At 69.4% G+C, this 115,343-nt stretch carries 108 protein-coding genes and 3 pseudogenes (2 of these 111 cut by a window edge); 65 read left to right on the top strand and 46 right to left on the bottom strand.

All coding sequences use genetic code 11. The features are described 5' to 3' along the window. Positions 1–370, bottom strand: partial view of a sensor histidine kinase gene (locus MMF94_RS12260; protein ID WP_241036488.1) — the beginning only. It extends 644 nt beyond the left edge of the window; only the first 370 of its 1,014 coding nucleotides appear in the window; its start codon is at positions 368–370; its stop codon lies beyond the left edge, outside the window. A 295-nt stretch (positions 371–665) separates the two neighbouring features. Here MMF94_RS12260 and MMF94_RS12255 point away from each other — a divergent pair, with 295 nt between their 5' ends. The 3 genes from MMF94_RS12255 (at position 666) to MMF94_RS12245 (ending at position 2,894) form a co-directional block, all read left to right on the top strand. After that, entirely contained in the window at positions 666–950 is a 285-nt protein-coding gene (locus MMF94_RS12255; RefSeq protein ID WP_241036487.1) for a cation:proton antiporter regulatory subunit, read from the top strand. A gap of 134 nt (positions 951–1,084) precedes the next feature. After that, positions 1,085–1,543, top strand: coding sequence for a CBS domain-containing protein (locus tag MMF94_RS12250; protein WP_241036486.1), 459 nt, complete (start codon positions 1,085–1,087; stop codon positions 1,541–1,543). A 64-nt stretch (positions 1,544–1,607) separates the two neighbouring features. Further along, the gene (locus MMF94_RS12245) at positions 1,608–2,894 is read left to right on the top strand and encodes an ArsB/NhaD family transporter (protein WP_241036485.1); all 1,287 of its coding nucleotides are present in this window, start codon (positions 1,608–1,610) and stop codon (positions 2,892–2,894) included. A gap of 15 nt (positions 2,895–2,909) precedes the next feature. Here MMF94_RS12245 and MMF94_RS12240 read toward each other — a convergent pair whose 3' ends face one another. Next, positions 2,910–4,538 carry an ABC transporter substrate-binding protein gene (locus tag MMF94_RS12240; protein WP_241036484.1) on the bottom strand — a complete coding sequence of 543 codons (1,629 nt, stop codon included), beginning with the start codon at positions 4,536–4,538 and terminating at the stop codon, positions 2,910–2,912. A gap of 462 nt (positions 4,539–5,000) precedes the next feature. Between MMF94_RS12240 and MMF94_RS12235 the strand changes: the two genes are divergently transcribed. Further along, the gene (locus MMF94_RS12235; protein WP_241036483.1) at positions 5,001–5,936 is read left to right on the top strand and encodes an SDR family oxidoreductase; all 936 of its coding nucleotides are present in this window, start codon (positions 5,001–5,003) and stop codon (positions 5,934–5,936) included. Between the two features lie 43 nt (positions 5,937–5,979). Here MMF94_RS12235 and MMF94_RS12230 read toward each other — a convergent pair whose 3' ends face one another. The 3 genes from MMF94_RS12230 to MMF94_RS12220 form a co-directional block, all read right to left on the bottom strand. After that, on the bottom strand, positions 5,980–7,011 hold the full coding sequence (locus MMF94_RS12230; protein WP_241036482.1) for an LLM class flavin-dependent oxidoreductase: 1,032 nt from the start codon (positions 7,009–7,011) through the stop codon (positions 5,980–5,982). 133 nt (positions 7,012–7,144) lie between these two features. After that, a complete protein-coding gene (locus MMF94_RS12225) occupies positions 7,145–9,961 on the bottom strand; it encodes an AAA family ATPase (protein WP_241036481.1) in 2,817 nt (938 codons plus the stop codon). Between the two features lie 185 nt (positions 9,962–10,146). Next, positions 10,147–10,593, bottom strand: a complete 447-nt coding sequence (locus tag MMF94_RS12220) for a helix-turn-helix domain-containing protein (RefSeq protein ID WP_241036480.1) — start codon at positions 10,591–10,593, stop codon at positions 10,147–10,149. On the opposite strand from MMF94_RS12220, the gene MMF94_RS12215 reads away from it, so the two are divergent. Beyond that, on the top strand, positions 10,586–10,972 hold the full coding sequence (locus MMF94_RS12215; RefSeq protein WP_241036479.1) for a hypothetical protein: 387 nt from the start codon (positions 10,586–10,588) through the stop codon (positions 10,970–10,972). The two genes, MMF94_RS12220 and MMF94_RS12215, sit on opposite strands and share 8 nt — an antisense overlap. Positions 10,973–10,974: 2 nt before the next feature. Here MMF94_RS12215 and MMF94_RS12210 read toward each other — a convergent pair whose 3' ends face one another. After that, the gene (locus tag MMF94_RS12210; RefSeq protein ID WP_241036478.1) at positions 10,975–11,397 is read right to left on the bottom strand and encodes a nuclear transport factor 2 family protein; all 423 of its coding nucleotides are present in this window, start codon (positions 11,395–11,397) and stop codon (positions 10,975–10,977) included. A gap of 100 nt (positions 11,398–11,497) precedes the next feature. Here MMF94_RS12210 and MMF94_RS12205 point away from each other — a divergent pair, with 100 nt between their 5' ends. After that, on the top strand, positions 11,498–12,217 hold the full coding sequence (locus MMF94_RS12205) for an ArsR/SmtB family transcription factor (protein WP_241036477.1): 720 nt from the start codon (positions 11,498–11,500) through the stop codon (positions 12,215–12,217). Between the two features lie 4 nt (positions 12,218–12,221). On the opposite strand, the gene MMF94_RS12200 is transcribed toward MMF94_RS12205, so the two are convergent. Both MMF94_RS12200 and leuA read right to left on the bottom strand, forming a co-directional pair. Next, entirely contained in the window at positions 12,222–12,929 is a 708-nt protein-coding gene (locus MMF94_RS12200) for a FadR/GntR family transcriptional regulator (RefSeq protein WP_241036476.1), read from the bottom strand. A 24-nt stretch (positions 12,930–12,953) separates the two neighbouring features. Further along, the gene (gene leuA / locus MMF94_RS12195) at positions 12,954–14,771 is read right to left on the bottom strand and encodes a 2-isopropylmalate synthase (RefSeq protein WP_241036475.1); all 1,818 of its coding nucleotides are present in this window, start codon (positions 14,769–14,771) and stop codon (positions 12,954–12,956) included. A 942-nt stretch (positions 14,772–15,713) separates the two neighbouring features. Between leuA and MMF94_RS12190 the strand changes: the two genes are divergently transcribed. The 5 genes from MMF94_RS12190 (at position 15,714) to MMF94_RS12170 (ending at position 20,051) form a co-directional block, all read left to right on the top strand. After that, positions 15,714–16,049, top strand: coding sequence for a histone-like nucleoid-structuring protein Lsr2 (locus MMF94_RS12190; RefSeq protein ID WP_241036474.1), 336 nt, complete (start codon positions 15,714–15,716; stop codon positions 16,047–16,049). A 1,041-nt stretch (positions 16,050–17,090) separates the two neighbouring features. Continuing rightward, the gene (locus MMF94_RS12185) at positions 17,091–17,489 is read left to right on the top strand and encodes a hypothetical protein (protein ID WP_241036473.1); all 399 of its coding nucleotides are present in this window, start codon (positions 17,091–17,093) and stop codon (positions 17,487–17,489) included. 28 nt (positions 17,490–17,517) lie between these two features. Further along, the gene (locus MMF94_RS12180) at positions 17,518–17,715 is read left to right on the top strand and encodes a bL9 family ribosomal protein (RefSeq protein ID WP_241036472.1); all 198 of its coding nucleotides are present in this window, start codon (positions 17,518–17,520) and stop codon (positions 17,713–17,715) included. 57 nt (positions 17,716–17,772) lie between these two features. Beyond that, complete coding sequence (locus tag MMF94_RS12175; protein WP_241036471.1) at positions 17,773–19,071, top strand: hypothetical protein; 1,299 nt, start codon at positions 17,773–17,775, stop codon at positions 19,069–19,071. Next, positions 19,068–20,051 (top strand): glutamate ABC transporter substrate-binding protein, encoded by a 984-nt coding sequence (locus tag MMF94_RS12170; RefSeq protein WP_241036470.1) that lies wholly within the window; start codon positions 19,068–19,070, stop codon positions 20,049–20,051. The genes MMF94_RS12175 and MMF94_RS12170 overlap by 4 nt, the downstream gene beginning before the upstream one ends. Positions 20,052–20,065: 14 nt before the next feature. Here the strand turns inward: MMF94_RS12170 and MMF94_RS12165 are convergent, their stop codons facing one another. From MMF94_RS12165 to MMF94_RS12120, 10 genes and pseudogenes are all read right to left on the bottom strand, one after another. Next, positions 20,066–20,632, bottom strand: coding sequence for an FHA domain-containing protein (locus MMF94_RS12165; RefSeq protein WP_241036469.1), 567 nt, complete (start codon positions 20,630–20,632; stop codon positions 20,066–20,068). Between the two features lie 65 nt (positions 20,633–20,697). Continuing rightward, complete coding sequence (locus MMF94_RS12160; RefSeq protein WP_241036468.1) at positions 20,698–21,972, bottom strand: vWA domain-containing protein; 1,275 nt, start codon at positions 21,970–21,972, stop codon at positions 20,698–20,700. Continuing rightward, positions 21,969–23,045, bottom strand: coding sequence for a PP2C family protein-serine/threonine phosphatase (locus tag MMF94_RS12155; RefSeq protein ID WP_241036467.1), 1,077 nt, complete (start codon positions 23,043–23,045; stop codon positions 21,969–21,971). The genes MMF94_RS12160 and MMF94_RS12155 overlap by 4 nt, the downstream gene beginning before the upstream one ends. Beyond that, a complete protein-coding gene (locus tag MMF94_RS12150; protein ID WP_241036466.1) occupies positions 23,036–25,408 on the bottom strand; it encodes a serine/threonine-protein kinase in 2,373 nt (790 codons plus the stop codon). The genes MMF94_RS12155 and MMF94_RS12150 overlap by 10 nt, the downstream gene beginning before the upstream one ends. Positions 25,409–25,478: 70 nt before the next feature. Beyond that, complete coding sequence (locus MMF94_RS12145) at positions 25,479–26,642, bottom strand: hypothetical protein (protein WP_241036465.1); 1,164 nt, start codon at positions 26,640–26,642, stop codon at positions 25,479–25,481. A 333-nt stretch (positions 26,643–26,975) separates the two neighbouring features. After that, the gene (locus tag MMF94_RS12140; protein WP_241036464.1) at positions 26,976–28,334 is read right to left on the bottom strand and encodes a hypothetical protein; all 1,359 of its coding nucleotides are present in this window, start codon (positions 28,332–28,334) and stop codon (positions 26,976–26,978) included. A gap of 161 nt (positions 28,335–28,495) precedes the next feature. After that, complete coding sequence (locus MMF94_RS12135) at positions 28,496–29,632, bottom strand: helix-turn-helix transcriptional regulator (RefSeq protein ID WP_241036463.1); 1,137 nt, start codon at positions 29,630–29,632, stop codon at positions 28,496–28,498. A gap of 593 nt (positions 29,633–30,225) precedes the next feature. Continuing rightward, positions 30,226–30,642: pseudogene (locus MMF94_RS12130) on the bottom strand (AAA family ATPase); the annotation flags it as partial. Between the two features lie 40 nt (positions 30,643–30,682). Further along, the gene (locus MMF94_RS12125) at positions 30,683–31,132 is read right to left on the bottom strand and encodes an acyl-CoA thioesterase (RefSeq protein WP_241036462.1); all 450 of its coding nucleotides are present in this window, start codon (positions 31,130–31,132) and stop codon (positions 30,683–30,685) included. A gap of 162 nt (positions 31,133–31,294) precedes the next feature. Continuing rightward, positions 31,295–31,705, bottom strand: coding sequence for a PPOX class F420-dependent oxidoreductase (locus tag MMF94_RS12120; RefSeq protein ID WP_241036461.1), 411 nt, complete (start codon positions 31,703–31,705; stop codon positions 31,295–31,297). A 146-nt stretch (positions 31,706–31,851) separates the two neighbouring features. Here MMF94_RS12120 and MMF94_RS12115 point away from each other — a divergent pair, with 146 nt between their 5' ends. The 10 genes and pseudogenes from MMF94_RS12115 to MMF94_RS12075 all read left to right on the top strand — a co-directional run bounded on the left by MMF94_RS12115 (position 31,852) and on the right by MMF94_RS12075 (position 39,470). Next, on the top strand, positions 31,852–34,341 hold the full coding sequence (locus tag MMF94_RS12115; protein WP_241036460.1) for an AAA family ATPase: 2,490 nt from the start codon (positions 31,852–31,854) through the stop codon (positions 34,339–34,341). Next, the gene (locus MMF94_RS12110; protein ID WP_241036459.1) at positions 34,304–34,558 is read left to right on the top strand and encodes a helix-turn-helix domain-containing protein; all 255 of its coding nucleotides are present in this window, start codon (positions 34,304–34,306) and stop codon (positions 34,556–34,558) included. Before MMF94_RS12115 ends, MMF94_RS12110 begins: the two co-directional genes overlap by 38 nt. A 121-nt stretch (positions 34,559–34,679) precedes the next feature. Beyond that, a pseudogene (locus MMF94_RS43330) lies at positions 34,680–35,171 on the top strand (SDR family NAD(P)-dependent oxidoreductase); the annotation flags it as partial. Between the two features lie 106 nt (positions 35,172–35,277). Next, positions 35,278–35,556 (top strand): SDR family oxidoreductase, encoded by a 279-nt coding sequence (locus MMF94_RS43325; RefSeq protein WP_277398704.1) that lies wholly within the window; start codon positions 35,278–35,280, stop codon positions 35,554–35,556. A gap of 34 nt (positions 35,557–35,590) precedes the next feature. Further along, positions 35,591–36,337 (top strand): SDR family oxidoreductase, encoded by a 747-nt coding sequence (locus tag MMF94_RS12100; protein ID WP_241036458.1) that lies wholly within the window; start codon positions 35,591–35,593, stop codon positions 36,335–36,337. Between the two features lie 46 nt (positions 36,338–36,383). Next, a complete protein-coding gene (locus MMF94_RS12095; protein WP_338104196.1) occupies positions 36,384–36,566 on the top strand; it encodes a hypothetical protein in 183 nt (60 codons plus the stop codon). After that, positions 36,563–37,039, top strand: coding sequence for an SRPBCC domain-containing protein (locus tag MMF94_RS12090; RefSeq protein WP_241036457.1), 477 nt, complete (start codon positions 36,563–36,565; stop codon positions 37,037–37,039). Before MMF94_RS12095 ends, MMF94_RS12090 begins: the two co-directional genes overlap by 4 nt. A gap of 121 nt (positions 37,040–37,160) precedes the next feature. Further along, entirely contained in the window at positions 37,161–37,460 is a 300-nt protein-coding gene (locus MMF94_RS12085; protein ID WP_241036456.1) for a hypothetical protein, read from the top strand. Beyond that, positions 37,453–38,460 (top strand): CobW family GTP-binding protein, encoded by a 1,008-nt coding sequence (locus MMF94_RS12080; RefSeq protein ID WP_241036455.1) that lies wholly within the window; start codon positions 37,453–37,455, stop codon positions 38,458–38,460. The genes MMF94_RS12085 and MMF94_RS12080 overlap by 8 nt, the downstream gene beginning before the upstream one ends. Further along, entirely contained in the window at positions 38,457–39,470 is a 1,014-nt protein-coding gene (locus MMF94_RS12075) for a WD40 repeat domain-containing protein (protein WP_241036454.1), read from the top strand. The genes MMF94_RS12080 and MMF94_RS12075 overlap by 4 nt, the downstream gene beginning before the upstream one ends. 136 nt (positions 39,471–39,606) lie before the next feature. Here the strand turns inward: MMF94_RS12075 and MMF94_RS12070 are convergent, their stop codons facing one another. After that, positions 39,607–40,641 (bottom strand): magnesium and cobalt transport protein CorA, encoded by a 1,035-nt coding sequence (locus MMF94_RS12070; protein WP_241036453.1) that lies wholly within the window; start codon positions 40,639–40,641, stop codon positions 39,607–39,609. A gap of 208 nt (positions 40,642–40,849) precedes the next feature. Here MMF94_RS12070 and MMF94_RS12065 point away from each other — a divergent pair, with 208 nt between their 5' ends. Continuing rightward, the gene (locus tag MMF94_RS12065; RefSeq protein WP_241036452.1) at positions 40,850–41,572 is read left to right on the top strand and encodes a DUF4118 domain-containing protein; all 723 of its coding nucleotides are present in this window, start codon (positions 40,850–40,852) and stop codon (positions 41,570–41,572) included. A 46-nt stretch (positions 41,573–41,618) separates the two neighbouring features. Here MMF94_RS12065 and MMF94_RS12060 read toward each other — a convergent pair whose 3' ends face one another. Beyond that, a complete protein-coding gene (locus tag MMF94_RS12060) occupies positions 41,619–44,330 on the bottom strand; it encodes an ATP-binding protein (protein WP_241036451.1) in 2,712 nt (903 codons plus the stop codon). Positions 44,331–44,720: 390 nt separating this feature from the next. Between MMF94_RS12060 and MMF94_RS12055 the strand changes: the two genes are divergently transcribed. Beyond that, positions 44,721–45,689: an amidohydrolase family protein gene (locus MMF94_RS12055; RefSeq protein ID WP_241036450.1), complete on the top strand. Its 969-nt coding sequence runs from the start codon at positions 44,721–44,723 to the stop codon at positions 45,687–45,689. Between the two features lie 8 nt (positions 45,690–45,697). On the opposite strand, the gene MMF94_RS12050 is transcribed toward MMF94_RS12055, so the two are convergent. The 4 genes and pseudogenes from MMF94_RS12050 to MMF94_RS12035 all read right to left on the bottom strand — a co-directional run bounded on the left by MMF94_RS12050 (position 45,698) and on the right by MMF94_RS12035 (position 49,500). Beyond that, positions 45,698–46,582, bottom strand: a complete 885-nt coding sequence (locus MMF94_RS12050) for a class I SAM-dependent methyltransferase (RefSeq protein WP_241036449.1) — start codon at positions 46,580–46,582, stop codon at positions 45,698–45,700. A 68-nt stretch (positions 46,583–46,650) separates the two neighbouring features. Next, positions 46,651–47,604 (bottom strand): annotated as a pseudogene (locus tag MMF94_RS12045) (DUF5996 family protein). A 136-nt stretch (positions 47,605–47,740) separates the two neighbouring features. Next, positions 47,741–48,454, bottom strand: a complete 714-nt coding sequence (locus MMF94_RS12040; RefSeq protein WP_241036448.1) for an SDR family NAD(P)-dependent oxidoreductase — start codon at positions 48,452–48,454, stop codon at positions 47,741–47,743. 71 nt (positions 48,455–48,525) lie between these two features. Beyond that, the gene (locus MMF94_RS12035; RefSeq protein WP_241036447.1) at positions 48,526–49,500 is read right to left on the bottom strand and encodes a zinc-binding alcohol dehydrogenase family protein; all 975 of its coding nucleotides are present in this window, start codon (positions 49,498–49,500) and stop codon (positions 48,526–48,528) included. A gap of 810 nt (positions 49,501–50,310) precedes the next feature. On the opposite strand from MMF94_RS12035, the gene MMF94_RS12030 reads away from it, so the two are divergent. Further along, a complete protein-coding gene (locus MMF94_RS12030) occupies positions 50,311–51,222 on the top strand; it encodes a LysR family transcriptional regulator (protein WP_241036446.1) in 912 nt (303 codons plus the stop codon). A 13-nt stretch (positions 51,223–51,235) separates the two neighbouring features. Here the strand turns inward: MMF94_RS12030 and MMF94_RS12025 are convergent, their stop codons facing one another. Beyond that, complete coding sequence (locus tag MMF94_RS12025) at positions 51,236–51,751, bottom strand: CGNR zinc finger domain-containing protein (RefSeq protein ID WP_338104195.1); 516 nt, start codon at positions 51,749–51,751, stop codon at positions 51,236–51,238. Between the two features lie 97 nt (positions 51,752–51,848). Between MMF94_RS12025 and MMF94_RS12020 the strand changes: the two genes are divergently transcribed. Genes MMF94_RS12020 through MMF94_RS12010 form a run of 3 tightly spaced genes read left to right on the top strand, consistent with a single transcriptional unit; the run spans position 51,849 to position 54,377 of the window. After that, complete coding sequence (locus MMF94_RS12020; protein WP_241036445.1) at positions 51,849–52,727, top strand: alpha/beta fold hydrolase; 879 nt, start codon at positions 51,849–51,851, stop codon at positions 52,725–52,727. Between the two features lie 34 nt (positions 52,728–52,761). Continuing rightward, positions 52,762–53,481, top strand: a complete 720-nt coding sequence (locus tag MMF94_RS12015) for an SDR family oxidoreductase (RefSeq protein WP_241036444.1) — start codon at positions 52,762–52,764, stop codon at positions 53,479–53,481. Between the two features lie 26 nt (positions 53,482–53,507). Then, the gene (locus tag MMF94_RS12010) at positions 53,508–54,377 is read left to right on the top strand and encodes a DUF427 domain-containing protein (RefSeq protein WP_241036443.1); all 870 of its coding nucleotides are present in this window, start codon (positions 53,508–53,510) and stop codon (positions 54,375–54,377) included. Between the two features lie 708 nt (positions 54,378–55,085). On the opposite strand, the gene MMF94_RS12005 is transcribed toward MMF94_RS12010, so the two are convergent. Next, the gene (locus tag MMF94_RS12005; RefSeq protein WP_241036442.1) at positions 55,086–55,865 is read right to left on the bottom strand and encodes an SDR family NAD(P)-dependent oxidoreductase; all 780 of its coding nucleotides are present in this window, start codon (positions 55,863–55,865) and stop codon (positions 55,086–55,088) included. 67 nt (positions 55,866–55,932) lie between these two features. Here MMF94_RS12005 and MMF94_RS12000 point away from each other — a divergent pair, with 67 nt between their 5' ends. Next, entirely contained in the window at positions 55,933–56,112 is a 180-nt protein-coding gene (locus MMF94_RS12000; RefSeq protein ID WP_241036441.1) for a hypothetical protein, read from the top strand. 320 nt (positions 56,113–56,432) lie between these two features. Here MMF94_RS12000 and MMF94_RS11995 read toward each other — a convergent pair whose 3' ends face one another. Further along, positions 56,433–57,242 carry a mycofactocin-coupled SDR family oxidoreductase gene (locus MMF94_RS11995; RefSeq protein ID WP_241036440.1) on the bottom strand — a complete coding sequence of 270 codons (810 nt, stop codon included), beginning with the start codon at positions 57,240–57,242 and terminating at the stop codon, positions 56,433–56,435. Between the two features lie 23 nt (positions 57,243–57,265). Continuing rightward, positions 57,266–57,394 (bottom strand): hypothetical protein, encoded by a 129-nt coding sequence (locus tag MMF94_RS43320; RefSeq protein WP_277398703.1) that lies wholly within the window; start codon positions 57,392–57,394, stop codon positions 57,266–57,268. 188 nt (positions 57,395–57,582) lie between these two features. On the opposite strand from MMF94_RS43320, the gene MMF94_RS11990 reads away from it, so the two are divergent. After that, a complete protein-coding gene (locus MMF94_RS11990) occupies positions 57,583–57,891 on the top strand; it encodes a hypothetical protein (RefSeq protein WP_241036439.1) in 309 nt (102 codons plus the stop codon). Positions 57,892–58,038: 147 nt separating this feature from the next. Here MMF94_RS11990 and MMF94_RS11985 read toward each other — a convergent pair whose 3' ends face one another. Further along, the gene (locus MMF94_RS11985) at positions 58,039–58,278 is read right to left on the bottom strand and encodes a Rossmann-fold NAD(P)-binding domain-containing protein (protein ID WP_241036438.1); all 240 of its coding nucleotides are present in this window, start codon (positions 58,276–58,278) and stop codon (positions 58,039–58,041) included. Between the two features lie 222 nt (positions 58,279–58,500). Between MMF94_RS11985 and MMF94_RS11980 the strand changes: the two genes are divergently transcribed. Next, the gene (locus MMF94_RS11980) at positions 58,501–59,082 is read left to right on the top strand and encodes a CGNR zinc finger domain-containing protein (protein ID WP_241036437.1); all 582 of its coding nucleotides are present in this window, start codon (positions 58,501–58,503) and stop codon (positions 59,080–59,082) included. Positions 59,083–59,113: 31 nt separating this feature from the next. Next, positions 59,114–59,497: a hypothetical protein gene (locus MMF94_RS11975; RefSeq protein WP_241036436.1), complete on the top strand. Its 384-nt coding sequence runs from the start codon at positions 59,114–59,116 to the stop codon at positions 59,495–59,497. 9 nt (positions 59,498–59,506) lie between these two features. On the opposite strand, the gene MMF94_RS11970 is transcribed toward MMF94_RS11975, so the two are convergent. Genes MMF94_RS11970 through MMF94_RS11960 form a run of 3 tightly spaced genes read right to left on the bottom strand, consistent with a single transcriptional unit; the run spans position 59,507 to position 62,729 of the window. Next, on the bottom strand, positions 59,507–60,799 hold the full coding sequence (locus MMF94_RS11970) for an MFS transporter (RefSeq protein WP_241036435.1): 1,293 nt from the start codon (positions 60,797–60,799) through the stop codon (positions 59,507–59,509). A 38-nt stretch (positions 60,800–60,837) separates the two neighbouring features. Further along, the gene (locus tag MMF94_RS11965) at positions 60,838–61,686 is read right to left on the bottom strand and encodes a DeoR/GlpR family DNA-binding transcription regulator (protein WP_241036434.1); all 849 of its coding nucleotides are present in this window, start codon (positions 61,684–61,686) and stop codon (positions 60,838–60,840) included. Further along, positions 61,683–62,729, bottom strand: a complete 1,047-nt coding sequence (locus tag MMF94_RS11960) for a 3-hydroxyacyl-CoA dehydrogenase family protein (protein ID WP_241036433.1) — start codon at positions 62,727–62,729, stop codon at positions 61,683–61,685. Before MMF94_RS11960 ends, MMF94_RS11965 begins: the two co-directional genes overlap by 4 nt. A gap of 23 nt (positions 62,730–62,752) precedes the next feature. Between MMF94_RS11960 and otnK the strand changes: the two genes are divergently transcribed. Together otnK and MMF94_RS11950 are read left to right on the top strand one after the other, a co-directional pair. Then, positions 62,753–64,180 (top strand): 3-oxo-tetronate kinase, encoded by a 1,428-nt coding sequence (gene otnK, locus MMF94_RS11955; protein WP_277398702.1) that lies wholly within the window; start codon positions 62,753–62,755, stop codon positions 64,178–64,180. A 38-nt stretch (positions 64,181–64,218) separates the two neighbouring features. Next, positions 64,219–64,848, top strand: a complete 630-nt coding sequence (locus tag MMF94_RS11950; protein ID WP_241036431.1) for a class II aldolase/adducin family protein — start codon at positions 64,219–64,221, stop codon at positions 64,846–64,848. Positions 64,849–64,860: 12 nt separating this feature from the next. On the opposite strand, the gene MMF94_RS11945 is transcribed toward MMF94_RS11950, so the two are convergent. Further along, positions 64,861–65,640 (bottom strand): SDR family oxidoreductase, encoded by a 780-nt coding sequence (locus tag MMF94_RS11945; RefSeq protein WP_241036430.1) that lies wholly within the window; start codon positions 65,638–65,640, stop codon positions 64,861–64,863. A gap of 204 nt (positions 65,641–65,844) precedes the next feature. Here MMF94_RS11945 and MMF94_RS11940 point away from each other — a divergent pair, with 204 nt between their 5' ends. The 5 genes from MMF94_RS11940 (at position 65,845) to MMF94_RS11920 (ending at position 71,827) form a co-directional block, all read left to right on the top strand. Continuing rightward, positions 65,845–66,819: a peptidyl-alpha-hydroxyglycine alpha-amidating lyase family protein gene (locus MMF94_RS11940; RefSeq protein ID WP_241036429.1), complete on the top strand. Its 975-nt coding sequence runs from the start codon at positions 65,845–65,847 to the stop codon at positions 66,817–66,819. Continuing rightward, entirely contained in the window at positions 66,816–67,661 is an 846-nt protein-coding gene (locus tag MMF94_RS11935) for an HpcH/HpaI aldolase family protein (protein ID WP_241036428.1), read from the top strand. The genes MMF94_RS11940 and MMF94_RS11935 overlap by 4 nt, the downstream gene beginning before the upstream one ends. Next, positions 67,639–68,361 carry an alpha/beta fold hydrolase gene (locus MMF94_RS11930; protein WP_241036427.1) on the top strand — a complete coding sequence of 241 codons (723 nt, stop codon included), beginning with the start codon at positions 67,639–67,641 and terminating at the stop codon, positions 68,359–68,361. The genes MMF94_RS11935 and MMF94_RS11930 overlap by 23 nt, the downstream gene beginning before the upstream one ends. Positions 68,362–68,552: 191 nt before the next feature. Then, entirely contained in the window at positions 68,553–69,284 is a 732-nt protein-coding gene (locus MMF94_RS11925) for an alpha/beta hydrolase (protein WP_241036426.1), read from the top strand. Positions 69,285–70,213: 929 nt separating this feature from the next. Further along, positions 70,214–71,827 carry an ABC transporter substrate-binding protein gene (locus MMF94_RS11920; RefSeq protein ID WP_241036425.1) on the top strand — a complete coding sequence of 538 codons (1,614 nt, stop codon included), beginning with the start codon at positions 70,214–70,216 and terminating at the stop codon, positions 71,825–71,827. 69 nt (positions 71,828–71,896) lie between these two features. On the opposite strand, the gene MMF94_RS11915 is transcribed toward MMF94_RS11920, so the two are convergent. Together MMF94_RS11915 and MMF94_RS11910 are read right to left on the bottom strand one after the other, a co-directional pair. After that, positions 71,897–72,313, bottom strand: a complete 417-nt coding sequence (locus MMF94_RS11915) for a PPOX class F420-dependent oxidoreductase (protein ID WP_241036424.1) — start codon at positions 72,311–72,313, stop codon at positions 71,897–71,899. Between the two features lie 79 nt (positions 72,314–72,392). After that, the gene (locus tag MMF94_RS11910) at positions 72,393–73,154 is read right to left on the bottom strand and encodes a class I SAM-dependent methyltransferase (RefSeq protein WP_241036533.1); all 762 of its coding nucleotides are present in this window, start codon (positions 73,152–73,154) and stop codon (positions 72,393–72,395) included. 108 nt (positions 73,155–73,262) lie between these two features. Between MMF94_RS11910 and MMF94_RS11905 the strand changes: the two genes are divergently transcribed. Together MMF94_RS11905 and MMF94_RS11900 are read left to right on the top strand one after the other, a co-directional pair. Further along, positions 73,263–73,862 (top strand): TetR/AcrR family transcriptional regulator, encoded by a 600-nt coding sequence (locus MMF94_RS11905; RefSeq protein ID WP_241036423.1) that lies wholly within the window; start codon positions 73,263–73,265, stop codon positions 73,860–73,862. A gap of 278 nt (positions 73,863–74,140) precedes the next feature. Next, positions 74,141–74,995 (top strand): CDP-diacylglycerol diphosphatase, encoded by an 855-nt coding sequence (locus tag MMF94_RS11900; RefSeq protein ID WP_241036422.1) that lies wholly within the window; start codon positions 74,141–74,143, stop codon positions 74,993–74,995. A 17-nt stretch (positions 74,996–75,012) separates the two neighbouring features. Here the strand turns inward: MMF94_RS11900 and MMF94_RS11895 are convergent, their stop codons facing one another. The 3 genes from MMF94_RS11895 to MMF94_RS11885 all read right to left on the bottom strand — a co-directional run bounded on the left by MMF94_RS11895 (position 75,013) and on the right by MMF94_RS11885 (position 77,971). Next, positions 75,013–75,942: a universal stress protein gene (locus MMF94_RS11895; RefSeq protein WP_241036421.1), complete on the bottom strand. Its 930-nt coding sequence runs from the start codon at positions 75,940–75,942 to the stop codon at positions 75,013–75,015. Further along, on the bottom strand, positions 75,939–77,381 hold the full coding sequence (locus MMF94_RS11890) for an APC family permease (protein WP_241036420.1): 1,443 nt from the start codon (positions 77,379–77,381) through the stop codon (positions 75,939–75,941). Before MMF94_RS11890 ends, MMF94_RS11895 begins: the two co-directional genes overlap by 4 nt. A gap of 164 nt (positions 77,382–77,545) precedes the next feature. After that, complete coding sequence (locus MMF94_RS11885; RefSeq protein ID WP_241036419.1) at positions 77,546–77,971, bottom strand: pyridoxamine 5'-phosphate oxidase family protein; 426 nt, start codon at positions 77,969–77,971, stop codon at positions 77,546–77,548. Positions 77,972–78,395: 424 nt separating this feature from the next. Between MMF94_RS11885 and MMF94_RS11880 the strand changes: the two genes are divergently transcribed. Beyond that, complete coding sequence (locus MMF94_RS11880; RefSeq protein ID WP_241036418.1) at positions 78,396–80,090, top strand: sulfatase-like hydrolase/transferase; 1,695 nt, start codon at positions 78,396–78,398, stop codon at positions 80,088–80,090. A gap of 21 nt (positions 80,091–80,111) precedes the next feature. Here MMF94_RS11880 and MMF94_RS11875 read toward each other — a convergent pair whose 3' ends face one another. The 3 genes from MMF94_RS11875 to MMF94_RS11865 form a co-directional block, all read right to left on the bottom strand. Then, a complete protein-coding gene (locus tag MMF94_RS11875) occupies positions 80,112–81,185 on the bottom strand; it encodes a class I SAM-dependent methyltransferase (protein ID WP_241036417.1) in 1,074 nt (357 codons plus the stop codon). 102 nt (positions 81,186–81,287) lie between these two features. Further along, positions 81,288–84,008, bottom strand: a complete 2,721-nt coding sequence (locus MMF94_RS11870; protein WP_277398710.1) for an AAA family ATPase — start codon at positions 84,006–84,008, stop codon at positions 81,288–81,290. 70 nt (positions 84,009–84,078) lie between these two features. Further along, positions 84,079–84,975: a helix-turn-helix transcriptional regulator gene (locus MMF94_RS11865; RefSeq protein ID WP_241036415.1), complete on the bottom strand. Its 897-nt coding sequence runs from the start codon at positions 84,973–84,975 to the stop codon at positions 84,079–84,081. A gap of 398 nt (positions 84,976–85,373) precedes the next feature. Between MMF94_RS11865 and MMF94_RS11860 the strand changes: the two genes are divergently transcribed. Together MMF94_RS11860 and MMF94_RS11855 are read left to right on the top strand one after the other, a co-directional pair. Beyond that, entirely contained in the window at positions 85,374–85,715 is a 342-nt protein-coding gene (locus MMF94_RS11860; RefSeq protein ID WP_241036414.1) for a PadR family transcriptional regulator, read from the top strand. Positions 85,716–85,807: 92 nt separating this feature from the next. Further along, entirely contained in the window at positions 85,808–86,719 is a 912-nt protein-coding gene (locus tag MMF94_RS11855) for a hypothetical protein (protein WP_241036413.1), read from the top strand. Positions 86,720–86,770: 51 nt separating this feature from the next. Here the strand turns inward: MMF94_RS11855 and MMF94_RS11850 are convergent, their stop codons facing one another. Further along, a complete protein-coding gene (locus tag MMF94_RS11850; protein WP_241036412.1) occupies positions 86,771–87,622 on the bottom strand; it encodes an iron-siderophore ABC transporter substrate-binding protein in 852 nt (283 codons plus the stop codon). Positions 87,623–88,326: 704 nt separating this feature from the next. After that, on the bottom strand, positions 88,327–89,817 hold the full coding sequence (locus MMF94_RS11845; RefSeq protein WP_241036411.1) for an aldehyde dehydrogenase: 1,491 nt from the start codon (positions 89,815–89,817) through the stop codon (positions 88,327–88,329). 152 nt (positions 89,818–89,969) lie between these two features. Here MMF94_RS11845 and MMF94_RS11840 point away from each other — a divergent pair, with 152 nt between their 5' ends. The 3 genes from MMF94_RS11840 (at position 89,970) to cynS (ending at position 91,160) form a co-directional block, all read left to right on the top strand. After that, positions 89,970–90,365, top strand: a complete 396-nt coding sequence (locus tag MMF94_RS11840; RefSeq protein WP_241036410.1) for a gamma-glutamylcyclotransferase family protein — start codon at positions 89,970–89,972, stop codon at positions 90,363–90,365. After that, entirely contained in the window at positions 90,362–90,568 is a 207-nt protein-coding gene (locus MMF94_RS11835) for a hypothetical protein (RefSeq protein WP_241036409.1), read from the top strand. Before MMF94_RS11840 ends, MMF94_RS11835 begins: the two co-directional genes overlap by 4 nt. 127 nt (positions 90,569–90,695) lie before the next feature. Then, positions 90,696–91,160, top strand: a complete 465-nt coding sequence (gene cynS / locus MMF94_RS11830; RefSeq protein ID WP_241036408.1) for a cyanase — start codon at positions 90,696–90,698, stop codon at positions 91,158–91,160. Here cynS and MMF94_RS11825 read toward each other — a convergent pair. Next, on the bottom strand, positions 91,145–91,630 hold the full coding sequence (locus MMF94_RS11825) for a TOBE domain-containing protein (protein WP_338104194.1): 486 nt from the start codon (positions 91,628–91,630) through the stop codon (positions 91,145–91,147). The two genes, cynS and MMF94_RS11825, sit on opposite strands and share 16 nt — an antisense overlap. Before the next feature lie 178 nt (positions 91,631–91,808). Here MMF94_RS11825 and MMF94_RS11820 point away from each other — a divergent pair, with 178 nt between their 5' ends. The 12 genes from MMF94_RS11820 (at position 91,809) to MMF94_RS11765 (ending at position 106,411) form a co-directional block, all read left to right on the top strand. Continuing rightward, a complete protein-coding gene (locus tag MMF94_RS11820; RefSeq protein ID WP_241036407.1) occupies positions 91,809–92,363 on the top strand; it encodes a hypothetical protein in 555 nt (184 codons plus the stop codon). Between the two features lie 110 nt (positions 92,364–92,473). Continuing rightward, complete coding sequence (locus MMF94_RS11815) at positions 92,474–93,475, top strand: LysR family transcriptional regulator (protein WP_277398709.1); 1,002 nt, start codon at positions 92,474–92,476, stop codon at positions 93,473–93,475. 110 nt (positions 93,476–93,585) lie between these two features. Then, positions 93,586–95,283 (top strand): peroxidase family protein, encoded by a 1,698-nt coding sequence (locus MMF94_RS11810; protein WP_241036405.1) that lies wholly within the window; start codon positions 93,586–93,588, stop codon positions 95,281–95,283. Between the two features lie 187 nt (positions 95,284–95,470). Further along, positions 95,471–98,194 (top strand): ATP-binding protein, encoded by a 2,724-nt coding sequence (locus MMF94_RS11805; protein WP_241036404.1) that lies wholly within the window; start codon positions 95,471–95,473, stop codon positions 98,192–98,194. Between the two features lie 100 nt (positions 98,195–98,294). Further along, a complete protein-coding gene (locus MMF94_RS11800) occupies positions 98,295–99,467 on the top strand; it encodes a right-handed parallel beta-helix repeat-containing protein (protein ID WP_241036403.1) in 1,173 nt (390 codons plus the stop codon). 229 nt (positions 99,468–99,696) lie between these two features. After that, the gene (locus MMF94_RS11795) at positions 99,697–100,368 is read left to right on the top strand and encodes a GntR family transcriptional regulator (RefSeq protein ID WP_241036402.1); all 672 of its coding nucleotides are present in this window, start codon (positions 99,697–99,699) and stop codon (positions 100,366–100,368) included. A gap of 144 nt (positions 100,369–100,512) precedes the next feature. After that, positions 100,513–101,340, top strand: coding sequence for an ABC transporter ATP-binding protein (locus MMF94_RS11790; RefSeq protein WP_241036401.1), 828 nt, complete (start codon positions 100,513–100,515; stop codon positions 101,338–101,340). After that, a complete protein-coding gene (locus MMF94_RS11785; protein ID WP_241036400.1) occupies positions 101,337–102,194 on the top strand; it encodes an ABC transporter permease in 858 nt (285 codons plus the stop codon). Before MMF94_RS11790 ends, MMF94_RS11785 begins: the two co-directional genes overlap by 4 nt. Continuing rightward, positions 102,191–103,057 carry an ABC transporter permease gene (locus MMF94_RS11780; protein WP_241036399.1) on the top strand — a complete coding sequence of 289 codons (867 nt, stop codon included), beginning with the start codon at positions 102,191–102,193 and terminating at the stop codon, positions 103,055–103,057. The genes MMF94_RS11785 and MMF94_RS11780 overlap by 4 nt, the downstream gene beginning before the upstream one ends. A 50-nt stretch (positions 103,058–103,107) precedes the next feature. Continuing rightward, positions 103,108–104,136 (top strand): ABC transporter substrate-binding protein, encoded by a 1,029-nt coding sequence (locus MMF94_RS11775; RefSeq protein WP_241036398.1) that lies wholly within the window; start codon positions 103,108–103,110, stop codon positions 104,134–104,136. A 19-nt stretch (positions 104,137–104,155) separates the two neighbouring features. Next, the gene (locus MMF94_RS11770) at positions 104,156–104,935 is read left to right on the top strand and encodes a fumarylacetoacetate hydrolase family protein (RefSeq protein ID WP_241036397.1); all 780 of its coding nucleotides are present in this window, start codon (positions 104,156–104,158) and stop codon (positions 104,933–104,935) included. Positions 104,936–104,947: 12 nt separating this feature from the next. Beyond that, positions 104,948–106,411, top strand: coding sequence for an Nramp family divalent metal transporter (locus MMF94_RS11765; protein ID WP_241036396.1), 1,464 nt, complete (start codon positions 104,948–104,950; stop codon positions 106,409–106,411). Between the two features lie 375 nt (positions 106,412–106,786). Here MMF94_RS11765 and MMF94_RS11760 read toward each other — a convergent pair whose 3' ends face one another. Both MMF94_RS11760 and MMF94_RS11755 read right to left on the bottom strand, forming a co-directional pair. Next, positions 106,787–107,599, bottom strand: coding sequence for an anti-sigma factor (locus tag MMF94_RS11760; RefSeq protein ID WP_241036395.1), 813 nt, complete (start codon positions 107,597–107,599; stop codon positions 106,787–106,789). Between the two features lie 38 nt (positions 107,600–107,637). Next, positions 107,638–108,312 carry an RNA polymerase sigma factor gene (locus tag MMF94_RS11755; RefSeq protein WP_241036394.1) on the bottom strand — a complete coding sequence of 225 codons (675 nt, stop codon included), beginning with the start codon at positions 108,310–108,312 and terminating at the stop codon, positions 107,638–107,640. Between the two features lie 688 nt (positions 108,313–109,000). Here MMF94_RS11755 and MMF94_RS11750 point away from each other — a divergent pair. From MMF94_RS11750 to MMF94_RS11720, 7 genes are all read left to right on the top strand, one after another. Next, on the top strand, positions 109,001–109,831 hold the full coding sequence (locus tag MMF94_RS11750; protein WP_241036393.1) for a ferritin-like domain-containing protein: 831 nt from the start codon (positions 109,001–109,003) through the stop codon (positions 109,829–109,831). 530 nt (positions 109,832–110,361) lie between these two features. After that, entirely contained in the window at positions 110,362–110,811 is a 450-nt protein-coding gene (locus MMF94_RS11745; RefSeq protein ID WP_241036392.1) for a carbohydrate ABC transporter permease, read from the top strand. Between the two features lie 3 nt (positions 110,812–110,814). Next, positions 110,815–111,564, top strand: coding sequence for a sugar phosphate isomerase/epimerase family protein (locus tag MMF94_RS11740; protein WP_241036391.1), 750 nt, complete (start codon positions 110,815–110,817; stop codon positions 111,562–111,564). A 70-nt stretch (positions 111,565–111,634) separates the two neighbouring features. Beyond that, positions 111,635–112,696 carry a Gfo/Idh/MocA family protein gene (locus MMF94_RS11735; protein WP_241036390.1) on the top strand — a complete coding sequence of 354 codons (1,062 nt, stop codon included), beginning with the start codon at positions 111,635–111,637 and terminating at the stop codon, positions 112,694–112,696. Then, the gene (locus tag MMF94_RS11730) at positions 112,693–113,550 is read left to right on the top strand and encodes a sugar phosphate isomerase/epimerase family protein (RefSeq protein WP_241036389.1); all 858 of its coding nucleotides are present in this window, start codon (positions 112,693–112,695) and stop codon (positions 113,548–113,550) included. The genes MMF94_RS11735 and MMF94_RS11730 overlap by 4 nt, the downstream gene beginning before the upstream one ends. A 78-nt stretch (positions 113,551–113,628) precedes the next feature. Then, entirely contained in the window at positions 113,629–114,387 is a 759-nt protein-coding gene (locus MMF94_RS11725) for a sugar phosphate isomerase/epimerase family protein (RefSeq protein ID WP_241036388.1), read from the top strand. Continuing rightward, on the top strand, positions 114,384–115,343 hold the 5' portion of the coding sequence (locus MMF94_RS11720; protein WP_241036387.1) for a Gfo/Idh/MocA family protein. Its footprint extends 141 nt past the window's final position; the window shows 960 of its 1,101 coding nt (coding positions 1–960); the start codon lies at positions 114,384–114,386; its stop codon lies off the right edge, out of view. Before MMF94_RS11725 ends, MMF94_RS11720 begins: the two co-directional genes overlap by 4 nt.

Genomic DNA, 115,343 nt, shown 5'->3' with positions numbered 1-115,343 from the left:
TCTCGAGCCGGTCGAGCATCGCGTTGAACGTCTCGATCACGTGGGTGAGGTCGCCGTTTCCACGCTCCGCGAGCCGGTCGCGGGAACGCAGCAGATCCACCCTCTGCATGAGGGCGGTCAGTGCGTCCAGCGGAGCGAGGCTCCGGCGCACCAGCAGGGTGTTGGCCGCGAGGATCAGTGCCAGGCCGACGATCAGCACCGGCAGCTCGGTGAGCAGCACCGGCGAGGACACGGTGGCCGGGGAGACCGCCAGCACGAGCGTGCCGACGGTGAAGACCGTGCCATTGATCAGGGCGAGCCGGCGGAACAGCGCGTGGGCCGGCGCGCGCGTGCCGGAACCTGCGGCCAGGCGTGCAATGCGCTCGCTCATGGCAGCAGGGTCTCCGCCCGGCGGTGCTCCCGTCCATCCGGGGCGGGCACCAGCGGCTGCGCATCGGGACGAACCGCGGTCACCGGGTCTACATGCAGTGCCCGGCCCGAGGTGGGTGCTGGACCCGATGGTGCGCCGGCCCGGCCCTGCCGAGACTCGGATGGCGGCAGCGGGACGGGAGGTACGGAGATGGGCGCGAGCGTGCCGACGTCTGGTCTGACATACGCGGGACGCTCAACCCGTCCCGCTGCCGCCACTCGTGCACCCCACGTCCGGGAGAGGCGAGGCTTCCACAGTGGAGATCACCCGTTCCACGGTTCCGGGCGTCGGGACCGTGCACCACGTGCACACCCGCGGCGGCCGACGCTTCGGCGTGCTGGTCGACACCCGGGGCCGGCGGTCGCTGCTGATCTACGACGCCGGTCGTCCCGCAGAGGATCCGGACGAGCCGGTGCTACACATCGTCATCGAGCCCGATGAGGCCGATGAGCTCGCGGAGCTCCTGCGGAGCAGTCCGATGTCCGATCGGCTCGCCGAGGTCGAACGCCGGTTGGCCGACCTCACCGGCCCGGGGGGCTGACGAACGCGCGCCCGGCAGGTACCCGGGCGATCGAGGCAAGGAGGTGGCATGTGACAACGCTCGGGGTGGGCACAGGCCCCGTAGGGTCGGGCGATCGCCCGCCGCGGGCGGGCCGAGCGCAAGGGGGCGGCGCCATGAAGGCAGGCGACATCGTCGAGCAGCTGCCCACCGTGACCAGCGCGGACCTGGTGTCCACCGCGGTACGGCTGATGGCGCAGGCCCACCTCCCCGGGTTGATCATCGTCGACGAGCGGTCAAGACCGCGCACCGTGCTCCCCGGGACGCAGGTCCTGCGGCTCTCGGTCCCCAGAACGCACCAGGAGGACCCTGCGCTGGTCCGGACCATCGACGAGCCACACGCGGACGCGTTCTGGCAGGAGCTCGGCGACCTGACCGTCGGCGACTGCCTGCCGCGCCCACCGGCCCGCCCTGCGACCGTGCCGCCGGAGGCGACGCTGCTGGAGGTCGCGGCGCTCATGGCACGCCTGCGCAGCCCGCTCGTCGCGGTCGTCGACCGAGCCGGCGTTCTCATCGGGGCCATCACCCTGGACCGGCTGCTCCGCGCACTGGCCGCCGCCGAACCCGGCGGCTGACCAGCGGGAATCCGAAGCCACCACCCGCTGACCTGCGGACGGCCCGGCATCCGGGGTGCCCGCGATGACCGCGGTCCTCGCCCTGGGCATCTTCGTCGTCGCGTTCTTCTACATCGCCACGGAGAAGGCGGACAAGGTCAAGACCGTGCTGATCGCCGCCGGGGCGATGGCCGTGCTCGGGCTCACGCCCGGGTCGGAGGTGTTCTTCTCCGAGCACGAGGGCATCGACTGGAACGTCATCTTCCTGCTGTTCGGGATGATGGTGATCGTCGGCATCATCAAGCAGACCGGGGTGTTCGACTTCCTCGCGATCTGGGCGGCCAAGCGGTCGCAGGGGCGCCCGTACCGGCTCATGGTGATGCTGATGGCCATCACGGCCATCGCCTCGCCCTTCCTGGACAACGTCACCACGATCATGCTGGTCGCCCCGGTCACGGTCGTGGTGTGCAACCGCCTGCGCATCCCGGCGCAGCCCTACCTCATCGCCGAGGTGCTCGCCTCCAACATCGGCGGCGCCGCGACGCTGATCGGAGATCCGCCCAACATCATCATCGGGAGCCGCGCCGGGCTGTCGTTCAACGACTTCCTCGTCCACATGGCGCCGATCGTCGTCGTGGTCTTCGTCGTGTTCGTGCTCTTCACGCGGGTGCTGTTCCGGCGCTCGTTCCAGTACAACCCGGACCGCGTCGCGGAGGTGATGACGCTCAACGAGCGACGCGCCATCACCGATCCCCGCCTGTTGGTGCGCTGCCTCGTCGTGCTCGCTCTCGTGATCGCCGGCTTCGGGCTGCACTCCGTGCTGCACCTCGAACCGTCGATCATCGCCCTGGTGGGAGCCGGGGTGATGCTCCTCGTCTCGGGCGCCGACGTCTCCGACACCCTGCGCGAGGTCGAGTGGCCCACACTCGTGTTCTTCATGGGGTTGTTCGTCATGGTGGCCGGGCTGGTCCACACCGGGGTCATCGCCACCGTCGGCACGTGGACCGTCACGATGGTGGGCGACAACTGGTTCGGAGCAGCCACGGCACTCATCTTCGGCTCCGCCGTCCTCGGCGCCTTCTTCGACAACATCCCCTACGTCGCCACCATGGCCCCCGTGGTCGAGAGCCTCGTCGCACAGGTTCCCGACCCGGCCACCGGCCAGGCGCTCTGGTGGGCGTTCGCACTCGGCGCCGACTTCGGCGGCAACGGCACCGCCGTCGCCGCCAGCGCCAACGTGGTCGCCATCGGAATCGCCGCCCGCACCGGCCACCGCATCTCGTTCTGGCAGTTCACCAGGTACGGAATCGTCGTCACCGCCCTCAGCACGATGATGGCCTGGGTCTATGTGTACCTCCGCTACTTCATGTAGCTCCGGCCGCGCTGGTCAGCCGCTGCGGTCCAGCCACAGGGACGCGTAGAACATGTCGCGCGAGAGGTAGCGGTCCACGCCCTTCACGTCGGCGCGTGTCACGGTCGCGAGGTACGCCCTGCTGAGCCAGCAGACCGCGAGGTCCTGGTTCACCAGCAGCTCCAACTGCTGGTACGCCTTCGTCCGCGCGCCCTCGTCAGCAGTGCCGGCGGCCTCGGCGAGCAGCGCGTCCACCTGCGGGCTGGAGTACTTCCCGTAGTTCGCGCTGCCCCCGCTGCCGAACAGCCGCTCGGTCGCCGGATAGGGCGAGTCGAACGAGCTCACCGTCGTGGTCAGGTCGAAGTCACCGCTCTGCACGACCTGGGCGGAGTACTGCGCCAGGTCGTAGAGCTGCACGTCGACGGTGATCCCCACCGCGGCGAGCTGTGCCTGCACGAACTCTCCGAACTGCCCACGGGCGGTCGTCGACTTGAGCGTGATCGAGGTGCTGCCGCCCTCGGCCCGGTACTCGTCGACGAGCTGCTTGGCCCGCTCCAGGTCGAACGCCGGCCACGCCTGCGTAGCGGCGTCGGTGTGGTACGGGCTTTCGGCGCCGAAGAGGCTCTGTGCCGTGACCAGCTGGTTGTTGTAGAGGCTCGCGCTGAGCCCGCGCAGGTCGAGAGCTCGGACCACCGCCTCACGCATACGGCGGTCGGTGAAGGGGGCCCGATTGAAGTTGAAGTACAGCAGCTCACCGCTGTCGCCCGGCCCGTAGTACACGTTCAGGTTCGGCTCCTGCAGCGCCCGCACCAGTTCGGTGTTGTAGGCCGCGAGGATCACGTCGACGTCGCCGTTCTGGACGGAGGCGTAGCGGCTCTCGGTGTCCGACAGCGGCCGGAACTCGAGCTCGTCGAGATACGGCTTGCCCTGCTGCCAGTAGCTGCCGTTGCGTTCGAGTTTGACGTGGGACCCGGGAATCCACTCGGCGAGCGTGAACGGCCCCGCACCCACGGGATGGCGGCCGATGTCGTCGCCGTACTGCTGCAACGCGGCCGGGGAGATGATCATCCCGAGGGTGCCCGTGAAGGTCGGCTGCGCGAACACGACGGGGAACGAGCCCAGTGGCGAGTCCAGTGTGAACTCGACGGTCATCGGATCGACCGCGCGCATCGAGGCGATGCGCTGCGCGGTGAGCCGGGCGGGAGAGGTGGGCTTGTCGATGTGTCGCTGCACGTTGAGGATCACGGCGTTCGCGTCCAGCGGGGTCCCGTCGGAGAACATCACGCCGGGACGGAGGGTCATGCGCCAGGTGAGCCCGCCGTCGGGCGTGTCCATCGACTGCGCGAGATAGGGCTCGGCGCCGCCGTCGGACGTCAGCTTCATCAGCGAGTCGTAGACGGCGAACGCGGCCGGGTTCGCGTTCTGCACCGTCGGGTCGAAGCTCGCGATGTCCCGGTCCATCCCGACCCGCAGGCTTCCTCCCGCCTTCGGCGTCCCTTCAGTCGCTGGATCGCCCCCGAACGGATTCACCGCCTCGATCGCGGATCGGCCCCCTTCCCCGGGCGCGGGCGGACCTGCACTCCCGCAGCCTGCGAGCACCATGAGGCTGATCGCCATGACCAACGCACCGAGGGCTCGTAACCGACGGCCCGACACCTGCACCATGCGCAACTCCTCGTTGAGTTCTGGTACGCAGTCACGCGGGGCGAAGCGACCGCCGGCATCTCGAGCGCCGGCGAGAGCACCTCGTCCCCGATTCGGTCGGTGGCCGACCCTGCTGGTCGGTCATCACGATGTGGAGTGCGGATCCGGCTCGAAAGCACTGGAGGACACCTGCGACGCCGCAGAGTGGCCGGACTCGTCGCGGAAACTACCCTGACCAGCGCGTTTCGATATCTCAGCATCCCGCTGGGACACCATCGTCCCTCCTCCGAGCAGCAATGAGGCGGAGTTCGGCAACGGTAACCGGACGTCGCGGAGGACCTGAAACTCCCATTGCTTCTGGCGGGACATCAACATTGCTGATGGCGGCGTGCCGCTACTCGCCTACCTGTGACCGGCCTGCTCATCAGATCATGGAACGCACCGAGGTTCGCTGTGATCCCGTTCTTCTGGCACCCTCGGCCCGTGGCGTGGTCGCCGGATCGGGAGGCGCTTCGTGATCGGGTCGCGGTGGTCGCCGGGGCGACCCGCGGCGCAGGGCGTGGCATCGCCACGGCGCTGGGCGAGGCGGGCGCCACGGTCGTCTGCACCGGACGCAGCAGCGCGACCGGCGTCGGGACGATCCGGTCCGACTACGACCGCTCCGAGACCATCGAGGAGACCGCCGAACTGGTCACCCGACTCGGCGGGGTCGGGATCGCGATGCAGGTCGATCACCTCGAGTCCGACCAGGTGCGACGCCTCGCCGAGCGCGTCCGCGACGACCACGGCCACATCGACGTGCTCGTGAACGACATCTGGGGCGCGGAGGTGCTCAAAGGCGGGCCACCGGAGTGGAACACCCCGATCTGGCACCACGACCTGGACCGCGGTCTGCGGATCCTGCGGCTGGCCATCGACACTCACCTGATCACGTCGCATCACCTGCTGCCGCTGCTGATCGAGCGCCCTGGTGGGCTGCTCGTCGAGGTCACCGACGGCACCACCGCCTTCAACGCCGACCGGTACCGGATCTCGGCGTTCTACGACCTGGCGAAGGTGGCGGTGAACCGGCTGGCCTTCTCCCAGGGTCACGAGCTCGCAGACCATGGCGCGGCCGCCGTCGCCATCACCCCGGGCTGGCTGCGGTCGGAGATGATGCTCGACAACTTCGGCGTCACCGAAGACAACTGGCGCGATGCGCTGGAGCCCGGTCTCGTCGAGGGCTACCCGTCGGCGCCCGCCGGGTTCGGCTCCTCGGAGTCGCCCCGATTCGTCGGGCGCGCCGTCGCAGCGCTCGCCGCCGACCCCGACCGGGCACGCTGGAACCAGCATTCCGTCACGTCCGCGGATCTCGCCCGCGAATACGGCTTCACCGACATCGACGGCTCCCGGCCCGACAGTTGGGCCACGCACCACTGACCGGATCGCGATCAGCGCCCGGCACCACCACCCTCACCAGGTATCAGGCTGCGCCCTCGTATGCCGGGAACGCCGGCATCACCTCGTCGGCCAGCAGCGCAACCGATCGCTTCGACACCTCCAGCGGCAGGTCCCCGAAGGCGAGGCGACAGAGTACGTAGTTCACCCCGGCCTCGGCGGTCTCCCTGAGCGCGGCTTCACGGACCGTCACCGCGGAACCGACCAGGCACATTCCCGTGGAGACGGCGGCCTCGAAGGACGGCGCGAAGGGCAGCGGGAAAGGGACGTCGTTCTCCCGCCACAACAGCGTGAGGTGGTGGTACCACAGCTCGTACGCCGGACGGGCGGCGTCGCGTGCCTCGGCGTCCGTGTCGGCGATGACCACGTGCCGGCTCATCCCGAGCAGGGGAAGCACGGACGTTTTTCCTGCTCGGGACCAGGCTGCGCGGTAGGCGTCGGTGAGCCGCCGGATATCGGAGGGCGTGGCACCCCCGACGACGATGTTGACGTCGCGTTCCGCGGCCCACCGTGCCGACTCCGGCCGGGAAGCGCCATACCAGAGCGGCGGATGGGGACGCTGGACCGGCGTCAGATGCAGTGGCACGCCGCGAAGCACGAAACGCGGACCGTCGGCGCTGATCCGCCCGGAATCGGCGCCGGTGAGCAGGATCTCGACCGCCTCGCGGTAGATCTCGGCCGCGTCGTCCGGGGTGACGTCGAAGAAGCCGAGCTCGAGCGGAGAGGCGCCGCGCCCGATGCCGAGTTCCAGGCGCCCGCCGCTGAGCTGATCCAGCATGCACATCTCCTCGAGCAGCCGCAGGGGATGCTGAAGGCCCAGGATGGAGACCAACGGGCCGAACCGCAGACGGGTGGTCCGCTGCGCGACCGCGGCGAGGAACAAGCCCGGCGACGGCGCCATGCCGAGTGGCGTGCCGTGGTGCTCGGCCACGTGGTAGGCGTACAAGCCGGCCCGATCGTAAAGCTCGGTCAGCGCGAGCCGGTCGGCATACTGGCGTCCGATATCGGCATCGGCGCCACCCGCACGGTCGAGATGGTCGAATACTCCGAATTTCACAAACCGCCTCCTGTGCCGCAATTTCCGAAACCGTTCTCTCTACTGCAGTATTCAGCATCCGTGCAATACCCGTGGACGACTCCGGCGGATGGAGATTCAGGCCCGGTGGCCACGTCAGTGCGATCGAGGCGAACTACCTTCGGCGAGATGATCGACGCTGCGCCATGGGGTCGACGCCGCCGGAGGAAGAGCGGCGGAGCTGTCTGCGTGAGGTGATCTGGAGCTTCCCGAAGATGTTGGTCATGTGCCACTCGATGGTGCGAGGGCTGAGGAAGAGCCGGGCGGCGATCTCGGAGTTCGTGAGGCCCTCCCGCGCGAGGCGTACGACTTGCATCTCCTGCGCGGTGAGCTCGCTGGTGGTCTCGGCTGCCTGCCGCGGGGCGGGCTCGCCGCTCGCCTCCAGCTCGCGCGCGGCGCGCCGGGCGAACGCCTCGGCGCCCATCGCCGCGAACATCTCGTAGGCCGTGCGCAGGTGCCGGCGCGCGTCCGTGCGACGTTGTTCGCGGCGTAACCATTCGCCGTAGACCAGGTGTGCGCGGGCGAGCTCGCTACGGACGCCGGCACGGGCGAGACGCTCGATCGCCTCGCAGTAGACATCCTCGGCCGCGGGGCCATCGGTCATCAACGCCCGTGAGCGTGCAGTCATGCCCAGCCCCCAGTCCGTGCCGCAGGCGCCGGTCACCTCGGTGATGCGCTCGAGGGACGCGATCGCCTGTTCCGGCTTCCCGCTGCGAGTGGCCGCCTCGATCAGCTCGACCTCGGCGGCCCAGGTGGGCATGCCCGCTTCCCCGGCATGTTGCTCGCCGACCTCCCTGGCCGCGGCCAGCGCGTCGTCGTACCGGCCGAGGCTGTTGCTCAGCAACGCATTCGCCCAGCCGGTGATGGTCAACCCGAGTGCATAGCCGCGGCCCCACCCTTCCGCGGTGGCGGTCTCGGTCAGCCTGCGGGCCTCCTCTTCGCGGCCACGCCACGCGGCAACCAGCAAGGCGGTGTAGGGAACGCGAGGGCCCCCGGTCGCCTCTGTGACCGAATCCAGCTCCTCGCCCAGCGAGGCTGCCGCCTCCAGTTCGCCCGCGAGTGTGTGCACCAGAATGCGGGAGCTCATGGCCTCGGTGAGCACGGCGAGCGCGCCGGCATCCCGGGCGAGCCGCACGAAATCCGCGGTGAACCCGTCCCAGATCTCGAAGTCCCACACCAGCGATGCCGAGCGGCACGCGAGCCAGTGCCAGCGCAGCGCGTCCTCCTCGCAGGTGTGCTCGCGAAGGCCGCGGAGTGCGTCGCGGACCAGTGGGAACCCGGCCGCGTAGCCGTCCGTGAACCGTGCCACCAGACCGTCGAGAAGGAGATCGACGGGCCGTGGGGGCGTTTTCGCGGGAGGAGCGGACCGTGCGGCCTCGGCCACGTCCCGCGGGCTCGTTCCGCCGGTCGGATCGGCGGCCATCGCCGTGGACAGCGCCTCGAGACAGGTCTCGCGCGACAACCGCACGTCCGACGACCGGAGCGCGCCCGCCGCCCTGAGCAACAACGGAAGAGCGTCGCCGCAGCGCACGGTGAAGGCGATCCGGGCGTGCAGCACGTCGGCCTGCGCCAGCTGCAGCGGCGTCAACGGACCGGCCTCCGCCACCGACACCAAGCCGAGGGCCGCAGTGGGCAGACCGGCCTGCTGTTTGGCGTGCGCCGCGGCGAGCGCCCGCCCGGCCCGGCGCGCCGGCTCGGACGTCAGCTCCGCCGCACGTTCCAGGAACGCCGCCGCGGCGGCCAGTCCGCCGCGCTCCCGCGCTCGCCCCGCCGAGCGCTCGAGGTCCGCCGCGACGTCCTCGTCCGGCTCCGCTGTGGCCTGCGCGGCATGCCAGGCCCGCCGGTCCGGATCGGCCTCATGATCGGTGACCTCCGCCAGGACACGGTGAGCGCTGCGCCGATCCTCCGCCGACGCGGCCCGGTAGACGGCCCAACGCTCCAGCGGATGACGAAACAGCACCTGCTCCCTGATCTCGATCAGGCCCGCCCTGATCGCCGCCGCCTTGGCCGCCATGCCGATCTGCAGTCGCTGGGCCGCTCGCCACACCAGTAGCGGCTCACCCGGCGGCTCCGCGGACGCAACCAGCAAGTACCGCTGCGTGTCCGCCCCCAGCTGACCGAGCTGCCGCAGAAACCGCTCCTCGATCCGGGACGGCAGCCTCGCCGTGCTCACCGGCCCGAACCCGCCGGCCAGCTCCCCCTGCACAAGTCCGCGCGACAGCTCCACGAGGGCCAGCGGGTTCCCCCGCGTCTCGGCCACGATCCGGTCCCGCACCTGCTCGTCCACGGGCCAGACGAGTGCCGTGCTCAACAGCGCCCGGGCCTCCTCGTCGGGCAGACCGGCGACCACCAGCTCGGGCAGACCGGCCAACCCAGGCACGTCCGCGGGCTCGCGGACCGCGAGGACCACAGCGACGGACTCCACTCCCAGCCGACGCGCCACGAAGGTCACCGCCTGAACCGATGCCGTGTCCAGCCACTGCACGTCATCGACGACGCACACCAGCGGCCGCTCGCAGGCCACCTCGGCCAACAGGTCGAGCACCGCGAGACCCACGCGGAACCGGTCCGGCGCGGGTCCGCCGCTCAGCCCGAAAGCCGTGGACAGCGCCTCCCGGTGCGGACCGGGCAACCGCTCCATCCGGTCCAGCATCGACTCGCACAGCTGGCGCAACCCGGCGAAGGCCAGCTCCGTCTCCGACCGGACACCCGCGACGCGTTCTACCCGACATCCCCACGCCTGCTCGACCAGATGGTCCAGCAGGACCGTCTTTCCCACACCGAGCTCACCGCGCACCACCAGTGCCCGGCTCTCGCCCGACCTCACCGCGTCGAGCACCTCGTGGAGCACCCGACGCTCGCTGCGCCGGTCAAGCACGACGAGACAGCCGGATCCGTCGGCTTGTGCATGCCAGGAGAACAGCCGGAACATCCGGCGGCCTCCGACGACAAAGCGGGTATTGCCCGATGATGCGGATCATGTCGGCGCCTCCCACTGACCTCGGATACGGCAGCCACCGTTTTTCCGCAGTATTCGCGGCCGGGTCCCCGGATACAACCGCCATGGATCGAACCGAGTGGCCGGCGTTAGCGGCCGATCTCGCCGATCCGGCGAGTTCACCGATCCATATCGCCGACGATCCCCCCGAACCCGGCCCGGCCGGATCGGAACTGCGACGGCGAGACTCCCGCCCACGCCACGAACGCCCGCCGCAAGGATTCAGCGGAGGCGAACCCGCACCGGCGGGCGATGGCCGCCAGCGGCTCGGGCGTTCCGGTGAGCAACTGGGAGGCCGCCTCGAGGCGCGCATCGCGGACCAGCCGCGAGGGGGTCCGGCCGACGTGCTCGACGAACAGACGGCTCAGATGCCGCTCGCTCACCCCGGCGAACGCGGCCAGGCGGGGGACGCCGAGATCGCCGTCGAGGTGGCTGATCACATGGTCGATGACCCGCTGCACGAGAGCCTGGTCGGAGCGCAGAGTCGTGGTGAACAGGCTCACCTGCGCCTGACTCCCGGGACGCTTCAGGTAGGTGACCATGCCGACGGCGACAAGCGTGGGCATCACCGACAGCGGACCGATCATGCCGGTCACGGGATGGAGCACCACCGGAGGCGACCTACGGATCGCGCACTTCGTCGGCATCCACGCACTGCAAGCGCTGCCACTGCTCGCCATGCTGTTGTCGCTGCCGGCCGGGCGGGCCATCCTGCTCCGCGCTGAGACCGTCCACATCCGACTGGTCGTCGTGGCCTCGGCCGGGTACGCAGGGCTCACCGGCCTCACGTGGTGGCAGGCGTTGCGCGGCCAGCCGCTGCTGCGCCCCGACGGACTCACGATGGTGGTCGTAGGCCTACTGGTGGCGCTCGTCGTGGCCGGTGCGGCTGCCGTGGTCGCCGCGGGCAGGCGCGATGCGCGGCGTCTTCAGCGGATGGCCACATGATCTCATCTGGGATGGTCTCCGTTGGTGAGCGTGCCGACACTGAGCCAGCCCCAGTAGACGCGGTGGTGGGCGATGAGACCGCCGCGGATCTCCATCATCTCGACGATGTCCATCTGGTCACCGTCCGGGGACTCCCGCGGGTACTCCCAGGTGAGCCGGGAGCCGTCGGTCAGGAAACCGCTACGGAACCGGCGGCGCTTCGCGGGCTGGTGGGAGAACACCTTCTCCACGAATCGCCGCAGGTTCTCCCGGCCGCGCACGATGCCCTCGTCGGTACCCAGCAGGTAACAGACGAGCGGACTCTCCAAGGTCGCATCGGGCTGGTAGAGCGCCATCGCGGCGTCCAGATCCTTTGCTCCCAGCGCCTCGTCCCAGGCGGTGAAGATGTGCTCGATCCGCCCCTCGACCGTCGCCGGCTCGGCCATGGTCGCCACCCTCTTCCTGTCGTTGATCGGCTGACGGGCCCGACGCTAGGCGCGCAACGCTTCGCTCCGGACCCAATCGTGGATGTGGCACTGTGATGGCATGACGAGCGAACGGGCGGTGGGGCCCGTTCTCGATCGGGATCTGGCGCCGGTGGCGTCGCTGATCGGCGACCCGACGCGGATCGTGATGCTCGCCGCGCTGGCCGAGGGGCGCTCGCTACCTGCCGGCGATCTCGCCCGTCGGGCCGGCGTGCATCCGGCCACCGCGACCGCGCATCTGCGACGGCTGGTCGAGGGTGGCCTGGTCGTGGTGCGCTCGCAGGGCCGGCACCGCTATCACGAGCTGGCGGGACCACACGTGGCCGCGGCCGTGGAAGCAGTTGCGCAGCTCGCGCCGGCCACGCCGGTTCGCTCGCTGCGCAGCGATCGAGCCGCCCGGACGCTCGCCGAGGCGCGCACCTGCTACGACCACCTCGCCGGGCGACGCGGGGTCGAGCTGCGCGACCGCTTGCTCGCCGTCGACGCCCTCCGGATGCTCGACGAGCGTGACCACGAGCTGACCTCGGCCGGACGTCGTCTCATGGCGGATATGGGGGTCGAGCTGCCGGACCCGGACAGGACGCGGCGGGTCTTCGCCCGGACCTGCCTGGACTGGACCCAACGGCGCCCGCACCTGGCAGGCGCGCTTCCCTCCGCGTTCACTCGCAGGATGCTCGACCTGGGATGGGTCAGCCGGGCGACCGGACGGAGCCTGCGCGTCGCTCCGGACTACGACCGCCGCCTCGACGCGTGGTTGTCGAGTTCGGACGGATCGCGCTGACCGACTACGTCTCGCCGCGTAGTCGTACCAGAGTGGCGTGCACGTTCCTCCGGGTCGCCACGACGGCTGCGTCGGTGTCGCCGTCGGCGATCGCGTCGACGAGGGCATGGTGGGCGGCTTCCACAGCGGCGTCCTCGTCGGGGGTTCGCAGGGTGCTGTCCGCGACGATGTCCTCCGCGGCATTGCGCAACGCTCCGAGGAACGACCCGAACACCTCGACGAGCACGTTGTTGTGGGCTGCGGCCACTACCGCGGTGTGAAACTTCAGGTCGGCTTCGACGAGCGCGGCCGCGGACGTCGCGGCGCCCCGCTCCGCGAGCGCGTGGCGCATCCGATCGACGTCCTCGGGGGTGCGGCGCTGTGCCGCAAGCTCGGCCGCCTCGACTTCGAGTGCGGCCCGCACCTCGTAGACCTCGGCGATCGCAGCGCGCCGCAGCCGCTGTTCCAGCGCGGGGAGCGGGGTTGCCGAGACCACGATCGTGCCCAGCCCGTGTCTGGTCTCGAGCTGGCCCGTCGTGATCAGAGCGCGCATCGCCTCGCGCGCCGTCGGCCGGCTCACGCCGAGCTGCCTGCTCAACATCACCTCGCCCGGCACTCTGCTACCCACCGGCCATTCGCCGGAGGCGATGAGACGGCTCAGCTCGCTGGTCGCCTGCTCGACGAGAGACCGGCGCCGCACCGGCTGAACCGCCACCATCGCCTCCGTCACCATTCGTAGCTCGCCCCCGGCGTGAACCTATCGTTCGCCATCGAGCTTTTCGGGCGCGGCGCGGTTCACGGCGGCGATCACGGCGTGCACCGACGCGGTGAGCACCGACGCGTCCAGCCCGACGCCCCAGGCGTCGACCCCGTTCACGCGGCACAACGCGTACGCGGCCGCGACGCTCTCCCGCCCGGGTGACGTGGTCTGCTCCTGGAAGTCGAGGACGTCGACGTCGATGCCCACCGCCGCAAGGCCCTCGGCCAAGCCCGCGAGCGGGCCCGCGGCGGTCCCCTCGACAGCGCGCACCGGACCTCCGGTGCTCACTTGGGCGGCGAAGAGGTGCTGGCCTGTCCGCAGCTGCCATGTTCCCCAGTCGTGGAGGTCGACGGCACCCGGCCTGGACGTCGTGCCGGGCTCCACGTACTCCTGCTGGAACACGCTCCACAGCTCCTCCGGGCTGATCTCCGCGCCGGTGCGGTCCGTGAGGCGTTGCACGACCGCGGCGAAGTCGATCTGGAGGCGGCGGGGCAGCACGAGGCCGGCGTGGGACTGCAGCAGGTAGGCGATGCCGCCCTTCCCGGACTGGCTGTTGACCCTGATCACCGCCTCGTACGTGCGTCCCAGCTCCGCCGGGTCGATGGGCAGGTAGGGCACGTCCCACGCAAGCTCGTCCTCGGAGATCCCACGTTCGGCGGCGAGCGCCGCATGCCGGGCGAACCCCTTCTTGATCGCATCCTGGTGTGTGCCCGAGAACGCGGTGTGCACGAGATCGCCACCGTAGGGATGGCGTTCATGGACGGAGATCCGGTTGCAATGTTCGACGACTCTTCTGATCTCGTCGATGTCGGAGAAGTCGATCTGCGGATCGACGCCCTGGGTGTGCAGGTTCAGTGCCAGCGTCACCAGGTCCACGTTCCCGGTGCGCTCACCGTTGCCGAACAAGCAGCCCTCGACGCGCTGGGCACCCGCCATCAGAGCCAGCTCTGCACACGCCACCCCGGTGCCTCTGTCGTTGTGCGGGTGCACCGAGAGGATCACCGCCTCCCGCCGGTCCAGGTTGCGGTGCATGAACTCGATCTGGTCGGCGTAGACGTTCGGCGTGGAGATCTCCACCGTCGCCGGCAGGTTGTGGATCACGGGGCGATCCCGATCCGCGTCCCACACCTGCGTCACCATGTTGCACACCTCGAGCGCGAAATCCGGCTCCGTCAGGTTGAAGACCTCCGGGGAGAACTCGAAACGCACCTCCGCGTCCCAGCCGTCCACGGCGCGTGCGATCCGCTCGGCCGCGTCGCGGATGCGCCGCGCCAGCCCTACCCGGTCCTCGCCGATCACCGTGTTGCGCCACAGCGGCGCCGTGGCGGTGTAGAGGTGCACGACCACCCGGCGCAGGCCGGATATCGACTCGATCGTGCGGTCGATCAGCTCCGCCCGAGCGGGGGTGAACACGACGGCCGTGACGTCCTCGGGGACGAGTCGTTCGTCCGCGATCTCGCGGACGAAGTCGAACTCCACCTGGCTCGCTGACGGGTAACCGACCTCGATCTCGGTGAAGCCCATCCCGACCAGCAGTTCGAAGAACTGCCGCTTGCGCCCCAGATCCATGGGCTCGACGAGGGCCTGGTTGCCGTCGCGAAGGTCGACGGGGACCCACAGCGGCGCCTCCGTGATGCGCCGCTCGGGCCATGTCCTGTCGGTGAGGGGAACGTCGACCCTGTGGTGGGCGGGCCGGTAGCGGTGCGACGGCATCGCACTGCCCCGCTGCCGGTTCCACCAGGGCGCGGTGGCCGGTCGCGGGCCACGCGGCGTGCGCGATGACGTGCTCGGGCGAAGTGACGGTGAAGCTGCCATGGGCTCAACATAAGAGACCTCTGGTTGTCAGACAACCAGATATCCGAGGTAGCCATCCCTGGCGCCTCGAGTACCGGCCGATCAGCCCAGCGGCCGACCGACGGCGTCCTGGGCGGCGTTCCACGCCGCGATCTGTTGAGATCGCGCGACACATCATGCGACCGGACCCCGCGCCGTGGAATTCGCGCGGGCGAGCAGCTCATCGGCCAGGGGTACGTGGGCATGGGCACCAGGGCCACTCGCGGTTTCGTAGTCCGGGGGGAGCCGGAGTGCGAGGTCCCCGGGGCCGGCGGCCGGCGCGGCTTCGGACGATGATCATCGCTTGGGGGTCGCGCACGGCAGCATGCGCCGCTGCCCGGACCAAAGTGTCGATCATGGCCTTCTACGCGGCCAACCCGCGGCCATTGAGGTCGTCGCCGGTTCGCCGACCGCAGCCCGGCCCCTGAGCCGGCGCTCGACCAAACCGGTGATCATGGGCAGGCGCCGCCTGTCCGAGGGCCCACCGGGTCCGCGGCTCCGTGATCATTGTTCGGGCACCGAGGGCCGCGCGGCGCGCTGCTGCCGGACCCAAATCGTTGATCATGGGCGCACGAGCACCCCCCGGGGCGACCAACCGTGCGGCCTCCGGGACGGTTGCCGGCTCGGCCCCCGCGAACCCCGCCCTGCGCCGCTGCCGGGCCCGGAGCGGTGTTGTCGGCGATCCCGCCCGGCCCCCCCGGGGGTACCCAAAGCGATTCGCGGATGCTCCGGCGGCTGGAGTTATCCCCACATTCGGCTCGGCACCGGGAATCCTGCGGTTGCGTGCCCGGCACCGCCAATGATGGAGCTTCCGGTGGCCCGCGACTCCCCGACGGATCGACTTGCCATACTGCACCGAAACAATTATCTTGATCGCGTCCCCCGATACGGTTCATCCGTAGCAACCCGTGAAAGGCAAGCCACGTGGCGAAGCAGACGACAGTCACCCTGGTCGACGACTTGGACGGCAACGAGGCCGACGAGCAGGTCGAGTTTGCGGTGGACGGCAAGGTCTACGAGATCGACCTCTCGGCGGCCAATAGCGCCAAGCTGCGGGAGGCCCTCGCTCCCTTCGTTTCCGCTGCTCGCCGCACGGGCGTCCGCCGCCGTTCGGCCGGCGCCACCGCAACAGTCCGCCCGAGCGTCGACCGCGAGCAGAACCAGGCCATTCGCGAATGGGCGCAGCAGCGCGGAATGAAGATCTCCGAGCGCGGCCGCATCCCGTCCAACGTGCTCGAGGCCTACCACCAGAAGAACTGACAGGGGCCGGCCCCCACCGTTCCACGGCACTGGGGGCCGGAGGCGCTGCGTACGCCAGGATTCCGCTGAGCATGCGCCTCGGCCCCCAGGTAACGGGCTCAACAGCGCTCCCCCGCAGGTGATCACGGGCCCTCGAGATCCCGCCTGCCGCCGCCCCGATCACTCGGCGCCCGTCGCGCGGCATCACGTTCACCACGGTCGCGGACGTCTTCTCGTATACCGATATTCCGGTTTCCACTCCGAGATCGCGTCCGCGAGCGTGCGCTCGTCATCGCCGGCTGACCACATGTACTGCGGCGCATTCGTCAGTAGCGATGCACCACACGAATCAACGGCCCCACGTCGTGGTTGCACTCCTGGCCTTGCCCACTCGGGCCGGTTGTGCGCACGAACGGCGGCTTCTCTCCCGCCGATAGACATCAGAGGGTAGGTCCGCGAGTTCCCGAAGCGCTGGGTCTCTGACCGGAACGGCAACGAGTCGATCTACGGTCACTCCAGGTTCAACTCGTCTGGATAGTATCGTCACCCGCCACTCCTGGCACACTCTCTACGTTCGGTGGCTCGCGCACCCCCCGCGGTGTCCTCCGAATCGCCCTAGGCGATGGGAATGCCTTCGCGCGCTCGTCCAACGAGTTGACCGGCTGCCACCGGTCCGACAACGGCGGCTACAACCGCTCGAGTCGCCGCATGCCGTTCGCGATCTTCTTCCCCGAACCCGGCAAAACTCTCCCCGGCGCACCCACTTCGACGGCCCGGTCACTCCGGTGGCAGTGACCCGCTCGGCCGCGTTCGGCGGCGGTCTCCGAGCCGTTCAACGGTTACGAAATCGAAGAACCGAGACACATGCGTGTTCCGCGTCTCGACCAGCGGTCGTAACAGCGCTGCCGCTGCACGGTCGCCCGGCCTCCGCACCGTGGCCGCATCAGCCGGCCTCAGGCCATCCGGGGTTTGAGTTCTCCTCACGCCCGCGACACGCTGGTCGCCGGTCGGGATGCGGGCGGAGCGAGGTGAACCATGGCGGGCAGGGCGAGGAGCACGACGGTGCGCACGGGCGACGCCGGGAAGCCGCCGAAGTCGGCCGTGCACGCCGAGACGGCGACCACTGAACGGGCCGCCGGGGCCGAAGGTCGCTTCGCGGGACGGCGCTCGGCGACGGTCAACCTTCCCTTCGTGACGGCCCAGTTCCTCGTGCCGGACCTGCAACTGCCGAGCCGGGCGGAGCTCGGCTGGGTCGTGCACACGGCACGGTCGATGCTGCCGCCCGGCAGGTCACTGTTGTTCTTCGGCGGACTCGCGGCAACCGCGATCGTCGGGATCATCGAGTGGCCGGTGGCCGCAGCCATCGGTGTCGGTAGCGCGTTGGGCGGTCAGGGCGCGACGACCCCGCAACGGCGCACCGGGACCGCCGGCACGAACGGCCCCGGGGGCACCGGTGGCTGATCCCGCGGAGACGGTAGCGCGACCCCTGGTGGCGACGCGGCTGCTGCAGAACCCGCTGGGTCAGCGGGCGGAACCCGGTGCCCGGGGCGACATCGTCCGGGTCACCGACGGGCGGGCCACGATCTATCTGCTCCCCCAGGAGTACGACGCAGCCGATGATCGCTCGCTCCGGTGGCTGCCGGCGAAGCAACATCCGCCGGAACGAGGTTGCCGGCGCGACTTGTGATCACTTCTCCGGGAGACCTCGGCGCTGTGTCTCGATACAGTGCGCCCGGGGGGATCAATGAGCGTGCTCACGAAGAACGCGCCGGTGTCCGTTGCGCAAGTGCGCGAGTTCGTCGCGGGCGGGGCCACGCCGCAGCGGCTACGCCGGGTCGGGGCCGTCCTGCTGGTCGGTGCACTGCTGGCCGGGGTCGTCGGGCTGGCGAACGGCCTGTCACGCGCTGACGCGGTCGGGAGCGAGGGTGTCCGCCTGGCCACGCTCTCCGCCGACGCCGCCGAGATCTACCGCGCCCTGGCGGACGCCGACGCCATGGCCACCAGCGGCTACGTCTCAGGCGGCACCGAGCCAGAAGCCGTCCGCGACCGCTTCGACAGCGACATCACCGCAGCATCCGAGCGCCTCGTGCGGGCAGCAGCCGGCCTCGCCGACGACGATCCGGCCGCCGACGACGTTGTGACGATCACGTCGAACCTGCCCGTCTACACCGCGTACGTCGAGTCCGCGCGCACCTACAACCGCCTCGGTCTGCCCCTCGGCCAGTCCTACCTCGGTGCTGCATCGAACCTGATGCGGGAGACGATCCTGCCGGCCGCCGCCACGCTGCGCACGGCGGAGTACACGGCCCTCGACGCCACACTCGCCCGCGGCGGCACCCTCCCGTTCGCCGTGGTCGTGCTCGGGATCGCTGCGCTCGTCGGCCTCGTGCACGCCTCGATCCGGGAGCGCCGCCGCACCAACCGCGTGATCAACCCCGGCCTGGTCGGCGCCGTGGCCGCGCTCGTCGTCCTCGTCATGTGGTGGGTGGTCGCGACGGCCGTCGCGGGCGGGGCGCTGCGCGGGGCCGATCGGCACGGCGACGCGGCGCGTGCCCTGGACGACGCCCACGCCGCCGCGCTGCAGGCCCGGAGCAACGAGAGCCTCGTACTCGTCGCGCGCGGCGGGGCAGGGGCCTCCGACCAGGGCTTCACCGTGCAGATCGACCGCATTCTCGCGCCCGGCGCGCTTCTCGACACGGCCGCCGCGGCCGATCCCGACGCCGACCTGTCGACGGTCCGAGCCGCGGCCGAGCGGTGGCGCGACGCACACGTGGCCCTCCGCGCGCTCGACGACGGCGGCCGCTTCCCGGAGGCGGTCGACTCTGCGACCGGCACCGACCCGCAGGGCTCCGGGGTCACGTTCGAGGCGCTCGACGCGGCTCTCGGCTCGGCGACGGCCGCGCAGCGGGCCGCGTTCACCGACGACGCCGCAGCCGCGCGGGCCGCTGCCGGCGCGCTGCCGGTGGTATCGGTCGTGCTGGGGGTGCTGGCGGCCGTGGGGATCGTCCTCGGGATCGGGCGCAGGCTGGGGGAATACCGGTGACCGGACACGAGACGCGCTCACGCCCGTCGAGCAGGCTGCCGCTGATCGCCCTCGCGGTCGCCGGAGTGCTGGCGCTCGGCAGCCTGCTGCTGCCCGACGGCGGTACCTCCGCCACCGTGCCTGCGGCGACGACCCAGGCACCCGTGGCAGCGCCGGCCGCTCCGGTCTGCAGCGAGGTGCGGGAGAGCCTGCGCCCCACCGGTCCGCTACCCGCGCCCGGCGCGATGCCCCCGGGCTCGACCATGGCGGCGATCGCAGCGCGGGGCCGGCTGATCGTGGGTGTCGACCAGGGCAAGTACCTCGCGGGCTACCGCAACCCGATCACCGGGCAGATCGAAGGCTCCGACATCGACATCGTCGACCGGATCGCCACCGCGATCCTCGGCCGTCCCAACGCGGTGCAGTTCGTCGTCCTCGACATCGCCGACCGGGCGAACGCCGTCCGGGACGGGCGCGTCGACATGGTCGTCAACAGCTTCACGGTCACGTGCGCCCGGCAGCAGTACGTCGAGTTCTCCAGCGCGTACATGACCGTCTCGCAGCGGATGCTGGTGCCGGTCGACAGCGGGGTGCGTGAAGTGGAGGACCTCGCGGGGAAGCGGGTGTGCACATCGGAGGGCTCCACCACCGAGGACGTTCTCCGTGACCTGCCGCTCGGCCTGCAGGTATCCACCCGTGCCGGGATCCCCGACTGCGTGCTCGACATGCAGCACGGCAGGGTCGAGGCCGTCTCCAGCGACGACGTCATCCTGGCCGGGCTGGCGGCGCAGGACCCGCAGACCGAGATCGTCGGCCGCGCCCTCGACAACTCCCGCTACGCCGTGGGGATGCAGCCGGGCCAGCCCGACCTCGTCCGGTTCGTGAACGGCGTGCTGGAGCAGGCCCGCGCCGACGGCAGCCTCGCCGCAAGCAATCAGCGGTGGTTCACAGGCCACCTCGACACCATCCCGCCGGTCGCACCCGCCGTCTACCGCGACTGACCAGACTTCGCAGATCAGGGGGCGTGGACGCTGAGCGTCGTCCACGCGCCGATCTTGATCACGGTGCCGTCCGGCAGCGGCACGGGCGTGTTGGGCGGGATGATGTCCGAGCCGTCGCCGACCGTCGTCCCGTTGGTGGACTGCAGGTCGACGATCGTCCAGCCGCCGTCGGCACCGGGCAGCAGCAGCGCGTGCAGCGTGGAGACGCCGGGGTCGAGCGGCGGGCCGGACAGGTCGATCTCCGGGTCGATGCCGCGGGAGCGGCTGCGACGCCCGATCGCCATCTGCGGGCCGCTGAGCGTGAACCGGCGCTCCGGGGCGTACGGCGGGAACTCGAGCGTGGCGGCATCCGGCCCGTCGCGGCGGCGCACCTCCTCGAACCACGCCCGGTCCGCGCGGACGACTGCCGTCCAACCGGCAGCCGGTGCGGGCTGCGCAGCAGGAGCGGTGTCCGGGACCGGCAGGTCGGCGTCGTGCCCGCACGCCTCGCAGAACCGCCCGCCCCGCGGCTCCCCGCACCGCGCGCAGTGCGCAGGCGGCTCGGGTGCCGGCGCGGGCGGCGACGTCGTGGGCGCCGTCATGCGAGCCCCGCACGTGTCGCAGTAGTCCGTGGTCGACGACTCGTGCCCGGCCGGGCAGGCGGCCATCAGCCCTCACCCCCACGCACCCGCACGGTCTTCACCGACCGGGTGTCGAGCGTCATCTCGTCGGCGGCGGACACGTCCTTCCGCAGCCGGACGGTGCCCGAAGGCGCATCGACGACCTCGACGACCTTCTCCAGCAGCCTTGCCGTGCCGTCGTTGCCGGACGCATCGGCCAGCGCGACGGCCCGGCCCAGGCGCGCGGTGGCAGTCGGTTCGTCGCCCGCCTTGCGCGCGGCGAGGCCTTCCTGGATCGCCTGGGCGAGCTCGGCCTGCCCGGTGTAGTGGGCCACCCCGGGGCTGATCCTCGTCGAGAGCGCGACGTCCTCGGTCCAGACCGCACGCATCCTGCCCTGGTCGCCCAGCGCCTCGTCCGAGCCCGACCGGACCAGGGTGACCCGGCCCGCGAGCATCTCGTCACCGACCGCGCCGGGCGCCACCTCGACGCACACGTGGTACTCGCGGCTCTCCGCGCCCCACGAGCCGAGCGGGTAGTCGCCGCGCAGCGGGCCCGCCTCGGCGCGGCGGTCCGTGAGCTCCTCGACCGCGGGCGAGACCTGCTTGACGAACCGGATCGTCGCGCCGCGCGGGGTCCACAGCCGCAGGGCGACGTCGGCAACACCCTTGCCCATCGCCGCACCCATCAGCGACCGGAAGTCGGAGGCGAGGTCGGCGGGGTCGGCGACGATGTCGACGGTGCCGAGCAGCGCCGAGGCGATCGCGCGCAGTTCGTCGACCTGCCAGTCGGTGCCGACGCCGCGGCAGTCGCACGCGATCACCCCGGTCACCGACCTCAACTGCTCGGCGAACCAGTCGGGGGCCTCGCCGTTCTTCCCGTCGGTCAGCAGGATCGCGTGCTTGATCGAGCCGGGATGGCGCGCGGCGATCTCGCCCGCCGCCGCGAGCCAGGAACCGATACCGGTGCCACCACCCGCCTGCAGGAACCGCACGACGGTCGTCGCCTCGGCGCGGGTGGCCGCGCTCGCGACGGCCGTGCCGCTGGGGGGATACACCTGGCTGGCGACGTGCGTCCCGGCGATCACGGCGAACGCGACCCCGTCGCGCAGTTCGGCGATCGCCGCCGCTGCGGCATGCCGCGCAGCACGGATGCGGTCGCCCTGCATCGACCCCGAGCAGTCGATCACGATCACCTCGAGGACGTCCGACGGCGGTGCGGGCGCGGTGAGGTCGCCGGAGGCCGTCACGGTGACGATCGCGTCGACGCGGGTCTCACCCGCGGCGAGGTACGGGTTCTGGTCGACGTCGACGGCGAAGGTCATGCCGGGCTCCTCTCGGGTAGGGGGATCGCGACGACCGTGATGTTGTCCCGGCCGCCCGAGTCCAGCGCATACCGGGTGAGCAGGGCGGCGATCCCGTGCGGGGTGTCCGCGGCGGCCGCGACGCGGGCGAGGTCGCCGGGGTCGGGCAGGTAGTTCCACAGGCCGTCGGTGCACAGGAGCAGAAGCCCACCCTCGGCGTCCACGGTGGTGACATCGGGGTGCGGCACCCCGTCCGCGCCGAGCCACCGGGTGATCGCGTGGGCGCGCGGATCCGCCATCGCCGCCGCGGGGTCGAGCACGCCGGCAGCCACCTGGTCATGGGCCCATGAGTGATCGGCGGTCAGCAGTCGCGAGTCCGGGCCGTCGAGGTGGTAGATGCGGCTGTCGCCCACCCACGCGACCGTGACCCGGCCGGACGGCCCGACCAGCGCGGCGACGAGGGTGCACGACGGGGCGTCGGGCTCTCGCTCGGCGGCCAGCCCCGCAACGGCCTCGGCCGCGGCGCCGACGGCACGCCGCAGCAGCCGTTCCTCCTCCGCAGCGCCCGGTGCCGACTCCAGCGGCTGGTAGGTACGAGCCGCAGCCGGGCGCACCCGCACCGTCCGCCCGGTCCGCGGTTCCTCCGGTCCGGCGCCCACCGGCACCGGCACAGGTGCCGGCTCGGCGCTCAGCAGCACGGAGAGGGCCGCTTCGGCGGCGGCACGGGAGGCGTCCTGTGGCCGCCGTGTGCTGGAGACGCCGTCGCAGACCACCGCGGCGACCACGCCGGTGTCACGGCGGAGCCCGAACGCCATCGCGTCCTCGTTGCGGGCGTGGACGTAGCCGCGATCGCTCACGCCGGCCAGCCGGCCGAGGTCGGCGGCGACGTGGTCCGTGGCGCCAGGGACCCGCCTGCCGCAGGCGCCGCAGTAGTCGGGCTCCTCCGGTGCGGCGCCGCAAGCGGCGCACCGGCCGGGTGGGCGGGCATCGGCCGTGCCGGCCCGGCGCAGCGTGAGGTCCAGGCCGCATCTCTCGCAGAACCGGTCGTCCACGCCGACGTCGGCCGCGCAGCGCGGGCAGGCGTTCACACCCATGTCCGGGGCCGTTCGGCGTTCGCACGGTCGATGAGCTCCACCCGATGGGCATGGTCCGTGACGAGCCGCGCCGACGCCCGCAGACATCCCTCCAGAGCCAGGCGCAGGTCGTGCTCGCGCCAGGGCACCCCGAGCAGCGGGCCGTCCTCCGTGCTCCGGGTGGCGATCGCGGCGGTGAGCAGGGCGGCGCGGACTCCCTGGTCGGTGGCCCGGTCCAGGGGCAACGACTCGACCCGCGCGGCGACGGCCCGCAGCTCGCTCGCCGGGACCGACGTTCCGTCTGCGACCGTCGCCTCCACCACCGCGAGCTGGGCCGGGACGTGCATGCTCGAGGTCATGGGGACGGCGTCGAGAGCGGTGATCGCCCCAGCCCGGTCCCCCGCCCGGAGGCGGCAGCGCGCCCGGACGAACGCCGCGTCGGCCAGTGCCGGGTCGGTCGCGGCCAGCAGCGTGGCGAGTTGCTCCGCGTGCGCGTCCGCACCGGCCCGCTCGGCCGCGGCAGCGAGCGCGAGCTTCGGGGCCTGCTCGCCCGGCAGCGTCGAGTAGACGGCGTCGAAGGCGGTGACCGCCGCCGGGACGTCGCCGTCCACCAGCGCCGCGATCCCGGTGAACCAGTCGAGCCGCCAGTCGCCCGCCTCGTCGCGGCGCAACGCGTCGATCGCGACCCGTGCTGCCGCGGTGTCGCCGGCGTCGATGTCCGCCCGGATCAGCCGCAGCCGCAGCTCGGGGCTCGGCTCCCCCGGCCCACCGGTCTGCGCGCTCGCCTCGGCGATGCGGGCGATCTCCGCGCGGTCGACCGTCGCGGTGGCGGCGAGCACCCCTGCCGCGGGATCCGCAGGGTCTACCAGCGGGACGGGCACCATGGCCGCGACCGCCGCGGGGTCCGGGCGCCCGACACCGTCCTCACCGATCAGCAGTCCGGGCGCGAAGGTGCCGCGCGGCGGGCCGAACAAGGTGGACGCCGCAGGTCGCGGCCGTCCGTCCTCGGTGGCCAGAACCTCGCGCAGCACCCCGGTGAGCTGCTCGGCCATCTCGTCGCAGGAGTCGAAGCGGCGATAGGGATCCGGATCGGTCGCCCGGCGCAGGAGCCGGTCGAAGGACGGATGCCGCGTGAGCACCGGGTGCGCGTCCAGATCGGGCAGCGGGGTCGGCACTCCGCGGCGCGCGGGCGGCATTCCGAGCGCCAGCACGGCGAGCGTGCGCCCGACCGTGTGCACATCGGACGCCGGCGACGGACCGAACGTCGCGATCTCGGGTGCCTGGTAGCCGATCGTGCCGAAGACAGCGCTGGTCCGGTCGTCGACGCCGATCACGGCACCCAGGTCGATGAGCGTGAGCTGCCGGTCGTACTGGATCACGTTCTCGGGCTTGAAGTCGCAGTAGACGAGGCCGCGGGCGTGCAGGTAACCCAGCGCCGGCAGCACCTCCAACGCATAGGCGACGGCCTGGCCGACGGGCATCGGGTCGAGGCCGCCGTCGGCACGCCTGCGCTTCTCCATCAGCTGCTTGAGCGAGGAGCCGCCGACGTAATCCATGACGATGTACTCGACCGGTGTGCCGTCGTCATCCGGATGCCGGACGAAGTTGTAGATCTTGACGATGGTGGGGTGGTCGACCTCCGCGAGGAAGCGCCGCTCGGCCACGGCGGCGGCCATCGCGTCGGCGTCACCGGCGTCGAGCAGGCCCTTGAGCACCACCGGCCGGTCGTTCACCGCCCGGTCGAGCGCCAGGTAGATCCAGCCGAGGCCGCCGTGCGCGAGGCAGCCGAGCACGTCGTACTGTCCGCCGACGAGGGTGCCCGTGGTGAGCTTCGGGATGAAGGAGAAGCGGGTTCCGTCCTTCGGGCAGAAGCCCTCCACACGCCCCGGTTGCCCGTCGCGGCCGCGCCCGACCGGGCTGCCGCAGCGGCTGCAGAACCGCTCCGACTCCGCGACCTGCGGGTCGGTCATCAGCGCGCTCACCGGGTCGAGGCGCGGCACCGGTGGGACGTCGACCATCCCGGCACCCAGTCGGCTGCGGGTGGCCGCGGTGCCGCTGCGCCCGCTGCCGCGGCGGGTGGGCCTGCTGGCGGGGCTGCCGGATCCGCCGGACGAGCTGCTGGTGGACCAGGTCGGCGCCGCAGCCGCCGTGCTGGGGCCGGCATCGGTGTCGGTCCCGGCCGCCGCCGGTGCCAGTCCGCACGTGTCGCAGTAGCCCTCGTCGATCGTGCCGTCACAGCCCGGACGACCGCACGACCCCGGAGGCGCCACCGCCGCGCTCGCCGAAGCGTCCGCCGATGGCGGCACGGCCGGAGCCACACCGCACGTGTCGCAGTAGCCCTCGTCGATCGTGCCGTCACAACCCGGCCGGGCACAGGCACTCATCGCTCGTCCCCGCTGCGCTCGGCCGGTGCCGTGCACGGGCACCGTTCGGCTGGTCTGCCCGCGAGCTCGATCATGCGGTCCTCCCCTCGGCCTGCAGCAGGCGCTGGTACTCGGCGAGCGCGCGGGTAGCGGCCGCCAGGTCGCACGGCCGCGCCCACAGCACGGCCCGCAACTCCTCCTCGAGCCGGAGGATCTCGGGCTGCTCGGAACGGCCGAGGCGGTGTGCCTTGGCGCGGTAGGCCTCGTAGCGCCCGCGCAGCTCGCCACGGCGCTCGATCAACCCGCTCGCCAGCTCCCGAGCGGCCCGCAGCGTGTCGGCCTCCGTCGCGACGGCGACGAGGAGGCCGTCGAGCGCCGCGGCCCTCGACGGCCAACCATCGATCACGAGCACGGCGGCCTGACGGGCGCGCAGCGCGGGCCTGCGGTCGGGCGGAGCGGGCGGCAGCGTGACGACGACGATCTCGGCGGCTCTGGCGCGGTCGGCGACCATCCGGCCGCGTAACGCGTCGAGCTCACCGAGCGCGGCGTCGAGCCGGGCGGTGCGTTCGGGCCAGCCGTCCCGGACGGCGGCCGCGACGCGAAGCCGCTCGACGACTCCCTCGACGTCGCGGGCGAGCGGGCCGGTGTCGACCGTCGAACCGAGCGGATCCGTGGTCGCGGCCCGCTCGACGACGTCCAGCCTGCGGGTCAGCTCCGCGAGGGCGTGCTGTTCGGCGCCCAGGTCGTCGGCGATACGGCGGGCGTCGCGGAGCTGTTCGGCGGGCGAGGCGATGCGGGCGAGAGCGTCGCGGTACGCGGAGTCGGCCCGGGCGACGAACGCGCTGACGCGATCGAACGTCGCCTCCATCCGGCGGTGGATGGTGTCGAGGTCGACGTGCTCGACACGCTCGGGGACGCCGGTGAGTCCCCGCTCGTGGAGCGGGAGAGCGGTGCGGGACATCTCGATCGACGGATCGTGCAGCAGCCGCCGCAGCGTGGCGAGATCACCGCCGTCAGCGGCGGCTGTGGCGGCGTCGACGACCCTGCGGTGGTCGTCGAAGTCGCGCCACAGCCCGGCGAGTTCGCCTTCGATACCTGCCCAGAGCCGCGCGGTCTCCCCCGTGAGCCTGCCACTGGTGAGGAGGGCATGGCCGGGATGGCGCTCGAGCTCGACGAGCGCGCTCGCCATCCTGCCCTGCACCGCGACCCGCTCGGCCAACTCGGCCCGAAGTGGACGCGTTGCCCCGTTTGTCATGCCGTCCCCCCGAGGCGGCAGGGTAGCGCGTTCAGCCGGTGCGGAGCAGGATCTTCTGGGCCCGGGTGCAGGCCGAAGTAGCGGTCATCGGAGCAAGATCGCCGCCCCGACGGCGTCCGGGCCGACCGCCTGCATCATCGAGTCGACGAGGGCGCCCTGGTTGACGTCGAACGTCCAGCCGTGCAACCGATGAGTCGGGCAATGAGACGTTGATGCGTTCCACGGACGGAAATACCGCAACTGTTCCACGTGGTGACCGCCAGGGAATTCGAAGGCGCGAAGATTGTCCGCGAGAAGCAGTACTTCAGTGAGGCGTTCGAGCCGAACCGGCGGTCATTGGAGCGGGATCGCCGCCCCGATGGCGTCCAGACCGACCGCCTGCACAATCGTGCCGACGAGGCCGTCCTGGCTGGGGTCGAACGTCCAGCCGATGGGCCCGTCGCCGAACTTCCAGTAATTCTTGAACGTGGCTTGGAAATCCGTGTCCGCGACGCCGAAGGTCACGTTCACCTGGTTCGCGGGACCCGGCTGGAGGGAGGCACACACCGCGTTCGCCGTCTTGTTGAGGGTGTCGTCGAAGCTGATACCCGCCGCGGACAGTGCGGTCTTGACCTCGGGTAACGCCAGGCAGCGCAGCAGGACGCCTCGCCCACTGACGTAGTCCTTCGAGAACACGAAGCCCGTCGTCGAGTCGTTCGACATGAGTGCCTTGAACGGCGCTTCGCGCACGATGCCGTCGGTGCCGACGAGCAACTGCTGCACGCCCCCCGCGATCTGACCGATCCAGGTGGTGACCTCGGTGGTGAACGCGGTCTTGTCGAAGGTGGGATCGACGTGGGCCTGGACGTAGGGGGCCAACTCGTCGGCGATCTCGAGCATGCCCGCCAGGGCCGCGAGGATCAGGCCCTGGTCGCCGGACCAGACGCAGCCCGGTTCGTACGGCGGGTTGTCGAGCGAGTTGTAGGTCCCGTCGGGCAGTGGTCGTTCGTTGACCAAGCCGCCCATCACGCCTTTGTTGAACGTGACGAGCTTCAGGTACTGGTACTGGGAGAGGTTCGGCTCCGTGAACCACCGGCTGAACCACTGGTATTGGGCGTAGGCCATCTTGAGGTACCCCTGGGCGGCGGCCGTCTTCTGGGGCGTCACGGTCTTCAGCGTGCTGTAGAGGCGCAGGGACAGCAGGAAGAACCCGGCGTTGGTGACCGTGTTCTTGACGCCCATGGGGTTGCTGCTCGCCGAGGCACTGCTGTTCCGGCAGCCGTGCGGTACCGGCATCACCTCCGTCGCCAGGTCGTAGCCCGTGCCGACCATGCGTAGCCAGCACGTCTGAGCGATGTCGAGGTAGACGGCGGCGTGGCTGTGGCCACCGCTCAAGTCGTACGCGAACAGGAAGTCGTACGCGCTGAGCGAGGCGAGCCCGCACCAGGCGAAGTCGTCGTCCCAGACGCCGACGTCGTCCAGCATCGGCTGGAAGAACTTGTCCTCGGTCTGCGGCTGGGTTCCGGTCCCCAGCCTGGTGGCCATTCCGTCGTACCATTGTTTGGTCTGGGCGGGCCATTTGCTGTACGCGGCGTTGACGAAGTGGATGGCCGCGTCGAGGGTGTTGGCCCGGGTCCAGAAGTCGGTGATCGCCCAGCGGTTGTTGTACAGGTACCCTTGGTAGATCGGATTCACGCAGGAAACCGGGTCCATAGCGCCTCCTTCGGGACAACGATTGCCCGACTAATTGCGGCGGCTGTTGAGCGCCGCCCAGGATGGCCGCCTGCATGTGCCGGCTGCAATACGACATGCAGTTGATCCCGCCACATCCGGTGTCACTTTCCGTGACTGCGGACGTGGACTCCGGCATGGGATCAGCGGCGGAGCTGCTTGCGTGAGGTGATGCCGAGTTTGCCGAAGATCTTGTGCAGGTGATATTCGACCGTGCGCGAGCTGATGAACAACCGGGCTCCGATCTCGGGATTGGTGAGACCCTCCCGAACCAGGCGCGCGACCTGCGCCTCCTGCGCGGTCAACTCACCGCCGGTCTCCACAGGACGTCTGCGGACGGTCTCGCCGGTGGCCCCCAGCTCGCGCTCCGCACGCCGGGCGAACGCTTCCATCCCCATCGCCGTGAACATCTCGTAGGCGGTGCGCAGTTGCTCGCGCGCATCCAACCTCCGGCCCTCGCGACGCAACCACTCCCCATACAGCAGATGGGCCCGGGCGAGCTCCCCCCGAACCCGGGTGCGTCCCAGCCGCTCGAGCGCCTCCCGGTAGGCACGTTCCGCCGCATAACCGTCGCTCGTCAGCGCCCTGCAGCGAGCCTCGATACCCAGCCCCCAGTCCGTTCCGCTCGCGCGGGTCGACTTCGCGAGCTGCTGCAGGGCGCCGTCAGCACGCTCCGGCATCCCGATACGGGTGGCCGCCTCGACGAGCTCCACCAGCGCCCACGCGGTTGACGCGTTCAGCTCCTCCGGGTGCTCGCTGGATCTCTCGGCCGCGGCCATCGCTTCCTCGTAGCGTCCGAAACCGTTGTTGAGCACTGCCGTCGCCAACCCGGTGACGGTCAGCCCGAGTCCCTCGCCCCGAGACACCGCTTCGTCGAGAACGGTCTCGATCAGGTCGGTGGCCTCGTCCTCGCGGCCCCGCCAGGCGGCAAGCATCAGGGCGCCGTAGGGCACGAAGGGGCTCCCGGTCGCCTCCGTGACACCGTGCAGCTCCCCGCCCAGCGCCTCAGCCGCATCCAGCTCACCGGCGAACACGTGTGCGAGCGTGCGAGCGCTGAGGGCGAGCGGAAGCACGGAGAGAGCTCCGGTCTCCCGCGCGAGCTGCAGGAAGCGGGTGACGATCGCCTCCCACGCCTCCTCGTCCCACAGAGCACGGGCGACGCGGCAGGTGAGCCAGAACCAGCGCAGCCCGTCCTCCTCGGAGACGTCCGGGCGACGGAACGCGACCAGCGCGCGCTGCAACGTCGGCATGCCCGCCGCGAACCCGTCCGTGTACCCCACCGCCAGACCGTCGAGGAGGAGATCAACCGCACGTGACGGCGACTGCGCCGGTGGCGCGGAACGTGCCGCGGCTGCGGTCTCCTGCAGGCCGCTGCCATCCGCCAGCGGGCCGGCGAAGATCGCTGCGTCCAGTGCGTCCAGTGCGCGGCCCGCCAGATCAGGACGGGGTCGCCGAGCGGCTCCGCCGCGGCGATCACCAGCAGCTCACGGGAGTCCGCCGGCAGCGGCGCGAGCTGGCGGCGGAAGCTCTCCTCGATCCGCTTCGGCAGTGGCATCGTCGTGGGCAACCCGAACCCGCCGGTCAGCTCGGCGGGTGTCAGCCCGCGCGGAAGCTCCAACAGGGCCAGCGGATTGCCGCGGGCCTCTCCAACGATCCGGTCGAGCACCCGCTCGTCCACCGGACCGGGCAGCGTCGAGCCCAGCAACGCCCGCGCGTCCTCGTCGGGCAGACCGCCCACCACCAGCTCCTGCAGACCCGTGGACTCCTCCTCGTCCGATTCCTGCTCTTCGCCGGGCTCGCGCGACGCGAAGACCATCGCCACGGACTCAGCTCGCAGCCTCCGTGCGGCGAACATCAGGGCCTGCGCGGAGGCACGGTCGAGCCACTGAACATCATCCACCACACAGACGAGCGGCTGCTCCCGCGCCACCTCCGCAAGCAGCCCGAGCACAGCGAGGCCGACCAGCAAGCGGCCCGGTGGGTCGCCGTTGCTCAGCCCGAACGTGGTGGTCAGCGCCTCCCGCTGCGGACCAGGGAGATGGGCCAGCTGATCCAGCATCGGCGCGCAGAGCTGGTGCAGCCCGGCGAACGGCAGCTCCATCTCTGACTGGACACCCGAAGCGCGCGCCACGCGGCAGCCCGAGGCCTGCTCGACAAGGTGGTCCAACAGGGCCGTCTTGCCCACACCGGGCTCACCGCGCACCACCAGCGCCCGGCTCTCGCCCGACCGAACAGCCTTGAGCAAACGGTCGAGCGCCTCACACTCGCTGCGCCGATCCCGCAGGGCCACCGGCGCTCGCCCTCCTCGCGCCAGCGCAGGAGTATCCGGCCTACTCGTGCTGCTCACGTGCTGTGGCGCCGGCCGGTTCCAGCAGATCGGGCCGGGCCGCGAGCGCGCGGAGGATGCGATGAGGATCCGCGACGAGGCGACGGGTGCCGTGATCGAGCATTCCCATGATCTTCACCAGCTCCGTGGCCAGAACCCCGTCGGCACGGATGAAGCGATGCAGGAAGGTGAAGGTTCGTCCGGAGCCGTACGTGGGCCCGCAGGTGACGCTCACAGGCTCTCCGATGCGTAACTCGCGCAGGTAGCGTGCCTGAGCTTCGAGGATGACCGGGCCCACCTTGTTCTCCATGAAGATCTCGGGCACGACCCCCGCGCGACGCAGGAACTCCAGCCTGACGTGGTCGGCCCAGTCGTAATAGGCCGCGTTGTTCACATGCCCGTTGAAGTCCACTTCGTAGTGCCGCGCAGCGAGCTGCACGCTGAAGATGCCCATGCCCCGCCTTCACCAGCTTCAGGTCTGACACGGCGACTGTCGTCCGGCGTCAGTGCGATCGCATCCGTGTGGATCCCGAGCGACATCCCCGGCGGGCACACCGGGGACGGCACGTGTGCGCGAAATGGTCAGCGCAGGGACGCGGCCTTGTCCGCCGTTCGGTCAGCCGGAGCGGTCGGGGCCCGCGCGGGTCAGCGTCACGCGCAGCAACACCCGCCGCTCGCGCTGCATCGCCGTGCGGTATTCGTCCCAGTTCTCGTGCTCGCCCATGATCCGGCGGTAGTAGTCCACGAGGCCGTCCATCGCATCCGGCAGAGACACGATCTCGACACTGCCCTCCACCTGGATCCAGCTCCCGAAGAAGCCATCGGGCAGCACGCACAGCCACAGCCGTGGGTCCCTGCGCACGTTGCGCACCTTGACCGCGGTCTCCCGCGTGCTGACGAGCACGCGGCCGTCGTCGTCCACGCCGACCAGGACCGGTGACATCTGCGGAGTGCCGTCCTCGCGGATCGTGGCGAGCACCGCCCGGTGTTGTTCACGGATGATCTCTCGCGCTTTGTCGAGATCCATCCGACGACCGTAGTACGCCGGGGCGGTGAGCACCGGCCGACGCCTCGACGTGTGAAGCAGTCGTCGCTGGTGGCGCCTGTATCGGCGCGCCCTGATACTCCTTGCGAGGCGCGGCGGCGGATCCGCGCCGGTGGCGGTGTTGCCAGGTGTTGCGGGATCGGCGCAGCGAGTGTGACGAGCTCGACCGCCTGCTCGAGGCTGTTCGGTCGGGCGAGAGCCGGGCGCTGCTGGTGCGCGGTGAGCCCGGTGTGGGCAAGACAGCTCTCCTCGACTACCTGGTCGAACGCTCGTCGCACTGCCGCGTGGAGCGGACCGCGGGCGTCCAGTCGGAGATGGAGCTGCCGTTCGCCGGGTTGCACCAGCTGTGCTCCCCGATGCTGGATCGGCGGGAGAAGCTCCCAGGTCCGCAGCGCGACGCGCTGGCCACCACTTTCGGGCTGAGCAACGGGAGCCCGCCGGAGCGACTGTTGGTCGGCCTCGCCGTGCTCGGGCTGCTTGCCGAGGTGGCACGGGAGAAGCCACTGGTCTGCGTGATCGATGACGTTCAGTGGCTCGACCGTGCCTCCGCGCAGGCCCTGATGTTCGCCGCACGAAGGCTGGGCGCCGAGTCCGTGGCGATGGTCTTCGCGTCTCGCCCGCAGGGCGGCGAGCAGGAGTCCACAGGCCTGCACGAGCTGGTGGTGGGCGGCCTGCCCGACGAGGACGCGCGAGCGCTGCTGGGGTCGGCGCTGCCCGGTCCGGTGGACGAGCGGGTGCTCGCCCGGATCGTCGGCGAGACCGGCGGCAATCCACTCGCGCTCCTGGAGCTACCGCGCGGGTTGACGCCCGCCGAACTGACCGGCGGCTTCGGACCGCCGACGACGACGGCACTCCCGAAGCGGATCGAGGAGAGCTTCCGACGGCAACTGGCCCCATTGCCGGCGGACACGCGGCGCCTGCTCGTGATCGCCGCGGCGGAGCCGCTCGGGGACCCCGTCCTGATCTGGCGGGCCGCGCAGTGGCTGGGGGTCGGCCACGAGGCGAACGGGGCAGCGGCCGGGCTGCTCTCGATCGGCTTTCAGGTGCGGTTTCGCCACCCGCTGCTGCGCTCGGCGATTCACCGGGCCGCCTCCGCGCAGGAGTGGCAGAACGCGCACCGTGCCCTCGCGGAAGCGATCGATCCCGACGTCGATCCCGACCGCCGGGCCTGGCACCGTGCCCAGGCGGCCGCGGAGCCGGACGAGGACGTCGCTGCGGACCTCGAGCGCTCCGCGGGCAGGGCACAAGCCCGCGGCGGGCTTGCCGCAGCCGCCGCGTTCCTCGAACGTGCCGCGCACCTGACCCCCCAGCCGGCCCGCCGAGCCGAGCGGGCGCTGGCCGCGGCGCACGCCACACACCAGGCCGGCGCCCCCGACACGGCCCTGGAGCTGCTGGCCGTTGCCGAAGCGGGACCGCTCGACCCTCTGCCACGCGCCCGCATCGATCTCCTGCGCGCGCAGATCGCGTTCACCGTCAACCGCGGCCGTGACGCGCCACCGCTGCTGCTGCGGGCCGCACGGGAACTCGAACCGCTCGACGTGCAGCTGGCTCGGGAGACCTACCTGGACGCGCTCAACGCAGCGATCTTCGCCGGTCCGCTGGCCGGGAGCTGCGGTGTGTCGGAGACTGCCGATGCCGCACGGGCCGCGCCCGCCGGGGTGCGGCCCCCGCGCGCGCCCGATCTGCTCCTTTCGGGGTGGGCGGTGCGGTTCACGGACGGTTACGCCGCTGGGATGCCGATGATGCAGCGGGCGCTGGCCGCCTTCCGCAGCCCGGACCTCTCGGAGGAGGAGGGGCTGCGCTGGCTCTGGCCCGCCATCCGCACCGCCCGCGACGTGTGGGACGACGAGACCTGGGAGCTGCTCGTCATCCGCTTCCTGCGGCTCGTGCGGGAGACCGGAGCGCTCAGCGCCCTGTCCGTCGCCCTGACCGCCCGCGTCGCCGTGCATGTGGTCGCAGGCGAGCTGGCCACGGCTGCGGCGCTGGTGGAGGAGGTGGAGACGGTCATCGAGGCCACTGGCCCGCTTGCGCCCTACGGCGCCTTGATGCTCGCCGCCTGGCAGGGCCGGGACGCCGAGGTCGCCGAGATGGTCGGCTCCACGCTCGACGATGCGAGGTCCCGCGGCGAGGGGGTCGCCCTGCCCATCACGTGGTGGGCGCTGGCGCTGCTCGACAACAGCCTCGGCCGGTACGAGGACGCGCTGACCGTTGCCCTGAGGGCCGCCGGACCGCCCGGAGGAGCTGGGGGCACCCATCTGGGTGCTGGTCGAGCTCATCGAGGCCGCCGCCCGGAGCGGGGCGCCCGAGCATGCCGCCGCCGCCCTCCAGCGACTCACGCCGACGACCCGCGCCGCCGGCACCGAATGGGCGCTGGGCATCGAGGCCCGCTGCCGCGCGCTGCCGGCCGAGGGCCCGGCCGCCGAGAACGGCTATCGAGAGGCGATCGACCGCCTCGGGCGGACCCGCATCCGCGGCGAGCTCGCCCGCGCCCATCTGGTCTTCGGCGAATGGCTGCGCCGCGAGGGTCGGCGCCTGGATGCGCGCGAGCAACTCCGCACTGCCTACGAGATGTTCACGGCGATGGGGATGGACGCGTTCTCCCGGCGTGCCGAGCGTGAGTTGTCGGCTACCGGCGAGACCGTCCGCAAGCACACCGTGGAGACCGGAAGTCAACTGACCGTGCAGGAGGCGCAGGTCGCACGTCTGGTTCGCGAGGGCCTCACGAACCCCGAGATCGCGACCCGGCTGTTCATCAGCCCGCGCACCGTCGAATACCACCTGCACAAGATCTTCGGCAAGCTCGGCATCACCTCACGCAAGCAGCTCCGGCGCTGATGCCGTAGCGCTGAGCCCCCCGGCCCTCCTCCCCGGTGCCCTCACTAGGGATCCGACCCGGGATTCCCACGGAGGCGTCCGGAGCGTCGCCATCCGACGGTTGAGACACCGGCCCGACGAGGTGAGCGAACGCCGGTGGCCCCGTCGCCGGACCTCGTCATGCCACAGAACGGAGCAGAGCGTGGGAAGAGTAGACGGCAAGGTCGCCTTCATCACCGGTGCTGCGCGTGGCCAAGGCCGCAGTCACGCGCTACGGCTGGCCGAGGAAGGTGCGGACATCATCGCGCTCGACATGTGCAGGCCGCTCACGTCCGCGCGGTATAACCTCGCTTCCCCGCAGGACCTGGCGGACACGGCACGCGAGATCAGGGCGCTTGGCGGGCGCGTCGCCGCCTTCGAAGCGGACGTCCGGGATGAATGTGCGCTGCGGAAGGCGTTCGAGGCCGGGGTCGGCGAGATCGGCCCCGTCGACATCGTGATCGCGAACGCCGGCGTGGCGTTGTTCGCGGTGGACGAGGCCTACGACGCCTGGCAGGACACGATCGACATCAACCTCACCGGCGTCTTCAACACGATGGAGACCGTGGTGCCGTCGATGATCGACCGCGGGGCGGGTGGGTCGATCGTCCTGACCAGCTCGACCGCGGGGCTGCGTGGCGTACTCGGGCCGTCTCGCGCCGCGCTCGGATACGTCGTCCAAACACGGCGTGGTGGGCCTCATGCGCTCCTACGCGAACATCCTCGCTCCACATTCGATCCGGGTGAACTCCGTGCACCCCTCAGGGGTCAAGACCGCCATGCTCACCGCCGCGTCGATGACGGCCTTCCTCGAAGCGAACCCGCAGATCGCGGCGGGATTCGCCGCCACTCCGATGCCGATCGACCTCCTCGACTCCCGCGACGTCAGCAACGCGGTGCTCTACCTCGTGTCCGACGAGGGCCGCTACGTCACCGGCACCACGTTGCCCATCGACGGCGGCCGCACCAACAAGAACTGAGATCTCTTCCTCACGGAACCACGAAGGACAAATGATGACATCCATCAGCGGATCGACCGTCCTCGTCACCGGCGGGCAACGTGGCCTCGGCAAAGCATTCGTCGAGGCTGCGATCGACCTGGGCGCCGCCACGGTGTACGCGACCGCACGCAGGCCGCAGCCCAGCGCCGACCCACGGGTCGTACCGCTCGCCCTCGAGGTGACCGACCCGTCCTCGGTGGCCGCACTCGCCGATCAGGCCCGCGATGTGTCCATCCTCGTCAACAACGCCGGCGCGACACTGCGCAAGCGACTCATCGACACCACGGTGGACGAGCTCAGGGATCTGTTGGAGACCAACCTCTTCGGCGTCCTGCGAGTCACGCAAGCTCTCGCGCCCACCCTCGCCGCCAACGGTGGCGGAACATTGATCAACATCCACTCCGCGATGTCCTGGATCGCCGGAGCGGGCCCCTACGGCGTGACCAAGGCCGCGTTGTGGTCAGCGACGAACTCCTTGCGCATCGACCTGGCAGCCCAAGGGACGCAGGTCGTCGGCGTCCACCTCGGATACACCGAAACGGACATGACGGCCATCCTCGACGTCGTGAAGAACGATCCCCGCGAGCTGGCCCATGCCGTGCTGGTCGCGGCCGAGAACGGACAGACCGAGGTGCTGTCGGACGAGGTGAGCCGACATTTCAAGGCGGCACTCTCCGGCCCGGTCGAAGGACTCGAGTTCACGCTCGTCGACGGCAAGGTGGTGGGGAAGCACGCCTCGGCCGCGGCCCGACGAGCGTGAGCGATCTCGCGCGCGAGTTCCCGATGACCCTCCTCTCCTTGTTCGGATGCTCGAGGCGAACGGCCTGATCCGCACGGTCAAGCTCGGCCGCGTGCGCACCTGCGTGCTCAACCGCGACCGCCTCGCTCTCGTCGACGACTGGCTCGCGGAGCAGCACCGGATCTGGGAAGAGCGCACCGACCGGCTCGAACGCCTCGTCACCGATCCGGACCAGGAGCAGCAGCAATGAACCCCGAACTCGACCTGACCCTGGAGCGGATCATCCGCGCCCCACGCGCCGTCGTGTGGAGCGCGTGGACCGATCCGTCCCGACTCGAGAAGTGGTGGGTCCCGGCTCCGACCGTGTGCCGCGTCGACCGCCTGGACGTCCGGCCCGGCGGCGGGTTCGTGACGCGACTGAGCGACGACGGGGTGAAGTTCGTCCCCCACATCAACGCGAGCTTCCTCGTCGTCGACGAACTCGAGCGGATCGTGTTCACGAACGCGATCGACAGCACCTGGCGCCCCACGAATCCCGCTCCGGTCCCGATGACGGCCGAGATCACGCTGACCGATCACCTGGACGGCACGGACTACCGGGTCCTCGTCCGGCACGGCGATCCCACCGCCCGCGCTCGCCACGAAGAACTCGGCTTCCTCGAAGGCTGGGGCTCGGTCACCAAGCAACTCGCCGCGGCCGCGGAGAGCCAGGCCGCGCGATGACGATCGCGCTCACGGAGTTCGTCACCCTCGACCAGGTCAGCCAGACCCGCGGCTAGCGCGCTGCGGATACATGCGCGCCTCCCTATTTGAAAATCATATTCAGTAACGGTTGACTCGTGGCGTGACCTTCCCCTCGCTGCCTCTCAACCTCGGCGGCGCGCCTCGTGACCCGGGCCGGGGGCGCCGCGCCACAGAGATCGCCGATCTGGTGCGCTTCCTGCTGCAGCTACCGGCGGATGCGCCGGTTACCGTGTTTCCACTCGCCTGCCGCGAGCCCGGCTGCCCACCCGTGGAGACCGTGATCGCCGTGCTCGCGCCACCCCGGCGGCGCTGGACGATCCACCGCCCGCTGGCCCAGATCGACGACGGGGTCGTCACCGACCTGCTCACCCACAACCCGCAGGGATTTACCCATGACTGATCAGCGCATCCCCGTGACCGTCCTGACCGGGTTCCTCGGCTCGGGCAAGACCACGCTGCTCAACCGGATCCTCACCGAACAGCACGGCCGCCGCATCGCCGTGATCGAGAACGAGTTCGGCGAGGTGGGTGTGGACGACGCGCTGGTGCTCGACGCCGAAGAGGAGGTGTTCGAGATGAACAACGGCTGCATCTGCTGCACCGTGCGCGGCGACCTCATCCGCATTCTCGGTGCCCTGCTGCGGCGCAAGGACCGCTTCGATGCGATCCTCATCGAGACCACCGGGCTGGCCGACCCCGCGCCGGTCGCGCAGACCTTCTTCATGGACGACGCCCTGCGCGCCGAACTGCGCCTCGACGCGATCGTCACCGTCGTCGACGCCAAGCACGTCCTCGGTCACCTGGACGAGGTCAAGCCCGACGGGGTGGAGAACGAGGCCGTCGAGCAGATCGCGTTCGCCGACCGGATCGTGCTCAACAAGATCGATCTCGTCGAGGCCGCACAGGCCGCCGAGGTGACCCGCCGGATCCGCGCGATCAACGCGCCGGTCATGGTGCTTCCCGCCGTGCGCGGCGACGTCGACCTCGCCGACGTCCTCGACGTTCACGCGTTCGACCTCGACGCGATCCTGGCCGGCGAACCGGAGTTCCTCGACCCCGACTCCGAGCACCAGCACGACGAGTCGGTGACGAGCGTCGGGATCGAGGCCGACGGCACCATCGACCCGGGCGCACTCAACACCTGGCTGGGCGCGCTGCTGGCCACCCGCGGGCAGGACCTCTACCGGAGCAAGGGCGTGCTCTGCCTCGCCGACACCCACCGCCGCTACGTCTTCCAGGGCGTACACATGCTCCACGACGGCGAGCTCGGCGAGCCGTGGCGCGACGGGGAGTCCCGGCGCAACCGGATCGTGTTCATCGGCCGCAACCTCGACCGTGAGGAGCTGACCGCCGGGTTCCGCTCCTGCCTCACCACCGCCACGGTCGGAGTGGCCGGATGACGACGGCGACCACGGACACACGCTGGACCGTCGATCTCGGCGAGCCGGTGATCCACTGCGTGTCCTTGCCCGGCGCACTCGCGGCCGGAGGCTCGGAAGGCACGATCGTCGTCGTCGACCTCTCGAGCAGTGTCCTGCTCCGGCTACGCCTCGGAGACTTCCTGCTCGGCCTGGCCGCCAGCCCGGACGGCACACGTCTCGCCGCAGGCGGCGGCGAGCGGGTCGCGGTCTGGGACCTCGCCGACGGCCGCCTCCTCGCCGAGCACCCCACTCAGTGGAGCTCGGCCCTGGCCTGGTCCGCCCGTTCCGACCTGCTCGCCGTGGGCGACGGAAAGCAGGTGCGTGTGCTCGACCGCGACGGCGCACCCCGCTGGACCTCGACCCCATTGACGTCCACTGTGGCCGGTCTGGCGTTTCTCCGACGCGACGGCCGCCGTATCACCGCCGCCGCGTACCGAGGCGTCACCATCTTCGAACCCGACTCCGACCGGCTGATCGAACATCTCCTCGCCCCGGGATCGATCGCCGGGATCGCCGTCGCCCCCAACGGGCGCTGGGTCGTGGGTGGCAGCCAGGACGCCACACTGCACGGCTGGAAGGTCCCAGGCGGCGACGACTTCAGGATGAGCGGCTTCCCCACGACCGTCTCCCGGCTCGCATTCGAGTCCAGCGGACGCTGGATGGCGTGCGACGGCGGCGACGCCGTCGCGTTCTGGGACTTCTCCGGGCACGGACCCACCGGCCGCGAAGCCGTGCTCGGCGACGGCCACCGCGGCCTGATCACGGCGATGGCCTGGCATCCCGGCAACGCGCGCACGCTCGTGACCGGCGACGGCAACGGCGATGTCATGACATGGGTACTCGACACGTCCGTCCGCCCCGGAGAGCGCATCCGCCCCACGCGCGCGCGGTCCACGGGCGACCCGATCGACGCCCTCGCCGTCGTCGACGGCTACCACCCGGTCACCGGGCACCGATCTGGCGCGATCACGTGCGGCACGGCATCGTGACGGTGCCCCGCACTCCGACCCTCGAACCGGACGGGCGCCGCACCACCGGTCTGTCACCGCCCGATGATCACCACGAGATCGGCGGATCCGCCCTCGCCGGGGCGAAAACGCGCATCTGGGAACGATCATTTTGGGTTCAGATCCAGCCGCTCCTCTTGAAGAGCACGTAGAGCCCGAACGCGAGCAGCACCATCACGAGCAGGGCCAGCGGGTAGCCGAGCGCCCAGTGCAGCTGGGGCATGTGCGCGAAGTTCATGCCGTAGATCGTGGCGATCAGGCTGGGTGCGAACAGGATGGCCGCCCACGAGGAGATTCGTTTGAGCTGCCCGCTCTGGCCGTAGCTGGCCTCGGTCAGCGCGGTGAGCTCGGCACTCTGCCGCTGGGCCACCAGAGCGGCGTTGACCGCCATGACGTCGACGAGCAGTTCGCGGAAGCTCTGTGCGCGTTCGACCGCACGGGTGCTGTGGTCAGCCACATCGCGCAATGCCCGGCGCAGCTCCAGGTCGGACTCCCCGGCCTGGGCCTTCAGCTGCTCGCGTAACTCCGAGCAGAGTGCAGGTAACGGCTCGACGGCGCGCTGGAACGTGATCACCTCGCGGGTCAGGTGATAGATCCGTCTCGACGCGGCGGGATCGCCGTCGAATACCTGCACCTCGATCTCGTCGATATCGGTTTGCAGGTCATCGAGCACCGGACCGTAATCGTCGACGACCTTGTCGAACACCGCGTAGAGAACCGCGAAAGGCCCGTTCCGGAGCAGATCGGGGTCCTGCTCGAGACGGTGGCGCACCGGGCGCAGGTCGGGCTCTTCGGCATGCCGGACGGTGATCACGAAATCCGGTCCGACGAACAGATGCAGCTCGCCGATCTCGATCGCCTCGGCGGCGTCGACGTAGCGGACCGGCCGCAGGACGACGAACAGGACGTCGTCGTAACGCTCCAGCTTCGGCCTCTGGTGCGCCTTGATCGTGTCTTCGACGGCCAGTTTGTGCAGGTCGAACTCCTGCGCCACCGCGTGGATCTCGTCGGGGTCCGGGTGCAGCAGCCCGATCCAGCAGAAGCTGTGGCCGTCGCCAGGGCAGGCACGCAACTCCGAGAAGGTGCGGTCCATCGAGTCCGGCTGCACCTCTCGGCGGCCGTCGATGTAGATGGCGTTGTCGACCACCGGCATGACGCGGCTCCCAACGGTGAGGCAGGTACCCGGCGGTGGGTCGGACCGGGGCCACCGGACAATTCTCCCATCGGAGTGCCATCGCGTGCTCGCCATCGGCCTTGACGAGATCCGAATGGTCGATGCCCGGGACATGGGGTTTGATGGGGCTGTGCAGGTGGAACCGATCCTGCAAGCTCATCGGCCGCTCGTTGTCAGCGCTGCTGCCGTGGCACCCCTGGTTGCCTGCGCAGCCCTGAGCCCGCTCCGGGACAACTTCGCGAACACCAATATCGCGCTCGTGCTGGTACTCCTCATCGTCGCGGGAGCCGCCACCGGCATCCGAGCGGCGGGCCTCGTCGCCGCGTTGTCGAGCGCAGCCTGGTTCGACTTCTTCTTCACCGAGCCGTACAACCACTTCAGCATCGTCGATCGCGCGGACATCGAGACGGCGGCGCTGCTCATGCTCGTGGGCGGCGCCGTCACCGAGATAGCCCTCTGGGGGCGGCGCCAGCAGGCGCGTGCGAGCAGCGAGCAGGGCTACCTCGACGGTGTGCTGAGCACCTCTGCGGCGGTCGGCGCCGGCCGCTCGTCCACGGACTCCCTGCTCGACCACGTGTGCGAACAGATCGTCGGCGTCCTCGGAATCGACCGCTGCCGCTTCGATCCCGGCAACGACGCCATCCTCGCGACCCTCGACAACGACGGGACCATGACGTACAACGGCCGCCCGTTCGACGTCGGTCGTCTCGGGCTGCCGACCGACTCCGAGATCGCGCTCGTGGTGCAGAGCGGTGGCGTCGTCCACGGCAGATTCCTGCTCACCGCCGCTACCCGGATCGTCCGGCCGACGCTGGAGCAGCTCCGCGTCGCGATCGCACTCGCCAACCAGGTAGGTGCCGCGCTCGCCACCTCGGACGAACACCCTCCGCGCATCGACCCGAGCCGGTAGCGACGACCGGGATCGGCCACGGCCCTCGTCACTCGCCCGGTCGTGTTCAGATCTGGTTGCGTGAGGTGATGTCGAGCTTGCTGAAGAGCCTGCTCAGATGCCATTCGACGGTCCGCGGGCTGATGAACAGCCGAACCCCGATCTCAGGGTTCGTGAGGCCTTCACGAACCAGGCGGACGATCTGGGCTTCCCGCGCGGTGAGTTCCTTGGTGGTCTCGGTGCAGCGTCTGCGGGCGGTCTCGCCGCTGGCCTGCAGCTCACCGGCCGCCCGCTGGGAGAACGCCTCCATCCTCATCGCGCTGAACATCTCGTGGGCGGTGCGGAGCTGCTCACGCGCGTCGAGGCGGCGGCGCTCGCGGCGCAGCCACTCGCCGTACAACAGGTGGGCTCGGGCGAGCTCCCCACGCAGGCGGGTGCGGCCGAGCCGATCGATCGCTTCGCGGTAGGCGTCCTCGGCGGCTTGGCCGTCGCTCAGCACGGCGCGTGAGCGGGCCTCGAGGCCCAGCGCCCAGTCGGTGTCGTTCGCGCGGGCCAGCAAGGAGAGCCGCTCGAAAGCCGTGGAGGCGAGTTCGGTCTCTCCGCTGTGGGTGGCCGCCTCGATGAGTTCGGTCAGCGTTGCGCGGGCGAGCATGCTCATCTCCTGCGGGAGCGCGTCGCAGGCCTGGGTGGCAGGCGCAAGCGCGTCCTCGTACCGACCCAGGCCGTTGTAGAGCACTGCCTGCGCCCACCCGACGATCGTCAGCCCGATCCCCTCGCCCCGGCGCCGGACCTCGGACCCGCTCCCCGCGATCAGCTTGACGAGGTGGTCCTCGCAGCCGCGCCAGGCAGCAAGCATCACGGCGCTGTGCGGCCACGACGGCTCCCCGGTCGCCGCGGTGGCCGCGCGGAGCTCCTCCAGCAGCGACTCCGCCGCGGTCAGATCGCCCATGAGGACATGCGCGTTGATGCGTTCGTTCAGGGCCGTGGGCAGCCTGCCGAGCGCGCCGGCGTCGCGGGCGAACCGGACGTGGCGGGTGGCGAGCAGGTCCCAGGCCGCGTCGTCGCCCAGGTCCCCGGCGGTGCGATGGGCATGCCAGAGCCAGCGGAAACCGTCCTCGTCGGGCGGGGTGGGGCTGAGGAAGGCGCTCAACGCCTGCCGTAGCAGCGGTGTCCCCACGGTGTAGCCGTCGGTGAACCGCGCTGCCAGGCCGTCGAGGAGGAGATCGGTCGCGCGTGGGGGCTGTGGTGCGGCAGGCACAGCACGCGCCGCTTCAGCCACCTCTCGGACGTCGGCGCCGCACGCCAGGTGACCGGCGTGCATGGCCGCGGCGAGCGCGTCCAGGTAGGTCTCGCGGGCCAGCCGAAGGTCGAGCGGCTCGAGTTGCTTGGCGGCCTTGAGAAGCAGCGGGGCCGCGTCGGAACCGCGATTCATCGCGAAGGCGAGCTCTGCGCACAGCTGGTCCACGCGGGCATGCTGCAGCGGGTCCAGCGGGCCTGCCGCCGCGGTCGACAGCAGTTCCATCGCCGCGTCAGGTGAGCCGGCCTCGTGCATGGCGTGCGCTGCAGCCAGCACGCGCTCGGCCCGTCGTGCCGGATCGACGGTCAGGTGGGCGGCCTGTTCCAGGAATACGGCGGCTGCTGACGGCCCGCCGCGCTCCTGGGCGCGCTCCGCAGAGCGCTCGAGGTCCGCCGCAATGCTCTCGTCGAACCCCTGGGCCGCCTGGGCGCGATGCCAGGCGCGGTGATGGGGATCCGCCTCGGGATCGATGGCCTCGGCCAACGCCCGGTGCGCGCTCCGTTGTTCCTCCACGGAGGCTGCACGCAGAATCGTGGAGCGCATCGTCGGATTCCGGAACCGCACCTGGGCGCCGATCTCGACCAGCCCGGCCGCGGGTGCGGCCGCCCCGATCCCGATTCCGTGCCGATGAGCCGCCCGCCACACCAGCACCGGGTCACCGAGCGGTTCCGCCGCGGCGATCAGCAGCAGCCGCCGGGTGTCGCCCGGTAAGGACTCGAGGTGCCGCTGGAGGCTCTCCCCCGCCTGCCTCGGGACCGTCGTCCTGCCTGGCAGGCCGAACCCGCCGGTCATCTCGGCCGGTGTCAGTTCCTCCCGCAGCTCCAGCAGCGCCCGAGGGTTACCTCGAGTTTCGGCGACAATCCGGTCGACCACTCGCTCGTCCACCGGGCCGAGCAGCACCTGGCCCAGTAGCGCTCGCGCATCGTCGTGCGCCAGGCCCGTGACCACCAGCTCCGGCAGCCCCGTCGCCTCGTCCTTCTCGTGTTTGCGCGACGCGAAGACCAACCCGACCGGCTCGGTCCCCAACCGCCGAGCGACGAACGTCAACGTCTGCGCCGATGCCTTGTCGAGCCACTGCGCGTCATCCACCACCCAGAGCAGCGGCTGTTCCTCGGCCACCGCGGACACCAGGCCGAGTACGGCCAGGCCGACCAGGAAGCGACTCGGCGCCTCCCCCTTCTGCAGACCGAACGCCGTGCACAACGCGTCACGCTGGGGATCGGGCAAGCACTCGAGCCGGTCCAGCATCGGGGCACACAGCTGATGGAGCCCGGAGAACTCCAACTCCGTCTCGGCGGGGACACCTGCGGTCCTGGCCACGCGGAACCCCGGCGCCCGCCCGGCCACGTAGTCCAACAGTGCCGACTTGCCGACGCCCGGATCGCCCCGCAGGACGAGGACCTGGCTCTTACCCGCCCGCGCGGCGGCGAGCAGCCGATCGAGCGCTTCACGCTCACGGCGTCGGCCCCGCAACACGTCCACCACCCACCGCCTCAGGTCACCGTCGACAAGTCAGGCACGACCACCTGCAGACCGGGCACGATCGTGGTGCCATCGCGGTGGTCCCGAGCGGTACCAACAGGAGTCGTTCGAGCGATTGGCTTGCTGTCATCACGTCGGCCGCCGCGCCACAGGTGCTTCCGGAGTGGCACAAGCCGTGCGGGTAAGGGTGCCGCTCGACCGAGCGGATGTCGTGATGGCCTCCGGCCATCTTCCATTACCGGCTGGCCGGAACCCGGTGTGCCAGCTGCCACTGCCATCGCGGCACGATCCGGATGAACCGTTCTCCATCCCCGGCAACGCGCGTCTGACGTCGCTACCTCGGCCGCGCGGTTCTCCGGTGGCCGCGTGTCGGTGGGGCAGGCTGGAGCCATGACTGGGAGCTGGATCGACGTGCACGCCCACTACAGCCCGCCGAGCACCGCGGAACAGCGGGAGGCGAGCCGGCAGGCGCTGCGGGAGGCGTGCTTCATGGTGGCGGAGCCGTACCACTGGACCGTCGAGAAGACCCTCGACCACATGGACCGCACCGGCATCGGCATGCAGCTGCTGAGCAACCAGCCCGCCGGAACGGAGGCGTTGCGGGCGTCGAACGACTACGGCGCCGAGCTGGTGCAGCGATATCCACACCGTTTCGGTCTGCTCGCGGCGCTGCCCACCGACGACCCGGCTGCGGCGATGGCCGAGCTCGACCGCGCCGACGAGATGCGCGCGGACGGGTTCGCGGTGACCTGCCGACGTAACGGCGTGTACCTCGGCGACCCGAGTCTCGAGCCGATGTGGGCGGAGCTCGATCGCCGTGGCGCCACGGTCTTCGCGCACCCGGATGCCTACGCCGCAGGGACCCAGGGCCGTCCGGCGCCGTTGATCGAGGTGGGTTTCGAGACGACGCGGACGATCGTGGACATGGTCTACGCCGGTCTCTTCCGGAAGTACCCCGACATGAGGCTGATCGTCGCCCACTGCGGTGGCGGCGGCACGCTGCCCGCGATGACGGGGCGGCTCGGGCTGCTGGGTGCCGAGCCGTGGGTGCCCAACCCGAACGCGCTGACGGCCGATGAGATGCGTACCCAGCTGCGGCGGCTGTATCTCGACACCGCCGCCACCGGGTTCGCCTCCTCCCTCGCACCGGCTCTCGTCATGACCACGCCGGACCATCTCGTGTACGGCTCCGACTCCGGGGTGCCGTGCAGCACCGAGGAGACCATCGAGGCCAACAAGCAGGCGCTGCTGGAGTTCGGCGGCCTCACCCGGCAGCAGCGCGAGGCCGTCGGGCGCAACGCCGCGGCGCTGTTCCCCGCTGCCGCGGCCCGCCTCGACGGGTGGACCGCAGCGGCCTGACCGCGGTGCTACCCAGCCAGTTGGAAGTGCCAGACGATCGTCACAGGCCGTCCGGCGTTGACGGCGTGCGCCGCGTCGGGCACCAGAGCAGCGAGGCTCCAGGGCCAGCGCTCCCACGGTCCCACCCCGTCGCTCGGGGCAGACCGTGGAGGGCTTGCCGGCAGTCGGGGCTCCTCGCAGCGCCGCACCTGCAGACCGACCGGCAGGGCCGCGCGCAGATAGTCACCGACGAGATGGCGGTAGGTCGACACTCGTGCGGGCCGGCCGCCTGGCCCGACGACGGAGGGGATCGAGCCCAGGGCCACCGACTCCTGGTGGCCGTCCGAGATCACCAGATGCCCGCCGGGGCGCAGGACGCGTGCGAACTCCGTCATCACGGGTTCGAGCGCCGGAACGTGATTCAGTGCGAGGCCGCACACGATGATGTCGGCCGAACCGTCGGAGAGCGGCAGATCCTGGAGATCGCCCGGGCGGAAATCGGCCTGCGGTACGCGAGTACGTGCTCGGGCGAGCATGTCGGGTGAGCTGTCCACACCGATGACCTGATGTCCATGTGCCGCCAGGTACTCCGCATATCGGCCGGTGCCGCAGGCGGCGTCGACGGCGACGCCCGCCGGCCGCCCGTCGAGGATCTCGCGTACGAGAGGCTCCTCGAAATCGAACAGCCCGTTGCGCGGCTCGTCATAGGTCGTCGACCACACGCGGTATCCGTCGACCGTGTCGACACGGTCGACCAGAACGCCTTGTCCGTTCAACGACTCGTCGTCGAGCAACTCGCGTACCTCGGCCAGCCGCGCCTCGACGAACTGACGGTCGAACTCCCCGGTGAACGCACGCAGCAACGCGACACCCTCGAGGCCGAGCAGATATGCCAGCGGGTGCTCGTAGATCACGACGGCACGGTAGCCGGGCGTATCCGAGCGGAGCCAACCGTTTGTGCGTGCCTACAGCCAGTGGTGCATCACGCCTGTCGCACGCCGCGTTGTTCAGCCGTGATGACGGGATCAGTGACCCCGCCAGGGGACGTCCATTTGTCGATGTCCCACCCGGCCCGCGTCGCGCCGGCCCGGTAGGCGCTGTCGTAGAACTCGAGCACCGCTGCCCGAGGATCGGGCGCCGCGCGAGCGTCGTCGTAGCGCAGGACCGCGAGGTGGCCACTCCCCCGCTCGATCCAGGCGGCCGTCGAGGGGTGCAGCGGCTCGTCCGCCAGCCCGGCAGGCTCGGGGGACGTGTAGGAGTAGAACGCCGCCTCGGGGAAGGCGTCCTCGCCGAACCAGAAGCCGAAGCTGGTCACGTCCCGGGAGTAGGCCTCGCGGGTGACCGGATCCGTGGTCGGGGGTTGATCGACGAATGCATCGCCGAACCGCGTGACCGCGATGTCGAATGTGTGCCAGAAGTGGTGAACAGGGCTGGTCTTGCCGGAATAGCCGGCCGCGAACTCCTCCAGCAGCAGGTTCACCTGGCTGAGAACACGCCAGTAGCGGCTCACCGCAGCGGCGTCGTAGATCGCGTGTTCGGTGTCCTGGGCGAACGGCCTGCCGGAGTCGGACAGGTCGAACGGCCGCGGCAGTGCGATCGTGACGTCGGCCCCGACAGCGGACAACCCCCTGTGCACCTGGTCGTAGAAACCTGCGACCGACTGCCCGGAAAGGGGGAACTAGTACCGCCGGCCACTCAGCGCGGTGATGTCCAACCGGTGGTCGAGGAAGTCGAAGTCGATGGTGAAGATCGTCGACCCGTCGGTCATCGGGCGAGTCGTGATGCCACGTCCGGTGACATGGAAGGGAACGCTCCACCAGTGGTTGCGGCGGGGGCTGGCCGCCAATCTGACCTTGCCGACGATCTGGGCGAAGCGGTGCAATGTCGCGCGGGTGTCCACCCAGGAGGCGAACGGAAGATCGGGAAAGAGTTCCACGGTGTTCTCCTCGCGGTCGCAATCGTCGTGAAAGGCCTTCCAGCATCCCGCACTCGCCAGGTCACCGCACACACCAAGGGGCCACCGCACACATGTCCGGCCGTGCGCACCGTGGCCACAAGATGTGCGCCGTCACTCAGTGGCCCGCGCTCTGACCTCCGTCTACGTGGAGGATCTCGCCGGTTACGAACGGGGCGTTCTCCAGGAAGATCACTGCGTCGACGATGTCGCTCACCTCGCCCATCCGGCCGACGGGGTGGTGGCCCGCCAGCATCTCGTGGTGTGCCTCGGGATGCATGGGCGTCTTGATGATGCCCGGAGAGACGGCGTTGACGCGGATCCCGCGGGTGGCGTACTCGATGGCCAGCGACTTGGTGGCGGACTGCACACCGCCCTTCGTCAGCGACGCCAGCACCGAGGGGATATCGGAGTTGGCGTGATCGACCAAACTAGTGGTGATGTTGACGACATGGCCACCGCCCAGGCCGAGCATGTGCGGGATCGCGGCCTTGGTGATGCGGAAAAAGCCCGCCAGATTCACGCCGACCACCGACTGAAAATCGTCTTCGGTGTAGTCGGTGAAAGGCTTGGGGACGAAGATCCCGGCGTTGTTGACCAGGGTGTCGATGCGACCGAAGCGCTCGATACCCGCGGTGATGACGCGATCCGCGCCGGGGTCGGCGACGTCGGCCTGCACCGTGAGAACGTCGGCGTCGTCACACGGGCCGATGCTGCGTGACACGGCGACCACAGCGAAGCCGATCTTGCGGTACGCGGCGACCAGGCCTGCGCCGATGCCCTGCGAGGCGCCGGTGATGACCGCAACCTTCTTGTCCTGCGTATTGCTCATTCCGCCCTTTTTCTCCACCTGCGTTCGATGGCCTGGACAGCCTCGGCGTAACGGTTATCCTTCACCAGACGTCAGCCACGGACAACCACCATCTTTCCGCCGGCTTCGTTGGCCTCCATTACGCGATGTGCCTCGCGGATCTCCTCGAACCCGAATACGCGGGCGGGACTGGCGTCGAGCTTCCCGGCCGCCACATCCCGCGCGATGTCCTGGAGAGGGACATCCCACAGCGGAAAGCCAGGCGTCCCGAAGACGAAGCTGCCGAAGAAGGTCAGGTAGACCCCACTGGCCATCTGCAGGAGCGGGTTGAAGTCGGCGATCGGGTCGAGTCCGCCGAGCCACCCGGCCAGGCAGGCACGCCCACCTCGGCGCAGCATGGCGAGCGAATCGATGATCACACTGTTACCGACGAGGTCGAGCACCGCGTCGATCTGCTTGGCCTCGGCGATCCGCCCGGAGAGGTCGAGCGCCTCCAGTTCGCACCGCTCGACACCCAGCGCCTCCAACATGGCGAATCGATTCCGGTTGCGTGTCGTCGCGACGACACGCAACCCGGCATTGACAGCCATCTTGATCGCCGCTTGCCCGAAGGAGGACGTCCCGCCGCGGATGACCAGCAACTGGCTGGACTGGACTTCGAGATTGCGAAACAGGCAGGTCCAGGCGGTGGCATACGTCTCGGGAATGGCAGCCAGCTCGGCCCACGACAGCTCGGCGTCGATCAGCGCGACATTGGAGACCGGTGCCCGGGTGAACTCGGCATAGCTTCCGTTACGGGTACGTCCGAGCCCGCCCATGAGAGCGGCAACCTTGGCGCCGACGGGAAACTCACCGCCCGGACACGACTTCACGGTGCCGACACATTCGATGCCGCTCACCTCCGCAGCCTCGGCCCACTCGCCGCGCCGCATGTGTACTTCGGCATGATTCAAACCGAAGGCCTTGATGTCGATGACGACTTCGCCCGCCTTGGGTTCGGGCTCGGGGATTTCCTTGTAGACAAGACTGTCGAGACCACCGAACTTCTCGAGAACGATGGCACGCATGATCTTCCTCCAGGGGCCGGCGGCGGCGGACCCGGGCCAGCGTAACGCATGAGTAGGATCGCTGATGGCCATCGAAATCCCGCATGCGAATCTGATCAGCGCCCGGCGAGATCCATTCGAAATATCGCAGACACCCTTCGACAAGTCGCACGGCCACCCACGCCGCACTGTGGTAATCGTAATTCGAACCGCGCCGCTCGGAATAGAAAGAGCCGCATGCAGATCAAAAATTCCGGGCAAATCGGCGAACCGACGCCCTCATCGAGCCGACCGGGCCCACCGTCACCGCCGGGCCGGCCCGTGCCCACGCAGAAATCCGGCCACATCCCGTAGCCGGCCCCACGACCCCTTCCACGCTAACCACCCAACGAAGCTTGACAGGTTACATCGGCGACCCTACGCTCCTAACTACCATGCATAGTTTATGTGGTTAGCTGGACCGCCGGGCGTGACCACGGGAAGGAAGACCGCGATGCCACAGCGCCCAGCCGGAGCAGCACCCGATCGCGGGCGGGAGCACGTCGGAGAGACCGCTTCGACCGCCCGGGGCCCAGCTCTCGGACCCATCGTCACCGCCACCCAGGCGCAGGTACGTGGACAGGCGCTCACCGTCACGCCGGGCTTCGGCCCGCTTCCTGCCACCTACCTGCCGGCCACGCCGCTCAGCTCGTTTCGAGGCGGACGAGGGGGAACCGCCCGTCTCGGGGCACTGGCGTCGCGCGTGCTGCGCTCGATCGCCGGAGTCCGGCACCACCGTGCGTCGCAGGACGGATGTGCCGACGAAACCGCCCGGCGCCTGAGGTCGATCTCATGACGACCCTGCGCGCGCTCCAATGTCTCGTGGCATTGATCGACTCGGAATCGGTCACCGAGGCAGCGGCCATGCTGCACATGTCGCAGTCGGCGGTCTCACATCAGATCGCCGGCCTGGAGCGCGAACTGGGAACGCAGGTGGTCGAGAGACTGCCCCGCGGCGTCCGCCCCACCGCGGCAGGCCGGGCCGCGGCCAACGAGGCCCGCACCGCGCTGGAAGCCGCCGCTCGCGCGATCGAGACGGGCCGGCAGGTCGGCGGGGGACGTGCCGGCCGGCTCCGCATCGCGTGCAGCGAGACGATGACGGTCTGGCTACTGGCACCCGTCCTCAAGGACTGGAGCCGGCGAAGACCCGAAGTGCGCCTCGATCTCGCCGAGTTCACGAGCGCGGACCGGATGACGGAGCACATCGCCGCGGGCGAGTCGGACATCGGCGTCGGGCCACGACCCACGACCACGGCGGCTCGCATCGAGCTGCTCGGCCAGGAGCCGATGGTCGTGGTGGCTGCCTGCGGCCACCGGTTCGCCGCGAAGTCGTCGGTGTCGGTGATCGAGCTCGCCGACGAGCCGTTCGTCCATTACGACCCGGCCAACGGACTGTCGAAATGGTTGGACGAGTTCGCGGCGCAGCATCAGCTGAGCACGATGCCGGTGCTGCGCACCCGAAGCCCCCGGACCGCGGCGCAACTCGCCGCTTCAGGGGTGGGGGTAGCGATCGTGCCGATCTCCGCCCTGATGAGCCAGTCGGCGCGAATCGTCCGCCACCTGGATCCCGAGGTGCGCCGCGACGTGACCGTGCAGATCGGCAATCCCGCCGACTCGCTGGCGCAGCGGTTCGTCGCCGATCTCCGCCGCCGCGGCCTTCCTTGCTCGGAGGTCGCCGATCACAACTGCGAGATCAGTGCCTGATGGTGCGGCCAGGTCAGCCGGCCGCCTGGCTTCGCCGGTAGTGACGACGAACCTTCAGGCGATTGCCGCAGGCCTTCATCGAGCACCAGCGAGCGGAGTTGCCGTGGCTGCGATCGAGCAGGAACAGCCGGCATTCGGGGTTGGCGCAGGGTCGGAGGCGACCGGGCATCCGTTCCTGCAGGTGGCCCCAGGTGAGCAGCGCACGCGTGGCGAGGCGTCGGTCGTCGTCCACGTCGAGCCGCCAGCTCACCCCGTCGCCCGTCAGATCCGGACGAAGCCGGACGCCGCGAAGCGACGGCGCGAGCACCGCCACCGGCTCCTGGCCCCGCACCACAGCCTGCAGCCGGTCGCGAACCCGGCGCAGGCAGCCGATCTCCGCCCGCGAACCGCTGCCACCCCTGGCGAGAGCCCAGCGTTGCGCCTCGTCGTCGACGGCAAGCAGGTCCCGGCTTTCGTCCCCGACCACCGGCGTGCTGTTCAGGAGGTCGAGCAGCAACTGCTCGTCCCCGGAGTTCATCGAATGAACCACGCGGTGATCCTAACCATACGAAGGCGCTTGACAAGTTATGGACGGGCGTGTCTGCTGTCATCCGCCTAACCAGTCAAATGATGATGGGTAGTTAGTCATGTCTGACGTGTACCACCGCACCGCCACCGTGAACGGCCACCGGATCTTCTACCGCGAGGCCGGTCCCGCCGGCGCGCCCGTGGTCCTGCTCCTGCACGGCTTTCCCACCAGCTCGCGCATGTTCCGCCGCCTGGTCCCCGCGCTCGCCGACCGTTACCACGTCGTCGCGCCCGACCACCTCGGCTTCGGACATTCGGCAACGCCTGGAACCGACGAGTTCACCTACACCTTCGACGCGCTGACCGACCTCACGCAGGGCCTGCTCGACCAGCTCGGCGTCGATCAGTTTGCGATGTACGTGCAGGACTACGGCGCGCCCATCGGCTGGCGGCTCGCACTGCGCCGGCCCACGGCCGTCACGGCCATCATCAGCCAGAACGGAAACGCCTACGACGAGGGCTTCGTCCCGGACTTCTGGGCGGCGGTGTGGGCCTACGCCGAGAATCCCGGCCCCGCCACCGAGCCGGCCGTTCGTGGCGCGCTCTCCGTCGACGCCATCCGCTGGCAGTACCTCACCGGCGTGCCGGAGCCCGACCTCGTCGACCCGGATACCTGGCTGATCGACCACGCCGGGGTCGCCCGACCTGGGAACGACCAGATCCAGCTGGCCCTGTTCCGGGACTACGCGACGAACCCGCCCCTCTACCCCGCCGTGCAGGAGTACTTCCGCACGAGCCAGGTTCCGCTGCTCGCGATCTGGGGCGACGGCGACGAGATCTTCGGACCGGACGGGGCGAAGGCCTTCGCCAAGGATCTCCCCGATGCCGAGATCCGTCTCATCGAGGGCGGCCACTTCCTGCTCGAGAGCACCTTCGACACGGCGAGCAGGTACATCCGCGGGTTCCTCGGCCGCACCGCGGCCGCGATCACGTCCTGACAGCTCCGGCACCCTCGAAAGGACCCACAGCATCATGACCGAACCGCTGAAGGACCAAACCGTTCTGGTCGTGGGACGCGGTGGCGGCCTTGCCCGCGCTGTCGCACTCACCGCGCGTGACGCCGGCGCTCGTGTCGTGGCGGCCGGACGGCGCCCCGATGCCCTCGCCGCCGCCTACTCGGACGAGCCCGGCATCACCGTCGACACCGTCGATCTCAGGGACGAGCCCTCGATCATCTCGCTCGGAGAACGGCTGGGGACCCTCGACCACGTCGTGTCCACCGCATCGGCCCGCGCCCGTGGCCGCCTCGCGGAGCTCGACCGGGACGCGGTCCGGGCGTCCTTCGACACCAAGGTCATCGGTCCGCTCATGCTGGCCAAGCACCTTGCACCGCGGATCAACGACGGCGGCTCGTTCGTGCTGTTCTCCGGGGTGGCGGCCTTCAAGATCGCCGTCGGCACCCTGGCCGTCGCGATCACCAACGGCGCCGCCGACACGCTGACCCGCTCGCTCGCGCTCGAACTGGCGCCCATCAGGGTCAATGCGATCTCTCCCGGCGTGGTCGACACCGGCGCCTGGGACGCGCTCGGCGAGCAGCGCAAGACCGAGATGTTCGCGGACATGAGCGTTCGCAACCCGGCACGACGCATCGGCACGGCCGACGACATCGCCTCCGCCGTGCTGTTCGCACTCACCAACACCTTCCTCACCGGCGTGACGCTCGCCGTCGACGGCGGCGAGGTGCTCACCTGATCCGGAACCGATCGGAGGACCTCCCGATGGGCCTGTCGTGGCAGCAAGGACCGCTCTCGCCGGGAAGGGTCGGGCGTTTCCTCGTCCCCGACCCACTCCCCGACCGGCTGCTGTTCGCCGAGCCGTTGCGGCGACGGATGCGGGTGCGGCTCGGGGGTGAGTGGATCGCCGACAGCGAGGACGTCGTACTGCTGCACGAACCCGGCCGCTACCCCGTCGCCTACTTCCCGTTCGGCGACATCGCGCCCGAGGTGCTGAAACGGCTGGACACCGTCACCGACCATCGCGATCTCGGGCCGACGTCCTGGTTCGCGTTGCACACCACCGGAAAGACGGCGCAGCGTGGGGCGTGGCAGCACATCGGCCTGCCGGAACACGCGCGTGAGTTCGAGGGGCGGGTCGCATTCGCCTGGCGGGCGATGGACGCCTTCTACGAGGAGGACGAACGCATCCTCGGTCACGCCGCGGACGCCTACCACCGCATCGACATCCGCCACACGTCACGCCATCTGGTCGTTTGCCTGGGTGACCGCCCGATCGCCGACACGGCGGAACCCGTGGTCCTCTACGAGTCCGGGTTCGCCCCACGCTGGTACGTCCCGCGGGCCGACATCGACGAGACCGCCCTGACCCCCGTCGACGGCCAGACCTTCTGCCCGTACAAGGGACTGGCCGACTACTACGACATCGGCGAGGCCAAGCGTGCCGCGTGGTCGTACCGCGACGCGTGGTCCGAGGTCGCACGGGTGCGTGACCTGGTCTCGTTCGAGCCGGACAAGGTCACCGTTCTCCTCGACGGCACAGCGCTCGAGCTCGAACCCGGTCAGCAGGTCACTCCGCACGGCATCGACCGCGGGCTCACCATCGACGAGGTCGCCGCCGATCAGCCGCAGTGACGGTCACGGGACCGAATCACGCGCGGCGGATCTCAGCTTGATCTTGAACCGGCAGGCTGTTGTCGTGCGGTGGCGGCGAGGTCACGTCGGGGGTTCTGACCGGCCTCGTAGTGAGGAGCGGTGCCGGCGTTCTTGCAGTCGGGTGGGCGGCCTGGGCCGGGGCGTGTCGGTTTCGGTGGCCGTCCGGCTGGACGGTTGTCCCGCGGAGCTTCCGGAACCCGCGTCTGACCCGGGCCGCGTCGATGCCCCAGCCCGGCGGCCGAGGCTGCCAGCGCCGCCCCGATCACCGCCACGGTGTCCGCGCGGCGAGCGAGCACCAGCACCGGTAGCAGCACGTGAGCGCCCGGCGTCCAGTGCATCGTGAGCGCCGCGGCACGACGTGCACCGGGCCTTGACGACGACGCGCAGCCGAGGCCAACAATCCAGCCTGCTCCGGCGGTGCCACGTTCAGACCCCTTGGGGCACGCTGCGGGCACGATAGCGGTGCACAAACCCAGAAGGCCCCCGATCTCGCAGATCAGGGGCCTTCTGGCATGGTGGGCGATACTGGTGCTGGCGGTGGCTCGCGTTGCTGCACTCCGCTGATGTAGGCCTGCCCCTTGGCCTCCCACACTCGTCAAGGTCGTCCAGGACCGTCCATGCCGGGTCCTAACCGCCTGCAGCAGCACCGATGTGCGTCAATCAGGCGCTCGATTCGGACGACTGTTCTCACTGGGCGGTCCAGCCGCCGTCCATGGCTATGACGGCACCGGTGATGAACGCCGCATCGTCGCCCGCGAGGTAGGCCACCAACGACGCCGGCTCGTCAGGGGTCGCGGTCCGCCCGAGCGGGACAGAGGCACGGAACTTCTCCGACAGCTCCGGAGCGGACTCCCGCTCCGCCCACACCATCGGGGTCTCAGTGGTGCCGAGGGCGATCGCGTTGACCCGGACGTTCTGCGGCGCCAGCTCCAACGCGGCGGCCCGGGTCAACCCGATCACCCCGTGCTTTGCGGCAACGTACGAGCTCATCCCGCCGCCGGTGCCCACGATGGCCAGGACTGAGGCGTTGTTGATGATCGCTCCAGCGCCCCGGCGCAGCAGCGCCGGTGCCTCATGACGGATGGAGATGAAGACGGTGGTCAGCATGCCCTCGATGGCCGCGCGCCACGCATCCGTTGCGTGCTCCACGATCGGCGCGGGGACATCGTGGCTCGCCGCGTTGTTGAAGGCGATGTCCAGGCCGCCGAACCGCTCTTCCGCTACGCGGACGGCGTTGGCGACCTCGTCCTCGACCAAGATGTCGGTGCGGACGGCGAGCGCCGTGCCACCCGCCTCCTCAATCTCCCCGGCGACGCGCTGCAGCTCCTCCTCCCGCCGCGCGGCGAGCACGACACGCGCACCCTCTCGAGCGAGCGCCTTTGCCGTGGCCTCGCCGATCCCCGAACTCGCGCCTGTTACCAGTGCGACCTTTCGATCGAGCCGTGAGGCTCCATCTCTATTTCCCATATCAGAGAACGTAGCTCAGTGACACTGATTTCACCAGCTCAAAAAGAGGGGTAATTGCATTTCAGTTGTGTCCGTCACAGTCTTCTCGGCCCGGTATCACCCTCTGGCGCGGCGCACCTATTTTGAGGCCATGACAGAGGGCGGCCTCATCGACACGGTCGATCGAAGGGACTTTCCGGCGACACTGGAGCCGCGTCCATTGAATGCGGATACCGAGCGGTTTTACGCGCGCTTCATCTGCACCTGAAAGAACTCAATGGCTCGCGTAGTCGGTCCATTTCACTCCTGTTCGAGCTCCGGCGAGAACGAATACGAATAAGCCAGACTCTCGATGTCACAGCGCGCGCCCGGGTAGCGATTCCAGCACCACGTTCCACCGACATCTCAACCCGCCCCGAACACGCAGGTCACGCAGCCTGCAGAGCTGATAGAGCCCGGCCATGCCCGCGCCGACGACCCGACCACGGCATCGACCTTCTATGACTCATTCATCTGTACCCTTTCCATCGCAACCTTCTGGTGCCACGACCACGTCGCCTGCTGACCACCCCGGTGCCGCCGGACTGGTCACCGCTGCAGGAACCCGGCGTCCACCGGCAGCGACACGCCCGTGACGTAGCGGGCCTCCTCGGAGGCGAGCCACACGATGGCGTTGGAGATGTCCACCGGCTCGACCATCTCCACCGGCAACGCGTTCTGCAGGTTGACCGAGATACTGGCGTTGGAGAGCACCTGCTCCATGGCGTCGTTCATGATCATCGGCGTGTTGACGCCCGTGGGGTGCACGGTGTTGACCCGGATGAAGTGCGGGGCCAGCTCGTTGGCCAGGGTGCGCATCAGGCCGACGACGCCGTGTTTCGCCGTGACATAGTGCGCAATTCCGGCCATGCCCTTCGCGCCGAAGGTCGAGCTGGTGATGACGATCGAGCCGCCGTTGCCGGCCTCGATCATCGCGGGTATCGCCGCCTTCACGGTCTTCCACACGCCCGTGAGGTTGACCGCGATCATCTCCTCCCACTGGTCCTCGGTCATGGTCCAGGTGTTCTCCGCCATCCCGGCGATGCCGGCGTTGGCACACACCACGTCGAGGCGGCCGAACTCGCTCACGCCGTCGTCGACGAGAGCTTGCACGGCTGCAGCGTCGCGCACGTCGGCCTCCCGCGCGATGATCCGGCGGTCGAGGTCCTCGACGAGCTTGACCGTCTGCTCGAGGTCTTCCGCGACCGCCATCGGGTAGGGCACGGTGTCGAGCTGGCGGCACACGTCGAACGCGATGATGTCTGCGCCCTCCTGCGCCAGCCGCACCGCGTGCGACCGGCCCTGCCCCCGCGCCGCGCCGGAGACCAGGGCGACCTTGCCTTCGAGACGTCCTGCCATCGTGATCTCCTCCGTCGTCCTGGTCAGTCAGCGTTCGTGGCGTTCATGCCGGCGGCGACCGCCGGTGTGTTGCCGGCCTCGTCCGAGCACAGGAAGGCCATCGCGTTCGAGATGTCCGCGGTCTCGACCCACGGGATCGGGACCGAACTCATGTTCTGAAAGGCGGCGTCCTCGCGGGCCGGCTCCGCCCGACGATGCTCAGTAGACGATCAGGCCGCGGATGTTCTTGCCGGCGTGCATGTCCTCGAAGCCCTGGTTGATCTCGTCCAGGCCGTAAGTGGTGGTGGCCAGCTCGACCAGTTTCAGGTGCCCGTCGCGGTAGCGTTCGAGCAGTCGGCGGATGCGGGCGGTCGGGTTCGATGATCCGAACAGCGATCCTTTTGAGCTGCTTCTCCATCATGGTGAGCTCGGTGAGTGGAATCAGCGGGCCCACCTCCGTGAGGTCACCGAGGCCGGCCACAACCACGGTGCCTTGCTCGCGCATCGCGAAGAACGCTTCGGCGGCGATCTCGCCCGTCATCACGCCGACCGCCACGGTGGCCACGTCGCAGCCTTGGCCATCGGTGAGGCTCCTGGCGATCCCGTCGGCCCACGAGCATGTTGTCCACGTGTAGGTGGCGCCGAGCAACTCGGCCGCCTCCCGCTGTGAATGGCACCGGGTCGACCGCGATGGCGTTGACCGCGCCGGCGTGCACGGCTCCCTGTACCGCGTTAGCGCCGATCCCGACGCTTTCAATGATCACCGTGTCTCCCGGGCGGACGCCGGCGGTATTCACTGCTGACCCCCCGCCGGGGCCTACGCTGCGACGGCGCAGCGAAAGGCCGAGCACGAATAGGTCGCTGGAGCTGTTGACGATGGTGCCGCCGTCCCCGCAAGCATGGCGGCGATCTCGTATGTCATGGACAGCCACACGCCCTTGAGGTTGACCTCGATCGTGTGGTCCCAGACGTGCTCGCCCAGGTCCGTCAGCGGTCCGAACTGGCCTTCGACGCCGGCGTCGGTGAATGCGCAATCGAGCCTGCTGAACTGTGCCACGGTCTCCCGCGCCGCGCGCCCATGCTCGCCGCACTGGTCACGTCTGCCGTGATGGCGACCCCCCGACCATCACCGCGACCGTCGCGCCCTCGCGGGCGAAGGCGCCCGTCACGAGTACGACCTGGTTCTCGAACCATCCCATCACCCCCCTCGGCCACCGCTAAGACTGGTGCCACCATACCGGCGACGAAGCCGAGGCGTCCACCGGTTATAGTGGTGGATATGGTGGATCGGCGGACAAAACGGGACTTCCGGTTCCGGGACACCCGGCTGTGCTTCACGCTCCCGGCCACCCTTGGCGACCGCGGACTGCCGACGCCCTACGAGCGTCTGTCCGAGCCCGCCGACCTGGCGCGTTGGTGCGTGGAGGCGGGGCTGTTGCCGCGGCCGCCGGCCGTCACCGCCGAGGAACTGAACCAGGCTAGAGCGTTGCGCGAGGCGATCCAGCGGGTAGGCGAGGCCATCGTGGACGCGCGCGTGCCAGAGAAGGCCGACATAGCGAGGATCAACCGCGCGGCGGCCGTCGTTCCGCTTTCCCCGCAGCTATCTGATGATGCCGCGGAGTTCTCCTGGTCGGGCACCTCTCTGGGCAGTGCGCTGGCCGTGATCGCCCGGGATGCAGTCGAACTGTTCACCGGCTCGCTGCGTGGGCGCATCAAGATCTGCGCCGACACGTCCTGCGGTGGCCTGTTCGTCGATGAGTCGCGGCCGGGTCAACGCCGGTGGTGCTCGATGACCACCTGCGGCGACAAGGCCAAGAAGACCACCTACCGGGCACGACTGCGGACCAAGGGCAACGCCTGATCTTCAACCTCGGGCGGCCAGGCCGGGGGCGGTGGACGTTCGGCGTGTCACCGGGACATGGCACGACCACCGCCTGATCATCTTCGAGCTCGACGACGAAAGCGGTGGCCACGATGCTCCGTGTTGTGCGGCGGTCGATGTCAGTCCGTGGCTGCCCTCAGGGCCCCCCGATGACACCACCGCAGTCACCGCCAACCAGCTCGGGGCGGTGGTCGAGCGACTCGCCGCGGCGGGACACTGGCACGAGGGCGACCCGGACATGCTGATCGTGATGGACCCCGGATACGACGTGACCCGCCCCGGCCCAGGCCGCCCACCCGGCTCCGAGAACGCCAGCACCGCTATCCACTACGAGGTCGGTACGAACCCCCGACGTGACCTCGCCGCCACCGCCCGACAACAGCCTGCAGGTTGAAGATCAAGGTCAGAGCTTGCGCGAGTAGTCGATGGCCACCGACGGGACCGCCATCAGCAGGCCGGCGATGGCGAACATGATGAAGACCCCGACGAAGCTTCCGGACACCTGGACGATCACGCCGACCAGGATCGGAGCGAGGATCCCGGCCACGTTGCCCGAGAAGTTCATGGCCCCGGAGAGCCGGCCGACGTGCTGCGACGACGCGAGCCGCGCGGGAACGGACCAGTACAACCCGCCCCAGCGAAGGAAGAAGTTCGCCAGGCTGATCAGCAGGATCGCCGCCGCGGGTGTCGACACCGTGTTGACGAGGATGATCGCGACGGCGACCCCGACGCCGGCGAGGCCAAGCAGGGTGCGGAGCACGAGGTTGGCGGACGCGCCGGATCGGATCCACCGGTCCGCCACCTGGCCCGCGATCAGTTCGCCGACGAAGCCCGCGCCGAAGATGACGAACGTCCAGAGCCCGGTGATGCCGAACGAGACGTGCTGCACCTCGCTCACGTAGGACGGTGCCCACGTCAGCAGGCCGTAGACCACCGCGTCGTAGCCGAAGAACGCGATGAGCAGCAGCCAGGCACTGCGGAACCGGAAGTACCGCAGTGCCGACCCCCGCGCTTCGGGCTCTCGACCTTCCTCGGCATCGCCCTTTGCGAGATAGTCCGCCTCCTCACGCGTGATCATGGGGTGGGTGGCCGGGTTGTCCCGCATGAAGACCCAGGCGGCCACGCCGACCAGCACCGTGATCAGGCCGACGCCGGCGAACGCCAGCCGCCACGTGCCCAGCCAGACGATCAGACCCGTGACCAGCAGCCCGCCGAACGCCGTGCCCAGCGGGCCGCCGCCGTCGACGAGCGTGCTCCCGCGGGCGTGCTCGCTCTTGCGCAGCCAGCGCGTCAGCGACGCGTTGGCGCCGTTCTGCACCGGGCCTTCGAAGACGCCGAGGAGCATCCGCATGCCGATCAGCGAGGCCACACCGTTCGCGAGTCCGGTCAGTCCCTCGATGACGCCCCAGCCGAGCAGACTCCCGGTCACGACCTTGCGCGGCTTCAGCTTGTCCACCAGCCAGCCGCCGGGTAGCTGCATCACGGCGTAGGTCCAGCCGAACGAGCTGAGGACGACCCCCGTGATCGCCGCGTCGAGATGCAGGTCCTTGCTGATCAACGGCATAGCGATCGACAACGACGCGCGGTCGATGTAGTTGATGATCATGACGAGGACGAAGAACCCGAACATCCACCAGCGAAGGCCGGAGACGCGGATACCGGATGCCTGGGTACGGACTCCACTTCGAGTGCCCATGTGCACTTGTGAGAACCACCAGTTCTATCGCGTGACCGTCAGAGACGGAGGGATTCACCAGCCCGTGCGACCGCGATTCCGGGCGCATCTTCGGTGGTGGCGGGGTGCGCGAGGTCGAGTTCGACACCGAGATCGCGGATTCCGTCGGCGGCAGCTGCCTGCAGCCTGTCGTCGGTGATGATGCGGTCGAAACGGCGTAGCGGTACGACGTCGTACATGCCGAAGGTCCCGAACTTCGTGCTCGTCGCCAGGAGCACCGACTCCGAGGCACCGTCCAGGGCCGCGAGCTTGACCTCGACCTTGGCTTCGGCCGGCGTGGTGACCCCCCGGCTCAGATCCCAGGAGCTGGTGCTGATGAACGCGAGGTCGGTGTTCAGCTGCCGGAGCGTCTGGGCCGCCAGCCGCCCGACCGTGGATCGGTTGGTGTGGTCGAGACGCCCGCCGACATGGATCACGTCCACGTTCGTGGATCCGGTCAGGTCGTCGACGATGACGCAGTCGTTCGTGATCACGGTGATTCCGCGGCGTTCGCGGATGGCCGGGGTGAGGGCGCCGGTGGTCGTGCCCGCATCGAGGTAGATCGTCATGTCGTCGTGCAACAGGCTTTCGGCCCGCTGCGCGATGGCGACTTTCTCGGGACGCTCGGTGCCCGCTTTCGTGGCGAACGTCGGCTCCTCGCGCATGGAGCTCGCGTGGCGCACGCCGCCGGGCACCGAGTAGGCCCGGCCCTCCCGCTCGAGCACGACGATGTCGCGGCGCACGGTCATGTGGGAGACGCCGAGAAGCTCGGTGAGCTGAGCGACGCTGAGGACGGTGTCCCTGCGCAGCAACCGCATGAGCTTCTCGCGGCGCTGGTCGGGAATGAGATTCGTGTCCTTCTCGATCACTGCCCGGATTCCTTCTCCGAGGATTCCTTCCGTGCCGATTCCTTCTGGGCGGCGGCGTCGAGGCCGGGCGCGCCACCGAGCTCCCGGCGCAAGAGGCTGAGCCGCCGATAGGCGGCGTCCCGGTAGGCGAGCAGCGCCGGAACGTCCTCGCTGGGGATGTCGAGGAACCCGCGGCCGCTCTTGATCCCGAGGTTGCCCTCCTCGACCGTCTTGCGCAGCCGTTCCGGCGCGGCCAGCCGGTCGCCGTACTCGGCGGCCAGGCTGTCGTAGGAGGCGGCGTAGACATCAAGCCCGGCCATGTCCCCGATCGCAAAGGGACCGAAGAGCGCGAGCCGGAACCCGAAGGCGTTGCTCACGACGGTGTCGATCTGTGACGGGGTGGCCAATCCCTCGTCCACCATCCGCACGGCTTCCTTGTACAGCGCGAACTGGAGCCGGTTCGCGACGAAGCCGGGGCTGTCGGCGATCCGGGCCGGAACTTTGCCCGCCTCGGTGACCATCGCCTCGACACGGGCGATCGTGTCCTCGGACGTCCGCGCGGTCGCGATGAGCTCGATGGCGGGCACGAACGGCGCCGGGTTCATCCAGTGCACGCCGAGGAAGCGTTCGGGACGCTCGACGGACTCGGCGAGCTCACCGATCGGGATGGCCGACGTGTTCGTGCCGATCACGGTGTCGGCGCGGGCGGCCCGGGAGATCCGCCGCAGTGCGTCGGCCTTGACCTGTCGGTCTTCGAAGACGGCCTCCGTGACGTAGTCGACGTCTGCCACGGCCGACTCGATGCTGTCAGCGGCACGCAGCCGCTGTTCGAGGATCTCCACCGAGCCGGGGTCGAACAGGTCGGTCTGCACGAAGCGCCGCGCCTCGTCGAGGAGCCGGACGCGTGCGGCCTCCGCCTTGGCCGCATCGACGTCGCTCAGGACGACGTCCCGGCCGGACAAGGCGAGCACTTGAGCGATTCCGCCGCCCATGTACCCCGAGCCGACGACTGCCACCGTTCGGATGTCGGCGCCGGACTCGCTGGCTACGGGGTCGCTCGACATTCGGTCCACTCCTTCGGGGCTTCATGGGGCGACGTCATCGCGTCGTCACCAAGGACGCTAGCTCCGTATTCACAATACCGTCAACTCTGATAACGTTTCTTCACAGATGCGATCACGGCAATTCACATGATTCGGACAGGGTCGCGTCGAGAGGGGTGGACGTGCCGCACTGGGGCTGCATAGCCGACGACGTGACAGGGGCGACCGACCTCGCCACCAACCTCGTGTCCCGTGGCCTGCGCACGGTCGTGCTGCTGCAGCCGTTCTCCGATTCGGGCGTGCCGCTCGGGCAGGGGCGGCTGCCCGCGGAGGTCGACGACATCGACGCGATCGTGGTCGCGCTCAAGTCGCGCACCGCACCGATCGACGTCGCCGTGGCGCAGAGCCTGGCCGCGCTCGACTACCTGGAGTCCGTGGGCGCGGAGCGGATCTATGTGAAGTACTGCTCCACCTTCGACTCGACGCCCGAGGGAAACATCGGGCCGATCATCGACGCCGTGCTCGCGCGCACCGGCGAGACCCGCACGATCGTGGTGCCGAGCTTCCCCGACGCCGCGCGCACCGTGTACCGCGGTCATCTGTTCGTCGGCGACGATCCGCTGGACGAGAGCCCGATGCGCAACCATCCGTTGACCCCGATGCTGGACTCGTCGGTGCCGCGCCTGCTCACTCCGCAGACCACGGGACGCGTGGGCCTCGTGACGCTGCCGACCGTGCGCGCGGGTCGTGCCGAGCTCGCCCGGAGCCTGGAGGCGGGGCACGGCGACGGGCCGGTGTCACTGGTGGTCGACGCGATCGAGAACGAGGATCTGGAGACGATCATGGCGGCCGCGAGGCCACTGCGGGTGGTGACCGGCGGGTCGGGCCTTGCACTCGGAATGTCGCAGCGGGCCACGTCCGATGCGCGGCGGATTCGTGAGGTCGCGGGCCGTCGCGCGGTGCTCTCGGGCAGCGCCTCCCAGCGCACCCGCGAGCAGGTCGCCTTCGCTCGCGCACGGCTGCCGTGGTGGAAACTCGACGTGGACCGGCTCTCACGGGGTCTCGAGGACGCCGTCGAGGAGATCGCCCGCTGGGCCGCCGCTCGCTGGGCCGACGACCCCATGGCCATCCCGCTCGTCTACTCAGCGGATTCCCTCGACGACATCGACCACGACACGCCCGACGCAGCCGATCTCGTGGAGCGGGCCTTCGGTGCCGTCGCCCAGCGTCTCGTGGGGCTCGGCGCGGCACAGCTGATCGTGGCCGGTGGCGAGAGCTCGGGGCGGGTCATGGCCGAACTCGGTGTCGCCCAGCTGCGGATCGGCCCCGCGATCGCCCCCGGAGTCGCATGGAGCGAAGCCACGACGGCGACGGGCGCCCTGCTGAACGTCGCGTTGAAGTCGGGCAATTTCGGCGAGGTCGACATGTTCACCGCGGCGTGGCGCGAACTGGAACGGGGCACGAGCAAGTGAGCGACAACGGTTCTCGGACATTCGTGGACACGGAATCGATGCTCAGAAGGGAACTCGTGGTCGCCGCGGCGCAGCTCGCGGCTGCCGGCATGAGCCCAGGCTCGTCAGGCAACCTCAGTGTCCGGCACGACGACCGCATCATCATCTCGCCGACGGGTTCTGATCTCGGATCGCTCGACCCCGATCGGCTCTCGGTACTCGATTTCGACGCGACGCTGCTCTCGGGACCCGCGCCATCGAAGGAATATCCGTTCCACCGCGCCTTCTACCGTCGCGACGAGACGTTGCGAGCCGTCGTCCACGTGCACTCCCTCGCCGCCTCCGCGTGCTCGTGCCTCGACCCGTGGTCGCAACGCAGCGCGATCCCGCCGCTCACGCCCTATTTCGTGATGCGCGTCGGCCAGACGCCCCTGATCCCCTACGCCGATCCCGGCGATCCGGCGCAGGCCGACGCCATCCAGGCGTCCCGTTCACGTTTCCGGGCGGCGCTGCTGCAGAACCATGGCGCGATCACGGCCGGGCGCACCGTACGTGAGGCGCTGGAAGCGGTCGTCGAGCTGGAGCACACGTGTTCCCTGCTCCTGCAGCTCGGCTCCCGCCCGTTCCAGCTGTTGCCCCCGGAGGCCGCCGACCGGCTGGCGAAGAAGTACGACTCGCACTGGGGCTGACCCGCCCGCACGTCACATGACGTGCGACGCCCCTCCGTCCACGTTCAGCGCCGAACCGGTGATGTACCCGGCCGCGTCCGACGCGAGGAAGGCGATCGCCGCAGCCGCCTCCTCCGCCTGACCGGTGCGTCCCAACGGCACCCGGAAGTCGCGGGCGAGGTCCGCGTAGAACTCCTCCCGCGTGCGCCCGTCGTTTGCCGCACGCCACCGGCGATCGTTCTGGAGGCTCTCCACCACGCCGATGCAGACCACGTTCACGCGGATCCGATCCGACGCGACATCGCGGGACAACGCCTTCGCGTAGGCGAGCCCGGCCGCCCGCGACACCGACGTCGGGGACGACCCGGCTGACGGTTGCCGTCCGGCGATCGCCAGAACGCTCACCACCGCGCCGCCACCCCGTGCCCGCATCGTCGGCACCACCAGGCGCGCCATCCGAATGTGGGCCATCAGCTTCAGGTCCAGGTCGTACTGCCACGCGGCGTCATCGACCTCGGCCGCGTGCCCTCTCGCCGAGGTCCCCGCGTTGTTCACGAGGACGTCGATCCCACCGAACCGATCGACCGCGGCGCCGTGCAGCCCCACGAGATCGTCCGGATCCGTGGCGTCGCAGGGGACGCCCATGCACCGCTCGTCGTCGAGCGATGCCACCGCATCGGCGAGACGCTCCTTGTCGCGGCCACACACCACGACGCTGCTCCCCTCCGCGAGCAGCAACCTCGCGGTCGCGAGCCCGATACCCGCCGTACCGCCGGTGATGACAGCGACCTTGCCGGCCAATCCCAGTTCCACAGCCACACTCCCGGATCCGGCTTCCCGCCACTACCCGGCCGGCCCTGCGAGGGCGCCGAACCCGCGAGGCGGGAATTCATATTGTGAATAGACAGGCAATTCAATGAACCTTAGCCCACCGACGCATGGACGCCGGGAGATCGCGCGTGGCACGATTTCCGTCGACCCGCCGCCAGCGTCGGGCACGCGGCGAGGAGGTCGTGAGTGAGCGTCGTGCTCGGGTCGGGCGAGTACACGTACTGCGCACACGACGGGCAGTGGGGCGATCTGCCCGAGGGCTGGGAACTGATCGACGTTGCCGGGGTCGCGGTCGACGACCAGGACCGGGCGTTCGTCTTCAACCGCGGCGCGCACCCGGTGATCGTGCTCGACCGCGACGGCCGGTTCCTCGACTCGTGGGGCGAGGAGATCTTCACCCGGCCCCACGGTATTCATCGGGGTCCCGACGGCAACCTCTACCTGACCGACGAGGGCGACCACACTGTCCGCACGTGCACGCCCGAGGGGCAGGTCCTCCTCGAGATCGGGGTCGCGGGGCGTCCGGCGTCGTTCATGAGCGGCGAGCCGTTCCACCGCTGCACGCACACGGCGCTCTCGCCCAGCGGAGACATCTACGTCTCCGACGGCTATGGCAACGCGCGGATCCACAAGTACGCGCCCGACGGGAGACATCTCTTCTCGTGGGGCGCGTCCGGCGTCGGCGAGGGCGAGTTCAGCCTCCCCCACAACATCGCCTGCGACGCCGACGGCTGGGTCTATGTCGCCGACCGCGAGAACCACCGCATCCAGATCTTCGACGGCGACGGACGGTTCGAGACGCAGTGGCATGCGGTCCACCGCCCGAGCGCCTTCCATCTGACCAGCGGCCCCGACCCGCTCTGCTACGTCGGCGAGATCGGCACTCCGCTCGACTTCCAGCGCGGTGCGCCCAACCTCGGCCCACGGGTCAGCATCTTCACCCCCGGCGGGGAGCTGCGCGCACGGCTCGGCCGGGAGCCGAACCTCGGCACGGGCGCAGGTCAGTTCATCTCGCCGCACGGCCTGTGCGTCGACTCCCGCGGCGACATCTACGTCGGCGAGGTGTCCCACACCGGCTGGCCGAACGTCTTCGGCCCCGACCGGCCCCGTCCGCAGCCGCTCCGGGCACTGCAGAAACTGGTGAAGAAGGAGCCGAGTTGACCAGGAGCAACCCGCTCAAGGGGGTCGGTGGGTCCGGCCGCGTGCAGATCGGCACGTGGATCAACCTGGTCCGCAACCCCGCCGTGCTGACCTTGCTCACGAACACCGGCCTGGACTTTGCCCGGGTGGACATGGAGCACTCTTCTCCGTCCATCGAGACGATCGCGGACATGGCGGTGCTGGCGCGCGCGCTCGGCTTCCCGCTGGTCGTTCGCCCGCCCGCGGCCGATCGCGAGTGGGTCACCCGGCTGCTCGATGTCGGTGTCGTGGGCCTGCACGTCCCACAGGTCGACACCCCGGAGATCGCGCGTTCGGTCGTCGAGGCCGCCTACTACGCGCCGCTCGGGCTACGCGGGATGGCGGTGAACGGCCCGCACAACGACTTCCGCGCGGAGGCCGGGCTCGACGAGCTGAACGCACAGGTGCACATCACCGTGATGCTCGAATCACGCGAGGCGTTCCGGCATCTGGATGAGATCGTCGCGACCCCCGGGATCGACGCGGTGACCCTCGGGCCTGCCGACCTCGCACAGGAGTTGGGCGTGCGAGGCACACCCGACGAGGCCCGCGTGATCGACGAGCACCGGTCGCTGCTCCTGGACGCAGCGCGTCGTCACGACAAGGACGTCGCGATGCTGTTCGACACGGTCGAGCAGGCCCGCCCCTGGATCGAGGCCGGCATCCGGATCATCGCCATCGCCTCTGACGTGGCAGTGCTACAGAACGGCTACCGCGGCATCGTCGCGGGGCTGCGCGCCGGCACCGACGGTCACGGCGACGACAGCTCCGCACCAGCCCCCGACGTGATGGGATTCGAGCATGCCCGTTCTCGAGCACGGTGACGTCAAGATCCGCTACGACGAGTACGGCGCCGGATTCCCGGTGCTGCTGTTCGCACCCGGTGGCCAGCAGTCGTCGGTCGGGTTCTGGGAGCGCACCCCCTGGAACCCCATCGAGCACCTCTCCCCGCACTACCGCGTGATCGCGATGGATCAGCGCAACGCAGGCGGATCCACCGCACCGGTCAGCGCGTCCGACGGATGGCACTCCTACATGGACGACCACCTCGCGCTCCTCGACGCCCTCGGCATCGAGAAGTGCCACCTCCTGGGCATGTGCATCGGCGGCCCGTTCATCGTGCAGCTCGCCGAGTCGGTCCCGGACCGCATCGGCGCCGCGGTCGTCCTGCAGACGATCGGCCTCGACGGCAACCGGGAACTCTTCCACGGGACGTTCGACGCCTGGGCCGCCCGCCTCTCCGATCAGCACCCCGAGGCCGACGCCAACGACTGGAAGGGCTTCCGCTCGAACCTCTACGACGGGCCGCACATCCTCTACAGCGTCGCCGACGACGTCGTGCCTCGGCTCACCACACCGATGCTGGCGTTCCTGGGGAACGACGAGCCGCACCCGGCAAGTGCGTCACGGTTCCTCGCGGCGCACGCACCGAACACGCAGCTCGTCGAGAAGTGGAAGGAGCCCGACAACCACGCCGCGGCGCGTTCGGCCATCGAGGTGTTCCTCGCCGAGCACACGCCCTGAGCGCCCTCGGAGCCCTGCGCGAAACCCGTTGGCGGGCCACTGCGACCACTGCTACTTTCGCGGCGGCCGTGCGAGAAATCGAGGAGGTGGTACCCGTGAACGTATCGACATGGGTGCTTCCCTCCGGGTTCACGGTCGGGCGATAGGTCGTCCGGGAGCGCCGTTCACGAGCACTCCCGAAAGGCACGACCATGCGATTCACTTCCGAACAGCGCCTCGACGACGGTGTCCTCGAGCGCCGGTTCACCCTCGGTGAGATCCCCGGCATCCTGTGGACGCCCGGATCCGCATCCGCACCGGCCCCGCTGATCCTGGTGGGCCATCCCGGCGGACTGCACCAGATGTACCCCCGACTGGTTGCCCGGGCCCGGCACGCCGCGGCGGAGGGCTTCGCCTCGGCCACCATCGAGCTCCCTTGGAGCGGTGACAGGCCCCGTTCCGCGGCCGCCGAGGAGGCCCGCGCCGACCTGCGCCGGGCGCTGCAGGCCGGAGAGCCGGTCGACGGCGGGATCGTCGACCGGCTCGTCCTGCCGCTGGTCGAGACGGCGGTCCCGGAATGGCGGGACACCCTGGACGCCCTCCTTCCGCTGCCCGAGATCGGCGACCGGGTCGGGTACGCGGGAGGGGTGATCGCCATCGGCATCCGGCTGGCGGTGGTCGAGCCGCGTATCTCGGCCGCCCTCCTGTTCGCCGGGAGTTTCGTACCCCGCATCCTGTTCGAGGATGCCCGGCAGGTGACCATTCCGCTGCAGGTGCTGCTGCAGTGGGACGACGAAGGAAACGACCGGCAGATGGCCCTGGACCTGTTCGACGCCTTCGGCACCACGGAGAAGACGCTGCACGCCAACACGGGCGGGCACACCGGCGTCCCGCAGTTCGAGGGGGACGCCGGGAGCCGGTTCTTCGCCCGGCACCTGACGTGAGGCCGGGCCGTCGGGCCGGCCGCAGCCGATAGGAGCTGTCGACCAGGTCATCAAGCCCACGGCCGATCGGGAACTCGATGAAGCCGTCGCCGGGGCGCAGCTGGGCCCCAGATGTGTCGTGTCCAGAGCTCCGCCGACGCGACGGCTCATCGAGGCTCCCTGTGGCTCATCGCAATGCGGTGATCGACCGATCACCTTTCGCCGGGACGGCTACCGATTGTTGACAACTTCGTTGCCGATATCAGCCGACGGAGTTATGCTCCGTTCGCACCACAGTGGGTTGCGATATCGCTCGCACTCGGACGAGGAGCGGGTCGGCCGCAGGTGGGCCGGGCCGGGCCGGACGTGATCGTGAAGTGGCCCTGTCCCGGCACCAACGACGACGCGACGGTGTAGGGCACGGAGTTCGGCGCCCGCACACCGAGAGCTGGATCGTGACCGCCGGCCGACGCCGGGGGCGGTCGCGTCGGGGCCTTCCCCTACCAACTGCATGCCGCGTTCGACACAACGAGGTGGACGACGATGGTTCTGTTGCTCGCGCACGTCACGAACCACGGCTTCGGCGAGGATCGCCCTCGGGGTGATTTCGTCGCACCATACGGTGCGGTGGGCCGCTGGCGGTGATCCACCTCCACTGCGCCGACCTGGCGGCCGACGCCGCGCCCACATGCAGCGAGATCCCGACCCCCGGCGATGACAGATAGACCGTCGGCGTCGATCTGACCGTCCAGAAACTCCACCCGGGCCGCGTTCGCCGTCCCCGACTTGCTCCTGAAAATCGCCGGACCGGAGATCAGGGGCGGGCTGCGGCACCTGAATCGGGACACATTCCCCCACCGTTCGGGCTCGACGGATGAATTCGTCGAGACAGGCGCGTTTCGGATGCGGCCGATCCGGTCGCCCACTCACAGCAAAGGAGCTGTGCTGACATGGGTAGGAGAATTCGCACCTCGGTCGCGGCGACCGCTGCGGTCGCCTGTCTCGCCCTGCTCGCGGCGTGCGGCGCGATCGGTGCCGCCCCGAGCGAGCAGGGCGATCGCATCGTGGCCACGAATCCGTACGGAGGGGATCCCGCCACCGAGGGCGAGCCCAAGAGCGGCGGGACACTCGTGATGGGAACCGACCGCGAGGTGGTCAGCTTCGACACGACAGTGCAGAACGCCAACCAGGCGGCGATGGCTGTCTACGACTCGCTGCTCAAGCTCGCATCCGACGGCACGCCGGAGCCGTACATGGCCGAGTCGATGGAGTCGCCCGACAACGGGGTGACCTGGCGGCTCGGCCTGCGGCCCGGCGTGATGTTCTCCGACGGCACCCCGCTGGACGCGAACGCGGTGATCGTGAACGTGCAGCGGCACGTCGACAAGGTCTCATCGCCCGGTCACCTCTACACCGAGCCGATCGCGTCGATGCGGGCGGCGGACCCGCTGACCGCCGAGTTCACGTTGAAGCGCGCGTTCGGTCAGTTCCCCATGGCGTTCGCCCTGGGCTTCAACGGCGGCCTCGGCGCGATCATCTCACCGGCGGCGCTGCAGCAGTACGGCGACGACATCGGCAGCCACCCCGTCGGAGCCGGCCCGTTCGTGCTCAGCGAGTGGACGCGGGACTCGAGGATGGTCCTGAACCGCAACCCGAACTACTGGCAGGCGGGCATGCCGTACCTGGACGCGTTGGAGTTCCGGCCGTTGCCCGACACGGAGACCCGTTACGCCTCGATCGAGAACGGCGACGTCGACCTGATCTTCGGCGGCTACCACACCGAGCTGGTGCGCGCCTTGGACAGCCCGAACCTGACCGTCTTCTACGGGCCGGGGCATGGCGCCGAGTGGATCTACTTCAACCACACGCGGCCCCCGTTCGACGACCACCGGATGCGCGAGGCCGTCGTGCGCGGCATCGACCTGGACGCGCTCGCGGCCACCCAGTTCCGCAACCGGATGACCCGCGCCGACGGGTACTTCGGGTCGGACAGCGAATACCAGACCCCGGAGGCCGCGGCGGCGTGGCCGGCGACCGACATCGAGCGGGCGAAACAGCTGGTCGAGGAGTACAAGGCCGAGGGCGGCACCACGACCGTGTCACTGAAGACGACGAACGCACCGAACAGGGTGGCCTTCGCGGAGTTCCTGCAGGCCCAGATGGCCGTGATCGGCATCACCGTGCAGCCGGAGTTCTATGACCTCGCGCAGTTCGCCGGCACTGTCGTGCAGAGCCGCGACTTCGACCTGGCCAGCTTCGTCGGCGGCCCGGTCGACACGCCGTACCCGAGCGCGTCGAACATCTTCCGCACCGGCGGCAACGCCAACTACGGCGGCTACTCCAACCGGCAGATGGACGCGCTGCTCGACCAGGCGGCGACGACCACCGACGAGGCCGAGCGCACTCGGCTCTATCAGCAGGTACAGCTCCTGTCCAACCAGGACATCGTCGACGCCTGGTACAGCCGGGGCTACCTGTCCACCATCGCCAAACCCGAGGTCAAGGGCGTGGTGCGGTACCTGAACCGCACCCAGTTCTACGCGACGACCTGGCTGGACCGCTGACAGGTGTCACGCCGCCTCGGGGCGCCGGCCGGGCCGGCACCTCGGGGCGGTGCTGCATCCCGAGTGGGGTCATGCGTGGTGGACGGCGTGCCTCGCCTCGTACCAGGTGTCGCCGACCGGCTCTCCCGCCATGTTCCAGCTCCACGAGTCGGTGGGACTGATGCGGATGTACAGGCCCGGCCCGACCATTCCGGTCCGCTCCACCGGTTGATCGGCTCGCCCGTAGATCCGTATCCCACGTGCGATGAACGGTTCGAAGGACACCATGTCGTCGACCACCAGCGCGACTTTCCGGTTCCCGGCGCGGACGTTGCGGAACTTCCGCGTCCGTTCGACCGACGCCCCGGATCCACCCACCCAGAAGATCTCCCCGTCGAACTCGAATGCGAGTGGGACGACGTCGGGCTGCCCGTCGGCGGAAAGCGTGGAAACCCGGGCGAGCGGTTGGGACCGTAGGTAGGCGATCTCTTCCTCGGTGAACGACATGCGGTGGCTCCTCTCGGGAAGATGCTCACAGTGTGTACGAACCGCATGCGTGGAGATCGACCCCATCGGTCGCAGAGGATCAGGCGCCGACTCGCAACGCCGTGACCACCAGCGCCGTGTACCGCATCGTGAAGCCGCCCCCGAACGAGTCGACGGCGGCGCCGGTGCCCGTCAGCACCTCCTGTAGCTGGGCGGGCGGGAGTTGGGTGTGCAGGCCGGTGGTCGGCACCTGGTCCAGCCATTCGTCCCGCGTGTAGGTCTGCTGCCAGTCGAATCGCCACTCCTCGGGCTCGCCGAACGCCCCCGCCCCGCGGATCCCGTCGGCCGCCATGGCGCCCATCGCCGAGTACCCGTCGATGGCCGACATCGTCGGCCTGCGGGCGGCAGGCGAGTCGGGCAGCACCCGGCGGTAGACCTCGGCGAAGGATTCCGCCAGTTCGGGCGGTGGCTCGGCAGCATTCCAGAACACGGCCAGGCGGCCACCGGACCGCAGCGCCTGCGCGGCCTTGACCGCTCCCGCGGCCGGGTCCACCCAGTGCCAGGTCTGCCCGGAGACGACCGCATCGAACTCGCGACCTACCGGGTCCCAGGCTTCGAACGCCGCCACCTCGACGTCGAGCCCCCGCCGTCGCGCGAACTCGGCCATCCGCGCGTCGACGTCGACCCCGAGCACCGTGCAGCCGGCCGCTTGGAACTGCCGGGCTGCGATGCCGGTGCCACAGCCGACATCGAGGACGTCGAGGCCGGGACTGGCGGCGACGATGCGGTCGACCATGGCTTGGGGGTAGCGCGGCCTGGCCCGGTCGTAGCGCTCGGCGTCGGTGCCGAACGACTCCGCCATCTGTCGGTGGTGGTGAGGCTCGCTGCCGGGAGAGGGCGCTCCCGCCGAGGCTAGAGTGGGCATCTGCCCACTCTAGTGGGCACATGCCCACTCAACGAGGGATGCACGGTGCCGACAGGTGTGGCCCTCCACGACGCGCGTGATCAGTTGTTCGACGCCGCCGAGCGCGTGTTGCTCCGGGACGGACCGAACGCGCTGACCAGCCGGGCGGTCACCACGGAGGCCGGCTGCGCAAAGGGAGTGCTGCATCGGCACTTCGCCGACTTCGACGCGTTCCTCGCCGAACTCGTGCGCAACCGCGTGGCCCGGATCGACGGGCAAGCCGCTGCCCTGCGGGCATCCGCCGGGACGGGCACCGTCGCCGACAACGTCGCCCGCGCCCTGACCGACCTGTTCGGATCGGTCGCCGTGGCGATCGTCGGGCTCATCATCTCGCGGGACGATCTGCGTGCCCGGCTCCGCCGGACCACGCCGACCGGCATCCCACTGCTCACCGAAGCCACGGCCATGATCGCCTCCTATCTCGCTGCCGAGCGCGAACTGGGCCGCATCACGGCGAACGCCGACGTCGACACGCTCGCCCCCACGCTGATCGGGGCCGGACACCTGCTCTTCGCCGACCGGAAAGGCACACCGCCGGAAGCGGGCGCCGTCGACAAGGTCGTTGCCTCGGTCATCGCCGGCGTCGTGCGAGAACAGCAGCCATAACCGCCAGTCGGCGCTCGCCCCATTCGCGCGCAGATCAGGCCGATCTCATTAATGCCCTGTCGCCGCCGCAAAGCACAGATGCTTGACGACCATTCGGCACGTGCTACTCTCCGTTATCAACAATACGGCCGGCGGTCGGGTTCTGATATACGTACCGTGAGGGGATGGCCGACAACCCGTGTCGGGACGGGTGGTCCAGGGCAATTGATCGAGTCGGCGATGCAGTGCGGCCGATGCGCCGACCATCGCCGGTGGATCTCTGACGTATCGGAGGACGTGTGGACGAGAACGTCGAGGACGTGCGCCGACGTCAATTCCTCAAACTGTCCGGCGTGGCCGGGCTCGCCGTGGCTCTCGGCGGCTTCGGCACACCGGCCGGCGCGGCGGCGCCCACGGCCCTCCAACCCAACCTGTGTGGCTCCGACACGGATACCGGGCCCAGGGTCTTCATCTGGGCGGAGCGCGCCAAAAAATGCGGGGAAGCGTACCGAGATCCGAAGAAACCTCCGCCGCCATCGTATTGCCTGATAGGAGGCAGGCGCGATGTCGTGCTGCACGGCGGCGGCTCGACCACGCACGACTTCCTCCTGGTTCCCACCACCCGCGTTAAGGGAATTGAGTGCCCACTACTGTTGGGCGATGCCGGGAGACAATACTGGGAGGACGCCTGGAACTACGCGCAGCCGGGAGCCGGCCCTGGAGCGGTGACGTTCCCGGCCGGCCAGCTCGCACTGGGAGTGAACGCGGCACACACGACCAGAAATCCGCCAACACCTGTTCGCAAGCAAGACCAGCTGCATATTCACATGGCCGGCATCGAGCAGAGCCTGGTCAACCAGTTGACGCCCATCAAGAGTGGCGTCAAGCAGTGGAGATCGACGATCATTGATGTCGATTACGGCGGAAGGAAGTACGCTCTTCGGGGATTTCGCGCTCCGAGCTTCAACGAGAATTTCTTCAAGCTCCTGCACGACGAGGTCGTGAAGCCGGCGGGCGAAGACATGGCAACCCAGATGATCATCGTCACGAAGGCTGGCAACGACTGGTACGTCTTGAACAGCAATGGCGCTGTGCGCGGGCCGAACAACAGCGGTGGAACGAGCGCCTGCGACGGGCTGCTCGTCTACGCGTGAGATCCATGGCTCGTCGATCACATGGTCTTGTCCTGCCCCGCGCGCTCGGCGAGCGCCCGCGCCGCGCCGCGCGGCACCACCATCACCGGCACGGGCGAGTGCCGGACGATCCGCGATGAGCGAGAGCCGATGAACACGCGTTCGAGCGGTCCCGCGGTGCTGGATCCGACGGCCAGCAGGTCCCCGTCCGCCCACCCGATGTCCTCGATCGCCCCCGCCCAGTCGGCGCCGTATCCGACCACCGACTCGATCGAGGACGGGCTGCGCGGCAGGCGTTCCACGTCCTCCAGGACGGCGCGCTGAGCGTGCTCGGCGTCCGCCGCCCACTCGTGCGCCACGCCGTCCTCGGCACGGGAGCCGATCCCTGCCGTCAACGGCGTGCGCGGGCGCACGGCGAAGGACGCGACGCGCAGCGTGGCACCCGCCCGCGCGGCGACCTCCGCGACGGCGATGACGAGCTCGTGGGAGTCCTCGGTCGCGCCGAAGGCTGCTGTCACCCGGCGCACCCTGTTGTCGGGCCGGCACCGGAACCCGCGTGGGCCGAGCACGACCGGCAGGGGCGAGCTGTGCAGCAGCCGGTCCGCGACGCTGCCGAAGGCGACCCGCCCGAGCACCCCCGCCGTGGACGAGCCGAGCACCAGCATGCGTGCGCCGTGTCCCTTCGCGACCGAGACCAGACCCGCCGACGTCGAGCTCGCCCTGGCGACGACGAACTCGGCGGAGCAATCGGGGGGCACCAGGCCGCGGGCCCGCTCGATGGCCTCCTTGGCGCTCTGGTCGAGGTACTCCTGGTACTCGGCGTCGACCCTGCCCATCCCGGGCGGCCACGGCGGCGGCACCACGGTGCACACCACGAGATCCTCGTCGAACGAGCGGGCGAGCTTCCCGCCGAGCTGTACCGCTGCCGTCGCGCGCTCGTCGCGCGGCAGCCCGACGACGAGCGTCACAGCACGTCCTCCTGGGGATCCGTGGCGGCGGCACGTAGCCGCGAGTGGCGGATCCCGTAGGCGAAGTACCAGACGAGCACGACGCCCACCCAGATCGCGAAGACGGCGATCGTCATCGGCTTGAGGCCGACGACGATCCAGAGACAGCCCGCGATCGAGAGGATCGGTGTGACCGGATAGCCGGGAACCCGGAACCCACGGGGCAGGTCGGGCGCGGTGCGCCGCAGGACGATCACACCCACGGAGACGACGAGGAAGGCCACGAGTGTGCCGATGCTCGTGAGCTGGGCGAGGAAGTGGATCGGAAGGAGCCCGGCCAGGAGCGCCACGGCGACGGCGACGGCGATCGTGGTGTTCACGGGCGTGCTGGTGCGGGCGTTCACCTGGTGGAAGAACTGCGGAAGCAGCCCGTCGCGGCCGATCGCGAACAGGATGCGGGTCTGACCGTAGATCGTCACGAGGGTGACGCTGAAGATCGAGATGATGGCCCCTGCCGCGAGCACGGTTCCCGGCCAGCTGGCGCCGACCACGTTCTCCAGGATGGCGGCGAGCCCGGCCTCCTGGCCCTCGAACTCGGCCTGGGGCTGGGCGCCGACCGCCACCAGGGCGACGGCGGTGTAGACGAGTGTCACCGTGCAGAGCGCCAGGATGATCGCCAAGGGCATCGTCCGGCGTGGGTTCTTCACCTCCTCCCCCGCGGTCGACACGGCGTCGAGACCGATGTAGGCGAAGAAGATGATGCCGGCGGCCCCGGTGATTCCCGTGATTCCGAACGGCGCGAACTCGGCGAAGTTGTCGGTGTTCCAGCCCGTGACGCCGATGACGACGAACATCAGCAGCACGGCGATCTTGATGACGACCATCACCGCGTTGACCGTCGCCGACTCGCTCGCCCCGCGGATGAGCAGGAGCGCGCACAGCGCCACGAGCACGACGGCGGGCAGGTTCAGCAGGCCACCGCCCTCCGGCGACTGGGAGAGGAACTCGGGGATCCGGAACCCGAACAGGTTGCCCAGCAGCTGGTTGAGGTACTGCGACCAGCCGACCGCCACCGCCGCGGACGACACGCCGTACTCGAGCAGCAGGCATGCCGCCACCCCCATGGCGACGACCTCACCGAGCGTCGCGTACGCGTAGGAGTACGACGACCCCGACACCGGGACGGCGCTGGCCAGCTCCGCGTAACAGACTGCGGTGAGGCCCGCGACGAACCCGGCGATCACGAACGACCAGACGACCGCCGGTCCGGCGACAGGGACGGCCTCGGTCAGGACGAAGAAGATGCCCGTCCCGATCGTCGCGCCGACACCGATCATGGTGAGCTGGAACAGCCCGATGGTGCGGGCGAGCTCACCCCTGCCCTGGCCGTCGAGTCCGGTCTCCGCGGCCATCTTCTCCACCGGCTTGCGACGGAAGGCCTGCTGCAACAACGTCGCCATGCCATCTCCTCGGTTCGTGGCTCGACCACGATCCCGGGCGGCACGGCTGAATGCGAGCCTCCGAACGGACAATCCGCACCAATGGCTGACTCGCGAGCGCGTCGGCGGCGGGAATCAACCCGTTCGCCGAGCCCTATCGCGCTCCGTCCACGGCGGATGGGCGATCAGGCCTTGCTGTAGTCCGTGCTCAGCCACTTCTCGGGGCGCATCCGAACGAGAAGGGAGTCCGCCCCGAGATTGTCGGTCACCCACTTCGCCGCATCCTCCGCAGACAGATAGCGGCCCGCGATGCGGAGCGCCTGCTCCTCAGTGGGCTCCTCGTCGATCGCGATCACGGGGCCCTCGGCTGTGGCGTACTTGTACGGCGCCGTTTCGACCTGTGCGCAGATGCTGAAGCGGCCCGCCTCCCGCAACAGACGTTCCTTCACCGATCCGCGAGAGATCCAGATCAGCACCTCACCGCCCGGGACGTAGTCGTACCAGATCGGCACAGCGAGGGGGGCCCGCCCTTCACGGTTCACCGCGACCACACCGACGTGCACTCCGGCAAGGAACTCCTGGCGTTCCTGCTCGGTCATGACAAGAGACATGCGCACCCCTCGACCAGGAACGGACGAATCGTCCGTTCGGGATTTACGTGATCAATGCCCTTGATGCAACCCCGGCACCACCTGCCGCATTCCGTCGTTCACGGATGGCCGCTCTGCCCGCAGGGTGCCCGCCTGCGACCCTGGACCGCATCTGATCACGGCACGTGAACCGGCACCCTCCGGACCCCGCCTGCGATCAGTACCGGAGTCAGGTGAACCTCCGATTCGTCGGATCCGTGTCGAAGAGTGTGGATGGAACTTCCTCGGCGGCCCCGGCCCGGTCGCCCGGTTCGGGTCCCGGCGCCGGTGCTGCTGATCCGGTCCGTCGATCACGACGTGGGCCTCCCGTGGCGCGATGTGCACCCGGCATCAGGCGCCTGGTGAACACCGGGCACCGCGCACCCGTACGGGAAGGATCTCCAGCTTGTCGATTCACACCCCACCCCGCGCGCCCGCTCGGGGCGAGACGGCAGGCGACGACAGAGCAGCTCGGGATGACAAGGGGCCAGGCCACGTCAGGATCGGCGCGATCCTCACCTGCCTGGCCGGGGTGCTGGTGTTCCTCGCTCTCGTCGCGCCGCGGGAGGTCGGTCAGGTCACCCCGTTCGCACTGCTTCGAATCCCGATCGAGGGGCTGCTCGGCGCCGCACTCCTGATCGCTCTGCCACCGCGGGCGCGCCGGGTGCTGGCCGTCGCCGCGGGGACGCTGCTCGGCCTGCTGACGGTCCTGCGGGTCTTTCAGATGGGCTTCCTCGCGATCCTGGGCAGGTCGTTCGACCCGATATTCGACTGGTCCCAGCTCGGGAGCGGCATCACGCTGCTCGAGGACTCGATGGGTCCTGCCGGCGTGATCGGCACCACGGTCGGCGCCGCCGTCGGAGGGGCCGCGCTGGTCGTCCTCATGGCACTGTCCGTCCGGCGCCTGGCGAACCTCGCTGCCAGGCATCGGACCACCACGATCCGGACGGTCGCGGTGCTCACCGGGGCCTGGCTCGCCTGCCTCGCAGTCGGCGCGCAGATCGTCGCCCCCGTGCCCGTCGCGGCGAGGAGTACCGCCGCGCTCGGCCTCCAGACGGCTCAGCAGGTGTCCACGAGCCTGCACGACCAGAGGATCTTCGACGAGCAGGCCGCCGCGGACGCGTTCCGAGGCACCCCGGGCGCGAACCTGCTGACCGCGCTGCGCGGCAAGGACGTCGTCTTCACCTACGTCGAGAGCTACGGGCGCTCGGCGCTGGAGAATCCGGAGTTCGCGCCGACCGTCGGCGCAGTCCTCGACGACGGAACCCGCAGGCTGGCCGCGGCCGGGTTCGCCTCACGCAGCGCCTATCTCACGTCCTCGGTGTCGGGCGGTGGCAGTTGGCTCGCCCACGCCACGCTGCTCTCGGGACTGCGGGTCACCAACCAGCACAGCTTCGACAAGCTCGTCGCGAGCGACCGCCTGACCCTCACGAGCGCGTTCCAGCGCGGAGGCTGGCAGACCGTGTCGGTGATGCCGTCCAACTCCGGACCCTGGCCGGAGCAGGCGTTCTACGGCATCGACCGGAGCTACGACTCCGGGAACCTCGGCAACCGGTCCCTGACCTACTCGGGCTTCCAGACCCCCGACCAGTACACCCTGTCGGCCTTCGAGCAGATCGAGCGCAGCAATCCCGACCGCGGCCCGCTCATGGCCGAGATCCCCCTCGTCTCCAGCCACTGGCCGTGGGCGAAGGTTCCCAACCTTCTCGACTGGGACGCCGTCGGCGACGGCTCGGTGTTCGACCGCCCGGGCGCTGGGCGCAGCGATCCCGTGGACGTCGTCGAGAGCGATCCCGACCGCATGCGCGACGGGTACCGGCGTTCCATCGAGTACTCGCTGTCCACCCTCGTGTCGTACGTGGAGAAGCACGGCGACGACGATCTTGTGCTCGTCGTTCTCGGCGACCACCAGCCCGCCACCTTCGTCGCCGGGGACGACGCCGGCATGGACGTCCCGATCACGATCGTCACCCGCGACCGCGCCGTACTGGACCGGATCGGCGGGTGGGGATGGCAGGACGGGCTGCGGCCCGGGCCGCGGGCGCCGGTCTGGCCCATGGAGTCCTTCCGCGACCGATTCCTGACCACGTTCGCACGATAGGACGCTCGCGGGCGACGAGGGTCAGGGTCGCAGTTCGTACACCATGTTGAAGGGATTCGAGGTGGCGACTCGCGTGTGGCCGAAGCCGGCCTCGGCCGCAATCTCTGCGGTTCGGCTCGGGCCGGCTTGGTTGCCCAGGCCCGCGGCAGGCGGTGCCGACAGCCCGCTGGGCAGGCAGATGAACACCGATCCCCCCGCCATCAGCCGCCCGAGCGGGGTGAGCTGATCGACAACGGCATCCGAACTCATCGGCTCCACCAACATCACCCGGCCGCCGGGGGACAACGCAGCTCGGGCGGCGCTGAGCGCCGCAACCGGATCCGGCATGTCGTGCAAGCAGTCGAGGAAGGAAATGAAATCGTACTTCCCGCTCAACTCACTTGCACTGGCCACCTGGAACGTGATGCGGTCGCCGACACCCGCCTCCGCGGCACGTGAGCGGGCCAGCTCGACGGACTGTTCGTGGTAGTCGACTCCCACCCATTCGGTAGCGGGATAGGCTTTCGCCATGATGATCGTCGAGGCGCCCAGGCCACAGCCGACGTCGGCGGCTCGCCCCCCACTGATGAGCTTCTGCTCCACGCCATCGAGCGCCGGAATCCACGAACCGACCAGATTCGCCTTGTACGCGCCGCGGAAGAATCGTTCGGTGCCGACGAATGTGTCGTCATCGTGCTCGTGCCAGCCTATCCCTGCGCCGGTACGAAAGGCCTCGGCGAGTCGGTCCAGCATCCGCGGGGCCGCAGAGAAGGTCTGAAACGCCCCCGCCATGTAGGACGGGCTCTCCGTGTTCACGAAGATCTCGACCTGCTCGGGTGACATCCGGTACGTCGCGGAGGTCGCGGATCCGTCACCTGTGGTCCCCACGTACGTGACGTATCCCGAGGCCGCCATCACCAGCAGCCACTCCCGCACGTAACGCTCAGCGAGCCCCGCACGTTCCGCAAGCTTTGCCGATGTGGCCGGCCCACAACTGTGGAGTGCGGCGAACAACCCGAGCTTGTCGCCCAGGAACGCCAGCGGAACAGCCAGTGCACCACCGGCATCGGCGATGATCCGATCGCGAAGCTGCTCGACTGCGGCATCGTCGACCACCTGCGCACCGGTACCGCCGTGACTCACGGAGTCCGCGCTCGACATCACATCTCCTGACATTCGTTGAGTTGTCCCAAGCATTTACCACGAAGTCCGGCCCGGTCAGCGGGAGAGGTCCTTCCTCGAGTTGATCCGCAGCTTCGCGAAGATTCCTCGCAGGTGCCATTCGACGGTACGGCGGCTGAGGAAGAGCCGGGCCGCGATCTCGGGGTTGGACAGTCCCTCGCGGACGAGCCGGGCGATCTGCGCTTCCTGGACGGTGAGCCCCGCGGCGGTCTCCGTGGTGCGCTTGCGGGCCGTGGCCCCGGTGGCCCGCAACTCACGCGACGCGCGCTGGGCGAAGGCCTCCATGCCCATGTCCCGGAACATCTCCTCGGCCGTACGCAGCTCCTGGCGCGCTTCCCCTCGGCGACGCTCGCGACGCAGCCATTCGCCGTACAGCAGGCGAGCGCGGGCCAACTCGGGACGGACACGCACCCGGGCGAGCCTGTCGATCGCCTCCCGGTAGAAGCCCTCGGCTGCCGGACCCTCGGTCAGCAGCGCTCGTGAGCGGGCCGCGATGCCCAGGCCCCAGTCGGTGCCGCCGGCCGACGTCACCTCGGTGAGCAGTTCGAGGGCATCGGCAGCCTGCTCGGGCACACCGCTGCGGACAGCAGCCTCGATCAGCTCGATCTGGACCCCCCAGGTGCACATCCCCAGTTCCTGAGGGTGCTGGGCCTCTCGGGCCGCAGCCAACGCATCCTCGTGCTGGCCGAGACCGTTGTCGAGGACTGCTCTGGCCCAGCACGTGATGGTCTGCCCCATCCCCTCGCCCTGGTCGAGCGTCTCCGCGGCGAAGGTCTCGATCAGAGAGGACGTCGCGGGTTCCCGGCCCTCCCACGCGGCGAGCAGCAGGCGTCCATAGGGCCTCAAGGTGCACGACGCCGCCTCGGTGACCGTGTCCAGCTCCTCCCCGAGCGATGCCGCCGCGTCCAGCTCACCGGCGAGCGTGTAGGTCACCATTCGAGCGCTCACCGCAATGGGGAGCACAGCGAGGGCGCCAGCCTCGCGCGCTTGCTGGACGAAGCGAGCCGTCAACGCATCCCAGGCCTCGAAGTCCCAGAGCAGGTCGGCGACGGCCCTGCAGGCGAGCCAGTGCCAGCGCAGCGCTTCATCCGTGGAGATGTCTCCGTCCGGGAAGGCATCGAGGGCCCGGCGCACCAGTGAGATCGCGGCAGCGTAACCGTCGGTGAATCGCGTGGCCAGAGCCGCGAGGAGGAAGTCGCCCGCGCTCGGGGACGGTGACGAGGCCCGGGCCAACCACGCGGCCTCTGCCACCTCCCGCACGCTCCCACCGCAGGCGAGCGGGCCGGCGTGCATCGCCGCCAGCAGCGCCTCGAGATACGTCTCGCGCGCGAGCCGGGCGTCCAGGGGCTGTAGCTGAGCGGCCGCCTTGAGCAGCAGCGGCGCTGCATCGGCGATGCCGCAGCTGGTGAAGGCCGTCCGCGCGCGCAGAAGATCGACCCGGCCCCGTTGCAGTTGGGTCAGTGGACCGGCCTCCGCAAGGGCCAGCAGGCCCTCGGCCTCGGCCCGCATCCCAGCCTGATCTTTGGCCTCGGCCGCCTCCAACGCCCGCTCCGCCCGTCGCACCGGGTCGGGCGTCAGCTCCGCAGCCCGTTGCCGGAACGCGGCTGCGGCGACCGGACCGCCACGGGCCTGCGCTCGCCCCGCCGACCCCTCGAGACCCGCGGCGACGTCCTCGTCCGGCCCACTCGCGGCCTGGGCCGCGTGCCACGCGTGACGGTCGGGATCCGTCTCGGTGTCGGTGACGTCCGCCAGAACGGAGTGCACGTGGCGCAGCTCCCGAGCCGAGGCCGCGTGATAGATCGCCGGGCGCTCCAGTGGATGCCGGAACCGCACGCGGCGGCCGATCTCCAGCAACCCGGCAGCGACCGCGGGCGCAGCGGCGTCCACACCGATCCCGAGGCGCTGCGCCGCCCGCCACACCAGAACCGGGTCTCCCAACGGCTCTGCCGCCGCAAGGAGCAACAGCTGCCTCGTCTTGTCCGGTAACGGCGCCAGTTGGCGTCGGAAGCAATCCTCGATCCGGACAGGCAACGCCCCGCCCGTCCCGAACCCACCGGCCAGCTCCGCAGGCGTGAGGCTCCGCGGCAGCTCCAGCAGCGCCAGCGGATTACCCCGCGTCTCGGCCACTATCCGATCCCGCACACGGTCGTCCAACGGCCACGGGAGTACCGAGTCCAGCAGCGACCGCGCATCCGCATCGGGAAGACCGCCGACCATCATCTCGGGCAGGCCGGCCAGTGCCGGTACGTCCTGGGGCCGGCACGTCGCGAAGACGATCGCCACCGCCTCCGTTCGCAGGCGGCGCGCGACGAAGGCGAGCGTCTGGGCGGAGGCGCAGTCGAGCCACTGTGCGTCGTCGACAACGCAGATCAGGGGTCGTTCCCGGGCGGCCTCGGAGAGCAGACCCAAGACACCGAGCCCGACCAGGAAGCGATCCGGTGCCGGTCCTGAGCTCAGTCCCAGCGCTGTGCGCAGCGCCTCGCCCTGATGGAGTGGGAGACGCTGCATCAGATCCAGCATCGGCGCGCACAGCTGATGCAACCCGGCGAAGGCCAGTTCCACCTCCGACTGGATCCCCGCTACCCGTGCAACCCGGCATCCCGGCGCCTGTTCCGCCATGTAGTCGAGCAGCGCCGTCTTGCCCACTCCCGGCTCACCGCGCACCACCAGTGCCCGGCTGTCGCCCACCGTCACCGCCTCGACGAGAGAGCCGAGCGCTTCACACTCTCGGCGCCGACCGCGCAAACCAGGTAGCACCCCATCCACTGAATTGATATTCGGGAGCCAAACCACTTCACGATACGCATCGCGATTCGATGTGGGGGATCTACGGCACTTTTCGGCCGGCACGATCTCGACGGCCGATCATGTTCCCGGTCGGATTTCCTGACTCTCCGCTGATCAGCTGCCGTAGTCGTTCCGGGGTGTCCGTGGTGAGCACGGGCGTGTAGATCACCAGGCGCAGATGAGGGTGGTCGGACGGGGCCAGGCGATGTTGATCCATATGGAGTTCGCCGACGACGGGATGGTGGAAGATTCGTTGCCGAGAGGCGAACCGTTCGATGTCGTGACTCTCCCAACAGGCGCGAAATGCCTCGCTCGAATCGAGGAGCCGCGTCACCAGCCGCATGAAGGACGGCTGGCCCAACCGGGGTCCGGCTTCGGCACGGAACTGGGCGACGTGGCGGCGACTCGTGAACTCCCAGTCGGGTATCAGCCCACGCAGGTACGGGTCGGTGAAGATCAACCACAGCAGGTTGCGATCCGCGGTCGGCACCTTCGACAGATCCCGGTAGAAAGCTGCGTAGGCGTCGTTCCATGCCGCGACCGTCCAGTCCGGGGCGATCGCGAACGCCGGGTAGCCCCCGACCGCGTCCAGGAGTCGCTGCACGTGGGCCGGCGCGGCCTGGGGACTCGGCTCGGACAGGAGTTGTGGGTCGCAGTATCCGGCCAGCAACCGGATGTAGGTGTGTTCTTCCACCGACAGCTTCAGGGCGCGCGCGAGCGCGTCCACCACCTGCCGCGACGGCATGATCTCGCGTCCCTGCTCCAGCCACGAGTACCAGGTGATACTCACGCCCGAGAGGTAGGAGATCTCCTCACGACGCACGCCGGACGGACCCTTCCTGATGGCAGGTAGGCCCAGCTCCGCTCGCGTGAGTTGCCGCCGGCGGGTTTTGAGGAACTGGCCGAGCTCCCGACGGATCGTCGCGTCGGCATTCACGCTCGGCACCTCGCCGTGTCGACACGATGCATGGACCTCTCCTGTTCCCCTCGGGCGCGAACCCGGCCTTCGCCCGCCGCTCCGGTCACTCCGGCCACAGCCCCATCGCCCGCGGGGCCCGCCTCCACCGAGGCGAGTCACCGGCGCGACACCCGGGATTCCCACCAACATGACACGCCGCAGGGCAGTCGTCGTCCCCTCGTCGCCTTCATCGATATCCGCCCTGGCCAGGGCCCATCCCAGGACGTGTCAAGTCTTGACCGGACACGGGCCGCTCGCCCCCGTATCTGTCTCGGGCACACTCGCGGGCACGCCGCAGGGCGGACGTGGTTCGAGGGTCAGGCGATGCACCGCATCACGTCGTGCACGACGGGACCCCACCTAGGTAGAGTTAGAGCATGGGGGTTTCGTCCGGTCCGCGGATGACGTTGCCGACGCAACTCGTGTTGCGCGCGCTGATCGCCGATCCGGCCAGGGAGATGTACGGCCTGGAGATCGGCCGGGCGGCCGAGCTGGCGTCCGGAACGATCCATCCGATCCTCGCGCGCCTCGAGGGCTGCGGATGGCTGGAGTCGCGGTGGGAAGACCTGGATCCGCACGATGCCGGGCGGCCGCGCCGGCGCTACTACCGGCTCACCCCTGACGGCATCGTCGGCGCCGCTCGCGCGCTCGACCGGGTGCGCACGCCGAGGTCGCTGATGTCCCGGCTGCACCCTGGCCTGTCCGACGGTCTCTCATGAATGACGGGGCCGGGTCGACGAGCCGGATTTTCCGACGGGCACTGGTCCAGCAGGCTCGACAACGCGCGATCGAGTTGGCCCGTGACGAGGGCGTGAGAATCTCGGACGGCCTCCAGCACGCGGCCACCGCACTGTCGGCGATCAGCGACCGGGCCCGCTCCCACTACGGCGAGTCGGCCCGTGTGCGGGCGCTGGGCCTGGAGTGCCTGCCCGACAGCGGCTATCTCACGTACCGCGTCGCCGGGCTGCGAGCCGCTCTCGATGCCAGCCGCTCCCGCCGATCATGGCTGGCCGGCGCGCGGGGTCACGCCGACGAGGTCGAAGCGCTGCTCGCACGGGCCATCGAGCTGACCTCGACCATCGACATCGCCGGCGAGCTGGATCTGCCTCTCGATCTGGTTGTAGCGGTACAGACCGGGGCCCGAGCGGGCCTGGCCGCGCTCCGCAGACTGCATGACGACCTCGACGCCGTCGAAAACGGACAGCACGAGAGCATCGGCAACCGCGCCGTCACCGTGCAGCCGAGCAGCCCCGCCCACTGGTTGGTGCAGGTCGCCAGCCGGCTCCTCCCGGGCGGAAGCCGCGACCGATACCTCGAGGAGTTCACCGGCGAGCTGCGCGAGCTCGCCGAATCGGAGGCGAGCTCACGCGCCCAGCTCGCCCACGCTCTCCGGCTCGCGGCCCGGGTGTGGGCGCTCCGCAACGCTCTGCCGGCCGACGCACCTCGAAGCCCAGCGGGGCCGGACCGCGTCCGAGTCCACCCCGGTGGCCGCTCCGACGGGATCAGCGCAGGGAGGGCTCGCGCTCGTGGGTGGGACACGAGCCGGACGCCATTCAGAAGGTGGAAGGCCAAGCGGGATGCCCGGCTGATCGTGCGGATCGTGAACGAGCGAGAGCAGGCACGGGAGCGGGCGAGCCGACGCCGCTCGCCCGCCCACGCATCCGGACGTCGCCTCACCCGGGTCAACCGCAGAGAAAACGATCATCGCGACGCCTCGGAATGATCAGCCGGACACGTGAGATTCCGGTCCGGAGCGGCTGCGGCGCGGCAGGGTCTACGCCGTATCGCGGGCGGCGACCCTCTCCAGCGTCGACGCGATCTGCTCGAGCTGCCACGGGATGTTCAGCAGCGTCGGGTTGTCGAAGGTCAGCGCGGTGAAGGGGTCGGCCTGATAGACCCGACCCTCCCGGACCGCGGGAATGGCCGTGTAGGCCGGATTGCCATCGAGCGACGTGCGTAGTTCCGGCGCGGCGAACCCGACGAACATGAAGTCGGCGTCCAGCGAGCCGATCTGCTCCATGCTCAGGGATCGATCTTTGACGGTGGACGTGACCGCTGGGGAGAGGACCAGGCCCAGCTGGGCGTAGAGCGCCACCGAGGTCGTGGCCGGGTCGTCGATCACGGCGAGGGGCCGACCAGGGTCGCGGTAGAAGCTGGAACTGAACGTCCGGCCCTTCAGCCCGGGCAACCGCGCGGCGACGGCGTTGACGTCCGCCTCGGTGGCGGAGATCGCCTGCTCGGTCTGCGCGCTGCGTCCGACCGCCCGGCCGATCAGCCTGCTGACGTCCTGCCAGGTGGACGTGCCCGGCTCGGTGATGAAGCCGACAGTGGGTGCGATCCGGCTCAGCTCGTCGTAGTGGTTCTCGAGCCCGTAGAAGTTCGTGGCGAGGATCAGGTCGGGCCGCAGCGCCGCGACCTGCTCGAGGTTGAGCGCGTTGAACACGTTCTTCAGCTCGGCGGAGCCGGACAGGTCGATCTTTCCGGCGAGCCAGGGATACCGTCCGCCCGGTAGGAAGTCGTTGGCGCCATAGGCGATCGGGGTGATCCCGATCGCTGCGAGCGTGTCCTCCTCGTAGCTCAGAGCGACGATCCGCTTCGGCTCCGCCGGGATCGTCGTCGTGCCCAACTTGTGGTGAATGGTGACCGGGAACCGGTCGGCAGCCGGTGCAGTAGGGGCTGCACCGGGCGCCGTTGAACCGGACGCTGCGACACCACGCTCACCTGCGGTGCCACCGCAGGCCGCGAGCATCACGGCGATCACCACCGTCAAAGCCGCGGCCAGCGGCGGTCTCCACCTCGTTCTTCTGGGCAGCCTCGTTCGTCTGGGCACCGGGCCTCCGGGTCATGCGGGGAGCGGACGGAACGGGCACAGAGGCCCGTAGCGGCGTCGCAAAAGTATGCCGGTCGAAGTGAGGGTAGGCAAACCTTATTTCAGCGCCCGTAAGGCGTGCGACGACCCATCCGCGGCGGGCCGCACGGGGCGTGCACGGCCTGCCTGTCGGATCGGGCCGGGTCAGTCTCGCGTGTTCTCGTTCACCGAGCGCGTCGCGTGGGTGAACGTCAGATGTGTGCGAGTCGCCCGTTTCACGCGCGCGAGTTCACCCCGGTCGTCTCCGGGGCACCTGTCAGAAGTGCCCGAGCCGCCGATGATCGCGGGGCAGGTCGCGGATCACCGGGTAAGTGTTCTGGGATTGCGGACGGCCGGCGGATACCGATGGGCGAGCAGCGCGAGGTCGGGGTCCTTGCACTGCTTGCCGCCCGCGGAGACGAGACCGGAGCCGGAGGAGGCGGTGTGTCCGCTTCCCCCGGCTCCGGCATTTTTCGGAACCGTCAGCTCTGATACTCGGCCGGCACCTCGTTGAGGATCACGGTCTTGGTCTCGAGGTAGGGCAGGAGGCCCTCGCGGCCCCCTTCACGCCCGATCCCGGACTGCTTGAACCCGCCGAAGGCCACCCCGAAGTCGGTGCGGAAGGCGTTGTGCCCGACCGTGCCGGAGCGCAACTGCCGGGCAACTGCGCGAGCCCGGTCGAGGTCGTTGGTGAACACGGAGGCGTTCAGGCCGTAGATCGTGTCGTTGGCGACGTTGATCGCGTCCTCCTCGTCCTCGGCGGCGATTACGCTGAGGACCGGGCCGAAGATCTCCTCACGGCCGATCGTGGAGGAGTTGTCGACATTGCCGAACACCGTGGGCTCGACGAACCAGCCGCGCTCGAGGTGCTCGGGCCGGCCGCCGCCGGTGGCAAGCACAGCGCCCTCGGCGATGCCCTTGGCGATGTAGCCCTCCACACGGTCGCGCTGGCGCTGCATCGCCAGCGGTCCCATCTGCGTGGCCGTGTCGAACGGGTCGCCGACGCGGACCTGCGAGAACGTGGCTGCGAGGGCTTCGACGAGCGCATCGTGCCGCTTGCGGCTGACCACGATGCGGGTCAGTGACGAGCACACCTGCCCGGTCAGGAAGCACTCGGCGTTCGAGAGGGTGGTGGCGGCCTCGGCGACGTCGATGTCGTCGAGGATGACGGCCGCCGACTTGCCACCCAGCTCCAGGGTGAAGCGCGCGATGCGCTCGCCGCAGATCGACGCGATCCGCCGACCAGCCGCGGTCGAGCCCGTGAACGCGATCTTGTCGACGCGAGGGTCGCGTACGAGCAGCTCCGAGACCTCGCGGTCGGCGGTGACGACGTTGAGCACGCCCGCCGGCAGTCCCACTGCCTCGGCGACCTCCGCCATCAGGTACGCCGCCCCGGGAGCCTCCGGCGACGCCTTGAGCACGACCGTGCAACCGGCGAGCAGCGCGGGCGCGATCTTGTAGGCGATGAGCGACATCGGCGCGTTCCACGGGATGATCGCGCCGACCACGCCGACCGGCTCACGCACGATCAGCCCGAACGCCCCGCCGCCGGTCGGCTGGGCCCGCTCTTCGAAGGGATAGGTCTCGGCCAGGCCGGCGTAGAACTCGTAGACGCGGGGGATCCCGTTCATCCCCGCGCGGGCGACCTTGTGGAGCACGCCGGACTCCCGCGGCCAGATCTGGCTCGCGTCGTCGGCCCGCTCCCCCACGCCCGCTGCGATCGCGCGCAGGAACTCCGCCCGCTGGACGTGCGTCATCCGAGGCCACGGGCCGGCGTCGAACGCCTTGCGCGCCGCCTCCACGGCGCGCGAGATATCGGGTTCCTTGGCCTCCGCGATCCGGAAGAACAGCTCCTCCGTGGCAGGCTCGATGACGTCGATCTTGGCGTCGGACGACGGCTTGACCCACTCGCCGCCGATGAAGAACCGGTCCAGGCTCCGCAGCGGTGCCCTGGTGTCGCTGGTGACGCTCATGTCGTGGTCCCCCTGTATCGGTCGCACGCTAGTCTCAGTGAGACTAGTTGACGATCGACCGAGGCGCGCCCCCGTGAACAGTGTGGATCCGAACAAAGGTTGAGACCGAAAATGGTGCGGACATATCAGGTCCGAGCTCATGCGGGCCTGAGGTGAGACGCGACGAGCCGCACATCCTGTTCTCCTACGTCACGCTGCAGCAGTGCGACGTCCAGCTCGCCACGTTCGGCCGCGATCGCCACCCCGTGCTGCGGCCGTCGACGGACCCTCATGCGGAAGTACCCGGCACGGCGTTCAGCCTCACCGACGCCGAACTGTTGGCCGTGGACCGCTACGAGGTCGACGACTACGAACGGATCCGCGTCCCCCTGCGCTCGGGGCGTCGGGCGTGGGTGTACGCGATGAAGAGCCGACCTGGCGACACGGAAATGGGACGAGGGGCGGTCCACCACCCAATTGCGCATCTGCAGCCACAGCCGCTGCTGGACAAGGCCGCGGCCGCGGGGATTGACTCCGTGTTCGACACCGATCAAGGAAGGCGACCTTGAACCTGTCATACGACAAACCGTTCATCGGGGGCGAGTGGGTCGCTCCGTCGTCATCAGCCATCGAACCTTTCGCCACGGCTCTCGACGCCCGCGGCACGGAGATGGCCCGCCGGACGAGCGCCCACTTCGGGCCGGTCGTGTCGGTCGGACCCGAAGGCCTCGCGTCCTACCAGTCGGTTCAGTCGGTCTACCTGCAAGCCTGATCTCGGTGTGGGCGGCCCGCCCCGGCGGATCTGCCGCCCACACCGGTTCCGGACGTGCACCGGGGCCGAAAGCCAGTTCCGCCGCACGTTCTCACCGCCCCGCAGATCGCCAAGGAGGATCTTCGACATGAGCATCACCCCACTGCCGCCCCTGGATCGACGGCAGGCCGCCACGGCCGTTCTCGCCGCCAAGAAGCGCACCGGCGTGCGCTGGGCCGACCTCGGCAAGGCCATCGGCATGTCCACCGAGTGGACCACTGCGGCGTTGCTCGGGCAGCACCCGCTGACCGACGATCAGGCGGCGACCCTCGGCTCCGCGCTGGAGCTCGACGCTGCCGTCGTCGAGGCTCTGACTCTGCCGCCCGTCCGGGGGAAGGACGTCAGCGACTCCTCCGAGCCGCTGGTCTACCGGCTCCAGGAGGTCGTCCAGGTCTACGGCAGCACGATTCACGAGCTCGTCCGTGAGGAGTTCGGCGACGGGATCATCAGCGCCATCGACTTCGAACTCGAACTGGAGCGTGTACCCGACCCGAAGGGCGACCGCGTCCGGGTCACCCTGAACGGGAAGTTCCTCCCCTACCGCACGTGGTGAGAGCCGCAGTCTCCGCAGCTGCATGACGAGCGTTCCGGCCTCTGCCGGCGCGATCCCTCTCGTGACGACAGGGGGCGGACCGCTCCGTCCACGGTGACCTCGGTCGCCTTCACCACCGCGACGGCGAGCGAGCCCGGCTCCAGCCGGAGCTCGCGCGCCGCCTCTGCGCTGATCAGGGCCTCGATGATCGTGCCGGCACAGAGCATCTCGACGCGGGCCATGACGGTGTCGCCGGTCACGGAGGTGACCAGCCCGACGAGGCGGTTACGGGCGGACCGCCGGATCGTCGAGGGATCGGCGACGGGACGGGCGCGCTCACGTACGAGACGGGCAGCGGCCAGGCCGTCGACGACGCGCCGGCCGCTGTCGTCCGGCTCCGACGCGAGCTCGCCACGTGCGATCCAGCGGCGGACCGTGTCATCGCTGACGCCCAGCAGGGCGGCAACTTCTACGACACGCAGATGCGGCACTTTCACGATGCTAGATCCGCATCTGCCGGGTCTTCTCGGCGGGGATCCCCTCCCCCGTCAGTGCTCACACGGCCGTGATCGCCCGCTTCCGAGCGGTCACCGGCGGATCGCCGAACCGCGCGATCTCGCGTCGCGATCATGCTAGATCCGCCGTGATGTCGGATCTATCGTGCTTCCCGTGGCGCATTTGCGGAACAAAACAGCGTTGGCCGGACTGCTGCTCGGCGCCTTGCTGGCCGGCGGGTGCGGCACCGTCGCCACCGTGGCGGCACCGGAGCCGGTTGCCGTCCAGGAGCCGGCAGCCACATCGTCGCCCGGACCGGTGCGCCTGACCGGTGATGTCCGCACTCCCCGCGATCTCGATGCCGACGACCTCGCGGCCCTGCCGCACCACACCGTTGCGGTCGAGTACGAGAGCGGATCGGGCCATCAGAGCCACAGCGAGACAGGAGTCCTGCTCGCCGACCTGGTGCCGGCAGATGCCCTGGCCACCACCGACCGCAAGAACGACGCGCTCTCGTTCGGCGTGCTGGCGGTCGGCGCCGACGGCTACGCGGCCCTGGTCTCGTTCGGCGAGATCTCGCCCGAGTTCGGCGACCGCGGCGTGCTCCTCGCGACGGCGGAGGACGGCAAGCCCCTCGAACGGCCGCGGCTCGTCGTTCCGGGCGACGTGAAGGGTGGCAGGTACGTCAGCGACGTCGTCGAGCTGCGGGTGATCAGAACCGCGGACTGACGCGCCCGCTTCTCTTCCGCAGACGAGGAATTCAACGATCACAATAACCGCAGATGCGGTGCTTTACGACGATCGACCGCCTAGGGTGACGTCATGACGGGGACGTCCAGATTCGCCAGCTGGAGTACGTGGTCGCGCTGGCCCGCGAACAGCACTTCGGCCGTGCGGCGGTCGCGTGCCACATCAGCCAGTCGGCGCTGTCGGCGGCCATTCGCAAGCTGGAAGCGGAACTGGGTGTCACGATCATCGAACGGGGGCACCGGTTCACCGGGGTGACCGCCGAGGGTGCACGGGTGGTCGAATGGGCAGAGCGGATCCTCGCCAAGCGCGATGCCCTGCGGTCCGAACTGAGCCGCGCGAACGGCGGCCTCAGCGCCACTCTGCGCATCGGCGCCATTCCGACGGCGGCACGGGCGATCGCGATCCTCGCAGGCGCCTTTCGCGCGAGGAACCCCCGTGCACGGGTGCGGGTCGAGACGGGCGCAACCGTGGAGATCCGGCATCGTCTCGCCGATTTCACCCTCGATGCCGGGATCGTCTACCTCGACACCGACACCTCTCACGGCCGACGCGGTGGACTCGAGCTCTACCGGGAGCGGTACATCCTGCTGACCGCTGAAGACGGTCCCCTGGGGGCCCGGAAGACCGTCGACTGCGCCGACGTGACCCAACTGCCGCTCTGCGCACTCACCCCGGCGATGCAGAACCGCCGCATGCTCGACCTGGCGATGGCACGGTCGGGCGTCCAGCTCGTGCCGAGCGTCGAGGCCGACACGGTGGACGCCCTGCACGCCCACCTGAGCACCACCCGATGGTCGAGCATCGTGGCCGACAGCTGGTTGCACACCTTCGGAGTTCCACCTGGGATGACGGGGATCCCGATCGCCGATCTCCACCTGCGGCCCGTCGTCGGCATCATCACGGGCGACCGCGGGCCGGCGTCGATGGTGGCCGGAGCGCTCATCGATGCGGCCCGCGATCCCGACGTGCGCGCCGAGTTCGCGCGGTCGTTCGGCGCGGCTCTCCTGGGCTCGAACGGTGCTGCCGCGTCGCGTCCTGCCGGTCGGTCGTCGCGCATCGGGCACACCCGGCATTCTCATTCGGCTAACTAGTCGCAGTGTTACTAGCTGGCGTCCAGGTATCACCGGCGATCGTGTCGGCTCGTATCGGGCAGGGCTTTCGCTGCCCTTCACGGCTGTCCCGACGACTGGGAGTACAGACCATGACCGAACAGCCAATGACCGAACAGAATCATCCCGGCCGAGTCCTGCGCGACCTCAGCCACGGCGGCATCGTCGAGCCGACAGAGGTCCGCACCGCGGTGACCCGCGAGCTCGCCGAAGTCTCCACACCATTCGACTACCTCTTCGAGACGATCAGAGACGACCCTGCGGCGCATCTGCCCGACGACGACCCAGCGGCGATCGTCGCGGCCCTGGATACGCTGGGCCGGCTGATGGTCGAATCTCAGCCGCCACCGCAGGACCCATTCCAGTCCGGCGACGGCAACTCCACGATCCCGGCGGTCTACACCTATCTCGGCCAGTTCGTCGATCACGACATCACCGCCAACACCGACCGCCCGAACGAGATCGGGCACGTCACCGATGCGGACCTCCACCCCGCATTGCCCGCCGACGTCATCAAGAACCTCCGCAACCTTCGCGTGCCCGCTCTCGATCTCGACTCGGTCTACGGCGACGGCCCCACCTTCCCCGGCGGCCCGCAGACCGAGGCCGCCAGCCTCTACGACGGCATCACGTTGAAGCTGGGCCGGATCGCGCTGATGTCAAAACCAGGCACACCTCCGATCCAAGGCGCCCGGATCCCGCTGCAGGCCGACCTGGAGCGAGACGTCCCGCGAGGCGTCGGCGACAACCCGCTCCAGGCCGGCATCGGCGACGCACGCAACGACGAGAACCTCATCGTCGCTCAGCTGCATGTGGCGTTCCTGCGCTTTCACAACAGGACCGTGGACTGGGTACGCCGTCACGAACCCCAGCACACCGACGAGAAGACGATCTTCGAGCGCGCCCGTCAGCTCGTCCGCTGGCACTACCAATGGATCGTGATCAACGACTACCTGGCGACGATCGCACTACCCGGTGTCGTGGACCAGGTTCTGACCGAGGGGAACACGTTCTACGACAAGCGGGCCGGCGAGGTCTACATGCCGTTGGAGTTCTCCGTGGCTTCGTTCCGGTTCGGCCACACGATGGTTCGCGGCGCCTACGACTTCAACCGCAACTTCGGCCGGCAGGGCCACGTCCTGCCCTCGGCGCCGTTCGACCAGATCTTCCGTTTCACCGGAAAAGGCGGGTTCGGCGGTCAGGCCGACACGCTGCCGTTCAACTGGGTCATCGAGTGGGACAGGTTGGTCGAGAAGGATCCTCGCTTCCCGGACCACTTCTCCCGCAAGATCGACACCCGGCTGGCCTTCGCCCTCGGTGAGATGGCGAACGAGATCCCGAACCCGGCACCCGGGCCCGACATCACGGCGATCCTGGAGCAACTCGCGGTCCGCAACCTCCGCCGCGGGTACCAGCTCTCGATCCCGACGGGCCAGGCGGTCGCCGAGGTCCTGAACCTGGTCCCTCTCACGCAGGAGGAGCTGAGGCAGGGCAACAGCGACGAGCTCAACACCCACCTCGCCAACAGCGGCTTCCTCGACCGAACGCCGCTCTGGTACTACGTGCTCAAGGAGGCCGAGGTCCAGTCGAACGGCAACTCACTGGGTGAGCTCGGCAGCCGCATCGTCGTCGAGACGCTCGTCGGCCAGGTTCGCCACGACCCCGGCTCCTTCCTTGGCCGGTCACCGTCCTGGGTGCCGGAAGACGGCGTACTGCTGCCCGACGGCCGTCCCATCCTCACGATCAAGGACTTCCTCCGTTTCGCAGGAGTCCTGCCGACCCGCCCGTGATCCGTTCCACCAGGCCCGGCGCCGCCCTCGCAGGCGGCGCCGGGCCGTCACGGATCGTCGCCCGGATCGCGACGTAGCGTCATATGGCGCGGGGGCTGCTGGCGTCCCGATGTGCCCCTGAGGTATCAAGGCCCAGGTCGGACGGCGCGGAAACTCCCTGGGGTGTCGACGAATACCTGGGCAGGTGATGCCTGTGTTGCGGGACCGTCACACCGAACGCAAGGCGCTTGACCAGCTCGTCGCGGACGTTCGGACGGGCAGGAGTCAGGCTCTCGTGGTTCGCGGCGAGGCGGGTGTGGGCAAGACCGCCCTGCTGGAATACCTGGTGGACGGGGCGACAGGGTGTCGCGTGGAGCGTGCATCCGGCGTGCAGTCCGAGCGGGAGCTCGCCTTCGCCGGGCTGCATCAGCTGTGCGCTCCCTTGCTGGAGGACGCCGAGCGGCTACCTCATCCGCAGCGCGATGCCCTGTACACCGTGTTCGGGATGAACGGCGGTTCCAGACCGGATCGTCTTCTCGTCGGGCTGGCAGTGCTCGGCCTCCTTGCCGAAGGCGCCCGGGAACGGCCGCTGATCTGCGTGATCGATGACGCGCAGTGGCTCGATCAAGCCTCCGCCCAAGCGCTGACGTTCGTCGCGCGCCGGCTCGTGGCGGAATCGGTGGGGTTGGTCTTCGCGGCGCGCGATACCGACGAGGTCCCGGAGCTCGGTGGATTGGTACAGCTGCCGATCGCCGGTCTGCCGGACGACGATGCGCGGGCGCTGCTGACCTCGGCGCTGCCCGGGCCTGCGGACACCCGCGTTCTCGACCGGATCGTCGCGGAGACGCGCGGTAACCCGCTGGCGTTGCTCGAGCTGCCGCGAGGTATGACCCCGGCCGAGCTGGCGGTCGGTTTCGGGTTGCCGAGTCCGCAGGCTCTGCCACGCCGGATCGAGGAGAGCTACCGGCAGCGGCTCTCACCGCTCCCCGCGGCCACGCGACAGATGTTGCTGGTCGCCGCGCTCGATGCGCTGGGCGATCCGGTGCTGGTGCTCCGAGCAGCCGAACGGCTCGGGGTCGGGCTCGAGGCCGCGCGACCAGCAGCCGAGGCGGGCCTACTCGAGATCGGCACGCGCGTGCGGTTCCACCATCCGCTGGTGCGCTCGGCCGTCTACGGGGCAGCCTGCCCGGAGGATCGCCGGCGCGCGCACCACGCTCTTGCGCAGGTGCTCGATCCCGACACCGACCCGAACCGCCGCGCCTGGCACGCCGGACAGGCCGCATCCGGAGCCGACGAGGACGTCGCGGCGGAACTCGAACGCTCGGCGGGCCGCGCACAGGATTGCGGCGGGTGCGCTGCGGCCGCCGCGTTCCTGGAACGGGCGGCCGAGCTGAGCGTCGATCCGGGGCACCGGGCGCAGCGAATGCTGGCAGCCGCGCACGCCACGCACCAGGCCGGCATGTCCGACGCGGCGGAGCGACTCCTGTCCCTGGCCCAGGCATACCCGCTGAGCGAGCTCCAGTCCGCCCAGGTGGACCTGCTGCGCGCCCAGATCACGCTGACCACCGATCGCGGCGGATCAGCGCCGTCGCTCCTGCTCAAGGCGGCCAAGCAGCTCACGACGCTGGACACCCGGCTCGCCCGCGAGACCTACCTGGACGCGCTGATGGCAGCCATGCTCGCCGGCTCGCTGGCCAGCGGCGATGGCGTGCGTGAGACGGCCGAGGCCGCACGGGCCGCACCTGCGGCCCCGCTTCCCCCGCGAGCCTCCGACCTTCTCCTCGACGGACTGGCCCTACGTTTCACCGACGGTTACGCCGCCGCGATGCCGATGCTGAAGCGAGCACTGTGCGCCTTCCAAAGCCCGGAGCTCTCCGAGGAGGAGGCGCTGCGCTGGCTCTGGCTCGCCAGCCGCACCTCCGCGCACGTGTGGGACTACGAAACCTGGGCCGTGCTCGCCGGCCGCCACGTCCAGCTGACCCGCAAGGCCGGCGCGCTCGCTGTGCTTCCCTTCGCCCTCAGCGCGCGCATCATGGCCCACGTCTTCGCCGGCGAGCTGTCGGCGGCCGCCTCGCTGACCGAGGAGCTCCGCTCGGTCACCGAGGCGACCGGCAGTCCCCGGGTACGTGATCCCGGCCTGGTGCTCGCCGCTTGGCAGGGCTTGCAGGCCGAGACCCTCCGGCAGATCGACTTCACGACCGAGGAGGTGCAACGCCGGGGCGAGGGAATCGGACTCACCGTCGTCGGGTGGGCGAAGGCGTTGCTCTGCAACAGTCTCGGCCATTACGACCACGCGCTCGTCGCGGCGAAAGAGGCCGCCGAACACCCAGCCGTGGTGGGCTCCGCAGCCTGGATCGTGTTGATCGAACTCATCGAGGCGTCCACCCGCTGCAGCACACCCGAGCCCGCCACCGATGCCCTTCACCGGCTCGCGGAGACGACCCGTGTCAGCGGCACCGACTGGGCGTTGGGCGTCGAGGCCCGATCACGCGCGCTGCTGAGCGACGGTCCGGCCGCCGAAAGCTCCTACCGCGAGGCGATCGATCGGCTCGGTCACACCGCCGTCCGCGGCGAGCTCGGCCGCTCGCACCTCGTCTACGGCGAGTGGCTGCGCCGGGAGAACCGGCGCGTCGACGCACGCGTCCAGCTGCGCACCGCCCACGACATCTTCACCGAGATGGGCGCTGCGGGATTCGCCCAGCGCGCCGCCCGCGAGCTACGGGCAACCGGCGAAACCGCCCGTAAACGCACCGCCGAAACCAGTAGTGAGCTCACCGCTCAAGAAACCCAGATCGTACGGCTCGTTCGTGAGGGCCTCACGAACGCCGAAATCGCGGCCCGGCTGTTCATCAGTCCGCGGACCGTGGCATGGCATATGCAAGGAATCTTCGGCAAGCTCAATGTCACCTCACGCAGGCAGCTCCGTCTCTGACGAGCGGCTCGGCGAGCCCCCGGTTGTGCGGTTCGCCACGTGATCTGTCCATAGATCACGCCACCTGCTTGGCTCGACTCGCCGGCACCGGGGGGTGGGCATGAGAGCGATTGCTCTCGCGCTGGGCGCTGCGATTCTGGCGAGCGCCCTCATGGCAACGCCAGGAGGCCACGCCTCTGTCGCGATGCAGACCGTGTATGTGTCGACGACGGCCACCGACAATGCGGCCGGCCGCAACTGCTCCAGTGCTGCGTACGATTCCATCGGCAAGGGAGTCGCGGCCGTTGCAGCGGGGGGCCGCGTCGTCGTCTGCGACGGCATCTACCACGAGGGCGTATCCGTACAAAAGGCGCTGACGATCATCGGCCGCGGGAATGCCACGATCGACGCCACCAACATGATCAACGGCATCACGGTCACCGCGTCCGACGTCACGCTCACCGGCCTCATCGTGAGAAATGCGGTCGGTGAGGGCATCCTCGTGCGGAACGCCGACCGCGCCGAGATCGCGGACAACGTCGTGGCCGGCAACGACACGGGTCTGCGGCTGACAGATCCGGTACCCAACGACTATCCGCCGTGCCACCTGCCGGTCGGTCCGGACTGCGGAGCGAGCATCCATCTGCTGGGCAGCTCGCATGCCGTCGTCCGGGGCAACATCATCACCGACGGCACCGGAGGAGTGCTCCTCTCGGACGAGACCGGGCCGACGGCGCACAACCGGATCGTGGGCAATATCGTCGCCGACAACACCACGTCATGTGGCGTCACCCTTGCCGGTCATAACGAGCGCGGGGCTCCCGGCGGAGTGCCCGACCCCCGAGTCGGCGGCGTGTTCGACAACATCGTCGAGCACAACGCGATTTTCCGAAACGGGCTACAGGGGAAAACCGGAGGTGCTGGAGTGCAGATGGCCACACCTGTGCCCGGCGGAGCCGTCTACCGGAACATCGTCTCGCAGAACATCATCGACAACAACGGACACCCGGGCGTCACCTTGCACAGTCATGAGACCGGCCAGTACATGAACGGCAACTCGGTCACGCGAAACCGAATCGGCAGTAACAACGTCAACGGTGACGTCGACTTCACCGCCAAGGACCCCTCGCGGACCGGGATCTTCATCGGCACTGTCGACTCGATGTACATCGAGGTCACCGACAACGCCGTCAACCGCGACCAGTACGGGATCTTCACCTCCGGCCCGGTCACAGTGGACGGCGAGCACGAGAACTCGTTCTCGAACGTGGTCGTGGCGGTCTCGCGTAACTGATCGATCAGGACGCCACACCTGGCTGCCGGGGCTGCCGCTGTCGTGATCGCCCGCACGGTCCGCCGCGGGCGTGGCCGGGGCGGCAGAGATGCCGCCGGCACATCTGGGCCGTCCTAGCTGGTCCGAGCATCGCCGGCGCACCGGGGAGAACGGCGTGTGAAGATCCCTTGAGCGTCTGGATCATATCAGATATGTTGCAGGTGACTCGGATCACAGGGGGAACCGCAACGTGTCCGACCTGAAGTCACAGACCATCTATCGCGCGCTGCGCGAGCGGATCCTGCGAAACGAGCTCATCGCCGGCACCCGGCTGGTGCTCCGCGAGCTGGCGAATCAGTACAAGGCCAGCGACATCCCCGTCCGGGAGGCGCTGCGGATGCTCGAGCGCGACGGGTTGGTCGAAATGGTCCCCTACCGCGGTGCGCGGGTCACCACACTCACCCGGCGTGAGATCGAGGAGACCTACTTCATCCGCGGTCATCTGGAGAGCATCGCCACCGGTCTCGCCGCCGAACGGATCAGCCCGGCCGAGCTGGATGCACTCGACGCATTGATGGTGCAGATGCGCGCAGCGGTCGAGGCACAGGACGGACCACGTTTCTCCGACCTCAACCACGAGTTCCACGCGACCATCGTCGCCGCGTGCGGCAACGAGATGCTCCGCGAGCTCACCATGGACATCTGGCAACGGCACTCCGGTTTCCAGCGAGTGTTCCGGATGGTCCCCGGGCGGCTGGCTCGTTCTCAGTCCGAGCACGAGGGAATCATGGCCGCCCTGCACGCACGCGACTCCAATCGGGCGGCGAAACTCGCGCTGTGGCACAAACGCTCGGTGGGTGAAACCGTCAGCACGCTCGTCGACGGGACCCCCGAACAGCCGGGCGCCGAGGTCACCGCATGACGATCGACCACCGGGCTCGCCCACGGCAGCACAGCAGGCCGGCAATCCTCTCCCCCAGATCCGCGTCCTCACCAACCCCGTACCGCACATCGACCTCACGTCCTACGGCGCTCGATCCGGCGCCGGCACCTGACGAGGAGTCCCATGCAGACCGCAGAGTCGCGGACCGAAATGACGAGCGCTGTTCGCTTCGACCACGTCTACAAGGCGTTCGTCGGCCGGGGGCGCGGGAGTGATGCGGTGCTGGCCTTGCAGGACGTCACGTTCGACGCGAAGCCGGGAGAGTTCATCAGCCTGGTCGGGCCGTCCGGCTGCGGAAAATCCACCTGCCTCAACCTTCTGGCCGGGCTGTCGAGCCCGTCCGACGGCACGGTCGCGCACCACGGCGCCCCGGTGCGCGGCATCAACACCTCGGTCGGCTACATCACCCAGGACGACAATCTGCTGCCATGGCGCTCGTTGCGGGGAAACGTCGAACTGAGCCTCGAACTGCAGGGCGTCGAACGCCACGAACGGCGCAGGCGCGCCGATGACTTCATCCACCTCGTCGGGCTCACCGGATTCGAGGACCATTACCCGCACGAACTGTCCGGCGGGATGCGCAAGCGCGCCGGAATCATCCGCACCTTGGTGTACGAGAGTGCCGTCGTCCTGATGGACGAGCCCTTCGGCCCGCTCGACGCGCAGACCAGGGTGATCTTGCAGGCGGAGCTTCTCAAGTTGTGGGAACGTTCTCGCCCGACCGTACTGTTCGTGACGCACGACCTCGTCGAGGCGATTGCGCTGAGCGATCGAATCCTGGTGTTCACCAGTAATCCAGGCACCATCAAGCGCGACTATCGCGTCGATCTGCCGCGCCCTCGCGACCCGTTCCGAATTCACGAGACACCGGGCTTCAGCGAGTTGCACGATGCGTTGTGGGCCGACATCCGCGTGGAGATCGAGAGCTCCCGTGGCCGGGGCGTGACGTGAGCATCGAGGTCGCACCCACGGAACGCGCTGCGGATCGCGGCAGGGAGGTCCTGGCCGAGGCAGCCGAGGCCGAGCACCGCCGACGGCACCGTGAGCGCGTCCACCTGTGGCTCGGCACGACCGGGCTCGGCATCGCGATCCTGCTGTTCTGGCAGTTCGGCATCCAGTACCTGGTCAATCCGCGTTATGTGAGCGATCCGGTCTCGATCACCGCGAGGATCGGTGAACTGCTCGCCGATGGCGAGATCATCGAGCACCTCACGGTCACGCTCACCGAAGCAGCGCTCGGCTTCCTGATCGGCGCCGCGCTCGGCCTGCTGAGTGCGTTCGCTCTGGCCCAGACGCGGCGCGGGTACGAGGTGTTCGAGCCCTTCCTCATCGGCTTCTACTCGATCCCGAAGATCGCTCTGGCGCCGCTGTTCATCCTGTGGTTCGGGCTCGGCTACACGCCGAAGATCATCATGGCCGCCCTGCTCGTCTACTTCATCGTCTTCGTCAACTCGGTCACCGGGATACGCGAGGTGAGTCCTGGCCTGCTCCAGGTCTGCCGGGTGTTCGGAGCGAGCCGGCGTGACCTCCTGCTCAAGATCGTGCTGCCTTCCGCAGCGCCTGCCGTCGTCGCCAGCATCAGGATCACCTTCACCAGGGCCATCGAGGGCGCGGTGCTCTCCGAGTTCGTCGCGTCGACGCAGGGTCTGGGCTACCTGGTCGCACGCGCTTCCCGCGCGTTCGACATCGAGACGGTCTTCGCCGGCATCCTGATCATCGCGGCGGTGGTGATGGCTGCCAACGGGCTGCTGCGATTGTGCGAGTCCCGGCTCATGCCGTGGCAGACCGGCAGGGTGCACGGATGAACGCGCCGGCCCACGACACCGTCAGCTCCACGGGCGCCGCGGTGCTCGCGAGGGCACGCCTCGGTCACCTGGCCGCTCGCCGCAGCCATCGGCGGTTCCTCACGACGGCGCGCCTGGGAATCGTCGTCGTCGCGCTGATCGGGTGGGAACTCGCGTCGGGGACACTGATCCGGCCGTTCTACATCAGCTCGCCGTCGGCGGTGGCACAGACGCTGGCCGAGCTCGCGTGGAGCGGTGAGCTCTGGTACCACGCCCGGTTCACGGTGACAGCAGCGTTCGCCGGCTATCTGCTCGGTGCTGTCGCGGGAGTCGTTGTCGCCTGGCCGCTGGGGATGGTGCGGCTCGCTTACCGCATCGTCGAGCCGTACTTCCTCGTGGCCTACTCCGTGCCGGCGGTCGCCATGGGCCCGGTGTTCATCCTCTGGTTCGGGATCGGCATGACCCCGAAGATCCTCATCGCCGCGTACTTCGTCTTCTTCATCGTCTTCATCAACACCGTGGCCGGATTCCAGCAGGTCCCACAGGGGCTGCTCGATGTCACACGGGTGATGGGCGCGTCCAGCCGGGACCAGTTCCGAAAGGTCATGCTGCCGAGCGCCACCCCGTTCATCCTCGCCGCACTGCGGATCACGTTGCCTGCGGCGATGATCGGTGCCGTGACCGGCGAGTTCATCTCATCGAACCGGGGGCTCGGCTACCTCACGCGGGAGGCCGCATCGGTCTTCTCCACCGCGGGCGTGATCGCCGGGGTGCTCTCGCTCAGCGCGATCGTGTTGCTGATGAACCTCATGTTGCGCCCGCTGCGCAACGCGCTGCGCTGGCAACAAGCGATCGACGTGCCTCCCCTCGCCGGGGGCCGATAAAGCCGTTCTCATGCGCGACCGGTGTCCGATCCAGCCATGAGGGAGAGACCATGAGAGGACTACGGCAGTCCGCGATCTTGGGCGCACTGGCGTTGCTGATACCGGTCGCGGCCTGCGGAGGTGATTCCGGCTCGGGTGATCTCACGAAGATCACGGTCACCTCGCTGCCGAGCGCGTTCCTCGCCTCGATGTACGTCGCCGACGAACAGGGCATATTCGAGCGTGAGGGGCTCGACGTCGACATCGTCGAGCTGCAGAGCGGCGCGGACGGTGTGGCGGCCGTGGTCTCGGGCAGCGCCCAGTACGCCGACATCGGCTTCGACGATCTCACCACGCTCGCGGCCGAAGGCGAGGAAAGCCTCGTCATGGTGCACAACCTCGTCGGACGGGTCACGTTCGCGCTGGTGATGAACCCGGATGTGGCACGGGAGCGCGGAGTCAGCCGGGAGTCCAGCATCGAAGAGCGCTATGCCGCGCTCAAGGGACTACGGCTCGGCGTGACCTCGCCGGGCGCGGCCACCGACAAATACATGCGCTACTACCTGCGGCAGGCCGGTCTCGATCCCGAGCGGGATGCAGAGATCATCGCGATCGGCGACGGCGCCTCGCTGCTCGCCGCACTGGAGACCGGCCAGATCGACGCCTACCAACTCTCCCCGCCGACGCCGTACGTCGCGCAGGCGGAAGGGTTCGGCACCGTCATCATCGACGGCGCCGCGGGCGACGTGCCGCTGTTCTCCAATTTCGTCTACACCGGATTCGCGACCAACCGCCAGTGGGCGCAGGACAATCCGGAGCCGGCACGCGCATTCAGCCGCGCGCTGAACACGGCCATGGCGCAGGTGACGGCTGACCCGAACGCCGCGGCTGCGGAGATCGTCGACCGGATGTCGGCCGGTGATGTCGGAATCATCCAACAGACGCTCGGCGCGCTGTTGCCTGCGCTCTCCCAGAACGGATGTTTCGACGCCGGAGCCGTGCAGACCACTCTCGCCACGATGCACGACGTCGAGATCACGCCCAGCGCGGGTGATCCGGCCGAGGGTGTGCTGTGGACCAACGCCTACAACGACTGCTGACCGAGCGAAAGGAAACCCCGTGAAAATCGTTCGCTATCAGACGACCGGTCCCCCATTGTGGGGCGTTCTCTCCGACGGTGTCGTTCTCGCCGCCGAGGGAACGCCCTTCGTCGACCTGCGCTCCACCGGACGGCAGGTCGGGACGATCGACGAGGTCACGCTGCTGGCTCCGGTCACTCCTCGCACCGTGCTCTGCGTCGGGCGCAACTACCGGTCGCACGCCGAGGAATTCGGCAACAAGGTGCCCGACGAGCCCCTGCTCTTCCTCAAACCACCGGCGTCCGTGGTCGGGCCCGGCCATGAGGTGGTCTATCCCCGGATCTCCGGACGGCTGGATCCCGAGGCCGAGTTGGTGCTCGTGATCGGGAAGCAGGCCCGATCCGTTGCGGCAGGCGACGCCTGGGACGTCATCGGCGGCTACACCTGCGGCAACGACATCACCGCCCGCGACATCCAGAAGTCCGACGGCCAGTGGACGCGGGGCAAGGGCTTCGACACCTTCTGCCCGATCGGGCCGTGGGTGGAGACCGAGTACGACCCCACCGACGTCCGGGTGTCCTGCATCGTCGACGGTGAACGCCGCCAGGACGGCCGCACCAAGGACCTCATCTTCCCGATCCCATTCCTCATCGAGTACATCACGCGGTTCACCACACTCGAACCGGGCGACGTCATTCTCAGTGGGACACCCGAAGGCGTCCGGCCGGTAGACCCCGGCAACACGATCACGGTCGAGGTGGAAGGCCTCGGAGCACTCTCCAACCGGGTAGTGGCCGAGGTGGCCGCGCAGAGCGCATAGAGGAGTTGCCACATGGCCGAGTCCGTCGAGTCGAGCACACTTGCCACCGAACTGCCCAGCAAGTATCTCCCCGCGGTGCGTTATCGCGATCTGCCCGAGCCGAGCGGCCTGCGGAGATATATGGGAGCCAGCATCATCCTCACCGCCACCGCGCTCGGGTCCGGCGAGTTGGTGCTCTGGCCCTACATCACCACGCAGGTGGGCCTGGGGATCGTCTGGCTCGCGGTGGTGGGCATCACGATGCAGTTCTTCCTCAACATGGAGATCGAGCGCTACACCCTGATCACGGGCGAAACGGCCGTCACGGGATTCTCCCGGATGTGGCTGCCCTGGGGCATCGTCTTCGTGCTGGGCGCGATCCTGCCGAACGCCTGGCCCGGATGGGCCTCCAGCGGGGCCACCGTTTTCACGTTCATCTTCAGTCTCAGTGAGTCGGCCGTCCCGCTGGTCGCCACCATATTCCTCATCTCCATCGGCCTGGCGGTAACCATCTCGCCGGTCATCTACCAGACACTCGAGAAGATCGAGGGCTTCATGATCGCCCTCATCCTGATCTTCGTCGTCACGGCGATTGCCGTTGCCACCACGGGTGACGCCTGGGCGCAGGTCGTCACCGACATCCCCGACGTCACCGGGAACCTGTCGGCCGTCGTCGCTTCGCTGGGCGCGGCGTCGCTGTTCGGTGCGATCGTCTTCGCAGGCGCGGGCGGTGCGAACAACCTCGTGCAGAGCAACTACATCAGGGACAAGGGAATGGGGATGGGCATCAACATCCCCAACATCGTCTCCCCGGTCACGGGCCAGGAGGTCGCGGCTCCTTCGCTCGGATACATGGTGCCCACGACGAAGGAGAACGAACGCCGCTGGCGGGCGTGGTGGCGCATCGCGAACTGGGAACAGCTCATCACGTTCTGGTTCATCGGGGCGCTCCTGCTGGTCTCGCTCTCCGTCCTCGTCGTCTCGACGATCGGCACGAACACGGACCTCGAGGGAGGACTGTCGTTCCTGCAGGCAGAAGGCCGTGCACTGGGCGACCTCATCGGCCCCTGGTTCACCACAGCCTTCTACGTCGCCGGCTTCCTGATGCTCTTCTCCACCAACATCGGCGTCATCGACTACGTGAGCCGGCTCGCGGGCGACTCGCTGAAGGTGACCTTCCTGAAGGAGAGCACCTTCTGGAGCGAGAGCAAGATCTACATCACGGTGGTGTGGGTCATGATCATCGCGGGCTCGGGGATCATCTGGACAGGCATCGAACCGGTCCTGCTCCTCATCATCTCCTCGGCCGGAGGCGGCTTCGTCATGGCGATCTACTCCGTGCTGATCATCATGCTCAACCGCCGGCATCTACCGGAGTTCGCCAAGCTCAAGGGCTGGCGGTTGCCCGTGATGATTCTGATCGCCATGTTCTACATCGCCTTCTCGCTGTTCCTGACCTATCAGATGATCACGCAGGGACCAGCTTCGGTGACGTAGCCGACCAGCAGCCACATCAATTTGCGAGGGAAAGATGCAAGGAACATTCAGACGGCTCTGGCTGACCATCCTGCTCGGTCTCACGGTCTTCGTCGTGCTGATCTCCTTGGCCTACACACTGGGGCTGCTGACCTGACACCCGCGGCCGGGTCCGGCGCATGATCGCCGGTTCGGGCCCTACGGCAGGGCGTGGCGCGGTTCGTGACCTCGATCTGATGATCATGAACCGGCAGCCGGGCTCGACACGTTCGCGTCGGGTGGGTTGGGTGCCGGGCCGGCAGCGTCGGCCCGGCGCCCGAAGCACCGTTCATAGCCGCGGCCTTCCGAGCCGCTGATACATGCGCGCTCGCGGCCGCCCGACCACGAGTGCCGGCGCTAGCTGTGTACCGCTCCGTGGGCCACGAGGGCGGTGGGTGCGGCGGGCACGTCACGGCCCGGTTCGAGCGAGATCGCATAACTGGGGAAGGCCGGTTCGCCGGCCGGGCTGTCGATGCCCTGGACGCCGGATCCGGGCGCGGTGACGTCGAAGGAACCAAGGGGGCGGGGGTCGCCGGCTCCGAGCCCCCACAGGACATAGATCGTGTCGTTGCGGTCGTTCGGGGGAAGGCCCGTGGTCACCACCGTCCGGTCGGAGGCGGTGACGAGCACGGCCGCGAGGGTTCGGCCTGCGTCGGTGCTGAGCATGGCGTGGCTGGTGCCGGGCCGGTCCAGCTGGGCGACGAGGTCGGCCAGTGACTGCGACTGCGCGATCTGGGCGTCACGTTGCTGCTGTACCTGCGCGGTGTACACGGCGAGGCCTCCGACACCGAACACCACCGTCACCGCGGCGGCAACGGCCACGAGACGCGCGCTCAACCACCGCCGGCGCGGATGCCCCCGATCACGCAGGGTCGGCCGGTCGTTGCCGGGGACCCTGGCATCGGAGGCCATGAGCCCTGCCTGCCGCCCCGTGGCGAGCGTCTTCTCCCGGCCCAGCTGCGGGATTCGCGCCGCCTGGGCGAGGATGTCGTCGCGCAGGCGGGCCGGCGGGTCGACCGGCTCCACGGACGTCGCCAACTCGCCCATGACGAGCTCGGTCTCCCGCACCACGTCCCGGCAGAAGCGGCAGCCCGGCAAGTGGGCCTGCATCGCTTGTTCCTCGTCGGGTTCGAGCGCATTCAGCGCCCAGCCGACGGCCTGATCGTTCATCGGACACGACCGCAGCTCGTTCGCGTCGACCGGGCCGGTCACCGGGCGCCACCGCCCCGGATTCCGGCCGAGGCGTCTCCCTGCACCGGGCCGAGCACGTGACGCAGATACTGCACGCCGCTGGACATCCGCGCCTGCACCGTGCCGAGCGGGACGCGTGTCATCGCGGCGACCTCGCGCTGGGTGTAGCCGCCGTAGTAGGTCAGCGCGAGTGCGCGGCGCTGGTCGGCCGGCAGCGCGCGGAGGGCGTTCCGGATCCGTCCTGGCCGGACGGCCCGCGATGCCCCATGGCCCGCGGCCGGAGCCGGTACGTCCACCCGTTGCCGGCCGTGGTCGCCGACGGACTCGTTGCGGTGCCGGACCGTGGCTTCCCGGCGCACCGCGTCGACCGACCTGTGATGCACGAGCGTGAGGATCCACGAGCCGAAGCTGCCGCAGCCGGAATCGAAACGCCGCGGCTCCCGCCAGAAGGCGAGGAACACCTCCTGCACCACCGTCTCGGCCAACCCCTCGTTAACGCAGATGCGCCGGGCGAGCGAGTAGGCGCGCCGACAGTAACGGTCGTACAACGCGGCGAATGCGGGCTCGACACCCGTCATGACCGCCTGCGCGAACTCCTCGTCGGACCGGTCGTGACCACGCATACCCGAAACGGCGGCGCCGTCTCGGGCCCGTTGGTCCGAGGCGTCCGGATTGTCGGCGACATCGGCCACCACCGCGATCCTCACATCCGTTTGTTCGGAGCACAGCACCGTTCGGTTCGAACCTGCTGAGAATAACGCCTCAGTGCGCCATCACGTGATGCGCAACCCACCCGATCGAGTGACGTCCAGAAATTGACCCGCAGCGAAGACGGGGCAACCGGCTTCCGCTGCGAGAGCGCACTCGAGTTCCGCACGGACTTCGCCGTCGAGCCCTCATATGCGAATTCCTCCGCCGCAATCGGCGGCCGCCGATGATGTGCCCACCCTCGGCCACTGGACACTCGCCCTCACCTCGCCCGTACCGGCCTCGGCCCACTGCCGGCGCCGAGGAGCCGGGCCGCCCCGAGCAGACGGCGATGACTCGACGGGAGCACTACCAGCCCGAGGCCGCGCCGGCCCGGGATGGATCACCCGTCCTTCACCTTCCGCATTCACCCGATCGGATCAGCGCCACTCAGACGATCGACACGTGTGTCAGGTAGCGGCTCTCCGCGCTGTGCACCGATTGCACGGCGGACGTGCCCAATACCCCGGGATCGGAACTCGATCCAGGGCACTCTCGCACCGAGGAGCAGCAGTGTTCGAAGGGTTCAATCAAGGATTCGTCAGGAACGCCATCACGCGGAGCTCGGAAAACGCGATCGATCGTCGCCGATTCCTGCGTGCTGCGGGCATTACCGGGGCGGGTGTCGCCAGCATGGGCGCACTCGGGCTCACCGCGGGCACCGCGTTCGCCGACGAAAGCGCGCAGAAGGGCCCGAGCGACGGCGCCGTACTGAACTTCGCCCTCAACCTCGAGTACCTCGAGGCCGAGTACTACCTGCGCGGCGTGTTCGGCGAGGGCTTGAAGGACAATCAGATCGACGGTTCCGGTCACCTCGGTGGCGTCACCGGCGGCTACAAAGTCAGGTTCGAGTCCGACCTGGGCAAGCAGTACGCAGAGGAGATCGCCGCCGACGAGCGGGCACACGTCGACTTCCTGCGTGGCGCCCTGGGCGACGCCAAGGTGGCCCGTCCGAAGATCAACCTGACCGATGCCTTCAACGCGGCTGCCATGGCTGCCGGCCTGATCAAGCGCGGTGAGGAGTTCGACCCGTTCGCCAGCGAGAACAACTTCCTGCTCGGCGCGTACGTGTTCGAGGACGTGGGCGTCACCGCTTACAAGGGTGCGTCGCCGCTGATCTCCAACAAGACCTTCCTCGAGGCGGCCGCAGGCATTCTCGCGGTCGAGGCCTATCACGCCGGCATCCTGCGCACCGTCCTGCTGTCCAAGGGCCTGGAGATTCCCGCGGGGGCCGTCTCGGATGCCCGTGACAGCCTCGACGGCAAGAGCGACCTGGACCAGGGCATCGTCGACGACCATGGCCACGTGAACATCGTGCCGACGGACAAGAACGGCATCGCGTTCTCCCGCTCCGCAGGCCAGGTGCTCAACATCGTCTACCTGAACCCGGCGGCGGTGAACGAGGGCGGCTTCTTCCCGAACGGCGTCAACGGCGAGATCAACACCAGCGACGACAACACCTGACCAACACGCTCCACGGGCGGCCCGACGCGGAATCGTAACCCGGCGGGCCGCCCTCCTCGCCGGCTGTCAACGAGAAGAACGCACTGTGCCGAACCTCGGTGGCTGGGAACTCATCACTGCCGCGCGCGGTGATCGTTCTGAGATCAGGGTTTCCGCCCCCGAGAGGGCTGATCGGCCACGCTCGCGGCGATCACCGCCATCGACCCCGCCCCGGCCGCCAGGCCGGCCCGCCGCATGATCGTTCTGAGATCAGGGTTTCCGCCCTCGCCGGGGCGCGTAGCCCTATCTCGCCGCGATCTTGGCGCGTTGATCGATCCCAGATTCGGGTTCTCGCCCCGGCCAGGGCGAATCGGCCGATGTCGTGCCGATCTTGAAGGTGACATGTGGGTCTCGCCGGAGCGACTCAGCGAGGCGCTGCAAGGCCGGGTTCGGGTTGTCCGGGCTCCAGCAGGCGTGCAGCGTGACGGATCGGGCGTTCGCAGCCACGAGTTCGAGATAGCGAACGCCCTCGACCCCCATCGCCGTGATTCGTGCTCGTCGCCAAGCTGGGCGGGATCGACACCTGGCCGGGCATGATCCTTCCGCACGCCTTCGCGGCGCTCGGTGTCTTCCTGCTCCGCCAGTTCTTCCTCGGGATCCCCCGCGACTACGAGGAAGCCGCCCGCCTCGACGGGGCGAACCGCTGGCAGGCGTTCACCCGCGTGATCCTGCCGCTGGCGATACCGGCGATCGCCACCCTGGCGGTGTTCAAGTTCATCGGGCAGTGGAACAACCTGCTGTGGCCACTGGTCATCTCCAACAGCGACGCGACCCGGACGGTGGCGGTCGGCCTGCAGGTCTTCCAGGACACCAACGGAACGCAGTGGAACCTGCTGCTGATGGCCGCCACTATCACGACGGTGCCACTGATCGTGATCTGCTTCCTCACCCAGCGCTGGTTCGTCAAGGGGATCACCATGAGCGGACTGGGAGGCCGCTGATCGATGACACATCTCTGGTCCGTCTTCACCACGCCGTGGTCGGCCATGCCGGGCGATGCGCTCGGCCGGCTGGTCTCCGGGCTCGGCTTCAGCGGCGCCGAGGTGCCCGTCAGGGAGGGCGCGTTCGTCACTCCCGCCGAGGCGGAGCAGCGGTTGCCCGGGTTCGTCGCCGAGCTGCGCCGCCACGGCGTCGAGGTGGTCAGCATCGCCGGTGAACTCGGCGAATCGACTTTCGCAGCCTGTCGATCCGCCGGGGTGCCGCTCATCCGCGTCATGGCCGACCTCGGGCCCGATGGCTACGCCCTCTCGGTCCGCCGCGTCCGGCAGCGACTCGAAGCCGCGGCTCCACTCGCCGAGAGCTACGACGTGCAGGTCGGGGTGCAGCCGCATCACGGGCGCTTCGTCTCGTCGGCGCTGGGCGCGCTGCATCTGCTCGACGGTCTCCCGCCGGCGCACTCCCGCGTGATCTGGGACGCCGCCCACGACGCGCTCGCGGGGGATGATCCACGGGTGACCCTGGAGTTGGTGGCCGGCCGGCTCGGCATCGTCAATCTCAAGAACGTCGTCTACGTGGCGCGTGAGCCGGACTCGTCGGCGGTCGGTGGGGCCTGGAAGCCGTGGTTCGTGCCCGGCCCCGACGGGCTCTCGAACTGGTCGGCGGTCTTCGAGCAGCTGGACCGGATGGGCTGGACCGTCCCATCTGCCTGTCCGGCCAGTACTCGGACCCGAGCGTCCCGGTCGAGGACCGGCTGAAGATCGATCTGGAAGCAGCACGCACAGCAGCCTCGACAGGTGTGACCCGCACGCCGGCGAAAGGACAGGAATGCGATTCGCGATCATCGGTTGCGGAGTGATCGGCACGACCCACGCCGAGACGATCGCGGCTCTGGCACCACGGGCGTCGCTCGCCGTGGTCGTCGACACCGTGCCGGAACGGGCAGAGGCCCTCGCCGCGAAGTACGGCGTCGACGCGTCGACCTCCATCGAGGAGGTCATCGCCCGGACCGACGTCGATGCCGTGACCATCTGCACGCCCAGCGGAGCGCACGCCGACGGCGCGGTCTCCGCGCTCGACGCGGGCAAGCACGTGATCATCGAGAAGCCGCTCGACATCACCCTCGACGCCGCCCGCCGTGTGCTCGCGGCGGAGCGCCGCTCGGACCGGACGGCGATGGTCGTCAGCCAGCACCGCCACGACCTGGCCAGCCAGATCGTCCACGATGCACTGACGGCCGGCCGGTTCGGCCGCATCACGTCGGGCGTCGCCCTCATGCCGTGGTGGCGCAGCCAGGACTACTACGACTCCGGCGGCTGGCGCGGCACGATCGAGCTCGACGGCGGCGGCGCCCTCATGAACCAGGGCATCCACACCATCGACCTGCTGACGTGGTTCCTCGGCGAGCCGCTGGAGGTGTTCGCCTACGCCGACCGCCTCGCCCACGAGCGGATCGAGGTCGAGGACACCGCCGTCGCCACCATCCGGTTCGCAGGCGGCGCGCTCGGGATCGTCCACGGGACGACGGCCGCCTACCCCGGACTCACGACCCGCGTGCAGGTCCACGGCGACCGGGGGTCGGCCGTGATCGACCGCAACGAGCTCGCCTACTTCCACGCCACGGACGGCGACGGCCCGGCGTACGCCTACGGCGCGAACGGCGGTGCCAACGACGCCGAAGCCGTGCTCACCGCGGCCCGGTCCGCACCACACCGGGCCGGCACGACGTCGCACACCGCGCAGTTCGAACACTTTCTCGACGCGGTGGCGGAAGGCCGCCCTCCTCTCGTCACGGTGGGGGAGGCCGCCCGGACGCTTGCGCTGATCCGGGGAATCTACGAGTCGGCCGCAACTCGGCGGCCGGTCGAGCTCAAGGAGGAGCTGGGATGAAGTTCGCCGTTTTCACCGTCAGCCTGCCGGAGTGGACGCCGGAGGAAGCCGTGCGCGAGCTGGCCGAGCAGGGCTGGGACGGCATCGAGTGGCGTGTCGTCGACCAGGAGCCCGCCACGGGCGACGTCGGTTTCTGGCAGGGCAACAGGTGCACCTGGCCCGCGTCGACGTTCGAGCAGGACGCACCCCGGATCAAGGAGCTGACGCAGCAGGCCGGCCTGGGCATCCCCTCGATCGGCACCTACGTGAAATCGGACGAGCTCGACGCGATCGAGGGCCTGATGCGGGGCGCGGCCGCGCTCGGCGTCACGCAGATGCGGGTGCAAACCGGAACGCCGGGACCCGAGGGGTACCGCGCGGCGTTCGCGCAGCGCCGGAAGGAGTTCCAGGCCGTCGCGGAGCTCTCCCGGACCTACGGCGTGCGGGCGCTGATCGAGCTCCACCACCAGTCGCTGATCTCCAGCGCATCGGCGGCGGCACGGTTCGTCGAAGGGTTCGACCCGGAGACCGTCGGCGTCATCCACGACATCGGCAACATGCTCCGTGAGGGGTACGAGTACGACCCCTGGAGTCTGGAGATCCTCGGCGAGCACCTCGCCCACGTGCACGTGAAGAACGCGGTGCCCAGGCCGGAACGGGTGGAGGACGCGAACCGCACCCGCTGGATCTGGGAGTGGACGCCGATGCGGCAGGGCGTGGCCGACTACGACCTGCTGTTCTCGTCGCTCACCCGGATCGGTTACGACGGCTGGGTGACGGTGGAGGACTTCTCCACGGAGCTGCCGCTGGCGGAACGTGTGCGCGACAACCTCGCCTACCTCCGAGAGGTCACCGCCAGGGTGGGAATCGGTTGAAAGGACCGGTAGCCCCGACGATCATCGACGAGTCGGCCGGTGCGGCCGGCAACGCGCCTCGACCGAGGAGACGATGCCGTGACCCGCGCAAGCGTGACCGTCGCGCCGCTGTCGGTTCAGCTCTACACCGTCCGGGAGATGCTCGACGCGGACCTGGCCGGCACCCTGCACCGCATCGCCGCGCTGGGGTTCACCCAGGTCGAGCCGTTCGCCTTCACCACCTACGGCGAGGCGTTGGGTCACGCGATGGCCGACGCGGGTCTCACCGCGCCGACCACCCACCAGCGCTTCATCGGTGAGGACGCCGAGCCCGTCTTCGCGGCCGCGGCCGCCATGGGCATCGGCACGGTCATCGACCCCCGTGTCGACCGTGGACGGTGGGGCAGCGTGGCCGATGTCGAGCAGGTCGCCGCTGATCTCAACGCCGCCGCCGCCCTGGCCGCACGCCACGGCGTGCGCGTCGGCTACCACAACCATGCCCAGGAGCTCGAGATCGTCCTCGACGGTCGGACCGCCCTGGAGGTGTTTGCGGAGAATCTCGCCGACGGCGTGATGCTGGAGGTCGACACGTACTGGGCCGCGGTCGCCGGTCAGGACCCGGTGGCCCTTCTGCGGCGGTTGGGTGATCGCGTCGAAGCGGTGCACCTCAAGGACGGTCCGGCCACCACCGACGTCAAGGATCAGGTTGCGGTCGGCCACGGCGGAATGCCGATCCGGGAGATCATCGACGCGGCCCCACACACCCTGCGCGTCATCGAGCTCGACGACTCCCGGGACGATCGGTTCCAGGCCGTCGCCGACAGCTATGCCTGGCTCGCCGCCGAGGGACTGGTATGAGGGGTGGCGCCACCGTCGGCGTCGGGGTCATCGGCGCCGGGGTGATCAGCTCCCAGTACCTGCGGAACCTGACGGCGTTCCCGGACCTCGACGTGCTCTTCGTCGCCGACATCGACGAGACCCGCGCCCACGAACGGGCGGCCGAGTTCGGCGTGGCGGGAAGCGGCTCTGTGGGTGAGCTGCTGGCCCACGACGGGATCGAGATCGTCGTGAACCTCACGATCCCCCGGGCCCACGTCGAGGTCGCGCTCCGCGCGCTGGCGGCCGGCAAGCACGTCTGGAACGAGAAGCCGATCGCCCTCGACAGGAGGAGCGGCCGGGAACTGCTCGACGCGGCGCACGGGGCGGGCCTGCGCGTCGGGACCGCCCCGGACACGTTCCTCGGCCCGGGCATCCAGACATCGCGTCGGCTGCTCGAGGCCGGTGAGGTCGGCAAGCCGCTCACCGCTCTGACCCTGCTGCAGGGCCCCGGCCCGGAGTCGTGGCATCCCAACCCGGACTTCCTGTACCTCGACGGCGCCGGACCGCTCTTCGACATCGGGCCGTACTACCTCACCACGCTCGTCCAGCTGTTCGGACCGATCTCGCGCGTGATGGCCGTCAGGTCGCAGGCGAAGGCCGTGCGCATCATCGGCTCCGGACCGCGTGCCGGTCAGCAGTTCCCGGTCACCGTCCCGACCCACGTGAGCGCGATCTACGAGTTCGCCGCCGGGCAGACCGCGCAGAGCATGTTCACCTTCGACTCGATGCTGCGCCGCAAGCAGTTCGAGGTGGCCGGGGTGGAGGGCACGCTGGCCGTGCCCGATCCCAACACCTTCACCGGCGACGTGGTGATCCACCGCAGCGGCGGGGAGACGACCACCGTGGCTCCCGGCGAGTGGACCTCGACGCGGGGCACGGGGGTGGTCGAGTTGGCGCGTGCGATCCGCGCCGGCCGGCCCGAACGCGCGTCGGGC

The sequence above is a fragment of the Pseudonocardia alaniniphila genome (assembly GCF_022524485.1).
Taxonomy (GTDB): domain Bacteria; phylum Actinomycetota; class Actinomycetes; order Mycobacteriales; family Pseudonocardiaceae; genus Pseudonocardia; species Pseudonocardia alaniniphila.
Note: the sequence above shows the minus strand (reverse complement) of the source record. Positions and strands in the feature narration are given on the sequence as shown.

Bases quoted from the DNA above. Each gene is read 5' to 3' on its own strand.
- MMF94_RS12035 (WP_241036447.1), bottom strand. From the start codon at position 49,500: ATGCGTGCCATCGTTCTCGAGAAGTTCGGTGGTCTCGACAGTCTTGTC.
- MMF94_RS11915 (WP_241036424.1), bottom strand. From the start codon at position 72,313: ATGTCGTTCACCGAGGAAGAGATCGCCTACCTACGGTCCCAACCGCTC.
- MMF94_RS11790 (WP_241036401.1), top strand. From the start codon at position 100,513: ATGCAGACCGCAGAGTCGCGGACCGAAATGACGAGCGCTGTTCGCTTC.
- cynS (WP_241036408.1), top strand. From the start codon at position 90,696: ATGAGCATCACCCCACTGCCGCCCCTGGATCGACGGCAGGCCGCCACG.
- MMF94_RS43325 (WP_277398704.1), top strand. From the start codon at position 35,278: ATGCGCTCCTACGCGAACATCCTCGCTCCACATTCGATCCGGGTGAAC.
- MMF94_RS12160 (WP_241036468.1), bottom strand. From the start codon at position 21,972: ATGACCTTCGCCGTCGACGTCGACCAGAACCCGTACCTCGCCGCGGGT.
- MMF94_RS12090 (WP_241036457.1), top strand. From the start codon at position 36,563: ATGAACCCCGAACTCGACCTGACCCTGGAGCGGATCATCCGCGCCCCA.
- MMF94_RS12240 (WP_241036484.1), bottom strand. From the start codon at position 4,538: ATGGTGCAGGTGTCGGGCCGTCGGTTACGAGCCCTCGGTGCGTTGGTC.
- MMF94_RS12120 (WP_241036461.1), bottom strand. From the start codon at position 31,705: ATGGATCTCGACAAAGCGCGAGAGATCATCCGTGAACAACACCGGGCG.
- MMF94_RS11780 (WP_241036399.1), top strand. From the start codon at position 102,191: ATGAACGCGCCGGCCCACGACACCGTCAGCTCCACGGGCGCCGCGGTG.
- MMF94_RS12155 (WP_241036467.1), bottom strand. From the start codon at position 23,045: ATGGGTGTGAACGCCTGCCCGCGCTGCGCGGCCGACGTCGGCGTGGAC.
- MMF94_RS12110 (WP_241036459.1), top strand. From the start codon at position 34,304: ATGGGGATGGACGCGTTCTCCCGGCGTGCCGAGCGTGAGTTGTCGGCT.
- MMF94_RS43320 (WP_277398703.1), bottom strand. From the start codon at position 57,394: ATGAGTTCGGTCCCGATCCCGTGGGTCGAGACCGCGGACATCTCGAAC.
- MMF94_RS12100 (WP_241036458.1), top strand. From the start codon at position 35,591: ATGACATCCATCAGCGGATCGACCGTCCTCGTCACCGGCGGGCAACGT.
- MMF94_RS11910 (WP_241036533.1), bottom strand. From the start codon at position 73,154: ATGGCGGAGTCGTTCGGCACCGACGCCGAGCGCTACGACCGGGCCAGG.
- MMF94_RS11740 (WP_241036391.1), top strand. From the start codon at position 110,815: ATGACACATCTCTGGTCCGTCTTCACCACGCCGTGGTCGGCCATGCCG.
- MMF94_RS12140 (WP_241036464.1), bottom strand. From the start codon at position 28,334: ATGGACCCGGTTTCCTGCGTGAATCCGATCTACCAAGGGTACCTGTAC.
- MMF94_RS11730 (WP_241036389.1), top strand. From the start codon at position 112,693: ATGAAGTTCGCCGTTTTCACCGTCAGCCTGCCGGAGTGGACGCCGGAG.
- MMF94_RS11925 (WP_241036426.1), top strand. From the start codon at position 68,553: ATGCGATTCACTTCCGAACAGCGCCTCGACGACGGTGTCCTCGAGCGC.
- MMF94_RS11890 (WP_241036420.1), bottom strand. From the start codon at position 77,381: ATGGCGACGTTGTTGCAGCAGGCCTTCCGTCGCAAGCCGGTGGAGAAG.
- MMF94_RS11860 (WP_241036414.1), top strand. From the start codon at position 85,374: ATGGGGGTTTCGTCCGGTCCGCGGATGACGTTGCCGACGCAACTCGTG.
- MMF94_RS12005 (WP_241036442.1), bottom strand. From the start codon at position 55,865: ATGGGAAATAGAGATGGAGCCTCACGGCTCGATCGAAAGGTCGCACTG.
- MMF94_RS11995 (WP_241036440.1), bottom strand. From the start codon at position 57,242: ATGGCAGGACGTCTCGAAGGCAAGGTCGCCCTGGTCTCCGGCGCGGCG.
- MMF94_RS11750 (WP_241036393.1), top strand. From the start codon at position 109,001: ATGGGCGCACTCGGGCTCACCGCGGGCACCGCGTTCGCCGACGAAAGC.
- MMF94_RS11810 (WP_241036405.1), top strand. From the start codon at position 93,586: ATGACCGAACAGCCAATGACCGAACAGAATCATCCCGGCCGAGTCCTG.
- MMF94_RS12250 (WP_241036486.1), top strand. From the start codon at position 1,085: ATGAAGGCAGGCGACATCGTCGAGCAGCTGCCCACCGTGACCAGCGCG.
- MMF94_RS12150 (WP_241036466.1), bottom strand. From the start codon at position 25,408: ATGAGTGCCTGTGCCCGGCCGGGTTGTGACGGCACGATCGACGAGGGC.
- leuA (WP_241036475.1), bottom strand. From the start codon at position 14,771: ATGGCAGCTTCACCGTCACTTCGCCCGAGCACGTCATCGCGCACGCCG.
- MMF94_RS11920 (WP_241036425.1), top strand. From the start codon at position 70,214: ATGGGTAGGAGAATTCGCACCTCGGTCGCGGCGACCGCTGCGGTCGCC.
- MMF94_RS11845 (WP_241036411.1), bottom strand. From the start codon at position 89,817: ATGAGCGTCACCAGCGACACCAGGGCACCGCTGCGGAGCCTGGACCGG.
- MMF94_RS12145 (WP_241036465.1), bottom strand. From the start codon at position 26,642: ATGACAAACGGGGCAACGCGTCCACTTCGGGCCGAGTTGGCCGAGCGG.
- MMF94_RS11960 (WP_241036433.1), bottom strand. From the start codon at position 62,729: ATGTCGAGCGACCCCGTAGCCAGCGAGTCCGGCGCCGACATCCGAACG.
- MMF94_RS12070 (WP_241036453.1), bottom strand. From the start codon at position 40,641: ATGCCGGTGGTCGACAACGCCATCTACATCGACGGCCGCCGAGAGGTG.
- MMF94_RS11805 (WP_241036404.1), top strand. From the start codon at position 95,471: ATGCCTGTGTTGCGGGACCGTCACACCGAACGCAAGGCGCTTGACCAG.
- MMF94_RS12030 (WP_241036446.1), top strand. From the start codon at position 50,311: ATGACGACCCTGCGCGCGCTCCAATGTCTCGTGGCATTGATCGACTCG.
- MMF94_RS12095 (WP_338104196.1), top strand. From the start codon at position 36,384: ATGCTCGAGGCGAACGGCCTGATCCGCACGGTCAAGCTCGGCCGCGTG.
- MMF94_RS12175 (WP_241036471.1), top strand. From the start codon at position 17,773: ATGAGCGTGCTCACGAAGAACGCGCCGGTGTCCGTTGCGCAAGTGCGC.
- MMF94_RS12080 (WP_241036455.1), top strand. From the start codon at position 37,453: ATGACTGATCAGCGCATCCCCGTGACCGTCCTGACCGGGTTCCTCGGC.
- MMF94_RS11930 (WP_241036427.1), top strand. From the start codon at position 67,639: ATGCCCGTTCTCGAGCACGGTGACGTCAAGATCCGCTACGACGAGTAC.
- MMF94_RS12015 (WP_241036444.1), top strand. From the start codon at position 52,762: ATGACCGAACCGCTGAAGGACCAAACCGTTCTGGTCGTGGGACGCGGT.
- MMF94_RS12200 (WP_241036476.1), bottom strand. From the start codon at position 12,929: ATGGTGACGGAGGCGATGGTGGCGGTTCAGCCGGTGCGGCGCCGGTCT.
- MMF94_RS12225 (WP_241036481.1), bottom strand. From the start codon at position 9,961: ATGTTCCGGCTGTTCTCCTGGCATGCACAAGCCGACGGATCCGGCTGT.
- MMF94_RS12205 (WP_241036477.1), top strand. From the start codon at position 11,498: ATGACGAGCGAACGGGCGGTGGGGCCCGTTCTCGATCGGGATCTGGCG.
- MMF94_RS11765 (WP_241036396.1), top strand. From the start codon at position 104,948: ATGGCCGAGTCCGTCGAGTCGAGCACACTTGCCACCGAACTGCCCAGC.
- MMF94_RS11950 (WP_241036431.1), top strand. From the start codon at position 64,219: ATGCTCAGAAGGGAACTCGTGGTCGCCGCGGCGCAGCTCGCGGCTGCC.
- MMF94_RS12040 (WP_241036448.1), bottom strand. From the start codon at position 48,454: ATGAGCAATACGCAGGACAAGAAGGTTGCGGTCATCACCGGCGCCTCG.
- MMF94_RS12010 (WP_241036443.1), top strand. From the start codon at position 53,508: ATGGGCCTGTCGTGGCAGCAAGGACCGCTCTCGCCGGGAAGGGTCGGG.
- MMF94_RS12210 (WP_241036478.1), bottom strand. From the start codon at position 11,397: ATGGCCGAGCCGGCGACGGTCGAGGGGCGGATCGAGCACATCTTCACC.
- MMF94_RS11735 (WP_241036390.1), top strand. From the start codon at position 111,635: ATGCGATTCGCGATCATCGGTTGCGGAGTGATCGGCACGACCCACGCC.
- MMF94_RS11990 (WP_241036439.1), top strand. From the start codon at position 57,583: ATGCGGGCGGTCGGGTTCGATGATCCGAACAGCGATCCTTTTGAGCTG.
- MMF94_RS12020 (WP_241036445.1), top strand. From the start codon at position 51,849: ATGTCTGACGTGTACCACCGCACCGCCACCGTGAACGGCCACCGGATC.
- MMF94_RS12245 (WP_241036485.1), top strand. From the start codon at position 1,608: ATGACCGCGGTCCTCGCCCTGGGCATCTTCGTCGTCGCGTTCTTCTAC.
- MMF94_RS12165 (WP_241036469.1), bottom strand. From the start codon at position 20,632: ATGACGGCGCCCACGACGTCGCCGCCCGCGCCGGCACCCGAGCCGCCT.
- MMF94_RS11800 (WP_241036403.1), top strand. From the start codon at position 98,295: ATGAGAGCGATTGCTCTCGCGCTGGGCGCTGCGATTCTGGCGAGCGCC.
- MMF94_RS11775 (WP_241036398.1), top strand. From the start codon at position 103,108: ATGAGAGGACTACGGCAGTCCGCGATCTTGGGCGCACTGGCGTTGCTG.
- MMF94_RS11980 (WP_241036437.1), top strand. From the start codon at position 58,501: ATGGTGGATCGGCGGACAAAACGGGACTTCCGGTTCCGGGACACCCGG.
- MMF94_RS11970 (WP_241036435.1), bottom strand. From the start codon at position 60,799: ATGGGCACTCGAAGTGGAGTCCGTACCCAGGCATCCGGTATCCGCGTC.
- MMF94_RS12220 (WP_241036480.1), bottom strand. From the start codon at position 10,593: ATGCCCACGCTTGTCGCCGTCGGCATGGTCACCTACCTGAAGCGTCCC.
- MMF94_RS12125 (WP_241036462.1), bottom strand. From the start codon at position 31,132: ATGGGCATCTTCAGCGTGCAGCTCGCTGCGCGGCACTACGAAGTGGAC.
- MMF94_RS11885 (WP_241036419.1), bottom strand. From the start codon at position 77,971: ATGTCTCTTGTCATGACCGAGCAGGAACGCCAGGAGTTCCTTGCCGGA.
- MMF94_RS12075 (WP_241036454.1), top strand. From the start codon at position 38,457: ATGACGACGGCGACCACGGACACACGCTGGACCGTCGATCTCGGCGAG.
- otnK (WP_277398702.1), top strand. From the start codon at position 62,753: ATGGGGCGACGTCATCGCGTCGTCACCAAGGACGCTAGCTCCGTATTC.
- MMF94_RS11760 (WP_241036395.1), bottom strand. From the start codon at position 107,599: ATGAACGATCAGGCCGTCGGCTGGGCGCTGAATGCGCTCGAACCCGAC.
- MMF94_RS12055 (WP_241036450.1), top strand. From the start codon at position 44,721: ATGACTGGGAGCTGGATCGACGTGCACGCCCACTACAGCCCGCCGAGC.